This is a genomic window from Kribbella sp. NPDC058693, from assembly GCF_042715335.1.
GTDB lineage: Bacteria > Actinomycetota > Actinomycetes > Propionibacteriales > Kribbellaceae > Kribbella > Kribbella jiaozuonensis.
Genome location: NZ_JBHXSQ010000004.1, coordinates 1,118,019 through 1,229,635 on the forward strand (window position 1 = coordinate 1,118,019; position 111,617 = coordinate 1,229,635).

Sequence of the window (111,617 nt, forward strand, 5' to 3'; positions counted from 1 at the left end):
CGAGGTCATCCCGAAGGCCCGCGAGCGCGGGATGAAGTCGTTCGCGTGGATGGAGGAGAGCGGCGGCGCGCGCCAACTCCGCACGTACCCGAACTTCGCCAAGGTGCTCGAGGTCGACGCCTGGGGACGTCCCGGACGGCGGCCGTGCTTCAACAACCCCGACTACCGCAACTGGCACCTCGGGTTCGTCGAGGACTACGTGCAGAGCTACGAGCTCGACGGCCTGGCGTGGTGCTCGGAGCGGCCCGGCCCGCTGAACATGCTGATGCAGGGCACGGTCGACGTGTCCGAGATCGGCTGCTTCTGCCCGCACTGCCGCCAGGTCGCCCGCGAGCGCGGTATCGACGTCGACCGGGCGATGCGTGGGTACCGCGAGCTGGTCGAGTGGAACCAGCGGGTCGGTGCGGGCGAGCGTCCGGTGGACGGCGCGTTCGTGACGTTCTGGCGGATCCTGCTCAATTTCCCCGAAGTACTGGCCTGGCAGACGTTGTGGACCGAGAGCCAGCGGCAGCTGTACCGCGACATCTACGGCGTCGCGAAGGCGATCTCGCCCGAGGTGCAGGTCGGCTGGCACGTCTACCACAACATCTCGTTCAGCCCGTTCTATCGGGCGGACCAGGACTACACGGAGATGGCGAAGTTCTCGGACTTCATCAAGGTCGTCATCTACAACAACTGCGCCGGCCCGCGGTTCTTCACCTGGGTGAAGAGCATCTGTGGTGCGCTGTTCGCCGACGCGGAGCCCGAGGACGTGTACCCGTTGATGATGAAGCTGCTGCAGCTCGACGAGGGCTCGTACGAGAAGCTGCCGCAGACCGGCTTCACCGCGGACTACGTACGGCGGGAGACCGAGCGGGCCGTCGCCGGTGTCGGCGGGCAGAGCGCGATCTACCCGGGTATCGACATCGATATCCCGGTCGGTGTCGCGAAGCAGCGCGGGCTGGAGAAGCCGCGTGACGTCGGTACCAAGATCAACTGGGACGACAACGAGGGCGAACTGACCGCGTGTACCCGCGAGTCCGTGCGCGACGCCACGCTGGCCGCGTTCGAGGGTGGCGCGGAGGGCGTCGTACTCAGCCGCAAGTACTCCGAGATGCTGCTCGAGAACGTGTCCGGTGCCGGCGACGCGGTCCGGAGTCTCAAGTGAAGCCTTGGTATCAAAGGACTTTGAGGTGGGCGCAGACGAATCTCACCGAGAAGGATCCGGCCCGGTACGACGCCGAGTGGTGGCGGGAGCACTGGCGTCGTACCAAGGTCCAAGGGGTGATCGTCAACGCCGGCGGCATCGTCGCGTACTACCCGAGCAAGTTCGAGCTGCAGCACCGGGCGGAGTACCTCGGTGATCGGGACCTGTACGGCGAGATCGCCAAGCTCGCGCAGGAGGACGGGCTGACGGTCCTGGCCCGGATGGACTCGAACCGGGCGCATCAGCCGTTGTACGACGCCCATCCGGACTGGTTCGCGGTCGATGCCGAGGGCAACCCCTATCGCGCCGGGAAGCTGTACGTCGCCTGTGTGACCGGCCCGTACTACAAGGACTTCCTGACCGGGATCCTCGAGGAGATCATCGAGCGCACGTCACCGGACGGGCTGACCGACAACAGCTGGAGCGGCCTCGGCCGGGACTCGATCTGCTACTGCCCGAACTGTCGCGACAGCTTCGGGCAGGACCTGCCGGCGTCGCCGGACTGGGCCGATCCGGTGTACCGGCAATGGATCCGCTGGAGTTACGACCAGCGGCTCGCGGTGTGGGACCTGAACAACGAGGTGACCCGGCGTGCAGGCGGGCCGGACTGTTTGTGGATCGGGATGAACGGGGGCGAGGTCGTTGCCCAGAGCAAGAGGCTGCGGGACGACGTCGAGATCTGCAAGCGGGCGTCGATCTTCATGCTGGATTCGCAGTGGCGGCACGACGAGTCCGGGTTCCAGGCGAACGCGGACTCCGGCAAGCGGCTGCACGGTCTGCTCGGCTGGGACACGCTGATCCCGGAGAGTACGGCGATGTACGACGCCGGCGTACCGACGTTCCGGCTCGGGAGCAAACCCGCCCCCGAGGCGCGGATGTGGGCGATCGAGGGTTGGGCCGGCGGGATCCAGCCGTGGTGGCACCACATCGGGTCCGTGCACGACGACCGGCGGCAGTACGCGACCGCGCAGCCGCTGTTCGAATGGCACGAGGCGAACGAGGAGTACCTCGTCGACCGCGAGCCGGTGGCAACGGTCGGGCTGCTGTGGAGTCAACGGAGCGTGGACTTCCACGGCAAGGATTCGGCTGAGGAGGTGAGCCAGCTGCCCTATCGCGGTTGGGTGGATGCGCTCGTCCGGGCGCGGATCCCGTACCTGCCGACGGCCGAGGTGGATGAGCGCTTCCAGGTGCTTGTCGTGCCGAACGTCGGGGTGCTGACCGACGAGCAGATCGCGCAACTGCAGGCCTACAGCGGCCGGCTGGTCGTGACCGGTGAGTCGGGGCTCTACGACGAGTGGGGCGATCGCCGGGACGACTGGGCGTTGGGTGACCTGCTGGGAGTCCGGCACGCCGGCAAGCGGCTCGGCGACGGGACCGTGACGGACTGGGAGAACTACGACAGTCACAGCTACCTACGGATCGAGGACCGGGCGGTTTTCGACGGCGACACCGACGTACTGCCGTTCGGAGGGCAGCTGGAGGTCGTGGAGGCCGACAAACCCGCGCTGACCTGGATCCCGCCGTTCCCGATCTATCCGCCGGAGAAATCGTGGATGGAGGAGCCGCAGAGCGATACCCCGGCGCTGGTCCTCGGCGAGCGTACGGCGTACCTCGCGGCCGATCTGGACCGTCAGTACGCGAAGCATCACCACCCGGATCACGGGAAGGTGCTTGCGAACCTGGTCCAGCACGACGGGATCCCGCTGCGCGTCGAGGGCGCCGGCGTACTGGATTGTCAGCTCTACAAGCAGGGTGACCGGCACATCCTGCACCTGGTCAACCTGGACCAGGGAGGTGCCTGGCGCGGTCGGCTGGAGGAGTTCACGCCGGCCGGGCCGTTCACGGTGTCGCTCCGGGCGAGCGGGTCGCGGGCGCAGCTCCTCGTCTCGGGTGATGAGGTAGAAGTGAAGGAGCAGGACGGCTGGATTACGGTCGAGGTAGACCGGATCACCGATCACGAAGTCGTAGTACTCAGCTAAGGAGCCCCTTGTGTCCATCGACGTCACCGGCCCGATGAACGAGCGGTACGACGAGATTCTCACCGAGCGTGCGCTCGGACTCATCGAGACGTTGCACCGCACGTACGACGGGCGGCGGAAAGAGCTGCTGGAGCGCCGCGAGCAGCGGGTCGCGGAGATCGCGGCCGGGGCGTCGCTGGGGTTCCTGCCGGAGACGAAGGACGTCCGGGACGCCCCGGAGTGGCGGGTCGCGCCCGCCGCTCCGGGCCTGGTCGACCGGCGGGTGGAGATCACCGGCCCGACCGACCGGAAGATGACCATCAACGCGCTGAACTCGGGCGCGAAGGTCTGGCTGGCCGACCAGGAGGACGCGAACACGCCCACCTGGGAGAACGTGGTCGGCGGCCAGCTCAACCTGCTCGACGCGATCACCCGCAAGATCGACTTCAGCACCGACGCGAAGAGCTACGCGCTGAAGCCGGACGAGGAGCTCGCGACGATCGTCGTACGGCCCCGCGGCTGGCACCTGCCGGAGAAGCACATCCAGGTCGACGGCGAGCCGGTCAGCGGTTCGCTGGTCGACTTCGCGCTGTACTTCACCGCGTGTGCGGAACTGCAGATCACCCGCGGGCAAGGACCGTACTTCTACCTGCCGAAGATGGAGTCGCACCTCGAGGCGCGGCTCTGGAACGACGTATTCGTGACGGCACAGGACACGATCGGGATCCCGCGCGGGACGATCCGCGCGACCGTACTGATCGAGACGTACCCGGCCGCGTTCGAGATGGAAGAGATCCTGTACGAACTGCGCGACCACTCCGCCGGGCTGAACGCCGGCCGCTGGGACTACATGTTCAGCGTGATCAAGACACACCGGACCCGCGGTACGGACTTCCAGCTGCCGGACCGGAACAGCGTGACGATGACCGTCCCGTTCATGCGTGCGTACACGGAGCTGCTGGTGCGGACGTGTCACAAGCGCGGCGCGCACGCGATCGGCGGGATGGCGGCGTTCATCCCGAGCAAGGACCCGGCGGTGAACGAGCAGGCGTTCGCGAAGGTCGAGGCGGACAAGACCCGTGAGGCCGGCGACGGCTTCGACGGCTCGTGGGTCGCGCACCCCGGCATGGTCGAGACCTGCCGGACCGTGTTCGACTCGGTCCTCGGCGACAAGCCCAACCAGGTCGACAAGCTCCGCGAGGACGTCGCCGTCACGGCCGACCAGCTGCTGGACGTCGCCGCCACGCCGGGTGAGGTCACCGAGGCCGGTCTGCGGAACAATGTCAGTGTCGCCGTGCAGTATCTGGCCGCCTGGCTCGAAGGCACCGGCGCCGTCGGTATCTTCAACCTGATGGAGGATGCCGCGACCGCCGAGATCTCCCGCTCGCAGATCTGGCAGTGGCGACGCAACCAGGTCGTCCTCGACACCGGCGAGACCGTAACCACGGATCTGGTCGAGCGGATCGCGGACGAGGAGATCGACAAGCTCGGCAACCCCGACCGCTACAACGCGGCCCGGTCGCTGTTCCTCGAGGTAGCCCTCGCCGACGAGTACATCGACTTCCTGACGCTCCCGGCGTACGAACGCTTCAGCTGACAAGGAGATCTGCCGCCTTTCGGCACCGCTGGTCACGATCTTTTCGGTAATGGCCGTAAAGCGTTGACATCGACGCTTCGACGGCCCTACGGTCGCGACCATAAGTCGAGTTCCGGACGCCAGAAAGGCGGCACTCCCTTGCCCAAGCCTGCGTGGTCCAGCACGGCGCCGCCGGTCGGTCAGACCCGGCGCGACTTCCTCCGACTGTCCGGTCTGACCCTCGCCGCGCTCGGCGGCAGCTGGTCGCTGACCGGCTGCGGACTGTTCGGCGACGACAACGAGAAGGCCGCCAACGGCCAGTCGACGCTGAAGATCGACTACGTTCCGGTCGAGGTGCTCGACCCGCAGGTGATCACCAACGGCATGTGGATCCTCAGCCGTGGGATCTCCGAGGGCCTGGTCACCCAGACGGAGAAGGGCGACGACGTCCAGCCGGCCGTCGCGTCCGAGTGGAAGGTCTCCGACGACAACCTGACCTACACGTTCACCCTGCGGGACAACGCCCAGTGGTCCGACGGGAAGCCGGTCGTCGCCCAGGACTTCGAGCGGACCTACAAGCGGTTGTTCACCCCGGCGGGCGGCTCGGCCGGCGGCACCACCCTCGGTGCCAACAGCTATCAGACCGCGACCGGGATCAAGGGCGCCCAGGACTTCCTGTCCGGTGTGCTGACCGACTGGTCGAAGGTCGGCGTGAAGGCGAACGGCGACCACGAGCTGGTCCTGACGCTCTCCAATCCCAACCCGGACTTCCTGCTCGCGCTCACGCACCCGGCGATGCTGCCGCTGCCGATGGACCTCGTCGAGGGCAAGCCGAAGGACTGGCAGAACCCGCCGAACTACGTGTCCAACGGCGCGTACACGGTCAGCGAATGGGTCGCGAACTCGCGGCTGATCCTGGTGCCGAACGAGAAGTACTGGGACCGCGACAAGGTCAAGCTCGGCCGGATCCAGGTCAACCTGGTCGAGCCGAGCGCGGCGGCGACCGCGACCGTGCCGTACGAGAACGGCGAGACGGACCTGGTCCAGCTGAGCGGTCCCGACGTACTGCGGTTCCAGAAGAACGCGGACCTGTCGAAGCAGCTCCAGCAGACCGAGAACTACAGCATCCTCTACCTGGCGAAGCTGCGCAGCCAGCACAAAGCCATGGAGGACGTCCGGGTCCGCAAGGCGCTGTCGCTCGCGCTCGACCGCAAGACGCTGGCCGGTGTGCAGCCGGGGCAGGAGCCGGGAGTCTCGCTGGTGACCAGCCGTACTGCGGGCTGGGATGAGAGCATCGGGATCAAGGACGACGTCGCCGAGGCGAAGCGGCTCCTCGCCGAAGCCGGCTACCCGAACGGTCAGGGGCTGCCGCCGGTGCGGCTGCTGGTCGGCGTACCGGACACCACGCTTGCCGACGCGATCGTGGACAGCTGGACCAAGCAGCTCGGCATCAAGGCGAGTGTCGATCATGTCGAGGCCGGCGTGTACACCGAGCGGCGTTGGCAGGTCCAGAAGGGCAACTACATCGGCTTCTACTACGGCACCTTCGCGGGCCTGCCGACGTGGCCGACGATGGTCGGGTCGCTGTGGTCGCCGAAGAACGTGCAGGAGATCAGCCTGCCGAGCGACCAATGGCAGAAGTACCAGGCGTTGCAGGACAACAAGAACCTGAAGCCGGCGGACAAGACCGCACAGCTCAACGCCGTACTGGCCGAGCATGCCTCGGCTCCCGCGCGGGAGATCGGTGCGCTGGTCGACAAGGCCAACGTCGAGACGGACGACGCGAAGCGGATGGCGTTGTACAAGCAGGCCGCGAAGCTGCGCGAGGAGCAGTACCTATACCTGCCGGTGCTCTGGCTGAGTCTGTTCCACGCGGTCAAACCGAAGGTGCACGGCCTGCAGTTGCGGGCGTATCCGGACTACTTCTATCTCAAGCCGCTGAGTGTAGGGAGCTGACGGTGGGGCTCGCCGTCTACATCGGCAAACGGCTGGTGCGGCTGGTCCTGTCCTTGATCGCGGTGTCGATCCTGACCTTCACACTGCTACAGCTTGCCCCGGGCAACTTCGCCGACCTGCAGCGGGTGAACAGCGGCGCGACGAACTTCGGCGGCGTCGGCACCGAGTCGATGGTCGGCGAGCTCGAGTCCCGGTACGGCGCCGACGTACCGGTCTGGAAGCAGTACCTGATCTTCATGAAGGGTGCGGTTGTCTGGGATTTCGGGCCGTCGTACAAGTACGCGAGCCGCAACGTGCAGGACATCATCTCGGAGGCGTTCCCGGTGTCGGCGACGCTGGCGTTGCTCGCGGTCGTGCTGGCGCTGCTGATCGCCGTACCGGTCGGGGTGTTCGCGGCGCTGCGGCAGAACAGCAAGGCCGACCACGGGACGATGTTCGTGGTCACGCTCGGGCACGCGTTGCCGAGTTATCTGAGTGCGGCGTTCATGATCTTGTTGTTCTCGGCAACGTTGAAGTTGTTGCCGTCTGGTGGATGGAACGGGCCGAAGGACCTGATTCTGCCGGTGCTGGCGCTGAGTCTCGGGCCGGCGGCCGTGCTGGCGCGGTACGTGCGGTCGAGCATGCTGGAGACGCTGCGCGAGGAGTACGTCACGGCGGCGATCGCGAAAGGCGGACCTCGGCGTACGGTCATCGTCCGTCATGCGTTGCGCAACTCGCTGATTCCTTTGGTGACCGTAGCCGGGCCGTTGCTGGCGGCATTGATGACCGGCACGGTGTTCGTCGAGGCGCTGCTGCGGATCCCAGGGCTGGGGCTGTACTTCGCGAACGCGGCGGCGAGCCGGGACATGCCGCTGCTGATGGGTACGGCGCTGTTCTTCGCGCTGATCCTGATGGTGACGAATCTGGTCGTTGATCTGATCTACCGCTTCCTCGATCCCCGAATCCGCACGGTGGGAGGTGTGTCCGATGACGGCCACTGAGGGCATCTCGGTCGCGGCCGGCGAGTCTGAGCGGGCTGCACGTGGCCCCTTGGCGCGCGCCTGGTCGCGGTTTCGCCAGCACCGGTTGGCGTTCGGGAGTCTGATCTTCTGCTCGCTGCTGATCATCACCGCGGTCGCGGCGCCGCTGATCGCGCCGTACGGCTATGAAGAGACCGACATCCAGCACAAGCTGGCCGGGCCGGGGTCTGAGGGGCATTTACTCGGAACCGATCTGCTCGGGCGGGACATTCTCAGCCGGTTGATCTACGGGCTGCAGACGGCGTTGACCGTTGCTTTCGGCGCGGAGTTGACGGCGCTCGTGCTGGCGTTGGCGATCGGGCTGCTCGCTGGCTACCTAGGCGGGCGCGTCGAATCGTTGCTGATGGCATTCACCGATGTGATGTACGCGTTCCCCAGTTATCTGTTCGCGGTGGTGATGGTGACGGTTCTTGGTCGCAGCATCTTCGCGCTGGTGGTGGCGATCGGGATCGCGTCGTGGGTCACGCAGGCGCGGCTGGTCCGGGCGCAGGTGATGACGATCAAGGAACGCGAGTACGTCGAGGCGGCCCGGTCGATGGGCGCGAAGGGCAGCACGATCGCGATCCGGTACATCCTGCCGAACGCGATCGGGCCGATCCTGGTCACCACCAGTTTCGCCATCCCGGCCGCGATCGCTGCTGAGGCGGGTCTAGCCCTGCTCGGGTTGGGTGTTCAGCCGCCGACGCCGTCGTGGGGCGCGATGATCAGCGAGGGCAGTCGGTACTTGTTGGCGGCGCCGCACATGCTGGTTGCGCCGGCGGTGCTGTTTGCCCTTACTTTGCTGGCGTTCACGTGGATCGGTGACGGCGTACGGGATGCCTTCGACCCGAGCGGGGAGCAGCGATGAGCGACGAGGCTTTGCTGTCGGTGCGCGACCTGCGTACGACGTTCGGCTCGTTGACGGCCGTCGATGGGGTGTCGTTCGACGTACGGCGTGGGCAGGCGCTCGCGATCGTCGGCGAGAGCGGTAGTGGGAAGAGCGTCACCATGCGCAGTGTGATGGGGCTCCTGCCTCGGACGGCGCGGATCACCGGCGGGCAGGCGTACTTCGGCGGCCGTGATCTGCTCGCGATCGGGGACAAGGAGTTGCGCCGGGTTCGCGGGCGGGAGATCGCGATGGTGTTCCAGAGTGCGATGGAGGCGATGAACCCGACGCTGACGTTGGAGCGGCAGTTGACTGAACACCTGATCTGGCACGGGATTTGCAACAAGGCTGAGGCACGGAAGCGCGCCGTACGGGCGCTCGGGGATGTCGGGATTCCTGATCCGGAGAAGCGGATCCGGACGTATCCGTTCCAGCTGTCCGGTGGGATGCGGCAGCGGGCGATGATCGCGATGGCGATGGTGACCGAGCCCGACCTGCTGATCGCCGACGAGCCGACGACTGCCGTCGACGTGACTGTGCAGCGGCAGATCCTGGACTTGCTGAAGGGGCTGAAGGATCGCGGTACTGGGGTCATCATGATCACGCACGACCTCGGTGTTGCGCGGTACTTCTGCGACGACGCGGTGGTGATGTACGCCGGGCGCGTGGTCGAACGCGCGCCGATGGGTTCGTTGCTGGACGATCCGCGCCATCCGTACACGGTCGGCCTGCTCGGCTCGAGCGTCGAGGTCGGCGGACGGGAGCTGGCCTTGCGGCCGATCCCCGGCAGTCCGCCCGACCTGTCGCGGCGGCCTGAGGGTTGCGCCTTCCATCCCCGCTGCCCACGCGCCGAACTCCCCAAATGCCAAACCAACCAGGAGCCCCTCCCCATCGGCCCCACCCGATCCGCCGCCTGCTGGAAGGCAACCACCGATGCCTGACGACCTGCCTCACGCCTCGCCTGACGAGCTGGTCCCCGCTCCGTCGTCTGACAAGCTGACCCGCGCGTCGTCGCCTGGCGAGCTGACCCGCGCTTCGTCCCCTGACGAACTGGCTGACGCCGCGTCGCGTGACGAGCATGTCCATGCCTCGGCGCGTGACCAGCTGGCGCACGCTTCGTCGCCGCGCGCGCTCGCCTCGTCGCGGGACGAGCTGGTCCGCGCTTCGTCGGCTGGGGAGTTGGTTTGTGCCGAGTCGGTGACGAAGGTTTTCCGTACGCGTGCGGGTGAGGTGCGTGCTGTCGACGACGTTTCGCTGACTGTGGATCGCGGGGAGACGCTCGGGCTGGTCGGCGAGAGCGGCAGCGGGAAGTCGACGGTCGCGCGGCTGATGATGGGGTTGCAGGCGTGTACGTCGGGGCGCGTCGTGTTCGACGGGAAGGACCTCGGCCGGCTACCGGCGCGGGAACTGCGGGTGCTCCGCCCGCGCATGCAGATGGTGTTCCAGAACCCGTACGGCTCGCTCCTGCCGCACTTCAGCGCGATCGGCAACGTGATGGAGCCGCTGCGGCTACACGATCGCGGCGACAAGGCATCCCGACGTACTCGCGCACTCGAACTGCTCGACTTGGTAGGCATCAACACCCACAACGCAGAGCTGTACCCGCGACAGTTCTCCGGCGGCCAACAACAACGAATCGCAATCGCCCGAGCCCTCGCCCTTGAGCCCGACCTACTGGTCTGCGACGAGCCAACCTCATCCCTGGACGTCTCAATCCAGGCACAAATCCTCGAACTCTTCACCGACCTCCGCAACCGCCTCGGTCTGTCGATGCTGTTCATCTCCCACAACCTCGCAGTAGTAGAACGCCTGGCCGACCGAGTAGCGGTCATGAACAAAGGCCGCGTAGTCGAAGAAAGCCCAACAGAAGCCCTCTTCCGCACCCCCAAAGACACCTACACCCGCCAACTCCTATCCGCCGTCCTCCCAGTCCGCCAGCAGTAAATCCCCCGCCTCCTCCCGGTCCGCGGAAAGTCCCCGCGCGCTCCGCGGCCGCCTCTCGTCGCTCCGCTCCTCGGCGCGACCACTACGCCCGCTGCCCGCCCACCCCCCGGCTCATCGCCGGTGCATCCTTTCCGGCTATCGCCGGACGTTTCCGGCTACCGCCGGGTCTTCCGGCTACCGCCGGGTCTTCCGGCTATCGCCGGAGTCGGCGGCTGTCGCCGCGTGTGGCCCCCCGCGTGCTTCGTGGCCGCCTCTCGTCGCTGCGCTCCTCGGCGCGCCCACTACGCGCGCATCCCTCCGCCCAGCTCACTCCGCGCGCACCGTCCATCCCCGCGCGTCCCGCGGACCTTGCCCATCCCCGCACAGCCCGCCCAACCAGCGCACGCCCGTCCACCCCGCGGCTTATCGCAGCTGCGTCGTTTCCCGAAAATCGCCGGATCTGCAGCTGGACGCTGGCCACGTCGGCTGGCGCCGGGCTTGTGGTTTGCGTTGGGTGTGGGCCGGCTGCTCGGAGGTTTGCAGTCGCTGGGTGAGGTGACTGTCGTAGGCTGGGCGCCGATGTGCGAGGTTGGCTCATCGCAGGTGGGGGTGTGAAGTCGCCCGGGGGTCGGGTGAGCTTTCAGGGGGCAGGGATCCGCGAGGTCGGGGTGAGGGTACGTCGAGGTCTTTCGTCGGACGGGGTGCGTACGCCCGTCTTGGACGACGACTCTCCGCACCCAGCGTCAGGCTGCTGCGGATCTCTCGGCTTCAAACAACCCTCAGCTGCGAAGAGCCGCGTTTCCCTGTCTAGTTTCAGGAGCCCGTGATGGATGACGAGATTCAGCTGATCAGTGACGGCGATGGGTTGGCGGTTATTGGGGATCCGGCGGCTGTTGAGCGATTCCTTAGCTCTGAAGGACTGACGTCGAAGGATCTCGGGCTGCCTCGGCTCGGGACTGTCCTCAGCGCCGGGTCCGGAGTGGCTCAGGCGGGTTCCGAGATTGCCGCGAATTCGGGTCGCTGGGTGAAGCTGACGAAAGAGTCCGCGCGGCTTGCCCAGAAACATGGGCTGAGGGAAAGCTCGAAGACGGGGCTCAGGACGGGTGTGCTGAAGGGGAATCACGGGCAGGTCAAAGGAATCGTCGAATTCACGAAGGGTTCGAGAGCGTTTCTGACCAACCCGGCCGTTCTGGCTGGTGCTGCCGGGATCATGGCGCAGCTTGCTATGCAGCAGGCGATGGACGAGATCACCGACTATCTCGCCACGATCGACAAGAAGGTCGACGACGTACTCCGTGCTCAGAAGGACGCTGTGTTCGCGGACCTCATCGGTGTGGACTTTGTGCTTCAGGAGGCCATGACCATCCGGGAGCAGGTCGGCACCGTCTCCGAGGTGACATGGTCGAAGGTGCAGGCCACCTCGCTGACGATCGCGCGAACCCAGGGCTACGCACTGCGCCAACTCGACGCACTCGCGGAGAAGCTGGAGGCCGAGCCCAAGATCGGTGATCTCGCCAAGGCGGCGAAGGAAGCCAGGTCCAAAGTCCAGGAGTGGCTCGCCGTCCTGGCCCGCTGCTTCCAGCTGCAGGACGCGATCGCCGTACTCGAACTCGACCGCGTACTGGGTGCGTCTCCGGACGAACTGGACCGGCATCGCCTCGCCCTCCGGGTCGCGCGCAACAACCGGCTGGATCTCATCTCGCGGAGCACCGAGCGCCTGATGGGGCGCATGGATGCGGCCGCCGGTACGGCGAACACAAAGGTGCTGCTGCATCCCACCTCCGCCCGCGAAGTGGTCGACTCGAGCAACCAGGTCGCGGAGACCGTGGTGGAGTTCCACGCGCTGCTCGGGATCGAGCGCGGTCGGGAGTCGCTGGAGGCGAGAAGGTGGACGGAGGCGGCCACCGAGGTGAGAGACAAGGCATTCGATGCGGGAGCAGACGGCGTCGGTGCTGCCAGGCGCCTCGGCGGCGAGACGTTCGACCTGGCCAAGTCGACGACGGGCAGGTTCTCCAAGGGACTTACGGATCGGGTACGCCGCCGACGTACGGACGACGAGGAATCCGATCAGGAAGGGTGAGCGGGTTCCCGCCGTTAGGCAAGCCGAGGTCGGCAACGCTGGTCGTGAGCCGGCGGAGGTGGTCGAGCTTGGCGGGGAGGCCTTGCAGTAGGTGGGCGATGGCGGCGTCGATCGTCGCGGGGTCGCCCATCCAGCGGGTCGCGGTGGAATCGCCGAGTGAGACGCGGATCTGCTCGGCGAGGATCTGGAGGTGGTTGCGGATCACGCTGAGGAACAGGTCCGGCCCGGCCCATCCGAGCTCGCCGCCGGCTTCGACGTACGCGGTGAGGATCTTGGTGATTTGCTCGGGGTCGTTGGCTCCGAAGATGTACGCGACTCGTGCCGCCTCGAGGGCCGCGCTGTCGGTCCGCACGCTGTCCCAGTCGACGAGGACGGGGCCGGTGGGGGACGTGACGATGTTGTGGGTCTTGAAGTCGCCATGCGTTGTGACGATGTCTGGGGCGATGTCGAGCAGCTCGGTGATGCGCTCGGTCGCGGCGAGGATGTGGGGAAGGCGGTCCGTGCAGAGGCCTGCCCAAGGCGTGTCACGATCCCTGGCCTTGGCGAACCAGCCCTCCCAGGTCTCCGGCGATTGGATCGCCGGCCGCCACCACTCAGGCAGGCCGACGGCGCCGAGCGGCTGCAGTTGATGGACCACCACCATCGTCCGCCCGAGCCAGGCCGAGACGTCTCCGTCGTACGGCCGGTGCTCGATCCATCGGTAGACCCGAAACAGCCGATCCTCGATGCGGGTCAGCCAATCCAGAACCGGATCGATCGGCATGACCGGCTCCGGCATGTCGACGCCGGCCGCGCGGGCGTCGCGCTCGAACGCCATCGCGACCGCCAGTTGGTCGATCAGATGCTCGCCGTTGAACTGGCTGCCGATCGTCGGAAAGTACCCTTTGACGAAATAGGTTCCGGTCGAGGTGTCGAGCCGCCAGGTGTCGGCACCACCCCGCCTGAAATGCACGAGTCTGTCGTTGGGTTCGCCCAAGCCGAACGCGAGGGCGACTTCCTCGGCGGACGGCGTGTACAAGTCCCCTCCAGCTACGGCCGATTCGTCGATGGTTCCAACGACAACCTGCGGTGCATGGTTCCCTGCACGAACACGTTCAAGTAGCTCGCTTCCAGGCGAGGTGCGAACAGAGCTCATCGCAGAAACCCTTTACTGGCAGGGATATCCGCCGAACGATGAGCCCGGGGCGGCGGACGGGGTGCGGGCGTAGTGGTCGCGCCGAGGAGCGGAGCGACGAGTGGCGACCGCGAAGCACGCGCGGGGTGCCCGGCGGTAGTCGCAAGTCCGGCGGCAGCCGGCACGCCCGCGATAGCGGGAAGATCCCGGCGATAGCCGGAAGGGATGCTCCGGCGATGAGCCGGGGGTGGGTGGATAGCCGTGCGGAGTGGTCGCGCCGAGGAGCGGAGCGACGAGAGGCGGCCGCGGAGCACGCGGGGGGCTTACCGCACTGCCTTGGTGATGGTGGTGGCTATGGATTGGGTTTGGGGTTCGGTGCCGAGGAGGTAGGTCTGGGGGAGCCAGATTGTGTCGGTGGAGACGGTGTCGGCGTTGGGGCAGTCGGGGGTTGGGTAGGGCTGGCCTAGTTTGGTTGTGATGGCTTGGGATTCGCGGAGTACGGCGGTGTTTCGGTGGAGGGGGACGTAGCCGGAGGACGCGCGCGTGAGCCCGTCTGCAGCGAGGGCTTCCAGGACCGCATCCCGACGCCCGGGGAGGCGGAGCATGAAGAGGTGGCGGCCGTGGGCGGTGATGGCGGGGTCTTCCGGGGCGAGACGGATGCCGTCGACGTCGCGGAGTAGCTCCGTCAGCAGGCGAGCGTTGCGTTCACGGATCTCCTGCACGGCTGGGTGGCGACGGAGTTGCACCCGGAGGATCGCGGCCTGGAATTCCGTCAGCCGCAAGTTGTAGCCGACCGCCTCATGTTGATACCACCCACCGCCCGGCACCCGACCGACATTGACCAGCGAATACAGCGCACCCGCCAGCCGCTCGTTGTCCGTGAGTACGGCGCCGCCCTCGCCGGCCGTGATGTTCTTGCTGCTCTGGAAGCTGAACGTGCCGAGATCACCGATCGCGCCGACCGGACGACCCTTGTACGCCGCCCCATGCGCCTGCGCCGCGTCCTCAACAACGGTGAGGCCGTGCCGCGCACCAAGTGCAGTGAAGGCGTCCAAGTCCGCAGGCCGACCCGCGAGATGGACGACGATGACCGCCTTCGTCCGCGCGGTGATAGCCGCCTCCGCGGCCACCGGATCGAGCAGATGGGTATCCGGATCCACGTCCGCAAACACCGGAACCGCCCCCACGAACAGCGCCGCCGAAGCAGTCGCGATGAACGTGTACGGCGGCACGATCACCTCGTCGCCGATACCGACCCCCGCGGCCCGCAGCGCCGCCGCGATCGCCAGCGTGCCGTTGCTCAGACAGATCCCATAAGCGGCCTGCTGGTACGCCGCGAACTCCCGCTCGAACGTCGCGACGACATCCCCGCTCGTGCTGCCCCAGTTCCCCGAGTGCAGCACCTCGAGCAGCGCCTTCGCCTCATCGTCGTCGTTCTGCGGCCACTCCGGCATCATGGTCTGATCACCCATCTGTTGTCTCCGGCAACGAGATCTGCGGACAGTTCGACGAAGGTCCGACCGTGCCGGATCACAGTCCGGGCCGATCCGTCGCCCTCTTTGACGATCGGGTCCAAACCACCACCAGGTACGGCGAGCAGCACTGCGGCACCGGAAACCGGCTCAGTCGCCACCGCACAAACCAAAAGCCCGTCCGCCACTGACTCGACCGACAGCGTGACGCCCCGCCGGCTCCGCTCCCACGCGTTGATCCGACCGGCGGTCCACCACGGCATCCCACACCGTCGCGCCTCTGCGGCAAGCTCGATACATGCCGCCCGGGTCGCCGGCCGCTTGTGTAGGTGCGGACCGTGGAACAGGAAATGTGCGACGCCGTGCACAGCCTGCGCTCCGTCGAGGATCACGTCACGCACGGCAGAGTGTCCCGCCCAGGCGAGATCCTGCGTGTGCAACGGCAGATTCAGTACGTCGAACAACCGGTTGCCCTCAGCAACTGGACCCATCGGGTACGAAACATGTGCCGCGCCGAACACGAACCCCACGTCACCCTGCTTGCTCGGCCCACGCGACTCGTCGATCTGGATGCCGAGCCGCTCACACCAGGTGTAGAACTCGGTCCAGCCCTCCCAGCGCGTGTAGTGGTTCTTGTTCGAAATGATCTGCTCGGTCCCGGTGACGGCCTGCGCCCAGGCGTACTGCGCCCGCATCTGCGGCCAGCCCCAGACGGCAAGGTCGGCGTCGCCCATCGCGTTGTAATGCAGGGCATTCTCGTGCCCTGTGGCCGTGATCGCCGTGTGCAGCTCAGCGGAGTACCCGCCGGGGAACACATGACACCAGGTGACCTCAACGTCGGCCTCGGCGAATGCGTCGAGCGCCGCCAGACCTTCTTCCTCTTCGTTGCCGTCGGAGTCGTGCGACATGTGCGCGACGGCGTCGACCCCGGCCGGCCAGTACCCGAGCCAAGGCACCACGGCGCCGGCCTGTTCGGCGCCCCACCACAGGCTCTGCGCGAACAGCGAGCACCACCAGTCGGCCTGCGGCTGATCGAAGATCGGTACGGCGCTCGGCGGCGGGTACGTGTGTTCGAACGGCTCGACCAAGTCCGGCTCGCCCGGCGGCATGGCCCGGTCCCGCTCGAAGCTGAGCGTCATCCCGTCCTCGCACTTGAGGACGCCGTCGTCGATCGGCGCGGTACCGTCCGCGGCCGGCTCGCCGTCGGCGGTCACGACGTACCCCTGCTGGATGCGGACGATGCTCTGCCAGAGGTCGACGCCGTACGTCAGCACAGCACCCGCATCGAGCCGGCGCAGCGTGATCGCGGCCGCGCCCGAGGACTCCCACTGCGCGAGCACCTCGACATCCGTGCCCGTGAGTTGACTCCCGCCGACCGCGTGCAAGGCAACAGGTGGCCGCGACGACCACACAGCGCTTTCCGCCACGACAACGTGATCCTCCGGCACCAGGCCGTCTGCCGATACCCCTGCAAGTGCTGACAGCGGACCGGGATCGCCCACCAGGATCGCCACGCCGCCGTCACGCACCCATTGCTCGAGCCCAGGGTCGGCCTCAGCTGTGGTCGCGAAGACCAGGACGCCGTCCGCAACACCAGCTTCGGACAGAGGGATCGTCCGGTTCGGCAGGCGTAAATGCCCGAGCACCTCGGCCAGATAGACCCACCAGGCGTCCTGACCCGCCTGATGGGCGCGCTCCGTCGCCACCTGGTTGTCGATCACCGCGACCGCATGACGTTCTGGCACGCGGCCAACCCTGCCGTACCCCTCTACCTTCGGCAAGACCTAAATATCAGTTATGGACGCCCGTAATAACTACCGAGGAGGTTCGACGTTGACGGTCGGGATGCCGCCGCCGGCTCGGGCGATGATCGCGAGGGACGGGTCCGAGCTGGGGTTGCTTTCCCGGTGGATGGTGAACGCGGGGACGTGGACGAAGTCGCCGGCTACCGCGTCGAGGTATTCGTCAGTGCCTTCGAACTCCAGCCGGAGTACGCCGCGGACGATGTAGAGGCTGCTCTCGTTCTTGTCGTGGTGGTGCCAGCCGGAGATCGCGCCCGGCTCGGTGATCACCTGGCCGGACCACAGAATCGGCAGCTCGAACGCCCGCATCCGAAGCATCCCGGACGTCGGGTCGGCGGCGACCAGATCGCCGGCCTTGATCACGCGAACAGGTTCAGCCATAGCGTCAGTCTCCCTCCGCGGCGCTCCGTAGGAAACGCCGGTCGGTGTGGACCGACGTAGGCTGCGGAGATGGCAAGCATCGTGTTGCGCGTTCGGCTCATCAGCGGTGACCAGCTCGATGTCACCTACGAGGAGTCCGGTGCGACGGACGACGACGTGGTGGATCGCGCCGTCGCGGCTCTCGCGGGCAACACCGGCATGCTCCGATGCAGACACGGTGACCGGCTGCTCGTGCTGTACGCGCGGGGCGTCGCCGGCCTGGAGATCGCGCCGCGGGGCGCGGTGCTGTAGTTAGCGAGCCAGCTGCGGCGCGAGTGTCTTGGCGACGGCCGCGGTCTCGGCGTACACGCCGGGCTTGCCGGGCTGGGCGCAGCCCTGACCCCACGACACGACACCGAGCAGTCGGCCGTTCAGTACCAGCGGACCGCCGGAATCGCCTTGGCAGGCGTCGATCCCGCCGTTGAGGTACCCGGCGCAGACGTTGGTCGCGGCGGCATACCCGTTGGTGACGTAGCTCTTGACCGCCAGGCATGTCTTGTCCCCGAGGTCCGGCACCGCCGCCTTCTGCAGCGTGTCGTCGAGCCCGGTCCCTTCCGTGTCACCCCACCCGTAGACCGTCGGTACGGCGCCCTTGCGATCCGCCCGCGCCCGCGTCTCCAGCGGCAACACCGGCACTCCGACGAACGGCTTCGCCAAGGTCAGTACGGCGAAGTCGTAGCGGTTGTCCTTGGTGTTGTACCCGGGATGGATCCACACCTTGCTGATCGCCGATGCCTGCCCGACCGAGCCGTCCGCGAGATTCGCCCGCCCCTGCACGGCGTAGTACGTCGAGATGTCCTCGTCCATGCAGTGCGCTGCCGTGACGATCTTGTTCGGCTTCACGAGTACGGCGCCGCAGTACCGCTCGGTCGATGACGCGGACTGGGTGTTGTTCAGCGCGATCGCCCACGGAGCCTCGGTCGCGCTCGCCAGCGTCCCGCCGACGACGACCGGTTTCGCACCGGCTGTGACGGCCAGCAGAACCCCGACAACAAGTGCAGCCCGCTTCAACATTCACTACTCCACGTGAGACAACGATCGCTGCAAGTAAACTCCCACGCCGAGCAGGATCGTCCACAGCCCCCACGCCGTACTGCCGATGAGTCCGGCCGCATCCCACACCGGGAAGCCGGGGATCGCGGTCGCGAGCACATCCCCCTGGTTGGCCAGATAGAGCAGACTCGCGACCAGCCCCACCCAGCCGATCCACCGCGGCAGCACCGCCGACCGCAGTACAAGCAGACTGACGAGGATGCTCCACGCGATCGCGAGCACCTGCCCCAGATGCTCACCCAGCAACGCCCCGCCGTACTGATGCTGCGCGGTCCACGCGGCCGCCGCGGCGCTGTCCCCGTCCACATACGCGTGAGCCAACGGTGGTACGACGAAAACCCAGCGCAGGAAGCCGATCAGCGACAGCAGCACCGACACGGCCCCCAGTGCGGTCGCCACCCGCAGCAGCGTCGAGTCCGTGCGTTTGATTGCCTGCGGCAACATCAGGATCGGGATCGCCAGCAGCCCGTACGTCCAGGCGGTGGCGAACCAGGTCCAGGTCAGCCCGGCGCCGCCGTCGACGTACGACCTCAGGACCTTGTCGGCCGGCTCCCGCAGGATGTCCGGCCAGTCGAACGTCGCGGACAGCACGCTCGCGGCGACGGCGAAGCTCGCGGCGGAGATGACGAACAGGATTCCAGTAGTACGGCGCATGGCCCCTCCCAAGAAATTGTACGGTGTACAGAGATAGTGTGCACGTAATTCTGTACGCTGTCCAGAGATGGCTACGAGAGGGCGGCCCGGGCCGCGACGAACCCTGACCGAGGACGAGCTCCTGACCGCCGCGCTCCAGCTCCTGGACGAGGGCGGCCAGGCGTCGATCCGTGGCATCGCGGCGAAGGTCGGCGTCGCGCCGAATGCCGTCTACACGTACTTCCCTGACAAGTCAGCCGTCGTCGCGGCGCTGGTCGAGAAACTGCTCGGCGACGCCGACAGCGGCGGCTTCGCCGACGAGACCCTGCCCTGGCGGGACCGGATCGAGGCGCTCGCCCTCGACGTCCGCACGAACCTGGTCGCACATCCCGGCGCCGGCGCGCTGCTGATGAGCGGTCCGATGGACGGTCCGCGTACGACGGCCCTCAACGAGCGGCTGCTCGGTCTCCTCATCGACGCGGGTATCGACCCGGTCGAGGCGGCGCGTTCGACGTACCTGCTGATCGTTTACGTCCTCGGATCGATCGCGCTCGAGGTCTCGGACGAGACCGATCCGGGTCCGCTTCCGTCCGAAGATGTCCGTGTCGCGCGCCGTCGCGCCACCTACGAGCAGATCCCCGCCGCGGTCTTCCCGCGCTCCGCCGCAGCCGTCCCCACCATGGCTCGATTTGTCACCACCGAGCAGTACCTGTGGGGTCTGCACCGCATCCTCGACGGCATCACGCGCGACGAGTGAACACTCGCACTCAAAACTCCTACCGATGAGGTCTCCAACGTCGGAGGTGGCTACTGTCGTCAGGTGCAGAAATGGCCAGGTCGTCCTTATCCTCTCGGTGCCACGTACGACGGCGCCGGGACGAACTTCGCGCTGTTCTCGGAGGTTGCCGAACGAGTGGATCTGGCGCTGGTCGCTGACGACGGTGCCGAGCAGCTGGTGCAGCTGACCGAGGTGGACGGTTTCGTGCACCACGCGTACCTGCCGGGGGTGCAGCCCGGGCAGCGGTACGGCTTCCGGGTGCACGGCCCGTACAACCCGGCCGAAGGTCACCGGTGCAACCCGTCCAAGCTCCTGCTGGACCCGTACGCGAAGGCGATCGACGGACAGATCGACGGGGACGAATCGTTGTTCAGTTACCGGTTCGCCAAGCCCGACGAGCTGAACACGATGGACAACCGCGAGCACACCATGCTCTCGGTGGTCACCAACCCGTTCTTCGACTGGAGCAACGACCGCCCGCCGGGCCATGCGTACCACGAGACCGTCATCTACGAGGCGCACGTCAAGGGCCTCACCAAGACGCACCCCGGTCTGCCGGAGAACATCCGCGGCACGTACGCCGGTATCGGGCACCCGGCAACCATCGAGCACCTCAAGGAACTCGGGGTGTCGGCGATCGAGCTGATGCCGGTCCACCAGTTCGCCCAGGACGGCCACCTGCAGGAGCTCGGCCTGTCGAACTACTGGGGCTACAACACGATCGGCTTCTTCGCGCCGAACAACGCCTACTCGTCCACCGGCACCCGCGGGCAGCAGGTGACCGAGTTCAAGGCGATGGTGAAGGCGCTGCACGAGGCGGATATCGAGGTCATCCTCGACGTGGTCTACAACCACACCGCCGAGGGGAACGAGTACGGTCCGACCTTGTCGTTCAAGGGCATCGACAACGAGGCGTACTACCGGCTGGTCGATGAGGACAAGCGGCACTACTACGACACCACCGGCACCGGCAACAGCCTGCTGATGCGGCACCCGCACGTGCTGCAGCTGATCATGGACTCGCTGCGTTACTGGGTCACCGAGATGCATGTCGACGGTTTCCGCTTCGACCTGGCGGCCACCCTGGCCCGCCAGTTCCACGAGGTCGACCGGCTGTCGGCGTTCTTCGACCTGGTCCAGCAGGACCCGGTGGTGAGTCAGGTGAAGCTGATCGCCGAGCCGTGGGACGTCGGTGACGGCGGCTACCAGGTGGGCAACTTCCCGCCGCTGTGGACCGAGTGGAACGGGAAGTTCCGCGACACCGTGCGGGACTTCTGGCGTGGTGAGCAGTACACGCTCGCCGAGTTCGCCTCCCGGCTGACCGGCTCGTCGGACCTGTACCAGGACGACAGCCGCCGGCCGCTGGCGAGCATCAACTTCATCACCGCCCATGACGGCTTCACGCTGCGCGACCTGGTCTCGTACAACGACAAGCACAACGACGCGAACGGCGAGGGCGGCAAGGACGGCGAGAGCCACAACCGCTCCTGGAACTGCGGCGTCGAGGGCCCGACCGACGACCCCGAAGTACTGCGACTGCGCGCCAACCAGCAGCGCAACTTCCTCACCACGTTGCTGATCTCACAGGGCGTGCCGATGATCGCCCACGGCGACGAGCTCGGCCGGACGCAGTTGGGCAACAACAACGTGTACTGCCAGGACAACGAGCTCGCCTGGGTCGACTGGGAGCTGACCGAGCCGCAGAAGCATCTGCTGGAGTTCACTCGCTCCGTAGTCCGGTTGCGCAACAACCATCCGGTGCTGCGCCGGCGCCGGTTCTTCCACGGCGACACCGGCGTCGACGGCCTCGGTGACCTGGTCTGGTTCACGCCCAAGGGCACCGAGATGCAGAACGGCGACTGGCAGCAGAACGACGCCCGCGCGATCGCGGTCTTCCTCAACGGCGATGCGATCTCCGAGCCGGACCCACGCGGCGAGCCGGTGGTCGACGACTCGTTCCTGGTGCTGATGAACAGCAACTACGAGCCGGTTGACTTCCTGCTACCACCGGAGGAGTACGGCGAGAGCTGGACAGTCGCTGTGGACACCACGAGTGCCACTGGCGGGGCGAGTGACGAGCCATATGTCGCCGGCAACACCATCCAGTTGGAAGCCCGCAGCACGCTCGTACTCACCCGCCCGAGGCAGGCTGCCGGATGAGGGGGGTCCCGCAGGCCACCTACCGGTTCCAGCTCCGCGCGGAGTTCGGCTTCGACGCCGCCGCCGCGGTAGTCCCGTACCTGCAGAGCCTCGGGATCTCCCACGCCTACCTGTCCCCGATTCTCCAGGCCGCGCCCGGTTCCACCCACGGGTACGACGTGGTGGACCACAGCCGGCTGTCCGAGCCGATGGGTGGACTGCCGGCGTTCGAGCGGCTGTCGGCGCGGTTGGCCGAGAGCCGCATGGGTGCGATCGCGGACGTCGTACCCAACCATGTCGCCGTACCGACACCGGCCAGCTTGAACAAGGCGCTCTGGTCCGTACTGCGGCTCGGTCCGGGCTCGCAGTACGCGGAGTGGTTCGACGTGGACTGGGGCTCGGGTAATCAGCCACTGTTGATGGCGGTGCTCGGTCAGCGGATCGGCAAGGTGCTGGCCGACGGCGAGCTGTCCGTGGACAACGGCGTACTCCGGTACTACGAACACGAGTACCCGCTTCGCCCGGGGACCGAGGACCTGCCGATCGCCGCACTGGTGACGGAGCAGTGGTACCGCCTCGCGCACTGGCGGGTCGCCGACGAGGAGCTGAACTACCGGCGCTTCTTCGACGTCGACACCCTCGCTGCGATCCGGCAAGAAACACAGGAGGTCTTCGACGCGACCCACCAGCTCCTGCTGGCGCTGCTGAACGACGGCAAGCTGAACGGCTTCCGCATCGATCACCCGGACGGACTAGCCGACCCGCGTGGCTACCTGCGCCGACTGGCCGAGCGGACCGGCGGTGCGTGGGTTGTAGTGGAGAAGATCCTCGAGGGCGACGAAGAGCTGCCCACCGACTGGCCCTGCGCCGGCACGACTGGGTACGACGCTCTCCTGCGCGTCGGCGGTCTGTTCGTCGACCCGTCCGGTGCCGCACCGCTCGCGGCGCTGCACTCCGAGCTCACCGGGGCTCCAGCCGACTTCGGGCCGGTCGTGGAGGAGGCGAAGCGCGAGATCGTCCAGCACGGGCAGTACGCCGAGGTGCATCGTCTCGTCGAGCTACTCGCGCGCATCTGCCAGGACGACGTACGACTGCGTGACCACACCAGGCGGGCGTTCCACGAGGTCGTAGCTGAGCTGCTCGTCCACTTCGACGTCTACCGCGCGTACGTCGTACCAGGGGAGGAGCCGTCGCCGACAGCGGTGGCCGCGCTGGAGCGGGCGGCGGAGAAGGCGCGGGCGAACCTCGACGAGGACCGGCAGGCCACGCTGGGCGTCGTCCTGCATCTGCTGCTTGGTCGCGAGACCAGCACGATCGACGAGCGGGCGCGGGCCGAGCTGATCGTGCGCTTCCAGCAGACCTGCGGTCCGGTGATGGCAAAGGGCGTTGAGGACACCGCGTTCTACCGCTGGTTCCGGTTGACGTCGCTGAACGAGGTCGGTGGGGATCCGGAGCACTTCGGTGTCACGCCGGAGGAGTTCCACGCGTACGCAACCCAGCTGAACAAGCACTGGCCCAAGACGATGACCACGCTGTCGACTCACGACACCAAGCGATCCGAGGACGTGCGTGCTCGACTCGGTGTGCTGTCGGAGCAGCCCGCCGCGTGGTCCGAGGCGGTCCGCGAATGGCGTCGGCTGTCGGAGGATCACCGCAATCCGTTGCTGGACGGCAGTGCGGAGTACCTCTTCTGGCAGACGCTCTTCGGCACCTGGGACGACGGACCGCTCGCCGAGGACCGCCTGCAGGCCTATCTGCTCAAGGCGATCCGCGAGGCCAAGCGCACCACGTCCTGGACCTCACCGGACGAGGAGTACGAGCAGACGGTCGCTGCCTTCGTCACCGCAGTCCTGCACGACGACAACGTCCTCGACTCGGTACGCCGCTTTGCCGACGACCAGACCGGCTACGTCAGAGCAGCCACGCTGGGGCAGAAGCTGGTGCAGCTGACGATGCCCGGCGTACCGGATGTCTACCAGGGCACCGAGTTGGTGGACCTCTCCCTGGTCGACCCGGACAACCGGCGGCCGGTGGACTACGAGCGGCGTATCGCTCGGCTGCAGCATCTGGACGGCGGTGGCAAGCCGGAGGACCTGTCCGACGAGAAGCTGCTGATCACGTCACGTGCACTCCGCATCCGGCGTCAGTACCCGCAGGCCTTTGCCGGCAGCTACGCACCGCTGCCGACGTCCAACGGACATGCGGTTGCCTTCGCCCGTGGCGATGCGGTCATCACCGTGGCGACCAGACTGCCCGCTGCACTGCAGCGCCTAGGTGGCTGGGGTGACAGCGCGGTAGTACTGCCGAGTGGGCAGTGGAAGAACGTGTTGACCGGTCGCGAGGTCGGTAGTGGTGCTGCCAGGATCGAGGACCTGCTGACAGATCTGCCAGTGGCCCTGCTGGTCAGGAGCTGACACATGCACACCTTTCGTGTCTGGGTGCCGGAGGCAACCAACGTCGACCTGGTACTGCGGGACGGCGTGCTCCCGATGCGCTGGAGCACCGACGGCTGGTGGGAGCGGCACGTCGTCGAGGCGCACCACGGCACCGACTACGCGTACTCCGTCGACGGCAGCGACCCGATGCCCGATCCGCGCAGCCCCTGGCAGCCGGACGGCGTCCACGGGTTCAGCCGGGTGTTCGAGCCGGACCGGTTCGAGTGGAGCGACGACAACTGGACCGGTCGCGACGTACGCGGATCGGTCTTCTACGAGCTGCACCTGGGCACCTTCACCGCAGGCGGCACACTGGACGCGGCCGCCGAGCACCTGGACTACCTGGCTGTGCTGGGCGTTGAGGTGGTCTCGCTGCTACCGGTCGCCGCGTTCCCCGGCGTACAAGGCTGGGGGTACGACGGCGTGGACCTCTACGCCGTCCATGAGCCGTACGGCGGACCGGAGGCACTGCAGCGGTTCGTCGACCGGTGTCATGAGGCCGGACTGGCCGTTTGTCTCGACGTCGTCTACAACCACCTCGGTCCGAGCGGGAACTACCTCGCCAGCTTCGGTCCGTACTTCACCAACCGCCACTCCACCCCCTGGGGTCCAGCGGTCAACCTGGACGACACAGGCAGCGCAGAGGTACGCCGGTGGATCTGCGACAACGCACTGCGCTGGTTCCGCGACTTCCACGTCGACGCGCTGCGGCTGGACGCCGTACACGCGCTGGTCGACGACAGCCCGACACATCTGCTGCAGCAGCTGTCAGAGGAGACCGCAGAGCTCTCCCGTGAACTTGGGCGGCCGCTTGGGCTGGTAGCCGAGTCCGACCTCAACGATCCGCGCACCGTCGAGCCGGTGTCCACGGGTGGGATGGGTATGACCGCGCAGTGGAGTGATGACTTCCACCATGCGCTGCATTCCTTGCTGACCGGCGAGCGCTTCGGGTACTACGTGGACTTCGGCGACCCTGCTGTGTTCGCGAAGACGCTGACGCGGGTCTTCATGCACGACGGGACGTACTCGACGTTCCGCGGCAAGATCTGGGGTCGTCCGGTCGATCCGCGGAAGGAACACGGCGGCCAGTTCCTCGTCTACACGTCGAACCACGACCAGATCGGCAACCGGGCTCTCGGCGACCGGCCTGCGCTGACGCCGGGGCAGCTCGCGATCGGTGCCGCGCTGGTACTGACGTCGCCGTACACGCCGATGCTGTTCATGGGTGAGGAGTGGGGCGCCTCGACGCCGTGGCGGTTCTTCACCGACTTCGGCGAGCCGGAGCTGGCCGACGCGGTCCGGACCGGGCGGCGGCGGGAGTTCGCGGACTTCGGGTGGACCGCCGACGAGATTCCGGACCCGCAGGATCCGCAGACCTGGCGGAGCTCCGTGCTCGACTGGTCGGAGCCGGACGAGTCGCCGCATCACGAGCTGCTGACCTGGTACCGGCACCTGCTCACGTTCCGGGCGCGGATGCCGGAGCTTCGCGATGACCGGCTCGAGTCCGTCGGGATCTCGTTCGACCCGGCCGGGAGCTGGCTGGTGGTGACGCGCGGCAGCCTGCGGGTGGTGGCGAATCTGGCCGCGGAGGACGGGATCGTGCCGGTCGACGGGCCCCCGGAGTACCTGGTGATGGCGTTCGGCAGGGCCGAGCTGGCCGATGCCGGACTGTGGTTGCCCGGTCACGGCGTCGCGATCGTCTCCGTCTGAGACTTTCCAACGCTGCACATTTGTGGGGCAAACCAACACAAGCAGGCGTTCAAGCGTGTTGATCGATGGTGATTTCTGGAATCGCTTGTCTGTCGGGGTTGTCGTGACGGACTGTTGATGGGCCAGCAGGGGACGGGGGGTTTTAGGGAGGCCGGATGACTGTCGGAGGAGTCGACACTTACTACGATTACGAAGAAAAGCAGTGGAAGAGCCGGAGGCTGGGCGGCGGACCGATCCGTCGCGGCCCGGTGTGCCCGGCCCCACGTACTGCGGACCACGCGGTGCACGAAACCAAACCGGACCGACGCCGCGACCACGAAGCACCGAAACACACACTGAACTGACAACTCCGGTGGCAGGGCCCGCCAGACCAGGTCACCGTTTCTGCACAGCCCGATGAGCGGCCGTCGTCCGCGAGTCCGACGGCCGTTTCGGCATGCCTGCTGACGCCGGGGGGTCGGGTCGCGTTGGTTCCTTCACCCGGTGGCGGTCAGCCCGTCGTCGACCGGCAGCCAGCCGCGGTCCGCGGCTTTGACGCCGGCCTGGAAACGGCTGCGGGCGCCGAGGCGGTTCATGACCCGGGCCACGATCCGCCGTGTCGTCCGGACCGAGATGTCGAGGTGTGCCGCGACCAGTTCGTCGGTCGCGCCGAGGGCGAGCAGCCGGAGCATCTCCTGCTCACGCACCGACAGGTCCGCCCGGTCCGGCAGCTCCGGGCCGGCCAGCGGTACGGCGTCCGGCCAGATCCGCTCGAACAGCTCCAGCGCTGTCGTCACCACGCTGGTCAGCCGCAGTACTGCGACGTTGCCGTTGCCGGTGTCGGCAGGCAGAACGACCACCGAGCCGTCGACGACGATCATGTCCATCGGCACCCGCGGGATCGTGCGGACCGCGACTCCGGCCAGCGACAGCGCGCCGAGGTGCCGGCCGAGGGCGGGCGTCGTACGGGCCCGGTCCGGGTGGATTGCTCGGTAGCGCACTCCGCGCCTGACCTCGCGCGGGTTGACTGCGGGTGCGGCCGGGGTGAGCGTGCTCATCGCGACCACCTCGTTCTGGGCGGATGCGAGCAGCTCGGCGATTCCGCCGTACGCGGGTTTCTGTGCGCCGGGGACCGGTACCAGGGAGAGCTGACCATTCATGGCACCCACGATCGCGGTGGGCGATGACATAACGATGACATCGCCGGACGGACCGGGGTTCGGCGGTGGTACGGCGTCGGTCGAACGTGACAGGCCGGGGTCCGGAGCGGTGTGGTTTCCGCGTCGCATAGAGTGACAGCTGTCTCGAGAGGAAGGATTCCGCGCGATGGCTGACGCAAACGAGCAGGTGGGTTCGGCGTACCCGTTCGACACCAGTAAGCCGAGCATCGCCCGGACGTACGACTACTTGCTCGGGGGCAAGGACAACTTCGCGGTGGACCGCGCGTTCGGGGACCGGTTCATCAACGAACTGCCCGGCTCGCGGATGATCGCGTACGACAACCGCGGCGCGCTGATCCGGGCGGTCCAGGAGATCGTCACGAACACGCCGGTCCGGCAGTTCATCGACCTCGGCAGCGGACTGCCGACGGCCGACAACGTGCACCAGGTCGCCCAGCGGTACGCACCGGACGCGAAGGTCGTGTACGTCGACAACGACCCGATCGTGCTCGCCCACGGGCGCGCGCTGCTCGCGGAGAACGACAACACCACCGTCATCCAGGCCGACCTGCGCGAGCCGAAGGCGATCCTCGAGCACCCCGACACCGTGCGGCTGATCGACTTCGGCAACCCCGTCGGCGTGATCTTCAGCGCCACCCTGCACCACGTGAACGACGACGAGGACCCGGCCGCCATCGTCCGCTTCTGGCGCGACCACATCGCCTCCGGCAGCCACGTCTTCATCAGCCACTTCCGCAGCGAGAACGACCCCCGCAGCCAAGAACTCGAGACCGTTCTCCAGGGTTCACTGGGCCGCGGCCGCTGGCGCACGGACGACCAGATCCTCGCCCTCTTCGGCGACGGCTTCACGGTGCTGGACCCCGGCATCGTCCCCGCCTCCGAATGGCGCAACGACGACACCCCCGAAGACCCCAACGACTACCAACGCCTGATCGCCGCAGTACTCGCCCGCAAGAACTAGGTACTGCTGGTGAGGGCTGGAGTCAGCCCATCGCGGTGCTACGCGCGGCTCGTTCCTCGCCGTGCTACGCGCCGCCCCACCCACCCTCCGGCTACCGCCGGCGCATCCCTTCCGGCTGTCGCCGGGCTTGCGGGCTGCCGCCCGCGTGTTGCGCGCTGTCGCGCGGTCGACCGCACCGTGGTGGGGCGTGCTGCGGATAGGTCAGCTGGATGTGGTGTTGTGCGACCGCGCGGTGTTACGCACGGCTCCTACCCACCTCCGGCTACTGGCGGCGCACGGTTGGCGCGGTAGCCCCGTGTTTCTTAGGGTTTGACGGCGCGGGTGGCGAAGTAGCCTGGGAGCCAGCCGGCGGTGGCGTCGGCGTGGTGGGGGGCTTCGTCGAAGGCGGTGATTATGAAGCCGGCGGCGAGTTGGCCACCGAGTTGCTCGGCCATCGTGTGGCTGTACTCCAGTGGCGCATTGGCTCCCCACAGGCGCTCCCGCTCCTCGGCCGGGACGTGGGTCAGGTCGCTGTACGGCAGGCGGTGGCGGACGATCAGTTCGCCGCGGGTGTCCATGGCCTCGTTGTCGAACAGGTATACGTCAGGGTTGAGGAAGCCGCACAGCAGCGTGCCGCCCGGTCGCAGTACGCGGAAGCACTCGCGCCACACGGGTGCGAGCTCGGGCACGAACAGGTTCGACACCGGGTTGAAGACGAGGTCGAACGAGGCGTCGCCGAACTCCGACAAATCACCCATGTCGCCCAGCACCGTGCGCAGCTCCAGACCCTCGCGCTCCGCGACCAGCTGATCCTGCGCGAGCTGACGCGGCGAGTTGTCGAAGACCGTGACGCGCGCGCCGGCCGCAGCGAGAGTTGGGCCTTGCTGCCCACCGCCCGAGGCCAGGCCGAGAATGTCCACATCGGACAGGTCCGCGGGGAACCACGACCGGTCGACCGGCTTGTACCCGATGAGCACGACGGACCAGTCACCGGCGCGTGCCCGTGCGACGGTCTCGGGAGTGATCGGGCGCGACCACTCGTTGCCGCTCTCGACCTGAAGGTCCCACGCCGCACGGTTGTGCGCTACCGGATCAATGCTCACGCGCTTACGGTAGCGCCCCGCTCCAGTCAATAAACCGCAGGCGTTCGCGGTCGTGAGCGTTCATGATGTTCAGAAGGCCCGCGCGGGTCGGCGAGGAGATTCATGCGTAGTGCGATCTTGAACGTCACCTTCGACTGTGGCGATTCCGCAGCGGTCGCGCGGTTCTGGAGTGCGGTGACGCGGTGGCCGGCCGAGAAGGTCGAGATGCCGGGGAATCCGTTCTGGGTGGTGGCTGACCCGGAGCGGGACGGGCCGCAGCTGGTGTTCGTCGAGGTGCCCGAGCCGAAGGGCGGGAAGAACCGGGTCCACCTCGATCTCCTGCCGCAGGGCGGTTCGCAGGATGACGAGCTCGCCCGGTTGCAGGCGCTCGGTGCGGTGGTCGTCGACGATCGTCGTACGGCGGAACCCGGCGGCTGGATCATGATGGCCGATCCCGAAGGCAACGAATTCTGTCTCGAACCCAACGACTGATCGAAGGAGAACCGTGGAGGCGTCTGAAGCTGCGCGAGCGACGGATACGGCGAAATGGATCGCCGCGTCCAACGGCCTGGTGGTTGAGGAGGCGGTAGTACTCCACAACTCGAACAAGCTGGCGCTGCGGCTGTTGCCTTGTGACGTGATGGCGCGGGTGGCGCCCGTCCACGAGCAGAATGCACAGTTCGAGGTCGACATCGCTCAGCAGTTGGTCGAGTTCGGTAGTCCGATGGCAGCGCTGGAGCCTCGCGTGGAGCCGCGGGTCTATGAACGCGACGGCTTCGTCGTCACGCTGTGGACGTACTACGAATCCGTGGCAGGTGAGCTGATTCCTGGCGAGTACGCCGACGCACTCGAGCGGCTGCACGCGGGCATGCGCAAGATCGACATCCCGTCGCCGCACTACACCGATCGGATCGCGGAAGCTCAGGAACTCGTGGCGAACCGCGAAAGTACTCCGGAGCTCGCCGACGCAGGCCGGGATCTTCTCGACAACGCCCTGCGATACCTGCGACGTACGATCGCCGACCACCACGCGGCCGAGCAACTGCTGCACGGCGAACCGCACCCGGGCAATCTGCTCAACACGAAGCAGGGCCCGCTCTTCATCGACCTCGAGACGTGCTGCCGCGGCCCGGTCGAATTCGATCTCGCCCACGCACCCGAGGAAGTCACCGCGCACTACCCGGACGCCGATCAGGACCTGGTCGACGTCTGCCGCATCCTCGTGCTCGCGATGGTCACCACCTGGCGGTGGGACCGAGCCGACCAGTTCCCCAACGGCCGCCAACTAGGCCTCGACGGCCTCGACGAGCTGCGAGAAGCGCTCGACGGAGTCCTTTAGAGCTGGCTGAGAGCTGCCCGCAGGAAGGCGTCGCGTCTTGCGGTGGCCTCTGGGTTGTAAAGGGTCGTTGGGGTGTTGAGGGCGGCGACTGCGTCCCAGTACGGGATGTCTGTGGCTGGCCTGCCGGAGGCTGACTCCCAGGCTTCCACGATGTGCGGGGCTGTTGCGCCGTACGCGATGGCTATCTGTTTGCGGAGTTCGCCGAGGTCTACGCCGGGGTTGCCGACGCCGGCTGTTTTCCAGTCGATCAGGGTGCAGGTGCTGGTCAGGTTGCCTGGCCAGACATCGCCGTGGACGAAGACGGTTTCGCCTTGCGGCTGGGGGAGGCTCCGGATCAGCTCGTCTGCTTGTCTGAGGAGTGGCGTCGTCGGCAGGTTGCCCAGGCGCCGGTCCCTGGCGAAGTCGTCGACCGCAATCGGGCGTATCCGGAGCGGCAGGTGAGGGCTGGGCTCCAGCCGGATCGCATGGACTCGCGCGAGTGCAGCATCGGCAGCGCGCAGCCTCGCGACGGGCAACGTGCGCGGCCAGGTCGTGTTGCCTGAGGCAACAGTCTCTAGGGTCACGCAACGGTCGAGGTCCTTCGCAACAAGCCGAGGAGCCCACACCCCATGTACTTCGGCAACCTCGAGTGCAGCCGCACCCGTAGCAATCAAAGCCGCATCGATGCGCGGCGTGAGCGAACGCAGTACGAAATGCCGTTCACGACCACGTACGTCGACGCCGACCCGCCAAGGTCCTTGGTCGTCGTGCAACGCCTGCACCGACCTGATCGCGCCACCGATCGAATCGGCGACCCATTCCAACGTCCGCTCGGTCGGCTCCGCGCCGCCTGCAGTTCTACCCTTCCCGCACTCGGAGAGAGTGCCACCTCAGAGGGAAGGGGACAAGCCGAAGGCGGTTGGGCAGTTGTTCGAAGCTGCTGGACGTGACCAGGCTCGCGACGGTGTCTCCTTGGTCAGGTGTTGAAGTCGGTGCTGCGGCTGAGGGTCTCCCAGGCGTCGGCCTCAGCGCGAAGCGCGTCGAGTGCAGCGCGGAAGCCGTCGGAGGTGTCGTTGCCGAGGAGCAGCATGTACGGCGGGTTGTCGGACTCGACCGCCTGGATCAAAGCGCCCGCAGCCTTCGCCGGATCGCCCGGCTGCCGCCCGTGCCCGGTGCCAAACTCCTTACGCCGCTTGCCTGCGGTATCGGCGTAGTCGGCGATCGGTACGGCGGACTGGGTAAGGGACCGGCCGGCGAAGTCCGTCCGGAAGCCGCCCGGCTCGACGACCATCGCGGTGATGCCGAGCGGCGCGACCTCCTTGCGCAGCGACAAGGTGAGCGCCTCGATCGCAGCCTTGACGGCCGAGTAGTAGCCGGAACCCTCAGGGCAGATCCGCGCACCGATCGAGGACAGATTCACGATCGTGCCGGTACGCCGAGCGCGCATCCCAGGCAGCACGGCCTTGATCGTGCGCACCGTACCGAACACGTGAGTCTCGAAGAGCCGCCGTACCGCGTCGTCCTCGCCTTCCTCGACGGCCGCGCGGTAGCCATAGCCGGCGTTGTTGACGAGTACGTCGACGCCGCCGAACCGCTCCTCGGCCGCACCGACAGCGGCCGTGACCTGGTGGTCGTCGGTGACGTCGAGTGGAAGCGGCAGAGCCGTATCGGGGTACTTTTCAGCGAGGTCCTGCACCTGAGCGACCTCGCGCGCGGTGACGACAACATTGTGGCCGCGGTGGAGGACGGCCTCGGCGAAGGCGCGGCCGAGTCCGGTGGAGCAGCCGGTGATGAGCCAGGTGGTCATGTGATTTCCTTCCTAGATCCGGCGGCCGCCGAGGGCGCTGACCATGGCCGGGTCGCGATGGTCGAAGAACAGGCTCTCGCCGGTGTCGAGCGTCGCGATGTCCTTCAGTTGCTCGTCGGTGAGGGCAAAGTCGAAGATGTCGAGGTTCTGCGCCATCCGATCCGGGCGGACCGACTTCGGGATAACGACAACATCCCGTTGGACGAGCCAACGGAGTACGACCTGAGCGACCGACTTGCCGTGCACCTCGGCGATCGCAGTGAGAACCGGATCGGTGAACAGGTTGTTGCGGCCTTCGGCGAACGGCCCCCAGGACTCGATCTGTACGCCGCGCTCGCGCATCAACTCCTGATCGCTGACGCGCTGGTGGAACGGATGCGTCTCGACCTGGTTCACCGCCGGGGTGATCTCGTTGTGCTCAATGAGGTCGACGAGCCGGTCAGGGTGGAAGTTCGACACCCCGATCGCCCGAGCCCGGCCTTCCTGGTAGAGCTTCTGCATCGCGCGCCACTCGCTGTAGTAGTCGCCGAGCGGCTGATGGATGAGGTACAGATCCACGTGGTCGAGCCCGAGCTTGCGCAACGACGTGTCGAACGCGCGCATGGTGTCGTCCTCGACGCTGCCGGTCGGCGCATGCTGGATCCACAGCTTGGTCGTGACGAACAGGTCGTCACGAGGCAGTCCGCTGGCAGCGATCGCGGCGCCGACGGCCTCCTCATTCAGGTACGACGCGGCGGTGTCGAGGTGCCGGTATCCCGCCTCGAGAGCGGCCTCGACGGCGGCCTGGGTCTGGTCCTCCGGGATCTGGAAGACCCCGAAGCCGACGATCGGCATCGTGACGCCGTTGTTCAACGTGACGGTCTGGGTGGTCATGCATCCAGCGAACACCCATCTCTGTCACAGATGGGAGTCTCCCGTGGACCAGGTACCAGCAGACCCTCCCAGCGCGCTCGCCCCCGCCCGTACGGTGGAATCCGTGAGCAACAAGGACGACGTACGGGAGTTCCTGACCAGCCGGCGGGCGAAGGTGACGCCAGAGCAGGCCGGTCTCCAGACGTTCGGCGACAAGCGCCGCGTGGCTGGGCTGCGCCGCGAAGAGGTCGCCCTGCTCGCGGGTGTCAGCGCCGACTATTACATCCGGCTCGAACGCGGCAACCTCGCCGGCGTCTCCGAACAAGTACTCGACTCCCTCGCCCAGGCGCTGCGCCTCGACGACGCTGAGCGCGCCCACCTGTTCGACCTCGCGCGCGCCTCGACCGGCCCGGTCCGCGGCTCACGCCGTACGACGGTGTCCAAGGTGCGCCCCGGAGTACTGCGGCTCCTCGACGCGCTCGCCACCCCGGCGTACGTCCGGAACGCGCGTACCGACATCCTCGCCTTCAACGATCTCGCGCTCGCCTTGTACGACGGCATCCTCGACCGCGCCCGCCTGCCGTTCAATGTCGCCAGGTTCCTGTTCCTTGACCACCGCGCGCCCGAGTTCTTCCTGGACTGGGAGAACGTCGCGGACGACTCTGTCGCCGCGCTCCGGGCCGAGGCGGGCCGTAACCCGCACGACAAGAGCCTGACTGATCTCGTCGGTGAGCTCGCCACCAGGAGCGACGAGTTCCGGACCCGGTGGGCGCGCCACAACGTCAAGTACCACCGCACCGCCGCGAAACGGCTGCACAACTCGCTGGTCGGCGACCTCGAGCTCACCGGCGAAGCCATGGAACTGCCCGGCGACGGCCTGGTGATCATCACCTACACGGCCGAACCCGACAGCCCGGCCGCTGAATCCTTGCGCTTCCTTTCCAGTTGGGCGACCCAACACGGCGAGGCACAGCGGTCCGTTACGGAGTGAACAGTTTCCACTGTCCTTCGGAGACGACCTCGATGTTGCCATCGACAACCTTGACCGCGGAGTCGTCGTCGATTGCGTACGTCGGTACGGGAATGTGTGCTGCCCATTTCTCGGCGTTGGCCGACGACGCGTCGAGGTGATCCGGGTGCTCGAAGTGCGGGATGATCGCGAAGTCGACCAGCCCCGCGCCTTCGGCGGTGACCAGAGTCCTGTCGATGTCGCCCTCAGGCGTGCTGAAGACGACGCTTTCCGACTTGAGCGGGCCGTCGGTGCTGAGGGGCGGCTCGGTGTAGGTCTCGACGAAGGTGGACGCGGCGGCGATGGCTCCCGCGCTGGCCCCGACGTACACGGCCTCGGGGCGCAGGGTCGGCATTAGATCGGCGAGGCCGGAACGCCGCATCCAGTTGGCGAGGAACACCGGGTCACCGCCCCAGAACAGCAACGCGTCAGCCTCACGGACGATCGGCACCCACGCATCCTCTTCGATACTCGGCAACACCGACAGTTCGAGCAGCCCCACCGACTTCCACCCGACGTCGGTGAAACGCGACGGACCGTTCCCGGAGATCATCCGATACGCACCGAACTGCCCACCGCGGAACGGGTAGATGGCAGTCGGAATCACGAGCGCAGTGGACTCCGCGATCGGTTTGCCCAGCAACTCGACCAGCGCATCCTCGATCGTCGCGTTGTGAATCCCGGCAGAAGTCAGCAGAAGCTTCATGGTCCCTTTCCTCGATCGTCCGTACGGCGGAGCGTGCCCCTCACCTCTCCAACGAACACCCCCGCCCCGATCCGACACCCCACCCATGAATTTGTCCAGAAACCGTGCGGCGAGGGCGAGCGGCTACTTCCTGACGGCCAGGAACTGGGCCTTTGTGAGGAAGGCGAACTGGGCGGTTTTGGTTGAGCCGCCGGGCTGGGGGATCTTGGCTTCGGGGCCGAGGGTGAAGCCGGTGCGGGTGAAGCGGTTGATGGCTCGGGTATTGCGTACGTCGGGCTCGACCACCAGCCGCGGGTGCCCGAGGTGCACGAATACGAACTGTGCAAGGGCTTGCAGCAGGTTTGCAGTGAAGCCCGGCTGCGGATCGCCCGGCGCGATCAGCAGATGCAGCCCGAGATCGCCGGCCTTGATGTCGTACGCCGCACCTGCCGGATCGGCCTGCGGATCGTAGGTCTGCAGCAGCGCAACCGGTACGTCGTCCAGCCGCACGACGTACACGTGATGCGTCGGCACCGAATCCAGGAACAGGTACGTCGCAGCGATCTCGTCGCGCGACAGTTCACCCATGCCCCAGTACGTCGCCCGCTCGGCCGTCACCCATTCGTGGATCAGCTCGAGATCCCGCGCCGGATCAGCCTCCTCCAGCAGGACCGTGCCGAACCCGTCCACCTCAACCGTGTAGCCGCGATCCTCACGAACGATCTCGGCAACCGCCGGCGCCAACGACCCACGCAACCACAACGGGAGTTGGTCGTGATGATGTGCATCCCCGAGTACGCCGGACGCGCCGAGCGGCACGATCCACCTGCTGGCCGAACGATCGGCGAGATCCCAGGCGTACCGCGCCGCCGACGCACGGATGCAGACATCGGTCAGTCCAGGCAGGCTCGACGTCGACATGACGCAATGATGATCGCCGGAGAGAGCCAGATCGTACGGCTCCTCATCCCGTGCAAACACCGGATCGCGGAGGGCATGCAGCGGCGAAAGCTGATGCGTCTCACCCCACGGCGGCCGAGGCTTCTGCGCGGCAACTTCCTCCAGAGCCTCCCGCGCCAACCAGCCAAAGTTGATCTCCGGCAAGTCAGCGGCGACCAGATTCTCGAGCGCGTAGGAGACGTGGGTCAGCGGATCCATCCACGGCTCGAACACCTCCGCGACCTCGGCATTCTCCAGCACCGTGAAGTGATCCGTGAGCCGCGAGATCAGCGCCTTGCGCACCGCGGCGTACGACGACGCCGTCGTACTCGTGGCATCCATCCGCCGGTCCCACTCGAGCAGTTCGGTGCGCAGGGCAACGGCTTGCGTGGAGAGGTCGTCGAGGTCAACCAAGAGGTCGAGGACTGAGCCGGCCGAGCCCAGGAACGTGTCCTTGTGGATGGACGGCATGCCCTCGACGGTCCAGTCGGTGCGAGCATTCACCAGCTCGCGGATCCGCGCCGAACGATGCACAGCCGCGAACTCAACCCCCAACGGCGCCGCCAACTCACGAGCATTCGCCATCACCGCAGGCCCGTCCACCTCCGCTCGCGGCATCGGCTCGTACCATCCGTCCCACTGATGCGCAGCCTCCCAACCCGGCACAACCCGCATCCGGTTGCTGGCATCCCGCCGCGGCACCAGCCCCGCCGTCCGATGCAGCAGCCCACCCGCAGTGTCAGCCGCGAGCACCACGTTCACCGGCTCGACCCACTCGTCAAAGGCCGAGTCGACATCCGAGACAGTGGTTGCCCGGAGCAACTTAGCCATCGCCTCGAAACCCAGCCGCCTGGTCACCCGCGGCGGATACCGCAGACTGATGCCGTCCTGGATGATCGGACCACGCTCGGTCTCGATGACCTCGACCGAGATCGGATCCGCGTCGGCGACCTCGACCACCTCGAGATGCGCAGCCGCCGGCTTCCACCCGTCCGGACCCAAAGCCTCGACACCACCTGCAGTCCTGCGGAGCTGCTCGGCATACAGATCCTGATAGTCCGCCATCGCATTCGTGATCGCCCAAGCGACCCCACCCGTATGCCCGAAGTGCGCCAGGCCAGGAATACCTGGCACTGCGAGACCCAGTACGTCGTACTCCGGGCACGTCAGCCTGATCTGCTGATACACGCCCGGGCTCTCGACGTACCGATGCGGATCACCAGCCACGATCGCCTGACCCGACGCGGTGTGCGACCCCGGGATCAGCCACCCGTTGCTCCCGGCACCATGCGGCCCCTCGGACGAGAACAGATCCAACGAATCCTCACCGAGATGTTGCGCAACATGGGTCCGCCACAACTTCGTCGGGAACCCCGCGAACAACACATGGATCGCCAGCCAGATCCCGAGCGGCGCCCACGGCTCCCACTCCTGCAACGTCAACCCGGTCTCCGCGAACTCCGGCGCCCGCAGAGCCCCACCCGGCAGCGCGTGATTCACACCCTCGACGTACGCCGTGACCCACTCGCGCGTCTCGTCGTCCAGCGCCTCGAAACACTGCTGAGCCGTATCGGCCAACCGAGCCTGACGCGCGAACACGTCCCACCCAGCCGCCTCCGCCCCGAGGAATGCGGCGCTCGTCCCGAGATACCGGCGGCGCTCCAGCTCGATCTGCCAGGCGCGGTCCCGGGCAGCGTTCACGCCTTGCAGATAGACCAATGCGAGAGGGTCGCCGGCTTGAAGCTGCGGCACGCCATAGGTGTCCCGGAACACTCTCGCATTCACAACGCGCCTCGTTTCAGTTAGGTTAGGCTGCGCTAACTTACAAAGCAGCAATCCAAGCCGCAAGAGCATTGTCGCCGGAGGTGGGTAGTGGGGCACGGCTGGGAAGGCGTGGTGCTCAAGCTGTTCCGCGGGAAGGACTTCGTCTTCACCGTCACGGCTGCCGAACAGGTCACCGAGCGCTACCGCCGGGTGCACTTCACCGACGGCGGTCTGCTGCGGGCGATCGGCGTACATCCGACGATGTGGGTGCGGCTCTGGTTCGAGAACGCGGGCAAGCCGCACCAGCGCGCGTACACGCTGGTCGATCCGGATGTCGAGGCCGGCACATTCAGCCTGGAGTTCGCGCTGCACGACGGCTGCGCGAGCGACTGGTCCCGCAAGGCTGAGCCGGGCGACACGATCGAGGCGACCGTGCAGGGGACCGGGTTCGAGGTGCCGGACCCGCTGCCGCCGCGGATGCTGGTGATCGGCGATCCGGCCTCGTTGCCCGCGATCAACTCGCTGCTCGCGGTCGCGCCGAAGCTGCCTGCGACGATCTGGTTCGAGACGACCCACGACCTCGACGACGAGCTCCCGTTCCGGATCGACCCGGCGCATCACGAGCTGCGCAAGGTGCCGCGGCCGGCGATGGTCGAGAACGTGAAGGCCGAGCTCAAGAGCGAGATCAGCCCCGACACGTTCGTCTGGATCGCGTGCGACACCGCGACCACGCGCGCGCTCACGTCGTACGTCCTGAAGGATCTCGCCGTACCGAAGCATCGCGTGAAATCCCTGGGCTACTGGAAGGCCGCGTAGCCTACCCAAGGTGATCACGCCGCTGGACCTCACCGACCGCGCGCTCGCCGAGCGCCTGCTCGCGATCCAGCACGCGGCGTACGCCGTGGAGGCCGGGCTGATCGGCTTCGACGGCATCCCGCCACTCCAGGAAGACCTGACCAACCTCATGCAGTCCACGGAGCACTGGCTCGGCAGGTACGACGGAAGCACGCTCGTCGGCGCGGTCGCGTACGAGTTTCCCGACGACGACACGGTCGAGATCTCCCGCCTGATCGTCGACCCTGCACACGCCCGCCGCGGCCACGGCAAAGCCCTGCTCGACGAACTCGATCGGCTCGAACCGCGACCTGTCAGTCTGGTCTCGACCGGCTCGGCCAACACCCCGGCCGTCAACCTCTACAAGTTCCGCGGCTACACCGAGACCGGCAGGCTAGAGGTTGCCCCCGGCATCTACATCACCCAGTTCAGTCGCGGGTCCTGACCTGCTCGAAGGCGTAGTACAACGCGAGTAGGAACACGATCAGCAGCGTCGCCTTCGCGGAGATGAACGAGATGCCGATCGTCGCGCCGTAGATCACCGTGCCCATCGAGTAGCGGACCAGCGAGCGGCGCATCTCGCTCTTGGTCATCTCGTGTTCGACCAGGTGATTGCGCAGTACGTACCACCAGATCATGCTGAACGCGATCGCCGCCAGCGTCAGGTTCGCGCTGTAGACGGCGGCAGCGACGTTCGCGTTGATCGAGTCGTCCTCGAGATGCTCGGCGAACAGACTCGTCGGGAACGGCAGCAGCGTCGTCCACAACAACAGCAACAGGTTGAGGAACATCAACCCGCGATCCGCGCGCTGGATCTGGCGGAACATCGAGTGGTGGTTGACCCACATGATGCCGAGGATCGCGAAGCTGGTCAGGTACGCCGCGAACTGCGGCCACTCGTCCAGCAGGGCCGGCCACAGCCGCTGCCCCTCCTCGAGTTCGGGACTGTGCAGTTCGAGGACGAGAAGGGTGATCGCGATCGCGAAGACGCCGTCGCTGAACGCTTCCAGGCGGTTGGTCTCCGCGAGATCAGACTGATTGCTCACGCCCGTCAGAGTAATCCGTCCTGAAGGCATCGAGGGCCCGGATTTTGTTGGTGACGTCGAGCGCGGCGACCTTGTAGGCCTCGGAGAGCGTCGGGTAGTTCAGGACGGTGTCGACCAGATAGTCGACGGTTCCACCGCAGCCCATGATCGCCTGTCCGATGTGGACCAGGTCGGTCGCGTTGGTGCCGAACACGTGTACGCCGAGCAAGGTGCGGTCCTCGGTCGAGACGAGCAGCTTGAGCATCCCGTACGTGTCGCCGAGGATCTGCCCGCGGGCCAGTTCGCGGTACCGCGAGACGCCGACCTCGTACGGCACCGACGAGCGGGTCAGCTCCTCCTCGGTGGCACCGCAGTACGAGACCTCGGGGATCGTGTAGATGCCGATCGGCTGCAGCCCGGCCAGCTCGCGGGCCGGTTCACCGAACGCGTGGTACGCCGCGAGCCGGCCCTGATCCATGCTGTTCGCCGCAAGAGCCGGGAAGCCGATCACGTCACCGACGGCGTAGATGTGCTCGACGGTGGTTCGGTAGTGCTCGTCGACCTTGATCCGGCCGCGCGCGTCAGCCTCGAGCCCGGCGGCCTCCAGGTTGAGCGCGTCGGTGACGCCCTGCCGGCCGGCGGAGTACATCACCATCTCGGCCGGGATCCGCTTGCCGCTGGCCAGCGAGGTGACCGTACCGCGGTCCGACACCTCCACCCGCTCGACCTCCTCGCCGAACCGGAAGGTGACCGCCTGGTCGCGGAGATGGAACTTGAGCGACTCGACCACCTCGGGATCGCAGAACTCCAGCATCCGGTCGCGCTTCTCGACCACCGTCACCCGGGTCCCGAGCGCGGCGAACATCGACGCGTACTCGATCCCGATCACGCCCGCGCCGACCACGACCATCGAGCCCGGCACCTTCTCGAGCTTGAGGATCGCGTCGGAGTCGAGCACATGCCGGTCGTCGAACTCGATCTGTCGCGGCCGGGCCGGCCTGGTCCCGGTGGCGATCACGATCTTCTCGGCCGTGACCGTGCTGGTCTCGCCGCGGCCCGCCCCGGTCACCTGGATCGTGTTCGGGTCGACGAAGCTCGCCGTACCGTGCAGCAGTTCGACGTGGTTGCGGAGCAACTGCGATCGGACCACCTCGACCTCGCGGCCGACCACATGCTGCGTCCGGGCCATCAGGTCGGCGATCGTGATCTCGGATTTCACCCGGTAGCTGGCGCCGTACAGATCGCGCAGCGCCATGCCGGTCAGGTAAAGCACGGCCTCGCGCAGGGTCTTGGACGGAATCGTGCCGGTGTTGACGCAGACGCCGCCGAGCATCGAGATCCGCTCGACCATCGCTACCCGCTTGCCCAGCTTCGCACCGGCGATCGCGGCCTTCTGCCCGCCCGGGCCGGATCCGATCACCACAAGGTCGTAGTCGTACATCGGATCTCCCCACCAGACTGGGCGCCCCTACAGGCACCCAGTCTCGTACAGCGGGGTCAGTCAGTCGACAGTGAAACAGCTGTCCAGCTGATGGCCGGAAGCGTAACGGTCAGTTTGCCGTCGGCGAGCGTGGCCGCCTCGAACTGCTGCGGCACAACGTGGTCGGGGTCCGTGGCCGAGTTGGTGGCCAGCGGGTCGTCGTTGTGCATGATCAGCGCCTCGGCGACGGTGGTGACGCCGGTGCGGCTGACGTCGATGGTCACCTCGATCGGGCCGTCGGTCGACCGGTTGACGGCGAAGATCGCGACCTTGCCGTCGTCGTACGTCGCGACCGCGTCGATCGCCGCGACATCGCCGTACTTGTCCGTCGTGGTGAGCGGTGAATCGGTCTCGACCCGGAGGACCTGACCGGCCGCGAGCCGGGACGTGATCGCGAACGGGTGGAACGTCGGCTGCCGCCAGGCCGGGCCGCCAGGCTCGGTCATGATCGGGGCGATCACGTTCGCGAGCTGGGCCAGGCAGGCGACACCGACCCGGTCGCTGTGCCGGAGCAACGAGATCAGAAGGTTGCCGACGACAACGGCATCGGTGACGTTGTACTCGTCCTCGATCCGCCGCGGCGCCACCTCCCACTGGTCGTGCGGACCGTCGGTACGGCGGGAGCGCTCGCCGTACCAGACGTTCCATTCGTCGAACGAGATGCCGATCTTCTTGCTGCTCTTGAGTTCCGCACCGACGTGATCCGCGGTCGCGACGACGGACTCGATGAAGCGGTCCATGTTCACCGCGGACGCCAGGAAGGAGTCGGTGTCGCCGTCGTCGTTCCCGTAGTACGCGTGGCAGGAGATGTACTCGACGAACTCGTACGTCTCCCGCAGTACGTCCCGCTCCCAGGTCCCGAACAGCGGCATCCGCGACGACGACGATCCGCACGCGACCAACTCGAGATCCGGCTCGACCATCCGCATCACCCGCGCGGTCTCCGCCGCCAGTCGTCCGTACTCCGTCGGCGTCTTGTGCCCGACCTGCCACGGTCCGTCCAACTCGTTGCCGAGACACCACAGTTTGATCCCGTACGACGCTCCGCCGTGCTGCTCGCGCAGGTCCGACAACGCCGTACCGCCCGGGTGGTTCGCGTACTCGAGCAGGTCGAGCGCCTCCTGCACGCCGCGCGTCCCGAGGTTGAGCGCCATCATCGGTTCGACGCCGGCCTTCGCGCACCACCGGCTGAACTCGTCCAGCCCGAACTCGTTGGTCTCGATGCTGTGCCAGGCCAGGTCGAGCCGGCGCGGCCGCTCGTCCCGCGGGCCGACACCGTCCTCCCAGCGGTAACCGGAGACGAAGTTGCCGCCGGGGTAGCGGACCACGGACACGCCGAGCTCACGGGTCAGCTCGAGCACGTCCTTCCGGAAGCCGTCCTCGTCGGCGGTCGCATGGCCGGGCTCGTAGATGCCGGTGTACACACACCGACCCATGTGCTCGACGAACGTCCCGAAGGTCCGACGGTTCACAGGCGCGATCGTGAACGCGGGGTCGATGATCAGAGTGGCAGCAGGCACCAGGTTGCTCCTGTCGTAGTCCTTCAGGCGGATCTACATCGGTGTACTACATCGGTGTAGAAAGGATGCCCGGAGCGGTTCGGGACCGTCAAGGTTTCAGTTGATGCCGAGCGTGGATTCGCGGGTGTGCAGCTCGTACTTCGCGGCGATCTCCTCGTGCTCGGAGACGTCACCCGCCATTCGGCGTACCAGCAGGTCGACGGCTCGCTGGGCGATCTCGGCGCGGCCCGGGTCGACCGTGGTCAGGCTCGGGGTGCTGTAGCTGGCCTCGTCGATGTTGTCGAAGCCGGCCACCGCGACGTCGTCCGGCACGCGGATGCCTCGCTGGGAGAGCACCCGGAGCGCGCCGAGCGCGAGGCTGTCGTTCAGGCCGAGGATGGCGTCGAACTCGACGCCGGACGCGAGCAGCCGCTCGGTTGCCTCCGCACCGACCCCGAGGTGCCAGCGCCCGCCGGGAGACGCGAGTTGAGGCGGGATCTCGAGGCCGTGCTCGGTGAGGGTATCGACGTACGCGCCGTACCGGATGGCCGCCGTACCGACCTTCTCGCCGGGATGTACGCCGAGGACCGCGATCCGCCGGCGTCCCAGGGCGAGCAGATGCTCGACCGCGGCCTTAGTGCCGGCGACGTTGTCGATCATCACGTGGTCGACCGGGCTGTGGAAGATGCGCTCGCCGAGCAGCACCATCGGGGTGCTCGACTTCAGGTAGCCGACGTCGTCCTGACCCAGGCCGAGCGGGCTGTAGAGCAGGCCGTCGACCAGGTGGCCGCGGGGGCGGCCCAGCACTGTCAGCTCGCGGTCGCGATCCGCGCCGGTCTGCTCGATCATCACGGTCAGGCCGTGCTTGTCGGCCGCCACGATCACCTGGTCGGCGAGCTCAGCGAAATACGGCAGGCTGAGCTCCGGCACGGCCAGGCCGATGACGCCGGTCCGCCCGGATTTCAGGTTGCGGGCGGAGATGTTCATCCGGTAGCCGAGGGCATCGATCGCGGCGAGCACCTTGGTCCGGGTCTCGGCGCGGATGTACGGGTAGCCGTTCATCACGTTCGAGACCGTCTTCGGAGACACGCCGGCCTCGCGTGCGACGTCGCGCATCGTCACTGCCATGGCATGTCCCTCATGGGCAGCCACGGTAGTGCAGAGTTCACTCCTCCGTGGCTGCCTCGTCGTGCGGGGGACGGCGTGGCGGGTTCGGCTGCGGGCCGGCCGACCGGCCGCCGGGGTGGTCCGCGATGTCCGGCTCGTCGTCGTCGTTCAGCTCGACACCCTCTTCACGCAGCGTGTCCTCGACCGCAGGGTCCAGCTCGCGACCGGGATGTGGCAGACCGGGCCTGTCGAAACTCATCGCACCCTCCCTGGCAATGGTTACTGCCACCACAGTACGGCTTCAGCGGCCGGTCAGGGACCGCCTGCGCTGGATGGGGTCGGTGAGGGACTGCGGCTGCCACACGCCGTCCACGGTGTAGAGGTCGGTGCCCGGCGGAACGATCTCGTCGATCCGGTCCAGCGTCTTGTCGTCCAGGGTCAGGTCGGCGGCCTTCAAAAGGCCCTCGAGCTGCTCCATCGTGCGCGGGCCGGAGATCACCGAGGTGACCGCGGGGTGGCTGGTGACGAAGGCCATCGCCAGCTCGGGCAGCGTCCTGCCGATGCTGTCGGCAACCTCGATCAGCGGCTCGAGAGCGGCGTACTTCGCGGCGTTCGCGGGCAGCGCCGGATCGAACCGGGCGGGTGCGAGCGCGGCGCGGGCGGACAGGTCGAGCGGCTGGTCCTTGCGGATCTTCCCCGACAGGAAGCCGAAGGCGAGCGGGCTGTACGTCAGCACGCCCATCCCCAACCGCCGGCAGGTCGGCAGGATCGACCGCTCGATGCCGCGGGCAATCATCGAGTACGGCGGCTGGTTGGTCCGGAAGCGTCCGTACCCGCGCTGCCCGGAGACGTGGTACGCCTCCACGATGTCCTCCGCCGGGAACGCCGAGCAGCCGAACGCGCAGATCTTGCCCGCGGTGACGAGATCACTCAACACCCACAGGGTTTCCTCGATGTCCGTGGTGTGATCCGGCCGGTGGATCTGGTACAGGTCGATCCAGTCGGTGTCGAGCCGGCGCAGGCTGTCCTCGACCGCGCGGGTGATCCAGCGCCGCGAGTTCCCGCTCCGGTTGCGGCCCTCGCCCAGCGGGAAGTGCACCTTGCTCGCCAGTACGACGTCGTCGCGGCGCGCCTTGATCGCCTTGCCGACGATCTCCTCGGACTCGCCCGCGGAGTACATGTCCGCGGTGTCGACGAAGTTGATGCCCTGGTCCAGCGCGGTGTTGATGATCCGGATGCAGTCCTCGTGGTCCGGGTTCCCGGCGGCGCCGAACATCATCGCCCCGAGACAGTATTCACTGACCTCGATCCCGGTCCCACCCAGCGTGCGGTAGCGCATGACAGCAGACTCCTTGTGTTGCGATCGGTGACGTCTCGCACGGTAAGAGCTAGAGCGCTGTCTAGGTCAAGCCCGACCTAGAGTGGCGAGCATGGACATCGAGGGGCTGTGGGACCCGGAGCCGGGCTGGTTGAACACCGCGTCGTACGGGCTGCCGCCGAAACCGGCCTGGGAGGCGTTGCAGGCCGCGCTCGGGGACTGGCGGGTCGGCCGGACGAGCTGGGAGCCGTGGGACGGGTCGACCACGCGGGCGCGCGAGTCGTTCGCTCGGCTGATCGGAGCGGACGCCGCGGACGTGTTCGTCGGCAGCACGGTGTCGGCGGCAATCGTGCCGATCGCGGCGGCGTTGCCGGACGGCGCGAAGGTGCTGACCGATGACGTCGAGTTCACGTCGAACGTGTTCCCGTGGCAGGTACACGCGGACCGCGGCGTCGAGGTCGTCGCCGTACCGGGGGATGAGTTGGTCGCGGCGATCAAGCCCGGGGTCGACGTGGTGGCCGTGAGTGCGGTGCAGTCGTCGACGGGCGTCGTACTCGACCTTTCCGCGGTTATTGCTGCCAGCAAGGAAATCGATGCGCTGGTGGTGATTGATGCATCGCAGGCAGTGGGCTGGCACCCGATCACGACTGAGGGTGTCGACGCGCTGATCGCGCACAGTTACAAGTGGTTGATGTCGCCGCGTGGTGCGACGCTCGGATACCTGTCGCCGCGTCTCCAGGAGCGCTGCCGCCCGTCGGCCGCCGGTTGGTACGCCGCACGTGATGTCCACGGTTCGTACTACGGACCCGTGATGGAGCTCGACCCGGGCGCGCGGCGGTTCGACCAGTCGCCGGCCTGGTTCAGTTTCGTCGGCGCGGCGCCGGCGCTCGAGTTGATCGAGCAGATCGGCGTCGACACGATCAACCGCCGCAACCTCGAGCTGGCGAACGAGTTCCGGGCCGGCCTCGGCCTGCAACCGTCCAACAGCGCGATCGTCAGCACGAGCCTCCCGGGTGCGCAGGAGGCGTTCGCGGCCGCGGGCATCCGAGCAGCCGTACGGGACGGGAAACTGCGCGCGTCGTTCCACATCTACTCGACCCGGGACGACGTCCAGCAGGCCTTGCAGGCGCTCAAACCCCTGCTCTGACGGCCTGATCCGGAGTTAGGGTGCCCCATGCGTGGATTGAGTATCGGGCAGGTGGCGGAGCGGACGGGGCTGAGTGTGCACGCCCTCCGGTTCTACGAGCGTGAGGGTCTGCTCGCAGATCCGGTACGGCGTGAGTCGAACGGCCGGCGCGTCTACACCGAGGACGATGTCGAGTGGCTGGACATGTGCATCAAGTTCCGCTCGTCCGGGATGCCGCTCGACACCATCCGCAAGTACACCGATCTGGTCCGCCAAGGCCCCGGCAACGAGCAGGACCGGTTGGCCCTGCTGCGTAGCCATCAGGATCACGTCACGTCCCAGATCCAGGACCTGACCGAGTGCCTCAACGTCATCAGCCACAAGGTTGGCGTCTACGAGGAGCACCTGGAGGCCGGCACGGCCGAGTGCCTGTGGGTCGGCCCGTCTCAGTCCAGCGCTAGCGAGGCGTCCTGAGCGCTGACTCCATCGCGGTGAGGGTTGATCGCATGTTCGCGGCCAGCTGATCGAGCCGGCCCTGGATCGCCTCGGCCGCCCGCTCGGGGTTCTCGACCGCGCCTATCCGCATGCCGCTGTTGCCGGGGCCGTGGGTGAACGACTGCCGGACGAGCGTCTTGTCGCCCTGGTCCTCCAGCTCGTACTCCCAGTGCGCGAACGGCACGTCCTCGTCGCCGTAGACGTCCCAGCCGAAGCGGTTCGGCGCCTCCATGACGGTGACCGTGCAGGTCACGTAGGTCTCGAATCCATCCTTGAAGCGGTTGCGAGCCTCGAACCGGGCCCCTTCCTCCAGCCAGGCGCCGTAGTAGCACTCGGGGCTCCACTCGCCGTACCTGTCGATCGCGGTGATGCCGGACCACAGCTCTTCGATGTGCAGCTTGATCAGTACCTCGACGCCAGTGGTCGAGCCGGTCACTCCGTAGTCATTCATGCCCGGTACGTCGGACGCCTCTCGTCGGGCTCGACATTTACGTGATTCCGGGTTTGAGAGGGAGCAGCCGGGCGGCGATCGCCTCGGCGGGACCGGGGGCGACCACGGCCAGGGCGTCGGCGGCAGCAGGCCCGCGGAGCATGGCGGATCCGCCGTGGCCGATCGGTACGGCGCCGTGGGCCGTGAGCCGGACCGGGACGAGGCGGGTGCTCGTCGGGTGGCACGGGACACCGCCTGGTACGGCGATATGGGTGAGCTCGGGGAGCCGGAGCCCGCGCACGCGGGTGATGGCCGCGACGCCGAGCGTCAGAAACGCGACGAGCGCGGCGAACGGATTACCGGGCAACCCGAGCACCAGCCGTCCGTCGGCCAACCGAGCGAGCGCCTGAGGATGCCCGGGACGACAGGCCACGCCGTCCACAACAAACTCGGCACCGAGCGAGACAAGCGCCGGCCGAAGATGATCCGCCGGCCCAGCAGCCGACGACCCGGAGACCAGGATCAGGTCGGCTTCGGTCTCACTGAGCGCCCTGGTCAGCGCGTCCAACGAGTCCGGCAGATGCAGCACCGAGGGTGGCCGCGCACCGGTCCGCAGCTCCTGCCCAACCGAGCCACCGGCGATCAGCCGCGCGTCCGCGACCTGCTGCGCACCTGCGCGCGTGACCTGCTGCGCGCCTGCGTGCGTGACCAGTTGCGCGCCTGCGCGGGTGATCAGGCCCGGGAGCATGGGGCCGATCGCGTCGCGTACCCGGCCCGGGCCGGACGGGCCGCGGTGGACCAGTTCGTCGCCTGTTACGAGGGCGGCGACGGTCGGCTGTGGGATGACGGTCAGGCGGTTGAGGCCGACGGCTGCGGCCAAGCCGAGCACCGCCGGGTCGACGACCACGCCGGCTGGCAACAGCTGCTCGCCCGGCTGGCACTCCTCACCCGCTCGGCGGATGTGACGACCGTCCTCGGCCGGGCCTTCCAGCCGGTCGCCGTTCACCACCGCATCTTCGGAGCGCACCACAGACGTCGTCCCGCTCGGCACCGCGGCTCCCGTGACGATCCCGGTCGCCTGCCCGTCCGCCAACGTCCCCGGATCCGCAGCCCCGGCCGTGACGTGCCCGTTCACCCGCCAAGGACCAGCACCACGTACGGCGTACCCGTCCATCGCAGCCCGATCCACCGGCGGGACCGCGCCCGGCGACACCAACGGCGTACCCAGCACGCATCCGTCCACAGCGTCGAGCGGCCGCGAGACCGCCGCGCCAGGGCGGGCTGCCGCGTGGGCCAGCACCCGGGCCGCGTCCCAGGACACGGCATCGGGCCGCGTCCGGAGACCGCGGCCTCCGGACAGCACGTTCCCAGGCCCGTCCTCCACAGGACCACCCTCTCCAACCCGTGCGCGGTTGTCGAAAGGATCCCGCTCGCCGGACCGGGTGGGATACGTCACAGAGTGCCTTGGAGGTTGCGCGCGGCCAACGCCGCCGCGGGGGAGAGGTCGGTCGCGCCGGACTCGGCGTACGTGATCAGCGCCTGCTTCATCCGCGGATCCCAGGTCGCCGTCAGATGGTTGGCAATCATCGTCGCCGCATCCTCGGGAGACCGATGCGCGAACTGGGCCGCGATCTCGTTCGCCAACCGCACGTACGGCGGCACCCCGCCACTCATCGGTTGCCTCCTGCAACGACTGGCTCGGGTACGGCGTCCGCGACGACCGAGGACGGGATCAGATCCACCTGCACTGCGGTCACCTTGTACTCCGGGCAGTTCGTGGCCCAGTCCGAGTTGTCGGTCGTGACGACGTTCGCGCCACTCGCCGGGTGGTGGAACGTCGTGTAGCAGACGCCCACCGGCATCCGATCCGAGATCTTCGCCCGCAACTCGGTCCGCCCGACCCGACTCGACAGCGCGACCAGATCCCCGTCCGTGACGCCACGCACCTCCGCGTCGTGTGGATGGATCTCCAACACGTCCTCGGCATGCCACGCGACGTTCGCCGTACGACGAGTCTGCGCGCCCACGTTGTACTGCGACAGGATCCGCCCAGTCGTCAGGATCAGCGGGAACTTCCGGGTCGACCGCTCCGACGTCGGCACGTACATCGTCTCCATGAATCGACCCTTGCCGCGGGTGAACTCGTCGGAGTGCATGATCGGCGTACCGTCCGGATGCTCGACGTTGCACGGCCACTGGATCGACCCGAGCTCGTCCAGCCTGGCGAACGAGACACCCATGAACGTCGGCGTCGTCAACGCGATCTCGTCCATGATCTGCGCGGTCGAGTCGTAGTGCATCGGGTACCCCATCGCCTGCGCGATCTCGCAGATGATCTCCCACTCCTGCTTGCCGGTCCGTGGCGCCATGATCGGCCGCACCCGGTTGATCCGCCGCTCGGCGTTCGTGAACGTGCCGTCCTTCTCCAGGAACGATGTTCCCGGCAACAAAACGTGCGCGAACTTCGCGGTCTCGTTGACGAAAAGATCCTGTACCACCAGGAGATCCAGTGCACCCAACGCGGCGAACACATGCTGCGTGTTCGGATCCGACTGCGCGATGTCCTCGCCCTGCACGAACAGCGCCTTGAACGATCCGTCGATCGCGGCGTCGAACATGTTCGGGATCCGCAGCCCGGGCTCGTCGAGGATCGGCGTACCCCACAACTTCTCGTAGATGTCGCGGACGTCCTCGTTCGACACGTGCCGGTAGCCGGGCAGCTCGTGCGGGAACGAACCCATGTCACAGGAACCCTGCACGTTGTTCTGACCGCGCATCGGGTTCACGCCGACGCCGGCGCGGCCGATGTTGCCGGTTGCCATCGCGAGGTTGGCCATCCCCATCACCATCGTCGAGCCCTGGCTGTGCTCGGTGACGCCGAGACCGTAGTAGATCGCCGCATTTCCGCCCGTCGCGTAGAGGCGGGCAGCCTCTCGGATCTCGTCAGCCGGTACGCCGCAGGTCTCGGCCAGCGCCTCCGGGCTGTGCTCCGGCCGTGCGATGAACTCCGCCCAGCCGTCGAAGTCCTCGCACCGGCTGTCGACGAAGTCGCGGTCGACCAGGCCTTCGGTCACGACCACATGCGCAAGCGCGTTGATGATCGCGACGTTCGTCCCCGGCCTGACCTCGAGGTGGTGGGTCGCCTCGACGTGGGGCGAGCGGACCAGGTCGATCCGGCGGGGGTCGATCACGATCAGCTTCGCGCCCTGGCGGATCCGCTGCTTCATCCGCGATCCGAACACCGGGTGCGCGTCGGTCGGGTTCGAACCGATCACCAGGATCACGTCGGCCTCGTCGACCGACCGGAAGTCCTGCGTGCCGGCGGATTCGCCGAAGGTCTGCTTCAGCCCGTACCCCGTCGGCGAGTGGCAGACGCGTGCACACGTGTCGACGTTGTTGTTGCCGAAGACGGCTCGCACCATCTTCTGGACGGCGTACACCTCTTCGTTGGTCGTCCGCGACGACGTGATCGCACCGATCGAGCCCTGGCCGTACTGCGCTTGGATCTCCCGGAGCCGACGCGCGGTGAACGTGATCGCCTCGTCCCAGGAGACGGTCCGCCACTCGTCGGCGATCGTGTCGCGGACCATCGGCTCCAAGAGGCGGTCAGGGTGACTCGCGTAGCCGAAGGCGAACCGGCCCTTCACACACGAATGGCCTTCGTTCGCGCCGCCGTTCTTGTACGGGACCATCCGGACCAGCTCGTCACCGCGCAGTTCGGCCTTGAACGAGCAGCCGACACCGCAGTACGCGCACGTCGTCAGGACGGTCCGCGTCGGCATCCCGAGCCCGACGACCGATTTCTCCTGCAGCGTCGCGGTCGGGCACGCCTGCACGCACGCGCCGCAGGACACACAATCCGACTCGAAGAACGGCACCCCGGCACCGGCCGCGACCTTGGAATCAAACCCACGCCCCTCGATCGTCAACGCCAGAGTCCCTTGTACTTCGTCGCACGCGCGGACGCAGCGGGAACACGCGATGCACTTGGACGCCTCGAAGTCGAAGTACGGGTTGGAGGTGTCGGTCTCCAGATCCATGTGGTTGGCGCCGGCCTCGACGCCGGATCCGTACCGGACCTCGCGCAGGCCGGTGACGCCGGCCATGTCCTGCAGTTCGCAGTCGCCGTTGGCCGAGCAGGTGAGGCAGTCGAGCGGGTGGTCGGAGATGTACAGCTCCATCACGCCGCGACGCAGTTTGCCGAGTCGCTCGTTCTGGGTGCGGACCTGCATGCCGTCGCGGACCGGCGTCGTACAGGAGGCTGGGGTGCCTTTGACACCGTCGATCTCGACCACGCACAGGCGGCAGGATCCGAATGCCTCGAGGTTGTCGGTCGCGCACAGCTTCGGTACGTCGATCCCGGCTTCCTTCGCGGCGCGCATCACCGACGTACCCGGTGGGACTGTCACGGCGACGCCGTCGATGGTGACCGCCACGGTCGCCTCGCCGGGTCGCGCGGGGGTGCCGAAGTCAGGCTCTTTGAGCAGCGTCATGCGTTGAAGTCCTCTCCGAAATGGCGGACGGCACTACGTACCGGCATCGGGGTGAGGCCGCCCATCGCGCAGAGCGAGCCGTCGGTCATCAGTTCGCACAGGTCCTCGAGTACGACGAGGTTCTTGGCGCGCTCGTCGCCGGTCACGATGCGATCGATCGTTTCGACACCGCGGACCGCGCCGACCCGGCACGGCGTGCACTTGCCGCACGACTCGGCCGCGCAGAACTCGAACGCGAACCGTGCCATCGCGGCCATGTCGACGGTGTCGTCGAACACCACGATCCCGCCGTGCCCGACCATCGCTCCGGCTTTGGCGAACTCCTCGTAATCCATCGGCAGGCCGAACTGCTCGACCGGGAGGTATGCGCCGAGCGGACCACCCACTTGAACGGCTCTGGTCGGCCGGCCAGTGGCTGTCCCGCCGCCGAAGTCGTTCACGAGCTCGCCGAGGGTGATGCCGAAGGCGGTCTCGACGATCCCGCCGCGGGCGATGTTCCCGCCGAGCTGGAAGACGCTGGTGCCTCGCGATCGGCCGGTGCCGTAGTTCGCATAGGCCTGGGCGCCGTGCGCGAGGATGGTGGGGACTGTTGCCAACGACAACACGTTGTTGACGACGGTCGGGCGCCCGAAAAGCCCTTGCAATGCAGGGATCGGGGGCTTCGCGCGGACCATGCCGCGTTTGCCTTCCAGGCTCTCGAGCATCGAGGTCTCTTCGCCGCAGATGTACGCACCCGCGCCGACCCGGACATGCAGGTCGAAGCCGAACCCTGAGCCGAGCACATCCGGCCCCAACCAGCCGTTCTCTTTGGAGAGCTCGATCGCGCTCTTCAGCGTCGCGACCGCATCCGGGTACTCGGAACGCAGGTACACGTACCCTTCCGCCGCACCGACCGCGTACGCCGCGATCGTCATCCCCTCGATCAACGTGAACGGATCGCCCTCGATCAGCATCCGGTCCGCGAACGTGCCGGAATCCCCTTCGTCCGCGTTACAACACACGAACTTCAGATCAGCCTCGGCACCGAGCACCGTCCGCCACTTGATCCCCGTCGGAAACCCCGCGCCCCCGCGCCCGCGCAACCCCGAGTCGACAACAACCTCAACCACCTCGGCCGGCGTCATGCTGAGCGCTGCCCGCAGCCCGCTCATCCCACCGTGTACTTCGTAGTCCTCGGCTGACAGCGGATCAACCACTCCAACCCGCGCGAACGTCAACCGCTCCTGCCGCCGCATCCACGGCAGTTCCTCAACCAACCCCAACGATTCCCCACGCCCGTCGAGCATCCCCGCCGCGATCAACCCGTCGACGTCCTCAGGCTTGACCGGCCCGTACCCGATCCGCCCCGCAGCCGTCTCCACCTCGACCAGCGGCTCCAACCACAACATCCCCCGCGACCCGGTGCGAACAACCTCAACACCGCTCGCAGTAATCCGCTCGGCCACTTCATCCGCGCCCACCGAGCGCGCAGCCGAGTCCCGCGGCACGAACACCCTCATCGCGCCTCCCCAAGCAGCGCGTCCAGCCGGCCCGGCGTAACCCGCCCATGCAGCCTCCCGCCGACCTGCACCGCCGGCCCCAGCGCACAGTTCCCGAAGCAGAACACCTCATCAAGCGTGATCCGCCCGTCGTACGACGTCTCGCCGAACCCGCACCCAACCACCTGCTTGGCGTGCTCACCCAGCCCCACCGCACCAACAGCCCGACAAGCCTCCGCCTGACAGATCGCCACGGTCGTCCGCCCAGCCGCCGTACGCCGAAAGTCCTTGTAGAACGTGACAACCCCATGCACCTCGGCCACGGAAAGGTTCAACACCTCCGCAACCACCGCCACATCCGGCTGCCCGACGTACCCGAACTCCTCCTGCACCGCATGCAGAATCGGAATCAACGCCCCGCGCAGCCCCCGCAACTCCGAGGCAATCTCCCGCACCCTCTGAGCCCGAACATCAACCACGACCCCACTAGTCATGTATACAACATTCCGTCGCCACGACCACGGGGTCAAAGCAATGCTGCCTATGACCTAATAGCTACCGGCTATCACCGCCGCTCGTCCGTACACCGCTGCGGGTCGGTCCTCGACGTATGCCCAGTAGCGGTCGCCGTAGGACCAGTGCCACCACTCGGTGGGGTAGTTGATCAAGCCGGCGGAGGTCAGGACGTCGAGGAGGAGGGCGCGGTTGGTGCGGGCCTCGCGGGTGATGTTGGTTGCGGTGAAGAAGCAGGCGCCGTTGCTTTGTTCGGGGGTGGCGTCGATCGGGGTGCCTAGGTCGAGTGGGCCGTGGGTGCCTACCAGGGTCAGGTCGACGGCTGCACCGGCGACGTGGGGTGCGACCTCGATCGGGGAGACGAAGCGGCTGGCCAGGATGTGTACGTCGTGGTCGGAGATGCCGGGATGTAGGCGTTGGAGCTCGGCGCGGTAGTCGTCGTAGATCTGCTGTTGGCTCTCGATCGGACGCAGGCCTTCGACCACGTGCAACCGGATGCCTGTTGGGAGGAACGTGTCGGCCAAGGCGAGTCGGTCGGCCACGCTCTCGCGGGTGAACTGGCGGCCGGTTGTCGCCACATCGCGAGTGAACAGGTCGACCAGTGGCTCGCCGCTCTCGATCGCGGGGATGCTCGTGATCCGGTCGTCGCTGAGCGGTACGGTCATCCGCGCGTCACCGCCGTACGGATCAGCGTGTCGACAACCTCGGCGTACGACAGACCGGCCGCGGCCCACATCCGCGGGAACTGGGACGCCGGCGTGAACCCGGGGAACGTGTTGATCTCGTTGACCACAGGCTCACCATCGTTCGGTACGAAGAAGTCCACCCGGGCGAGCCCCGCGCACCCGAGGACCTCGAAGACATCGATCGCCGTACGCCGCAACCGCTCCGCCAGCTCGGGCTCAAGCGGAGCCGGTACGACGAACCGCGTGGCGGCGCTGTCGTACTTCGCGGTCGCATCGAAGAACGGCTGCGCAGGATCGGCATGGATCTCCAACGCGGGCGCCGTCTCGATCCGCCCGTCCGGGAGCTCCAGCACCGCCAGGTCGATCTCGCGCCCGACCATCTCCCGCTCAATCAGCACATGCGGATCGAGTACGGCGGCGTCCGCGATCGCCGCCAGCAGCGTCGGGAGATTCGTTGCCCTGGACACCCCAAAGCTCGAGCCGCCGTTGCCCGGCTTCACGAACAGCGGGAAGTCCAGCCCGGCCGCCTTCAGCTTCTGAAGACCTGCCTCGGTGTCGGTCAGCTCGGCCCCGCGCAGCGTCACACCCGGCGTGACGGGGATGCCGTGCGCTCTGAGAACTGCCTTGGTCAGGTGTTTGTCCAGACCGACAGCGCTGGCCGCGATCCCGCTGCCGACGTACGGCACCTGCAGCTGCTCGAGGAATCCCTGCAGCCGACCGTCCTCGCCGCCTTCACCGTGTAGCGCCGGGATGGTGACGTCGCACGCCTGCAGGATCTCGATCGCCTCATGCTGCCCGTCGATCCAGTTGCCCTCAGCATCGATCACGAGAGGGATCGCCATATGGCCGAGGAGCTCGACCGCCTTGAGGATCCCCTTGCCGCTGGCAAGCGATACCTGGCGCTCCGGGCTCGCCCCACCCATCACCACCGCGACCTTCATCGGTTGCCCTCCTCGTAGCGACGAGGCACCCGCGATCCGATGCCGCAGTAGATCTCGTGCGGGATCGAGCCCGCCCAATCAGCCCAATGCGAAGCCGTTGGTTCGCCGGAGGATCCGTCGCCGAAGATCGTCACCGGCTCACCCGGTTCGACGGCGACCTCCCCGGCGTCCACGACGAACTGGTCCATCGCGATCCGCCCGATCACCGGCATCCGTACGCCGTGGCACAACACGCTCGCCTGCCGTACGGCGACCCGCGGGATCCCGTCGGCGTACCCGACCGGGACCAGCCCGATCGTCGTGTCCCGATCCGCCACGAAGTCATGCCCGTACGAAACCCCTTCGCCCGCGCGGATCCGGCGTACCTGGGCCAGCTTGCTCACCAGCCGCATCGCGGGCCGCAGCCGGAGGCCGACCTCGTCGATCCCGTACAGACCGGCTCCGATGCGGACCAGGTTGCAGTCCGGCGCGTCGAGTGTGATCGCACCGGCCGAGTTGGCCAGGTGTACGACGCTAGGCCGCAGCCCGGCGCGGCGGACGAGACCCACCCCGGTCCGCAGGACCTGCAGCTGCCGCGTGCTCTGCACGGCATCGGCGGAGTCGCCGTGCGAGAGATGCGACCAGATCCCGCGGACCGTGACGGCGCCGAGCGCCTCGTAGTGCGCCGCCGTTCGGGTGAGTTCGATCCACTGGTCAGGTGCACTGCCGGCCCGGTGCAGACCGGTGTCCAGCTTGAGGTGCACGTAGTGGACGGATGGGATGGACACGACCCGCTGCAGCTCGGCGACGGTCGAGACGCTGACGTCCACGTCCATATCGCCGAGCAGCATCAGCTCGGCGGCGTCGTACAACCAGGTCAGGATCGGTACGGTCAGCCCGGCCGCCCGCAGCTGCAACGCCTCGTCGGCGCGCGCGACGCCGAGCCAGGTCGCCCCGGCCTCGACCGCCGCTCGGGCCACCGGTACGGCGCCGTGCCCGAAGGCGTCGGCCTTGACCACGGCCAGGACTTCCTGGGGTACGCGCTGCCGGAAGGCCCGGACGTTGTCGCGGATGGCCGACAGGTCGACGACGGCTTCGGACAATCCGGTGATCCCACGTGTCGCCGGGCGGTGGCGGGACTGAACCAGGTACATGTCAGTCATTGTTGTTTCCGGCAACGATCCGCTTCATCGGATCGCGGACGGATGTGTGCGACCGCTGCCTACGACCCTGGTATGACCCCACTCATCCACATGAATGAACTACCGACGGTGACAGGGGATACTGGGAGGGTGGAGGCCACCGATCACCTCAAGGCGTCGCTGTCCGCGGCGATCGCGCTGGCGAACACCTTCGGAGCCGACCCGCGCCAGGGCCGCCCGGCCGCTGCTCCCGATGCCGAAGCCGTCCGCGCAGCGCTCCGCCTGACGACCAACCGCGTCCCCGAGATCGACGTCGCCTCGTATGAGTCGGGCGCCAAGATCCTGTACGACGCCCTGCGCCGCCTGCCCGATGTCGACGGTGCCGTCGACCTGGTGAACGGGCTGCTTCGGGAGACCAAGGCAGCACCGCAACTCGTCCGCCGCGACGGCGCGCCCTGGCACCTGCACTTCGGCAGCCCCGACGAAGCCGCCGGCTGGCTGGCCGAACTCGCGACGGCCGTCGCGATGCTCCTCGGCAGCGACGAGGTCGAGCGTCTGCGCCGCTGCGAGGCGACCCGTTGTGAAGACGTGTTCCTCGACTCGACCCGCAACCGCACACAGCGGTTCTGCTCAACGGCCTGTCAGAACCGCACCAAGGTCGCCGCTCACCGCGCGCGCGTCTCCTGACGCCGTCACCATGGTTGCCTCGGGCAACCAGCCGAGCTTCCGGTAGAGGTGGAGCCCGTCGGTGGTCGCCATCAGCAAGCCCGTGCTCGCACCGCGCTCGATCGCGCGCCGGCTCAGCGCGCCCATGACGATGCTGCCGAGCCCGCGCCGCCGGTACGCCGGGTCGGTCTGGATATCGTGCATCACGGCGTCGTCCCCGACGATCGCCACCATGCCGTGCGCCGCAACCGTGCCGTCGATCAGCACTCGCGCGTAGTTGAGCGGTCCGTCCGACTCGAGCTCCGCAGTCGCTAGCGGATGCTCGCGCAGTTTGATCGACATCAGCGTCTTCTGCTCCTCGAACGGCCGCACGCCGGCCTTGGCGAGTCGACGCGCAATGTCGTTGCCGATTTGGGTGGTAACAGTCAGCCAGGTGTTCGCGGTGAGCCCGGCGGCGAGCCGATCCACGGTCTCCGCGTCGTCGGTGCGCGCGAACAGCTCCCGCTCCCGACCGGGCAAGCGCAGTACGGCGGCATAGGCGTCGTCGTACTCGATCACCGGCTCCAGCCCGCGGCACAGCCGCCAGCCCTCCAACCATCGCCTCACGATGTCCATGATCGCGAGTGTAACTGTTTATCTAGGATTAGTCAGTTACGTTGTTCCGAGAACGAAGGTCTGGATCGCGACGACCGCGGCGCCGCGGGCCCACTCGCTGAAGTCGGCCGGCTGCAGCACCATCGGAAGTTCCGCGGCGGACGGATGCCGGTCGGCATGCAGCGCGGCGAGCAGGTCGTCGTGCGCGACCTCGGCCAGGCGGACGCCCTCACCGCCGAGGACGACGAGTTCAGGCATGGTGAAGTTCGCCGCCGCCGCGATCAGCTTGCCGAGGGCGCGGCCGGCCCGATTGATCACCTCGCGCGAGGCGGGATCACCCTTGGCGGCGAGATCGAGCGCCTCGTCGTACCCGACCGGCCGGCCGATCGCCGTACCGACCTGATCGGTGATGGCGCCGACGGTCAGGAGACTCAGCGCGCAGCCGTGGTGACCGCGTTCGCAGGTCGGGCCGTCGGGCAGGAGCGGGTGGTGGCCGATCAGGCCGATGGTCACGTCAGGGCTGTCGACGACCTGGTTGTGGATGACGAGCCCGTACCCGACACCGGCGCCGATCGTGATCAGTACGAATCGGTCGGAGTTGCGGCCCGCGCCGAACCAGTGGGTGGCCTCGGTCAGCGAGGTCAGGTCGTTCGCGAGCACGACCGGGACGCTGGTCTGCGCGGCGAGGATCTCGCCGAACGGTACGTCGACCCAGTTCAGGTACGGGCTCCAGCGGACCTCGGATCCGTCCGCCGCCACGCGCCCGCCGAGCGAAACGCCGAGGCCGGTGATCGCCGTACCGCCCGGCACCTGGACCGCCAGCTCGTCGAGGATCTCGAGCACGAGGTCGGCCACCACGGACGGGGTGGGGTCGGTGAGCGGATGCTCGACGCTGGCGATCACGTCCGCCCGGAGAGTCGTCAGTACGCCGATCGCGGAGTCGCCGGTGAGCTTGATACCGACGAAGTGGTGCGCGTTGGCGTCCAGGTCGAGAGGTTGCGATGGGCGTCCGACTCTGGCGTCTGTCGGGCCGCCCTCGACCTCGACGAGCAGGCCCGACTCGACCATCGGCTTCGTCAGGCGGGTCAGGCTGCCGGGGGACAGGCCGACGCGGCGGGAGAGCTCGGCGCGCGACAACGGCCCGTCCAGCAGGATCTCCAACGCCACCTGCCGTGACGGGCCGGCCAACGGCTGCCAGGCACCCACTGCGTCAGGGTAGCCGGAGGATCAGCCGCACGAGTCGGTGGCGCGAGGGGTGAGGACGCCGGGACGTGACCCGGTCCGCGGTTCTGGCCGCACAAATCCCGGCGTCAAGCTCACCAAATGACAGACAGATGTCCACAACCCCTCGAATCGAGTGAACACCGTGGAGGCGCAGTACCCAACTCTCATCGCAGTATGCAACGGATTCCGCCGAGTGTTGCCTGGACAACGGTGTCAGAATCCGTTGCTGCTGATCAGTGCGGAAGCTTCCTGGTGTCGATCAGGTGCTGGGCGACGTCGCGGAGCTTGGTGTTGGTGTCCTGCGAGTAGCGCTTGAGGATCGCGAACGCCCGATCGTCGTCCACGTCGAAGCGCTCCATCAGGATGCCCATCGCCTGGCCGACCAGCTTCCGCGCGTCGACCGCCTGCGCCATCGTCTCCTCGTGCCGCGCCGACGCCACCGCGACCGACGCATGCCGCGCGAGGATGTGCGCGATCGCCTCGTCGTCCTCGGTGAACGCATCCGGGATCGGGCTGTACAGCCCCAGTACGCCGACGGTCTGTCGCGTAGCGTCACCGGTCGCAAGCGGTACGTCGAGAACCGTGCGCACCCCGAGCGCCGCAACCCTCGCCGCCCACTCGGGCCAACGCTCGTCGGTCGTCGTATCCCGGATCAGGATCGGGGTGCGATCGTTGAGCGCGGTAACCAGCGGACCGTTCTCCGTGGTGATCTGCAGCTCGTAGACATCGGCAACGACAGGGTCCGTGACAGCGGCAATCTCCGCTCGCGAACCACGCGTGTAGAGGGCCACGCCGGCGTACGTACAGCTCAGCGCCTGCAGCGCGAACTGCACAACAGCATCGATCGTTTCCTCGACACCATCCGCATCATGCAACTCGATCGCCAGCCGGGCAAACGTATCCGCCGACGTAGCGAGGTCAGGCTCGGTCACAGGGGCTCCAGGGCATGGTCGTGCAACAAGGCACGGTAATCATGCAGCCCAGATGCCCCGAAGCGTTAGCCAGTCCACCGAACCGAGACCATGCCCCAATCCCACGCCGATCGTTGGCCACCCCCGCAGTACTACGAAAGCCCCCGCCGAGGGGATGGTTGGGGGTGGAGATCAGCCCATCGCGGTGCTACGCGCGGCTCGTTCCTCGCCGTGCTCCGCGCCGCACCCACCCACCCCCGGGCTTATCGCCCGGAGCACCCTTTCCGGCTATCGCCGGACCTGTGGGCTACCGCCCACACCCGTGCGCGCTACCGCGCGATCGACCGCCCCGTGGTGCGGCTGGTTCGTACCCGGCGAGGTGGATGCGGTCGGCCCATCGTGGGGCTACGCGCCGCCCTACCCGGCCCGGGCGCATCGCCCGGGCCATCCCTTTCGGCTGTCGCTGGACCTGCGGCCTATCGCCCGCATGGTGCGCGGAGCCGGGATCGACACTCAGCACACGATGAGCGATACCGGCCGGGAGCGCGAGACGATGCGTGAGTTCATGCGCCAACACGACTTCAGGATTGCGAGGCGAAAGCACAACCGCCGCCTAGCTCATACAGCGACGTCGAACCCGTGCCAGGTGGCGCGGTTGCGTCCGGGCCCCCTTGACTCTGGCCGCTCGGAGCCCGCCGGAACTCCACCCCCCATCAGGTTGGACCTCACGCCAGCTAGTGGTACCATTTTTGGTACAACTGGAGATCCGGTGCCGGCGCTGGGGATCCCGCCAACTGACAGCTGCGAAATCACACACGAAAACATAAACAAAGAAACTCGCAAAACAAACAAAACTTACAAAGACAACAAGACTTAACAGACTTACAAAAATGACAAAACTTACAAAAATGACGCGAATGACATGGAGGGCCAAGTGGCGATTAACGCATCCGCAGCGCGGCGGGACCTGTTCCCGCTGATCGAGCAAGTCAACGACGACCACACCCCAGTGGAGATCACGTCAAAGGCCGGCAATGCGGTGCTGATGTCGCTAGACGACTACACCGCCTTGGAGGAGACGGCCTACCTCCTGCGGTCCCCCGCGAACGCGCGGCGACTGCTGGAGAGCTTGAATCAGGCCAAGGCGGGCAACCGAGAGGAACACCCGCTGTCGTGAAGGTCGCATTTACTCCTACAGGGTGGGAGGACTATACATACTGGCAGGTCAAGGACCGCGCCCAGGTCAAGCGCATCAACCGCCTGATCGACGACGCGTTGCGTGACCCGACCAGCGGTATCGGGAAGCCGGAGCCCTTGAAGCACGTACTTCAAGGGGCGTGGTCTCGGCGGATCGACCAGGAGCACCGACTCGTCTACATGATCGACGATGACTACCTGGTGGTACTGGCAGCCCGCTACCACTACGAGAAGTAGACCCACCCCGCAGTGCCAGCAGCCCGGTTCCTCGAGAACCGGGCTGCCGGTCGTTCTAGGACCATCAGGGGCTTACGTGGCCCTTTCCATTTCCTGGGTGCATCATGAGCGTCACACAGCTGGGCCTGTCGGGGCGCCACCCTGTTTCCGTGCCTCGATTGTCGGCTGCCTCAGGCGCACTGGATGGCTCTACGTGTCGTCCACCAAGGGAGCCCGTGTGGCCAAGAAGTCCTGGACTGCTGCAGGAGCAGCCCGTCTGCTGGTGAAAGCAGAATCTCGACCTCCGGCCCGGCCGGGTCATGGAGGAGTACCAGGTTAAGGCGCTGACGCTGGGGGATTCAGATGGAGCCGCACTGCCGCTTTTCGCTCCTGACAGGCTCCGCGGCTGACCCGCTGCTCGGATCCGCGCGAGTCGTTGGTTGACGACCGCGGGTCTGCGTCGCCTCTCACCCAGGGTCAGCGTGACTCACACGAACTAGCGCGACCACGGGGCGGTCGGTCGCGCGGTAGCGCGCACGGGTGTGGGCGGTAGCCCACGAGTCCGGCGATAGCCGGAAGGGATGGTCCGGGCGATGAGCCCGGGGTGGGTGGGTGCGGCGCGGAGCACGGCGAGGGACGAGCCGCGCGTAGCACCGCGATGGGCAGTCTTCAGTTGTTTGGCGAAATTGCTGGTCTGCGTGGTTACAGTTTCCCGTGTGGCGGACTTGAGTGGTCTGTTCAGTGGGCGGACCAGTTGGCGGCGGGAGGTTGCCGCGCCGATGCGGTCCTTTTTGCGGACCGAGGCGGGGAGTTCGGGGGTACTCGCAGCAGCGATCGTCCTTGCCCTCCTGTGGGCGAACCTCTTCCCCAGCATGTACGAGGACCTTTGGCGCACCCACCTGTCCATCGGGCTCGGGGACGGCGTACTCAGTCTGGATCTCCGGGAGTGGATCAACAGCGGTCTGATGACGCTGTTCTTCCTGGTGGTCGGCCTGGAGGCGCGCCGCGAGTTCGACCTGGGAGACCTCCGGGATCGCACCCGATTCATCCTGCCGATGCTGGCCGGCATCGCCGGCATGGTCGCCCCGGTGCTGATCTACCTAGCGTTCAACGCCGGCGGACCGGGTTCGCACGGTTGGGGTGTCGCGATGTCGACCGACACCGCGCTCGCTCTCGGCCTGCTCGCGCTCGTCGGACGCGGCGTACCGGATCGGGTGCGGGTGTTCCTGCTGACCGTGTTCGTGGTCGACGACCTGCTCGCACTCGTCGTGATCGCGGTCGTCTACAGCGAGGACATCCAGCTGATGCCGCTCGTGCTGGCGATCATCGCGTTCGCGATCGTCCTCGTGCTCGCGATATTCAGAGTCCGCAAAGCCTGGGTGTACGCCGTCCTCGGCGTCGCCATGTGGGCCGCGCTCCTCAAATCCGGCGTCGACCCGGTCGTCGCCGGACTGGCGATCGGTCTGACCGCGCCGGCGTACTCGCCCGGGCGGGAAGAGCTCGAGGAAGCGACCGGGCTGTTCCGACTGTTCCGCGAGCAGCCCACGCCCGAGCTGGCACGCTCCGCGACCGTCGGCCTCACCACGACGATCTCGCCGAACGAGCGTCTGCAGTACCTCTACCACCCCTGGACCAGCTACCTGATCGTCCCGCTCTTCGGCCTCGCGAACGCGGGCGTGACGATCGACATGGCGTTCCTCGGGCGTGCGTTCACCTCGCCGATCACGCTCGGCATCCTGCTCGGGTACGTGATCGGCAAGCCGATCGCGGTGACGTCGGTGTCCTGGCTGCTGGAGCGTCTCAGCCGCGGCCGGATCCGGGCGGGTGTCGGCTGGGCCGCGGTGCTCGGTAGCGGGACGATCGCCGGGATCGGCTTCACCGTCTCCTTGCTGATCGCAACGATCGCGTTCGACGGTCCGCAGCTGGCCGAGGCGAAGGTCGGTCTGCTGTCGGCGGTGATCGTCGCGTCCGCGCTCACCTGGGTCGTGTTCCGCGCGGCCAAGCTGCTCTCCCCGCCGAAGAAGGCGTTCGCGCTGCTCGGCGACGCGGAGCAGTTGCAGGACCTGACTGACCCGGTCGATCCGGAGCGTGACCACATCCGCGGCCCGGAGAACGCGTCGGTCACCCTGGTCGAGTACGGCGACTTCGAGTGCCCGTACTGCGGTATGGCCGAGCCGATCGTCCGCGACGTACTGCAAGACGTCGACCTGCGTTTCGTCTGGCGCCACCTGCCGCTGAGCGACGTGCACCCGCGGGCGCAGATCGCGGCCGAGGTGTCCGAGGCCGCGGCAGAGCAGGGCAAGTTCTGGGAGATGCACGACCTGCTGCTCGCGAACCAGGACAATCTGCAGCCTGCGGACATGATCCGGTACGCCGGCCAGCTCGGCCTGGACACCGACAAGCTGCACGACGAGGTGAAGCGGCACGTGGCCGCGGCCCGGGTCGCGCAGGATGTGGAGTCTGCCGACACCAGCGGGGTCTCGGGTACGCCGACCTTCTTCGTCAACGGTCAACGGCACTACGGGGCGTACGACGTGGAGTCGTTGAAGGCGGCGATCAAGGTCGCGCGAGCTCGGGCCAAGATCACCCAACGTCATGGCTGAATCTTGATGCACTGGGGCATTTCTGCCACTGTTCGCCGCACCGCGGGATGGCTGACCCTGGCTGCATGACCAAACAGATCGACCAGGCCGCCGTCGCGCACTTCGCCGAGCGGCTGGCGTACGAGACGGACGTGTCGGATGTCGCCTCGGACATCGGTGGCGGGGTGACGGGCTGGATGCTGATCGACAGCCGCAGTCAGGAGAGCTGGGACCAGGGCCACGTCCCCGGCGCGGTCCACCTGCCGACGCGGGAGATCGCGGCTCGCGCGGCGTCCGTCGTACCTGAAGGTGTGAATGTGGTGACCTACTGCTGGGGGCCCGGATGCAACGGCGCGACCCGCGCTGCGCTGGAGTTCGCGAAGCTCGGGTATCCGGTCAAGGAGATGATCGGCGGGTTCGAGTACTGGACCCGTGAGGGGCTGCCGGTGGAGACCGCCGATGGGGTCGATCGCCGGCTTCCGGATCCGCTCACCGCGCCCCGCGGAGTGGCGTGCGCGTGCTGAAAGCCCTGTGGGCGTTGAGGTTTTACACAGATTGAACTCGCCGTGGTGAAACGCTGACTCTCCGTACGTTACCCTCGTAGTGGACCGACGCGAGGAGACAGTGTGACCGATCAGCCGATGAATGACGGTGGGCTGGTCGCGCACGGGATCGACACCACGCGGCCGAGCGTGGCGCGGGTCTACGACTACGCCCTCGGCGGCAAGGACAACTACGAGTCCGACCGCGCGCTGTACCGGCAGATCATGAAGATCGCGCCGGAGACACCCGTCTGGGCCCGGGCGAACCGGGCCTGGCTCCGCGAGGTGATCACCTGGCTGGCCGAGGAGGCCGGCGTACGGCGATTCATCGACGCGGGTTCCGGCCTGCCGACCGCCGAGAACACGCACCAGATCGCTCAGAAGGTCAACGCCGACACCTCGGTGATCTACGTCGACAACGACCCGTCCGTGGTCGCCCACGGGCGGGCGTTGCTGCTCGACAACGACCGGACGCAGTTCACCGCCGCCGACCTCACCAAGCCCGACGAGGTGCTGGCGGAGCCGTCGATCGCGGCTCTGCTGGCCGGCGGCGAGCCGGTCGCGCTGGTGATGGCGCTGATGCTGCACCACATCCACGACTACGAGCAGACCCTCGAGATCGCTCGCAGGTACGTCGACGCGCTGCCGCCGGGCTCGTACCTCGCGATCACGCACGCCTGCAATCCGGGTGACGGCGGGCCGGTCGACGTGATGGTGACCGAGCTGCTGGACAAGGTCAAGGACGCCTTCCCGACGCTGGCCTTCCGCTCGGTCGAGCAGATCACGTCACTGTTCGGCGACCTGGAGATCCTCGAGCCGGGCGTCGTCCCGCTGGGCGAGTGGCACGTCCCCGGCGGCCGCGTCGAAGAGGAGCGCCAGGCAGACATCCGTGATGCCATCTACGGCGGAGTCGGCCGGAAAGCCTCCAGCTAACCCAGGTTGGCCAGGTAGTCGGCGTTCCCGCGGATCGCGGCTTCGTAGCGCTTGATCTCGGGCGAATCGACCTTGTCGGCGATCACCAGCAGCAGGGTGGCCAGCGCCTTGTCCTTGTAGCCGGCGGCGTGCAGCGTCAGCGCCTTGAAGACCCGCAGCGAGTCCGATTCCGGGTACTCCGCGCACGCCTGTTTGAACACCGCCAGCGACTCGTCGAAGCGCTCGAGGTTGCGCAGCGTGCTGCCGTACTGCAGCAGGCACTTGCGGCGCGTCTCCCCGGTCAGCCCCGGCAGCGCGCGCTCGTAGTACCCGACCGCCTTCTCCTCCTCGCCGGCGGTGTCGTACGACCCGCCGACCTCGTAGAGCACGTGCGGGTTGTCCGGATGCTCGCTCAGCAGCTTCTCGAAGAAGGCGATCGTCGGGCCCATGTTCGTCCGGTCCCGCCGGGCGAACGCCTCCTCGATCGTCGCAGCCAGCTCCGGAGTCAGGTCAGTCGTCACATCTCCATCATGCCGCGTCCGACTGGTCGCCACGTCGCTGCTGCCACGGCCACGACCCGGAGATCTCCACTTCGAGCGCGAAACTGAGCACCACCCGGATGATCACGATGAGGCCGAGCACCAGCACGCTCTCGAGGGAGGTCTCGACGATGATCGTCCGGATGATGTCGCCGACGATCAGGATCTCCAGGCCGAGCAGGATCACCCTGCCGAGATCCACCCGCAGTTGGGTGTAACTCCCGGCGCCTTTGCGGATCACGTCGTACGCGTAGCGGACCAGGACGGCGGCGAGGCCGACCGCCATGATGACCACGCCGGAGCCCTCGATCACCCGGGCCACATCCGCGAAGACTGACTGGAAGTCCACCCTCCAGGGGTACCAGTCAGGCGGCGCTCTCCGCACTCGCCTCGCCGGGGCAGATGTTCTGGTTGAGGTGGAAGACGTTCGCCGGGTCGTACGCCGTCTTCAGCGCCACCAGCCGCTCCAGCTTCGCCGGCGGGAACGCGCGCTGGATCGGGTCGCCGTTCAGCGTGTTCACGTACGCCCCACTCGCGTACGGCGCCAGCGTCGCGGCGTACCCGCGCAGCTGAGCGATCCGGGCCTGGTCCTCGTCGGCGTCCTCCCACCGGGTCGCGGTGACGAACTCGAACAGCGTGTCCCGGTGGCTGAACGCCGCATCCCCATCCGGTACGTCGGCGATCGCGCCGCCGTACGCCTGCAGGCTCGCCGACGGACCCGGCGTACGCAGCAGCGCCCGGATCGCGTCGTCCGGCAGGGACTTGAAGTAGTGCCCCTTCCAGTAGCGCCGGTACCGGTGACCCTGCACGTTGTCGTCACGCGTCTGCAGTTTCAGGTACGTCGTCTCCTCGACAACCTCATCGACGACCGGACCGAGCGCGCGGAACGCCGGCAGCAGACCGTACCCGCCCTCGCCGACCCACACATACCCGACTGTCACCGTGCTCGGCGTGATGCTCGCGGTGAACGTTGCCTCCCGCGGGGCCTTGGCGTTCAGCTCACGCCAGCCGCGCAGTACTTGGAAGCCGGCCGACGCCGGGTAGGTCAGTTCGACGATGAGCGCCCGCGTCCCGACCTCGTGCAACTGGAACTCGAACTGCGTCACGATTCCGAAGTTCCCGCCGCCACCGCGCAGGCCCCAGAACAGCTCGGGGTTCTCGACCGCACTCGCCCGGACGACAGAGCCGTCGGCAGTCACGACCTCGTACGACACCACGTTGTCGCAGGCCAGACCGAACCGCCGGGCCAGCCAGCCCATCCCGCCGCCGAGCGTCAACCCACCGACTCCGGTGTGCGAGACGTTCCCCGCGGTGGTCGCCAGCCCGTACTCCTGTGCAGCCTTGTCCAACTCGCCCAGCAGCGCGCCGCCCTGGACCCAGGCCCGCTTCAGCGACGGATCCACCTCGACCGAATTCATCGGCGTCAGGTCGATCATCAGCCCACCATCGGGTACGGCGAGACCCGCGATGTTGTGCCCGCCGCAGCGGACCGCGATCTCCAGGCCGGCCGCCTGGCCGAACCGCACCGCCTCGACGACGTCCGCGGTGCTCGAGCACCGGGCGATCGCGGCCGGACGGCGGTCGATCATCGCGTTCCAGACGGTCCGGGCCTCGTCGTAGCCGGCGTCGCCGGTGTGCAGCATCGTGGTCATCGCTCTCATCTCCTTGTCATTTGGTCTGTGCACAACCCTGACAGCGAAGCGGTACTCCGATAAGGTCCAGTTGTGTGAGCCGAATGAGGACCAGTTCCGGTTCCGGTGAGCTCCTGGTCGAGCTGCAGCGGGACAGCGGCGTACCGCTGCATCAGCAGTTGGAGAGCGGGATCCGGACGCGGATCCGGGCCGGACTGCTGCGACCTGACACGGTGATGCCGTCCACCCGCGCGCTCGCGCAGGATCTGGGACTGTCCCGCGGCGTGGTCGTGGAGGCGTACCAACAACTGGTCGCCGAGGGCTATCTGGTCAGCCGGGGCGGCGGCTACACGCAGGTCGCGGACATTGCCGTGGTCGAGCCGACGGCCGCGCTCCGATCAGCGAGCGGCCCGCCGCGGATCGACTTCCGCTACAGCCGGCCGGACGTCTCCCAGTTCCCCCGCGCCGCGTGGCTCCGGTCGATACGGCGCGTGCTGAACGAGACGCCGTACCGCAGCCTCGCCTACATCGACGGTCGCGGCACCATCGAGCTGCGTACGTCGCTCGCCGACTACCTCAACCGAGTCCGCGGTACGGCGGCCCGCCCCGAGAACATGCTGATCTGCAACGGGTTTGCCCAGGGCTCGCGGCTGCTGCTGCAGGTGCTGGCCGCGCAGGGGTACAAGCGGCTGGCCGTCGAGGATCCGTCCGACAACGAGCTTCGCGAGGTCGCCGCGGCCGCCGGGCTCGAGGCGGTCGGCGTACCGGTGCTCGAATCGGGCGTTGATGTCGACGCGCTCGAGCGGTCCGGGGCGGACGTGGTGCTCGTGACGGCAGCCCATCAGTTCCCGACCGGCGCGGTCACCTCGGCGGAGACGCGGGCGGCGCTGGTCGCGTGGGCGGAGCGGCGCGACGGGCTGGTGATCGAGGACGACTACGACGCGGAGTACCGCTACGACCGCGAGCCGATCGGTGCGATGCAAGGTCTGGCACCCGAACGCGTCGCCTACGCCGGGACGGCGAGCAAGACGCTTGCGCCCGGGCTGCGGCTGGGGTGGCTGATCCTGCCGGCGTGGCTGGTCGAGCCGATGGCGCGAGCGAAGCTGATGGACGATCGCGGGTCGCCGGTCTTCGATCAACTGGCGTTCGCGGACTTCGTGGCGCGGGGCGAGTTCGACCGGCATCTGCGGCGGATGCGGCCGCGCTACCGGCTGTTGCGAGACACGTTGGTCGATGAGCTCTCCCAACGGATCCCCGAACTCGAACCGGTCGGGGTATCGGCCGGGCTGCATGTGATGACGTTCCTGCCGCCGGATCTCACCGAGGACGCGGTGCGTACGGCGGCGTTGGAGCGCGGGCTCGGCGTGTACGGGCTGGCGCAGTACTGGGTGGCCGGATCAGGGCCGGCCGGGCTGGTCTTCGGATATGGGTCGCTCACCCAGAAAGAAGTTGTCGAGGGCATCGAACTGCTCGCGGACGCGGTCGCGACAATCCGCGGCCAGTGAATAATTATCCATTTGATTGCAATTTGATCCGAGCGGTTCTACTCTTGGTGGAGTGATCGCCGCAGCTCGCATCGACTCCTTGATGAACCAGGCCTGGCCCGCCGCGGACAGCACCGAACTCGACGGCTGGCTGGTCCGCCGCAACGCAGGTGTCACCCTGCGAGCCAACTCGGTGCTGCCCGCCAACGCACCCTTCGACGTCCAGAAAGCCTTGGATTACGTCGAAAGTCTGTATCTCGCGCATGACATCACGCCGTCGTTCCAGATCAGCCCGGCGGTGCAGCCGAGCGACCTGGACGCCCACCTCGAAGCCCGCGGGTACACGGTTCGCAACCCCACGCTGGTGCAGTGCGCGGCGCTCTCTGACGTACTCGCGAAGCTGCCTGCGACGGCGGATGAGGTGAATATTTCCACTGCCCCGTCCGCCGCCTGGATGGACTGCTGGTGGAGCGTCGACGGTCGCGGTGGCGCTGCGAACCGCGACACCGCCGAGCAGATCCTTGCCCGGGGCAAGGCTCTCTACGCGAGCATCCCGGACGGCCCGCAGGTGAAGGCGATCGGCCGGCTCGCGCTCGTCGACGACACCGCAGGTCTGTATTGCCTGGCCGTCGACGAACGCTTCCGCCGCCAGGGGCTCGCTTCCGCCGTGATTCGTGGTTTGTTGCAGGCGGCAACAGCCAAGTGGGTCTGGCTGAGCGTGCTCGAGGACAACGCGCCCGCCCGCACCCTCTATGACAACCTCGGCTTCCGGACCGTCTCGCGATACCACTACCGCGTCAAAGCGTGACCTTCTGCAGGTGATCGACGACGACGAACTCGGCGCCGGTCCGCTCCACCGACTGGCGGAGTGGCGCGAGATCGGTCCAGGGGATGCCAGGGTCGTCGAGCGGCTTGTCGAAGTCGTCCCAGTGCGTCGCGATCACCTTGCGGACCGGCTTGATGGTCTGCATCAGGCGGTCGGTGATGCCGGGTTCGCCGCCGGGTGCCGCGAAGACCACGTCGACCTGCAGGTCGCGCAGGGCGTTCGGGTCGAAGTTCGCCGTACTCAGGCTGAGGATGCGCAGGCCGCCGATCGTGATCACGAACGCGAGCGTGCCGCCCTCGACCAGGTCCTCGATCACGCGCGGACGCGGCGGTACGTCGTACCGGTAGCCCGGATAGGCGTACGTGTGCCGCTTGCCGCTGCACGAGTGCAGCGACGGGAACACCTCGATCGAGAAGCCGTCGAACGGCAGGTACTCACCGCCGCGGACCGGTGAGAGCAGGTCGTCCTGCGTCCGCATCGCGCGGAGCAGATTGGCGTGCGTCTCGGTGCACAGCACGGTCGCCTGGGTCTTCTTCGCGACATACGGTACGTCGGCCATGTGGTCGTAGTGCGCGTGATGAACCAGGATCGCGTCGGCCGTGGTCAGGTGCTTGTCGATCACCTCGGGCTCGATCACGAGCTTGGTCTTCGGGTCCGCGCCCTCCGGCGTGAACGTCCCCGTCTTGAAGCGGGTCAGCCACGGATCGGTCAGTACGACGCTCTTCCCGCACTTGAGCTGCCACGCGTGCGTTCCGAACCAGGTCAGCTCGACCGGCTCGCGTTTCGGCTGTGCCGTTGGGGTCGTCACCGCCTCGCTCCGGCCTTCGAGCCCGACCACGCCGGCCGCCCCGACCGCCGCCGCTCCGACCGCGGCCGCGCCCGTCAACATCCCTCTCCGACTCACCTTCACGCTGTCTCCTCTCGTCGTGCTGGAGCTTCAGTCAAGGCGGGCTGACACGGGCTGTCGAATATGCTCTTGAGCATGGGCCGATTGTCTGGAGATATCACCGCAGGTCAGTCACGTCATGCTCACTGAAAGACACCTGCAGATTTTCATCGCGCTCGCCGAGGAGCAGCACTTCGGCGACGCGGCCCGAGTCGTCGGCATCACCCAGCCGCCGCTGTCCCAGGGGTTGCGCCGCCTCGAGGCCCTCGTCGGCGCCAAGCTGTTCGAACGTGGTGCGGGCGGGGTCGAGCTCACGCCCGCCGGGGTCGCGCTGCTGCCGTACGCGCGCCGCGCGCTGACCTCGATCGAGGAGCTGCACCAGGCCGCGGTCTCCCGCGATCCGGAGGGCCCGGAGATCCGGCTCGGTCTGGCGCCCGAGGTCCCGCCCTCGGCCGGTGCCGCTGTCGCCGCCGCCTCCGGCGCGGTGATCCCGGGCAGTCGGGTCACAGTCGTCACCGCCTCGACCAGCTCGCTGATCAACCAGGTGAATACGGGCCGCCTGACCTTGGCCGCCGTACTGCATCCCGTCGTGCTGGACGGATTGGAAGCCGGTCCGGTCTCGCTGCTTCCGACCTGGGCGCTCGCACCGGCCGGAGTGGTGGACGGGGAGGTCGTCGGGTTGCGGCAGCTCAAAGGCCTGCCGGTCGCCGTCCGGCCGCGCACCGAGGCACCGGCGGCCCGCGATCTGTTCCTGGACACGCTCGCCTTGCATCGACCCACGGGCGGGACCGTCGTCGTTACCGATGAGCGAGCCGGTTTGGCGATGGCTGCCGCGGGCCAGGCGATCGTGGTGACCGCCGATCCCGCGTTGACCGCGCCCGGCGTGACGCGCCATCGGCTCGCCGACGATCCGCTGCCGTTGCGGCTCCGGCTCGTGTGGTCGAGGACGCGTACGCCGTTCCTCCGGCCGAACGACGTGATGGCACAACTGACCGAAGCGCTGGTGGCGTCGTGAACGCCCGTATCCGCGCGGTCTTCGAGGATGCCGGCGTACGCGGCTGGTTGCATGCGGTCGCGCTGGACGAGCCCGAGTCGACGGTCGAGGTTGACGCGGACGGGATCGTGCCGCTGGCCTCGGTGTACAAGCTGCCGCTGCTGGCCGGGTTCTGCCGGCTCGTGGATCTCGGCGAGATCGACCCGCGGGAGCAGCTCACGCTCGATCCCTCGACGAAGACGGGCGGACCGACCGGGTTGTCGACCTTCGCGGATCCGGTCACCGCGTCGCTGCGAGACCTGGCGCTGTCGATGATGACGCTCTCCGACAACGCGTCGGCGGATGCGCTGCTGGACGTCGTCGGCCTGCGCCGGCTGGCCGAGCTGCTGGAGTCATTCGGTCTGCACCGGACCCGGGTACGCCGCGGTACCGCGGGCAACCTGCTCGACCTGCAACGGCGTACCAGAACGAACGATCCGGATGCGGCACTCGCCGTACTCGCGGACAACGATCGGACCGATCCGGCCGGGGTTTACGAGGCTGCAAACGCGTCGGCGAGCAGCGCCCGCGACCTCACGTTGCTGCTGCGGCGGTTGTGGGCGGGGGAGCTGTTGTCGCCGGAGCAGACCGAGTTCGTGAAGGCGACGATGCATCGGCAGGTGTTCCTGCATCGGCTGGCGTCCGGCTTCCCGCACGACGGCGTGCGTGTCGCGGGGAAGACCGGGACGTTCGGGGCGTTGCGGCACGAGGTCGGCGTGGTCACGCTGCCCGGTGGTACGGCGTACGCGCTCGCGGTCTTCACGCTTGCCGCGCGCGGCGACATCCGCCAGCCACGCGTGGACGCCGCGATCGGCGAGGCCGCACGCGTGGCCGTCGACCTACTGCGCTAGACGATGGCGAAGGCCTCGATCTCGAGCAGGACGTCGGGGTGGAAGAGAGCTGCCACCTGGACGGCCGAGGCGGCTGGTTTGGTGCCTGGGATGTAGCGGTCGCGGACCGCGCGGATCGCAGGCATGTTGGCCATGTCGGTGACGAAGATCGTCATCTTCGCGATGTGCTCGAAGGTCGCGCCGGCGGCCGCCAGGCAGTGCTCCAGGTTCGCGAACACCTGCTCTGCCTGGGCTCCCGGGTCGCCGACGCCGACGAGCTTCCCGTCCGGGTCCAGCGCGACCTGTCCGGAGATCGCCACTCACTGCCCGTGACCGGTCACGACATGGCTGTAACCGTTGCCCGGGGCAACTCCAACTGCACGCGGATACTCCAGGTTGCTCATGCACCAGATATACCCCGGCAAGGGTTGAGAAACCGGTTTCCGTCGGGAGAGGATACGAGGGTGGGCCGGACACCGAAGGACTCGATCACGATCGCCGACGTCGCGCGCCTGGCGGAGGTGTCGCGGGCGACCGTGTCCCGGGTGATGAACGGGCGTCTCAGTGTCGCACCCGAGATCGTCGCCCGGGTGCGCGCGGCCGCGGAGCGGCTGAACTACCGGCCCAGCGACCTCGCCCGCAGCCTGTCGCTCGGCCGGACGAACATGGTCGCGCTGGTGGTGCCGGATCTCGGTAACCCGCTGTTCCAGCAGATCTTGCGCGGCATCACGAACGCTTCCGCGGCGGCCGGGTACCGGGTGCTGGTCGCCGAGACCGATGAGGATCCGAGCGCCGAGGCGGCGATCGCGATCGAGGCGCGGCGGCGGTGCGATGCGCTGATCATGGTCTCGCCGCGGATGGATGAGGAGCGGCTGCTCGAGCTGTTGCCGCAGGTGCAGCCGGTCATCCTCGTCAACCGGCAAGGGCCGGAAGAGGTGTCGTCGGTGGTGGTCGACTACGGCCGCGCCGTACGGATCGTCGTCGATCATCTCGTCGGGCTGGGGCATCGTCGGCTCGCGTTCCTGTCCGGGCCGGCGGCGAGTGCGTCCAACACGCTCCGGCTGCGGGCGCTCGAGGTCGCCGAGCGGGAGATCCCTGGGTTGGAACTCGTTCGGTTCGAGTGCGGGCGGTCGATCGAGGACGGGTACGCCGCGGTCGAGCGGGTGCTCGAGTCGCACGTGACGGCGGTCGTCGCCTTCAACGATCTGGTCGCCTTCGGGTTGCTGGCCCGGCTCAATGAGGTCGGGGTCGCCGTACCGACTGATCTTTCCGTGACCGGGATGGACGACATCGGGCTGGCGCGGTTCGCCGTACCGTCGCTGACCACGGTTCGCGTGCCGCAGAAGGATCTCGGGGAGTTGGCCTGGCGGCGGTTGCACGCGTCGATCGCTGCGCCGAACGGCGACGCGGACGACGTACCGGAGCTGCGGTTGGCGGTGCGGGCGAGCACGGGGCTGGTGCCGCAGGCGCCGGTGTCGCGGAGTGGTACGTCCGCTGATCTGGTCGGCTGGCGGCGGCAGGGCGACATCTTCGCGCTCGGGAGCGATTCGGGGATGCTGGCGCGGTACGAGTTCGGGCGGCGGATGCCGCAAGTACATGCGCCTCGGCCGTATCTGCACCCGGTCCGCACGCTCGGTGGGCACTCGTTGACCGAGGTGAGCCCGGTCGATCATCGGCATCATTACGGCGTCTCGCTCGCCGTGCCGGTCGTCAACGGCACCTCGCACTGGGGTGGCCGGACGTACGTCCGCGATCAAGGACCGACCCTGCTGACGAACCACGGTCAGCAACGCAGCCGCGGCGTCACGGCCGACGGGCCCGAGCTGATCGACGACATCACCTGGTACGACGAACAAGGCCGACCGCAGCTGGTCGAGCGTCGTCGTCTGGTCGGCGAACTCGCTGCCGGCGGGTGGCGACTCGACTGGGAGAGCGTCCTCACCGCGCGCTACGGCCCGGTACAGATCGAAAGCCCAGCCACCGTCGGCCGAGAAGGCGCCGCGTACGGCGGGATCTTCTGGCGGCTACCCCTGGTCGAAACGACGGTCCTTTCAGCTGATGGCGAAGGTCTCGATGCCGCCTTCCGCTCGACGAGCCCGTGGCTGGGATTCGTCCAAGGTGACGTCACGTTGCTGCTGGTCCAGCCGGCCGACGTCCGCCCGTGGTTCCTCCGCGTCGACGCGTACGTCGGCGCGTGCCCCGCGCTCTCGTGGGACGACCCGCTGACGTTACAGCCCAATCAGGAGCTGACGTTGTCGCTCAGCGCGCTCCTGCTGGATCGTCGCGTGGATCTGGCCGAGGCTAAGACATTGGCAAGCCAGTTGTAGGCGACGACGCCAACGCGGACTGCCAGCGGCGCGGCACCCTGCCCGCGAGGCGTGCGGCGCGTCCGGCGGAAACGGCGTCGCGCATCGCGGCGGCCATCAGGGCAGGCTTCTCCGCGCGGGTGACCGGGGTCGCGAGCATGACCGCGTCGCAGCCGAGCTCCATCGCCAGCGCGGCGTCGCTCGCCGTACCGATCCCGGCATCGACGATCACCGGCACGTTGGCCGCTTCCGCGATCAGCGCGATGTTGTGCGGATTGCGGATGCCGAGCGCCGAACCGATTGGTGCGGCCAACGGCATGACGGCGGCGCAGCCGGCCTGCTCGAGCCGGCGGGCGAGGATCGGGTCGTCGTTCGTGTACGGCAGCACGGTGAAACCGTCCGCCACCAGGGCTTCCACGGCATCGAGCAGCTCGAACGGGTCGGGCAGCAGCAGGTGATCGTCGGCGACGACCTCGACCTTGATCAGGTCGGTCTCCAACGCCTCCCGCGCCAGCTTCGCGGTCAGCACGGCCTCGGCAGCGGTGTGGCAGCCGGCCGTGTTCGGCAGTACCTCGATGTTGTGCTTCTTGAGTACGTCGAGCACCGAGCCCTCGTGCCCCGTGCCCAGGCGGCGCATCGCGACCGTGGTCAGTTGGGTGCCGGAGGCAATCAATGCCTCCTCCATCACTTCCAGGTTGGCCGAACCGCCGGTCCCCATGATGAGCCGGGACGTGTACGTCCGCCCGCCGAGCTCCAGTGGATCATCCATGTCAGCCTCCCTGCGTCGCGCTGACGATCTCGACCCGGTCGCCGCTCCGCAACGCGGTCTGCGCCCACTCGGCCTTGGTCAGCACGTTCTGGTTCACCGCGACCGCGATCCCGGTGGTGCGATCGGAGTACTCCGTGATCAGCTCGGCCACGGACTTGCCGGCCGGTACGTCGATCGCCGTACCGTTCACCCAGACGGATTCCATCGCGCTTCCTCCCTACGCCGGAATTACCCGATTCAGGTTCAGCGGTCGGTGACGGCGTAGTCACCCTCTCAGCCCACTCCCGGCGAGCTCCCGCGGACGTTCTCGACTATAGCGCTCTCCCGCGTGAGGGCGGATATCGTGACCAAAAGCGCCCTGGGAGGGGGAGGCCTTGGCCAAGCGGGTCGGGATCTCGGACGTGGCTGCCCGGGCCGGCGTGAGTCCGACGACGGTTTCGCACGTGTTGTCGGGACGGCGGCATGTGTCGGAGGTGACGCGGGCGCGGGTGCGGTCGGTGATGGACGAGCTCGGTTGGGAGCCGAACCAGCTCGCGCGCAGCCTGCGGATGCAGCGGACGCTGACGATCGCGCTGATCGTGCCGGATATCACCAACCCGTTCTACCCGTCGGTCGCGCGCGGTCTGCTCGACGTGGTCAGCGAGCCCGGGTACCAGGTGCTGATCGGGAACACGGACGGCTCGCCTGCGGCCGAGAAGGATCTGGTCGCGCGGATGGTGACTCGCAGCGTCGACGCGATCGTGTTCGCCGGCTACTACAGCAAGTCGAGCGATGTCGCGGCCGCGGTCGAGGCCGGGATCCCGGTGGCGCTGATGGGCGGGCGGCGGGCCTCGGCGGGGATCGACGTACTGACCTCGGACGATCTCGCGGCGGGGGAGATCGCGACGCGGTACCTGATCGGTCGGGGCTATCACCGGATCGCGTTCATCACTGGTGCTTCGGGGGACGGGCCGCCTGCTGATCGGGTGAAGGGTTATCGGCGTGCGCTGACCTCGGCCGGGTTGCGGTTCAACAGTCAGCTGGTTGTCCGGGAGGAGTTCTCGCGCGCCGGTGGTGCGGCCGGGATGGAGAAGCTGCTTGAGCTGCGCAAACCGCCTCGAGCGGTGCTGTGCACGAACGACATGGTCGCGATCGGCGCGCTGGATGTTGCCCGGGCTCGCGGCCTTCGCGTGCCAGATGACCTTGCGGTGATGGGTTTCGACGACATCGAGGCCGCCGCGCTGATCTCGCCGTCGTTGACGACGATCGCGGGGGATCCGCGCGAGCAGGGTCGCGCGGTGGGGCGGGTTCTGCTGGGCAGGCTGGCGGAGACGGCCACCACCGCCAGCCTGCCGCAGCGCATTCTGTTCGCGCCTTCCGTCGTACCGCGGGAGTCCGCTTAGGGGGCTGTCACCGAGGTGACGGTCGAGCCCGAGATGTACGTCGGCCACACGCCGACTGTGACCGTGATCTGGCCGCTTGCGTTAGGTGTCATCGTGCTGGTCAGGCCGTAGAGGCTGGTGACCTGGACGGGGCCGGTCGCGTTGACCGTCACCGTCGTGTTGGATCCGGATGCGGCCCAGATCGCGCGGAACGGCGTACCGTCGTTCGCCGCGTACACCTGATCGATCAAGCCGTTGCCCGGGTTCTCCTTACCGAGGAACGTGGCGCCGCGCAGCTGACGGGCAGCGGTTGCGTAGGCGACGTACGACGGTTTGGGCGTGTACTTGCCGAGCGCGTCGGCCTCGTTGTGCACGAGCCCGAAGTTGTTCTCGGCCGCGGCCGGGTCGATGCCGTCGTTCTTGAAGTCGTACATGTAGAACCGGTCGACGTCGTGCCCGGGGACGTTGAGCATCTCGCGCGCCATGTACATCGCCTGCGTGGGCTCGTCGACGGGTACGGCGCTGCCGGCGCCGGTGTACCAGCCGGCCTCGGTGATCCAGATCGGCTTGTCCACGCCGCCGTTGTACTGCCGGATCGTCGCCCGCACCTGATCGATCGCGGTACCAAGGGTCTCCGGTGCGTGCAGGAAGTTGTACGGGTGGATCGACACCACGTCGAGGTACTTCAGCCCGCCGAGCTGGCAGAACGTCTGGAACCAGGCCTGCTGCGTCACGTCGGTGTCGCCGCCGCCGACGATGGTGAGATCGGGATGGGTCGCCTTCACCTTCGTGTACGTCGCCTTGAGCAGCGCGAGGTAGCTGTCGGGCGTCTTGTTGGCCGGGCCTGCGGCATTGACGTCCCACTCGTTCCATACCGCGAGGTTGTGGACCTGCGGGTACTGGTTCGCCAGCGCGTTGGCGTAGTTGGCGAACGCGGTCCGGCCGGCGTCGGTGTACGGCGCGTTGAACAGCTGGTCAGGGCAGTCGTAGAGGCAGTTCCCGTAGTCCGCGACCATCAGCGGGTCGAGACCGTTGGACTGGAAGGACTGCAGGTACGTCGTGACCTTGGCCGGGAACGCGTAGGTGCCGGCGGTGGTCTCGGCGGCGGGCCAGTACGCCTCATCTCTCGCCGTCCGCGCACCAGCCTGGCTTACCAGCGGGATCGCATCCGGCGCCCAGGAACCGGCAAAATGCGTGCCGACTCCGTTGTACGTCGTTGGCGTCGTCGCTGCGACCGCGTCGACGTTGACGGAGGCCGTCGTACCGCCGCCGATGATCAGGCTCTTGTCCAGCGTCAGCATGATCGCCTTGGCGGGGCCGTGCCAGATGCCGTCGTCGGCGCCGCCGAAGTGCAGGTAGCTGGTGCCGCCGTTGAAGGTGGTGACATTGAGCTGCTGCCAGGCCGTCGAGCCGGACAGCGTGAGGCGTTGCTGGTGGACCTGGCCGGTCGCGTCGGTCAGCCGGAGTCCGATGGCTGACAACTGGCTGGTCTTCACCCAGAGGCTGAGCGCGGTCAGGTTGATCGGAACGAGGGTGCGCTGGATCGCGACGTAGTTGCCGCCGCCCGTGAAGTCACCAGAGAGCTTCGCGGACTGCGCGCCGGCCTGCAGGCTCGTCGTGTCGTAGGTGAGGCTGCCGGTGGCGCCGACGAACTCGCTGCCTGGGTAGAACGACCAACCTTCGGCCGCGCTCTCGTAGTCGCCGAGCGGTGTCGTCGGTTTGGTCGAGAGGGCGTTGAGGGTGAAGTCGTCGAGGCTGACACTGCTGCTCGTCGCACCGGTGATCGCGCCCTTGTCGAGGACGATCTCGAGCCCCTTGGCAGGACCATGCCAGACGCCGTCGTTCGCGCCGCCGAAGTGGACGTACTGCTTGCCGCCGTCGAACCGGGTGACGCTCAGCGGCTGCCAATCAGTTGCCCCAGACAACGTTAGGCGCTGCTGGTGGACCTGGCCGGTGGAGTCGGTGATGCGGAACGTGAGGAAGGTCAGGTTGGGGGACTTGGCCCAGAAGCTGACGCTGGATGCGTTGACCGACGGGAGGGTGCGGTTGACGCTGACGTACGCGCCGCCGGCGCTGAAGTTCCCGGCCAGTTTGCCGGAGCTGGTACCGGAGTGGTTGTCGGTGGTGTCGAGCGCGAAGCTCCCGGTTGCGCCGGGGAATTCGCTGCCTGGGTAGAAGGTCCAGCCTTCCGCGGTGTTCTCGAAATCGCCGACGTGGTTGGTAGTGAGGCCTGCGACTGACGCCGTACTGAGTGGGCTGAGGATTGCGAAGGTTGTCTGGGCGCTGAGAGTGCCTGCTTGGACGGTCAGCTTGTACCAGCCGCGGGTGGTGACCGAGATCTGCAGCGTGCTCGCGGCGGCTTGGCTGCCGGTGGCGACGACAGTGCCGTTGACGTCGGCTGCGGACCAGGTGACGGATGACGCGTCGGTGCTGAGGCCGACCTTCACCTGCTGGCCGTCGGTGAACACGTTGCCGAGGGTGAGGGGAGTGAGGGCGAGGGTCGCCGCATGGGCTGGGGCGATGGTGCCGAAGCAGAGGAGGAGAACTCCGAGAACGATGGCAAGACTACGTCTCATGCCGACTCCTTGAATCAGGGCGGTGTAGGTGAGACGTCGGCTGCCACGACGTTATGCAAATCGATTTGTACTATCGCTGTGGGTGATCTTGGTGTCAACAGGTCAGCTGAGCTCGGCGCCAGTCAGTAGGGCGGCCAGCTCGGTCGGCCGGTACAAGACCTGCTTGCCGGTGCGTTGCGGCTCGACCAGGCCGGTACGGCGGAGCAGCTGGAGGTGCTGGCTCACGGCCGACGGTGTCGCCTTCAGCTCTCCGGCCAGGTCTGTCGTGGTGCGGGGATGCGTCAGTAGTTCGAGGATGTGGGCGCGCGGCGTACCTATGAGTTGGGCAAGGTCCTGCTGCGACGGCGGCTCGACGACGGACCACAGGTTGGCCTGGCCGCGGGGTGGGTAGCCCAGGATCGGCTCGGCTCCGGGGTCGAACGGGATCACGGCATGTGGGCCGAAGAGGCTCGGCTGGAGTACGAGTCCGCGGCCGTCGATGGCTTCGGTCCGGCTGATGGCGGCTACGCGGTCGACCTTGAGGAGTCCGTCGGCGTACGAGATCGCCGGCGCCAGGCCGTTGAGCATGGCGCCGGTGCCGTGCTGGGTGAGGACGTGGCCGCGGTAGCTGATGTCGGCCGAGAGGAGGGTGCGCATCCGGTCCCAGTACGGCGCCATCATGGCGTCCCAGTACTGGCGGAGTGCGTCGATGACTTTCTCGAGGGTGAGGTCTGGCGGGAGTTCGCCGTTCACCGCGACGAGTTGGCGCTCGTACGTTTCGCGGTCGACGGCGGCGATGATCTCGAGCTCGTCGGCGAGCTGGGTGAGAGGCGAGGTCGGTCGCGGGGTGAGGAAGTCCGGGCTGCCCATGGTGTCGTTGACGAGCCACCGCAGTACGTCCCAGTCGAGCTCCGTCACTTTGGGCTGGACAGCGCGTACCCAGCCCAGCTGGAGCGGGAACCTCCCCGGCTCCCGGAGCGCGCGCAACGACAACACCATCTCCGCGACCGGCGACACCGCAAACCGCACCTCCGCCAGATCACGCGAAGTCAGCTCGTAAGTCAGCACCTGTTAGCTGGCCGGCCCGTTGCCGTAGCCGAGGTCGTTGGCGATGTCGAAGTTCTCCGTGCCGTACTGCGTTTGCGGCTCCGCCACATCCGTCCCCAGATCGAACCCGACCTCAGTCTCCTCTTCGGTCAGATCCGGCTCTACTGGATCCTGATCACTCATCAACCCCTCCTCGTCTCTTGTCGTACGACGGCAGTATGAACCACCGAGCTTGCTACTAGGCTGACCGAGGTGACGTCAGAAGAGCCGCCGGCTGTCTGGTGCATCGTCGCCAACGTCGTCGAGGAGCGACCGTACGGACCCGGTGGCGAAGAGACTCGGCGTGGGCTGAAGATCTTCCCGGCAGGCGCCAAGCTCTACGTCCCCGACGGCTTCGGCGGCATGGGCTGGGAAACCGTCGAGGTAGTCGGCCGGGGCCGGGGATCCGCGCGGTTCGTCGCGGCAAGGGTCCAGACCGGGCAGCTGAGCAACTGGCGGGTCAAGGCTGTCTACAGCCCGGCTGCTTTGCAGCAGATAGAGCGAATCCGGGCCGGCCGTCCCGGCTTCTGGCCTGCGTCGACCTTCGCCGATCTCACCAGCCAGGCGTACCACGATGCGCTGCTCGAGGTCGCGGCTGCTCTCGCCACGCGCTGAACTGTCGGTGGCTCGTGGAAGGGTCGGTGGCGACCTCACGAGTGGAGGAAGCATGGGTTTTCGCACGATGGACGATGACGAAGCAGCTGATTTCCTGGCGCAGCCGCTGGTCGCCGTGCTGGCGATCGACGATCCGGGCTGGTCGCCGCATGTGACACCGGTGTGGTTCCACCACCTACCCGGCGAGAACAGATTCCAGGTGATGACGCCGGCGAAGTCGAAGAAGGCTCGGTTGCATCGCGAGGGTTCGGGTGAGTTGTCGCTGTCGGTGCAGACGGCCGACGGACCGACCGCGAAGTACGTGAATATGCAGGGTGTGGCACGGTTTCTTCCGTTGAGTTCAGACCTGCTGAACGCGATGGTCGAGAAGTACCTGCCGGAGGAGTTCCGCGCGGCGTACCTGGCCGATCCGCCCGAGGACTCGATGTTCGACATCACCCCGCGACGCATCACCACGGGGGTCATCGGCTGACACTTCGACTCGCTGCCTCGTCGTACCCGGCATGACGACGACACTCAACCAGCTCACCGGTGACTACGTGCTCGACGCCGCGCGGACGCGAATCGGGTTCGTCGCGCGCCACCGGATGGCCACCCGGGTGCGCGGACGGTTCGACGTGTTCGAAGGCGCCGTACACCTGGCCGGCGACGATCCGGCCAGGTCGAGCGCTCAGCTCACGATCCGCGCGGACAGCATCGAAACGGGCGACCGACGGCGCGATGCCCAACTCCGCAAGGACTTCCTCGGCGCGGCGACGTACCCGATCATTACCTTCGTCTCGACGACGGTCGTGCAGGTCGGCGAGACGACGTTCGACGTGACCGGTGATCTGACGATCCGCGGAGTGACGCATCCGGTCACGGTGCCTTTCGAGCTCGTCAGCACGACGGATGGTGTCGCTTTCGCCGCCGCGGTGACGATCGAGCGCGCCCGCTGGCGGGTGAACTGGAACCCCGTGACCACGGCCCTGGTCAGCCCGACCGTGGTCCTCGACCTCCAGGTGGTTGTCGCCGCCTAGTCCTCGCAGGCGATCCCGTCGTGGTCGGCGTCCAGACGGTAGATGTCCGAACCGATGACCTCGATCGGGCCGGCAACGTACTCCGGCCCGTTGCCACTGCCGCCCGAACAGTCGACGTCGCTCGCGATCGGGACGCAACCGGAGTAGTTCGGGTCACAACCCGACGACTCCTGCTCCGGCTCGTCGACCTTGGTCCCGACGGCAGTGATCTGCGTCCGCGGCTCCTTCGCAACCTCCTGCCGCACCAGATGCTTCGCCGTCTGCACACCGTCCACAATCGTGACCCGGTAAACGAGCCGCCGAGTCCCGTTCACCCCTTCGGTCCGGACCTCCTTCTCACCCTTCGGCAGCGAGTCATCGGTCACCGTCTTCTTCTTGAACGCAATAACCCGAAGCTCGACAACCTCCTTGGTCGTCACCACCGGCGTGACCTTAGCGACAGTCGTGGGCACACTCGCCGGCTGACTCGCCGTCGCAGTCTCTGTCTGGGTCGGCGTCACTGGCGCCGTCGGTGTCGCGCTCGGCGTCGTGCTGACGCGAACACTCGCAATCGCGGCCGGCTGATCCACCCCCGCCTCCGGCTCCGCCCCGCACGCAACAACCAACACGCCAACCGCCGCGACCACCGCAGCACGAACAACCAACACAGCACTTCCCCCCAACCCGCCGTCGGTTCCCCCCGCGGCAGGATTGTCACCACCCGGACCCCCCGAGCGAATTCCGATCTGTACCACCACCCCCACCCACACCGCGAGGCCAAGCCCCTCCATCCCCCCAACCGCATCACTTCCGTGACCTACCGCGCAGTACCCCCAACTCCCACCCCCGCCCACCCCACTACCCACCGTAACCACCCCAAGCCCCCACCCCCACCAAGCATTCCCACCCCAAACCTGACACACTGTTCCCCTCACCAACTGAGGGCCTCTAGCTCAACTGGCAGAGCAGCGGACTTTTAATCCGCGGGTTGTGGGTTCGAGTCCCACGGGGCCTACAAAACCCCAGGTCAGAAGCCTGACCCGGGGTTCGCTGGAGCCGCAGCCCATGGTTTACGCCATGCCTTTGTCTCGCGGCGTCGCTCACCGTCCGATGGCGGGAGACCAGTCAGGGGCCGAAGTAGAAGCTCTGTTGGGAGCTGATGCGGTCGCCCCATCCGAGGTCATGCAGGTTCGGAATCCAGAGATGGTACGGGTTCGGCAGAGCACGCATGTCGATCCACAGAGCGTTCGCCGGGTTCGACCAGTCCTCGAAGGCTGCCTCCGGGAACGGCCGATCGAAGAAGATCACGAGATCGGCGCTGTAGGCGGCGTCCAGGCTCGACGCGCGATCGTCGGCGCTGATCCAACCCCACCACAGGAAACCGCATGCCCACAGGTCCCTCAGATTGACGTGCTGCTCCCACTCGTACATTCGCCAGGTGCAGCCACCCCAGTCGGTGTACTGATAGAAGTCGAGATAGCCGCCGCCGCTGGGCACTCCGTTCTTGGGTGCGGCGGTGATGGCCTGAGCCACCGAACCGGTCCTGGCTTCATCAAGCGTGACGGTTGCACCATCAGGCGAGATCGATTCCAGATACTCCATCGCCCCAGCCCGCTCCGTGAAGACATGGAGCATTTTCCCAGAGTGAGCATCAGGATCGAAGATGGTGTGTGTCGATGTACCGCGTAGATCGAGTACAGATCGAGGATCAACCTCCTTCCCGTCGATCTCGACCGGTATGCGGGGAATCGAGGGACGCGGACTTGCTGGTCTCGCGGCATTCACTCCTCGCCTACCAAGCGGACGGTCGATGACTTCGTGTACGGCCTGTCTCCAGGTGTTTGCACTCCGGCCCATGATGCCCCCTTTGTCGCCTGCGAGAATCTGGCTCCTCTCGCACATCAACAACAATGACGCTCCTCGCACGATCATTGCCCGTCAAGGCAGGGTGGACAGAAAATAGCAGATAACCCCACGTTGATCGTGGGGCTACCTGCGCATGCATTTGTTTGATTTTAGCGATTGCTTCTCAAGGCAACTTCTAGCGCTGCAGCTGCCGCGGGATTCTTTGCTTTCCGACCCATGTACACATCCTGCGTCATCGACGGCCGTGCGTGACCGAGCTGGTCTGCAATCAGCCGCGCGCTTTGCCCCGCATCGTCAAGGATCGTTGCTGTGGTCTTCCTGAACACGTGGGACGTAAGCCACGAGAACGCATCAGCCTCGCTCGGCGCCGAGGCTTCATCGACCAGGCGGAGCAGCGTCGCGCGTTCCTGACCGCGCAGCCGGTACAGATCTAGCAACGCCGCCGCATCCGCTGGTGTGACCTTGAGCCGTGCGCGCTCGATCAGGCTGATTCGTGAGCTGGACCAGCCCAGGCGCCTCGTCACCTCCTGTTGGGTTGTGCCGGCGTCTCGCCTCGCCGTGCGCAGTTGCTCGCTCAGCGCCCGCCGAACCTCACCACCGATCGGAGAGCGCGCCTTCCGTAGATCCCTGTTGACGTTGGATGGGTCACGGAATCCGCCACGCGAGTCAGGGAATATCGCTTGTTCCAGCCGAATGCCTTGCGCCGCTCTGGCCAGCAGCATCGACAGACACCAGAGGGCACGGGTGAGATCGGGGATGAAACTGGCCTAGCCTGCCTAGTCAGCTAGTGCGCTGGGGCACATGGAGCAGCAGCTAGACACGTCTGACCCGCGACCGCCGTTCAAGCAGGTCGCCAACGCTTTGCGTGCGGCGATCCTCACGCAGAAGGTGAAGGCGGGGGAGAAGCTTCCGTCTCAGAACGAGCTGGCGACGCAATACGGCGTTGCTCGAATGACGATTCAGCAGGCGCTTCGAGTACTGCGTGATGAGGGCTTGATCGTGTCCCGCGTCGGTAGCGGCGTATACGTGCGTGAACAGGCTGACCAGGCAGTCGGCTTGCGTCCTCATATCGAGAAGGCCTTCGAGCGGGATTCCGTGCAAATTGATTTCGCTGGCCTGACAGGCGAGACATTGCTCGGCGCACTTGAGGAGCCGATTGATCGGATTAGGCGCGGGCGCGTAACGCCTCAGACGATCCATATTCGGATGCTCTTGCCGGACTTCGCGCAACCTATTGCCGTTCCCGCGCGAGCTGGGGAGAATCCCGGAGGCGACAGGGCCGTCCGAGCGCGACTGGCGTCGATCGCACACCGTTCCGCGGGTGAGATTTCCCAGTCTGTACGCGAGCTTGGCGAGCTGGGTCTCGTGTCAGACGTCAAAGTGGAAATCCGAGTTGTTGCGGGCCTGCCGATGATGTTCAAGCTCTACGCATTGAACAACGAAGAGATGTTTTCGGGTTCTATCCAGTTGTAGAACGGGCCGTCGAGATCGATGGGGATCCCGTCTCCATCTTCGATTCCGTAGGGAAAGATACCGTCCTATTTCACCACTCGCTCAGCGACAGCGACCAGGCGACCGGATCGCAATACGTCGATCAGGCAAGGCGATGGTTCGATAGCCTGTGGGAAACCTTGGGTCAGCCGCGCGAACTGTGACAGCAGACATTCGACAGATGTTTGGCTCTGCGGATGCTGTTCTATTCGACTTTGACGGGCCCATTTGTTCTGTATTCGACGGCTATCCCGCGACACAGATAACCGCGGAACTCCGCCAGTTGGCCGGAACGATTCATCATGGGCTCCAAGACGCGCTTGAGAGGGCCACTAGTCCGCACGACCTACTGCTCGCCGCAGCGAGCGATCCGCGTCTATCGGCCGAACTCGAGCACCCCCTCCAAACGGCGGAGCTGCGAGCAGTGGAGACAGCCTGTCCGACCCCGGGCGCAGCCGAGTCCCTGGCAGCGTGCCAGGAGCAAGGTAAGGGGGTCGCGGCCGTCAGCAACAACTACGCGCAAGCGGTGACCAACTACCTCGCACGTACCGGCCTCGCGGGTCGAGTCGTGCACGTTGAGGGCCGCGACGCCAGCGACCCCACCTTGATGAAGCCCAGCCCACACCTGATCCAGCGCGCTGCAGATGCACTCAGGATCCGCCCAGCGGCTTGCGTGTTCATTGGTGACCAGGCGAGCGACATAGAGGCTGGAAGACTCGCAGGCGTTCGCACCATCGGCTACGCGAACAAGCCAGGCAAGACCGACGCCTTGGCAATGGCCGGCGCCGATGTCGTTGTGCAGACAATGACCGAGATCGCGGCCGCCATCAGTTGACCGTGCACAACTCTGCTTCAGCGTGTGTGTCCCACTGTCCCACTGTCCCAGAGTGCCGCCTGACCTGGGCAAACGCATTGGATTCTCGACATCGTTGATGAGAACCCGCCGAGCTAGTAATGCGGGTCTCTAGTCCCAGGTGTCCCAGGGTCCCTAAGACCCCTCTGACCTGGGCAAACACCTGGGACAGCGTTGTAAGTGCTGATGTCCCAGGTGTCCCAGGCGTGGCCACCCGCAGACGAAGTTGATCACGATCAGGCAGCAACCTCGCTACTAGTGGTAACGAACCGCTCGATCGGGGGATGGGGATCACAAGGGGCTAGCATCAACTTCGCATGAACCAGGGGATTCAGGGTGCCACCACGCTTGAAGAAATTGACCGTCGAGAATTTGCGTTCAATCGCGGATCCAGTTGAGATCACTTTTCCAACCCGCGGACCGCTCGTGCTGCTTGGCGAAAATAATGCCGGGAAAAGCAACATCACCCGCGCTATCGACATCATGTTCGGCGAGCGCTGGCCATCTACACATTCGATAGAGGATCACGACTTTCATGGCCGCGACTCCGATGGCATCGCTATCAAGATCAATGCCGACGTTGAAGGATTAGTCTGCAGCTACGATTCCGTCGGATCTGTCGACCATATCCGATGGAGCTACGACACCCAACGCTCAGGCGATCCAATCGACTACTCAATGCAGTGCACTAAGTGCACCAAGACATTCGTGTCTAAGGCGATTCGTTCACCCCTCTTTGCGATGCGAATTGATGCTGACAGGCGACTCTCATATCAGCTTTCCTACACTTCGCAGTGGACTCTTTTATCGAAACTTATGCACAGATTCCACAGTCGCCTCCTCTCGAAACCTGAACGCAAAGCAAGGCTAGAGACAATATTCAATGATCTGGTTGCCCAATTCTCAGAGGTCTCCGAGTTTAAGACATTTCGGGAACTCTTAACCGCGACCACCGACGATTTTGGACAGAATCTGACATATCGGCTCGACATCGACTTTTCTGCGTATGATCCGAGCAACTTCTTCCGATCGCTCCGGATCCATCCGAAACTCGACGGCGCAGTCCGTTCATTCGACGAGCTCGGTACCGGGCAAGAGCAGATACTTGCACTCGCCTTCTCGTACGCATATGCGAAGGCATTCGGGCAGTACGACGGCATGATTCTCGTCATCGACGAGCCAGAGTCGCACCTGCATCCGTTGGCCCAGCAGTGGCTCGCCACACGCCTTGGCAGCCTCGCCACCGATGGGCTGCAGGTCGTGCTCACGACCCACAGCCCTCACTTCGTCGATATGTCGCGCCCAGAGAACCTCGTGGTTGTTCGGAAGTCAGAGGCCGACGCGACACAACTGACTCAGGTGAATCGCGCTCAACTAGCCACTGAGTTGATCAGCACAGGCGCTGATCCAGTCAGGACCACTGCGGCCACTGTGGGCAGTTTCTATGAAGCTAGTTCGACGACAGAGATCAAGAGCGCCTTGTTCTCACGGTTGTGCGTGTTGGTTGAGGGGGACACTGAAGCCCTGGCGCTTCCCGACCTGCTGAGGCTGGTTGATTTTGACCCCCTCCGCCGCGGGGTTGCGGTAGTAGGGGTTGGTGGCATCGGGAGTCTAGCCAAATGGATTCGACTTTTTACGGCCCTCGGCACTCCGGTCTACTGCATATTCGATACAGATACCGACAAGACCGGGAGTGACGCAGCGGATCTACTAATTAAGCGCACGGATATATTCCGTGCGCTTGGAGAATCTACGCAAGGCGCAGAGATAGCCAACCTGAGCACTGATTCCGTGCACGTCGAGAAAAACTATGCGACCTTGCGAGACAACTTTGAGGTCGCGATCAATACACTGTTCGGAACATCTTGGTCAGATAAGTACGCCGAGTCGGCGGCAGTTGTCGGCGCATCCTCGAAGCCGCTCCGCGCCCGCTACACCGCGCGTGAGCTAAAGAGCATGCCGACACCTTCGGCGGCCGAACGTGCGATTCGCGCCTTGTCTGAGGCTCTTACTCAGAAACTGCCGGAGGCGCACGATCCTGTGTCGCTAGCGGTCGCGACGACGCCTACCGACCAGCAGGAAGTCCCCGATTCAGAGCCGTGGGACCTAGAGCCGCCGTTCTAGCGATCTCACCGCGCGGCGATCAGTCGCGGTCGACGTTGACCGGCTGAAGGGACAAGCGGCTGGAACACCGGGGCGTGGGGCGGTCGAGCAATGACCGCCGACCGTGTGATCGGACCCGGTCGAGCAGATCGTCTGGGTAAGCCGCTACCCCGCCTGTAACACCAAGTGAGCGCCGCTTGATGTAGCGGCAAAGGGGTGGCACCAACATGCGAGTGATCGCAAGCATTGCGGCTGTCCTGCTGCTGGCGGGCTGCGGCGGCAGCGACAAGATCGCTGCGCCGGCGCCAACCACGACTCGTGGCCACCGGCCACCCGGGAGCCAGTCTGCTCGGGCATCGACCGACCCACGCTGCAGACGCTGATGCAAGAGGCAATCGACGACAGCATGAACGGCACGACCGGACCCTGAGGGCCATCGTTTACCCCATGGTTTTAACAGGAAGCGCTGGGATTCGTCGGGCGCGGTCGGTATGGCCGGGAACCCATACCTGCAGGTCAGCAAGCAGATTGGGAACCAACGGGCATGATCCGGAGCGGTCCTGAGGGAATCCGCGGCTATCCGGTCCGATGTCGACGTTCCTTGGCCGCTTCAGCCACAGTTTCTTTGAGGAGTTCCATGGATCGAGAGAACTCCTTTGAGTAACGCTCTAGGGCGGCGAGTTCGCGCTCCGCCGCAGCTCGATTCCTTTTTTCCACCCAGAATCCGCCGAGCAGCCCAAATACTGCGGTAACAGCTGCGGTGACAATAGCAACCCAGTCGGCCGCATCGTGTGACGTGGATCGCAGCAATAGGGACAGTAGCGGTATCAGTAGTAGCACAATCAGAACGGCAACAAGAAAGAAAGCTATGCGACTTATTCCCCGTCGCGCCCTGGTCTTAGATTGCAGTCTTTCGAATTCCGATTCTTGCGCAGCGATCATCTCTCGGAGTTGGGTCTCGCTCGTAGGTACAGCGAGTAGACGGATCCAATCTGGCGTTTCAACGTTAAGCTTCGCGCCCATCTTTTGGCGTAGACGCGCGGCGGCCACCAGGTCCTGAGGGAGCCGAGCACCTTCGTTGGGTTGCTCACTCATCCGCATCATCTTCCTTTAGCACGCTGTCCCAGAAGTCTAGCTCCGGCACGGATGGAGCTGCTTCAAGAAGCTCATCCGCAATAGCCAGCACCAGTTTCTCGTCGGCCTCTGTAGCGGCCTCGTCGACCAGCGTGTTCAGCGCCGTCACTCCGGCCGCCCGACGTGTCTCATACTCAGGGCCAGGCGTCGTGGCCGCCTCTACGGCCCACTGCACCCGCTTCCACCAAGCGTCGCGTTTGTCCGCCCTGTTCTTCTGCCAGATCGTGCCGATGGCGATGCCGACCGCTACCGCTCCTGGGACGAGCAGCGGGAGCAGGAGAGCAACCACGGCCACACTGGGAATCAGTTGGGCGACACCGGTCACGTGCGTGATCTCCTCCAGGCTCGTGACGCTCTGTCCCGACGCGGGCACGAGTATCCAGGCCAGTTGATCGACGGCGCAAGACCGGCGACACATCTACGCCCCGCTGGAGGCGAAGGGCCAGCGGGGACGGCCCGCGATTCGCCGCGCGGGGTGAGAGGACGCCCGAAGCGTGGGCGACAGAGTGGGTACGGCGACGCATCATGTCTGTGCGGCCCGCCGAGTCTGACCAGATGAGCTTCTGAGAGCAGAGGTCCAGTGACCGCGAAGTAGAGGCAGTTAAGAGGGCGCGAGTGACCCGCTCGGGCTCCAACTCTCTGCAAGGATCTTGTCATGAGATTGAATCCAGGGGTCAGCTTGGTTCGGGCCGATGAAGTCTTGCGCGATGCTGAGACGACCTGGGGCAACGTCCTCAGCGCTCAAGATTTCTTTCCGCCTTACATCAATGCAATCGATCGCACGTACTCCGTCTTGAGACAGACCTTCGCCGTTCCGGACGTCGCTGACGGGCTGCACTCGACGGCGTACTGGAATCTCTTGTCGATGCGGAGTGCCAATCCACGGGGCGGCTTCATCCACCCAGATCTCATGGAGAGCGTCGCTCACGCGAGGCACGGAGAGACCAACGCTCTCAGGCACGAGATCGAGACTCAGATACAAGCGCTCGCCGATGCTCGAGCGCAGCTCGATGCCCTGAAAGCACTGGCCGGCAGATCCGGCCTGCCTGTCGTCTACGACACGAACATGCTCAACCACTGGCAGCAGCCTGGCGATATCGACTGGAAGAAGGTCTTGAAGGGCCAAGGTGAAACAGTCAAGGCGACTCGGCTTGTGGTCCCACTGCGAGTGATCGATGAACTGGACGGACAGAAGTACGGCCAAGGTGATCTAGCCCGGAAGGCTGCGATCGCGATTCGCTACTTGGAGCGTGTCTTGCGAGACAGCCAACCCGGCCAGACTGTAGAGCTGCGTGAAGGCGTGGCGTTGGAGGTCTGGACGGATACTGATGACCGCGGGGGCGACGCCGACTTGTCGATCCTGCGCTGTGCGGCCGACCTGGACGTTCTCCATCCCGATACCGGAGCTCGCGTTCTGACCAATGATTTTGGTATGCGACTGCGTGCCCGGCAGATGGGATTGGCGGTGGTCCGCCTTCCGGAGATCTACCGCAAGCCCGGCACTGCGATCGATGACAGCAGCGGTGATCAGGAGTAGCCACGGTTAACTGACGCGGTCGTGTCTCTGCTCCGGCCATGGCACGCCACCGTTGGCGCCTGGTCCCCTACGTACGTGACCGGCGCCCTACGAGCAGCTGCTGATACACCCGCCGGTCCCATGATCTACCCCATGGTTTTCAACCAGAAGCAACCGGAACTGCGAGGCATAGACCGCGTGCCCTGATCCTCAAATGGCCAGGTCAATGGCCAGGTTGGGAACCGACGGGCATGATCGCCAGTGAGGTTGGGGAATCCGCGGGTTGTGGGTTCGAGTCCCACGGGGCCTACCAAACACCCAGGTCAGGGCACGAGTGGCCACCCTCTCGACCCACCACTTACCCACCACTTTGGGCCTCCGAGACTTGTTCAGCGCCACCCGCTGGAGGACCGGCGCCCACGTGCAGCCGGTCGCGTGTCTCACCGTCACCCCGATGGGCGGCAGGCTGGTCGAGGCCGTACTCCGTAACGGCTTCTTCTACGCCCCGGTCGTCTGCCGCGTCGACCCGACAGGCCGCACGTACGCCGTGATCGGCACGGAACGACCGCTCCCCGCCCCCGAGGACTGCCGCCCAACTTCAGTGGGTGACGGCTGGTGTCGTGGTCGGCGATGGGGCGATGAGGGCTGCGCCGAAGACCCATGAGGATGTTTGGGCGATGAAGTCGTTCGGGAACCCGAGGGGGGACGCGCTGGCCTCGTTCAGTCGCGCGATGCTCTCGCGCGGAAGGGTGAGTTCGGCGGCGGAGAGGTTGGCGCCGAGTTGGTCGGCGGTGCGCGCTCCGATGATTGGATGGATCAGCGGGGAGCGGCTGGCCGTCCAGGCGATCGCTACCTGTGAGGACGTCGTACCGAGTTCGTCGGCGACGTCTTGCACTACCCGGGCAACGGCGTGGTCCCTGGCCGACAGGGAGTCCGGGGCCAGTCGTCCAGCCGCCGGCTCGCGGCCGCTGTATTTGCCGGACAGTACTCCGCCGGCCAGCGGGCTCCACGTGGTGATGCCGAGGCCTAGCGACTCGGCCATGGGTAGCAGCTCGCGTTCGATGTCGCGCTGGAGCAGGTTGTAGGGAACTTGCAGTCCGACGAACGGGCTCCAGCCGCGCCACTCGGCCAAGGTATTGGCGCGGGCCACGACCCAGGCCGGTGCATCGGAGATTCCGACGTACAGGACCTTGCCGGCCTGTACTGCGTCGTCCAGCGCCTGCATGGTCTCCTCGAGCGGCGTGGAACGGTCCCACATGTGCACCCAATACAGATCCAGGTAATCGGTGCGCAGTCGGCGCAGGCTGGTCTCCAGCGATGCACGCAGGTTCTTCCGGTGGTTCCCGGCGGCGTTGGGGTCGGTGCGGTCGCGGGAGACGGTGTACTTCGTTCCGAGCACGAACGACTCGCGACGGCCGGACAGAAGTTCGCCGACGAACTCCTCGCTGGCCCCGTCGCGGTAGTTGACGGCGGTGTCGATCATGTTGCCGCCCGCCTCGGCGTACAGGTCCAGCATCCGTCGGCATTCCGCGATTGGTGCGCCGACGCCATCCTGCTCTCCGAACGTCATCGCGCCCAGGATCAGCTCGGAGATTCGAAGACCGCTGGTACCCAGGGTGCGGTATCTCATGGTGTCGCCGATCCACTGAACAGTTGAGCGGCCACGGCGGCAATCTCCTCGGACGGCACGTCCCGCAGGTGTTGATCCAACGCCCAGCGATGCCCGGACGGATCCAAGAACTGGCCAGTGCGATCTCCCCAGAAGGCATCGTGGACAGGCTCGAAGACCGTGGCTCCCGCCTCCAACGCGCGAGCCCACGCGGAGTCAATGTCGGAGACCTGAACGTGCAGTGCGGCCGGAGTGCCGCCGAGCGCCGCCGGGGTGCGCAGGCCGCGGTCGGGCATTTCTCCCGCCACCGCCAGGCTCGTGTTGCCGAGGAGGAGTTCCACGGTCAGCGTCCGGCCATCGGGAAGCGTGAGGCGGCCCGTCTCTTCGGCGCCCAATACCTCGGTGTACCAGGACGCGGCCTGATCTGGATCGTTGACGACCAAATGAATCGCTATCACGGCCCTGACCATACACAGTGTCTGGTCACTGTGTCTATACATCATGTCCGGACACTATGATGACCCGCATGCCTTCCAGACGCACTGTGGGCTCCGCCCGTCGATCCGCAGCGGCCCCGGCCTCCGCGGAGTTGCGGGAGCGAATCTTGTCCGCGACGCGCGAGTTGCTGCGGGAGCGGCGCTTCGACACTCTCAGCGTGGCCGACATCCTCGACGCCGCCGGGGTATCCAGGGCCAGCTTCTACTTCTATTTCCCGAGCAAACAGGCAGTGCTCGCTGACCTCGTGCGCGAGGCGGTCGCGCAGGGACAGCAGGCAGCGCGCCCCTGGACCGATCGGGAGCAGGATCCGGTCACCGCGCTTCGATCCGGTGTGACCGATGGGGCCCGGCTGTGGCGCGACAATGCCGGCGTTCTGATGGCCATTGTCGAGAGTTGGGGATCGGACGAAGGGCTTCGAGAGCTGTGGCTCGAGCAGATGAACCTGTTCACCGAGGCCGCCACCGCACGTATCGAGTCCGACCCGGTCGCCGGCCGGCGACTCGGCTCCACGCGTGCACGCGCCGCTGCCGCATCACTGACCTGGATGGGAGAACGCCTCTACTACCTCGCCGCAGCATCGGTTCCGCCGTTCGACGACGAAGAAGTGCTGATCGAAACCCTCACCACTGCCTGGACCTCGATCCTGTACGGCGACGCGGTACCCGATCATCGGGCTCCCAGGGGGTGACAGCCGGCCACACGAGGCCGACACTGCTCGTGTCTGGCGGAGTCGGGTGGGGAGGCGCGGGATGGCGGTGGAGTGGGTGCTTGTGGCGGCCTCGTTCTTTTCGGGGCTTGCGGCTGGGTTTCTTGGTGGCCTGTGTCTGATTTTGCGGCCCGTGCAAGCGTCCATGGGCGGTCGGGAGTTCCGGAGCTTCATGGAGACGTTTCTGCAGTACGCCGACAACGGGTGGGGCAAGGTGTTCAATTACGCTTGGTCGCTCGGGATGGGCATCGGGCCGATCGTTGCGCTCATCCTGCTTCGGGACGACCCCGGCTCGGCTTCGTTCGTGCTGACCGCGATCGGTCTTGTCATCGTGCTCATCGGCGTGTATGTCGTCTCGAACGTCTGGAAAACCCCGCAGTACAAGGTGATCCTGTCCTGGGACCCCGACGCGCTACCGGCTACTGGGAGGCGGACCGGCAGCGCTACTTCAGCATCAACTGGCTCCAGTTGGTGACAACCTGGTCCGCCTTCATCCTGTTCCTGGTAGCGCTCCTCGCGCTGCCCCGGTGATCAGCTGACGGCCACCTGGTGGGGGTCGAAGGCTATGTAGCCGGTGAAGTCGTGGCCTACGTGTTCTATGGCGGAGTGTTTGGGGGACGGGTAGGTCCATGCCGCGTCGGAGAGGGTGCGGCTTGGGGTGGTGACGTCGAAGTACTCGGCGCGGCCTTTCCAGGGGCAGGTGTAGGGCTTGGGTGAGGGGCGGAGTACGCCGATGGTCAGGGAGGCCTGGGGGAAGTAGTGGTGGCCTTCTATTACGACGATCTCGTTGGCGGGGGCCTCTGCGAGGAGGGTTTCGTCGGCGACGGCTTTGATGGCGGGGCTCCTCACGGGCGGACGCGGATGATGGTTTTGCCCTTGGTCCGTTCGGTGGGGTTGAAGGCGGCGACGGCGTCGTCGAGGGTGGCGATGGTGCCGAGGTTTGTCTTCAGGCGGCCGTCGCGGACGCGTTGGACGATTTCGGTCAGTTGGGTGCGGTCGGCCTCGACGACGAAGTCGATTGCCAGGCCGTCTGCGGGGCGGGCCTCGGGTGGGCCGACGATCGTGACCAGGATTCCGCCGGGTCGGACCAGGGTTGCGGACTGCTGCTGGATGTCGCCGCCGATCACGTCGAACACCAGGTCGACGCCGCCGATGTCCTTCAAGGAATCGTTGTCCAGGTCAACGAACTCCTGCGCGCCGAAGTCGAGTGCGGCCTGCCGGTCGGCGGCGCGGCCGGTGCTGATGACGTACCCGCCGAATTCATTGGCGAGCTGCGCAACCATCGACCCGACAGCGCCGGCAGCGCCGTGCACCAGCACGCTCTGCCCGGACTGAAGGCGGCCGTGCTGGAACAGCCCTTGCCACGCGGTCAGGCCGGAGATCGGCAGGCTGGCGCCGACCGTGAAGTCGACGTCGCCCGGCAGCGGCGCGAGGTTGCGGGCCTCCATGGCGACGTACTCCGCCAGCGTGCCGTCGCGATGCCAGTCCGCGAGCCCGAACACCCGCTGGCCGACCGACAACCCCGTCGTACCGTAGCCGAGAGCCGTGACCACGCCGGCCAGCTCGTGCCCAGGGATCGACGGCGTGCGGTCGCGGCCCGCGCGATCGGTCCAGGTCGAGGGCCACGTCACCTCGGTCGGGACGTATCCCGACGCGTGAATCTCGACAATGACGTCATTGATCGCCGCCGACGGCTCCGGACGCTCGGTCAGCGTCATCCCGGCCGTTCCCGCAGCCTCATCCGTCACCACGATCGCCTTCATCAGGTACCTCCGGTTGTTATTGGACCAATTCGTCCACAGTAGTACTGGGTCCGTTCCGCCGACAATGGCGTCACGAAGGGTCGTGCACCACGTCGCTGCGCGGAGCCCGGTCCGGGACCGCCGCGCCGCCCGGGTGCTCGGGGTCGACGAGCGTCTTGTACGACGGGTGGTCCGCGATGTAGTCGGCGATGAACGGGCAGAAGTTCGTCACGCTCCGTCCGGCCGCGAAGGCATCGTCGAGGGCGGCCTGGACCAGTTGGTTCGCGATGCCCTTGCCGCGATGAGCCTCGTCGACCTCGGTGTGGGTGAGTACGACGCGCTCCTGGCGCAGCCGGTATCCGACCCGGCCGACAACCTCGCCGTCGATGACGGCCTCGAATGCGCCGTCGGTGGCGTTGTTCCTGATCTGCAGCCCTGTGCTCAACGTGCCGTACCTTTCGTCTTTGACTGGACTATATCGTCCAAAATCAGAGTACGCCGCAGTCCAACTGACGCGGAGTCGGGGGCCGGACCGGTACCGTTGGGATCGTGACTCGATCGAGAAGCGCGCCGGAAGCGCCGCCCCGTCAGTTGACGGCGCGCGGCCTGGCGACACGGGCGCGAATCGTCGATGCGGCCGCGGACCTGATGTACGTGAAGGGCGTCAATGCAACGACCCTCGACGACGTCCGGGCGGCGAGCAGTACGAGCAAGTCGCAGCTGTACCAGCACTTCGCCGACAAGGACCAATTGGTCCGGGCGGTTGTCTCGCGGCGCGCCGGCCAGGTCCTCGAGCGTGAGCAGGGGTACCTCGAGCGGCTCCGCTCCTTTCGCGGTCTGCAGCGCTGGCGGGACGCTTTGGTCCAACGCAACGCCCTGCAGAACGGCGCTTACGGGTGCGCGCTCGGCTCCATGGCGAGCGAACTGTCCGATCAGGACGACGAAGCCCGCAGGACTCTGGCTGAGGCCTTCGCGGAGTGGACGGGCCTGATCGCGGCCGGCCTTCGACGAATGCAGGACGGCGGCTCGCTCAGCAAATCAGCCGACCCCGACAAGCTTGCGGTGGGCCTGATGGCCGCGCTGCAGGGTGGGTATCTTCTCGCCGAGACCCAGCACGACATCACGCCGATGGAGACCGCGCTCGACATGGCGCTAGACCACATTCGGTCGTTCCTCACGAAGTAGATTGGCGAAGGCTTCGATGCGGTCCAGGGCCATGTCCAAGGCGTCGGCCATAGGTTGCGAGTTCTGCGCGTTCTGAGCGAGGACGTATCCGCCTTGCAGAGCGGCCAGCAGACCGGTCCCGAGTTTCTGCGGGTCGGCGTCGTTGGTGAGTACTCCGAGTTCCCGCAGGCGTGCCAGTGTCTCGATGAGTAGCTGATGCCAGCTCTCGAATGCCAAGGCCAGTACTGCGCGGGATCGTTCGTCGTCGGGCAGTTGGGCGCGTAGCGTGCGAAGCTCGCATCCGTAGGAGTCGTCCCGCAGCGTATTCGCCTCGACGAGCGAGTCGCGCCAGCGCCGCAATCCACGGAGGTCTCGCACGCCTGCCAGGCGGGCTTCCTCGCGGGCCAGAACGGATCGTGACCGGTCCTCGATCGCAGCCAGATTCATGGTGCCGGCCGCGGCTCGGCCAGCAGATCGCCGTACTGCGGGTTCTTGTCGACGAATCGGCTGACGACTGGGCAGTAGTTCGACACGGTCGGGTACTTCGTGCGGATGTCGTCGAGCGCGCCGCCGACCAGCGCCCAGGAAAGTCCTCGTCCGCGGTACGTCGGTTCGATCATGGTGTGCGTGATCGAGAGGTGCGAGCCGATCACGTGGTACACGAGGAGCCCCGCCTGGTGGCCGTCGACGAGGAGTTCGTAGTACTCGTCGCTCGGGTGGTGAACCACGGTCGTCGTCGGAGACTGCGGCGCCGGGGCGTCGACTGCGCCGTCGATGGTCAGGAGCTCGGCGAGGGGAGCCTCCCAGCCTGTGTCGAATGCTTCGGTCGGGATCTCTGCGTTCCAGGTGAGGCTCGCGCCGGCGTGATTGCGGAAATGCAGGACGAGTCGCCAGTCGCCTTCGGTGGAGGCTGCGCGTAGTTGCACCCGCACGCTGCTCGGAAGGGAGCTGAGCATCATCGGCCGGGTCTGCAACGGCAGGACTGTTCGCTCGCCCAGATGTGCGGTACTCCGGCTTGCCAGCGTGACATCGAGGCCGCCGAGCAGGCGCGCGGTCACGCTGACGTCGACGGTGCCGCCGTCCTTGTTGTCCAGGCCGGCCGCCGTGAGCTCGCCGCCGGCGAGGTAGAAGCCCGTTCCGTCGGGCGGAAGAACCTGATCAGTCATCGCTACGTCCTCAAGCGTTCCTAGGTGGACTATATGGTCCACTTCAGTCAATGTAGCGCGCGGCCGGCGAGGACGCCAAGGCGGGTGGATGTCACATCGCGTCGCCCTGTTCTGTCGTTGTGAGTGACGTGCAAATGATCGGGACCGGGTCCCGGAAGGAGGCCTCCGTCATGGCCGAGGACGAGGTGAGGCGCAATCTCAAGGGAATGGATGAGCTCGACTTCCACGGATGGAACCGGGCTGACTGGCATGGCGCGTTCGCGCGGTGTCACACCGACGATGTGGTGGTCGAGCTCTCGGGGCAACCGACTACTCATGGTCTGAAGGAACACATCGAGGCGATGGAGGCGCTGGTCGAGTCGAACGGCGGTACGCCGGTGCAGGTCGCCTCGCATCCGATCATGTTCGGCTCGGGGGACTGGACCTGCGTGGTCGGCGAGTTCGAAGGCGGCGGCCGGATGGTCACCATCGCCAAGTGGCGCGACGGCGCGATCGCCGAGGAGCACATCTGGCTGTAGGGCTCACCAGGCCGAATTGTCGGTGGGCTCCGGCACGCTGGTGGTGATGGGTCGCCGGCGTGGAGGAGAGGTTGATGGGCGCGGAGTTTCAGTTGGTGGTCGACTGTGCTGGGGCTGATGCGCTGGCGCGGTTCTGGGCTGCGGCGTTGCGGTACGAGTTCGCGCCGGCGCCGGACGGGTTCGCGACCTGGCACGACTTCTACCGGCGGTTGGGAGTGCCGGAGGAGGAACTGGTCGACGGCGCGGATCGGATCAGCGATCCGGAGGGACGTGGGCCGGATATCTGGTTCCACGTGGTGCCGGAGGACAAGGTGGTCAAGAACCGGTTGCACCTCGACATCCATGCCAGCGGTGAGTGGTCGGACCCGATCGCGGCGCGGATTCAGCGTGTCGATGCCGAGGCGGCCAGGTTGGCGGAGTTGGGTGCGACCATCACCGGGGCGTTCGAAGAAGGGCTCGACCATTACGCGGTCGGGATGAAGGACCCGGAAGGCAACGAGTTCGACATCAACTGAGCGTCTGGTTCGGCCAGTTGGGGTTGCGGCCGAGGTAGGCGACGATGCGGTCGAGGGGGTCGTCGCCGGACCACGGGATGTCTGCGGCGAACGGTGTGCCTGGGGCGCGGCGGACGTCGCCGCTGGGCACGATCTGGGCGACTGTTGTCGCGGCCTCGAGCGTGGCTGGTGCGAACGTCACCGTCTTGCCGAGGGACTTTGCGACGTCCCAGCTGTGGACGATGTAGTCGATGAAGTGGAAGCTGACAGCCTGCGCTCCCGGGAAGGATGCGTTGGGTCCGAACTCGGCCAGCGGGAAGATTCGCTCCGCGACGCCGGGCTGGGCGAAGGCGTCGAGGACATGCTCGGCGGACTCGACGTACGCCTTGACCGGGTCGTCGCCGAGGTCGAGGAGCTTCCAGATCGCGGGGTCGGACTCGCCGCGGGAGGCGGCGGCGAAACCGTAGTGCTGGGTGGCCATGTGGGCGAGCAGGCCGTACAGGGTCCAGGCGCGGCATGGGGTGGGCTTGGACAGGTCGGCGTCGGTGACGGTGGTGACCAGGTCGATGCTGGTGCGGACGGCTTCGGCGTCTAGTGCGATGTAGTCAACGGTAGGCATATGCATATCGTAAGCCCATGCATATGATTGCGCCAGTGCTACCTTTTTGGGTATGGCAACCGAGCGCCCCGATCTGGCTGCGATGTTGTACCCGCTGGTGCGGGAACTGATCGCGCTCGAGCTGCCGGTGCTCGCTGCTCATGAGGTGTCGATGTGGGGGTATTCGGTCCTCACTGCGCTTGACGACACTCCGGTGCGTACTCAGGCGGCGCTCGCGGAGGCGATCGGGGCGGACAAGTCGCGGATCATCGGCACGCTTGACGAGTTGCAGAAGGCTGGCCTGATCGAGCGCACTCCGGATCCGGATGATCGGCGGGTGCGGCTGCTCTCGATCACGGCTGAAGGGCGTCGGGTTCGCCGGGCTGTTCGCCGGGGGATCCAGGTGAAAGAGGTGCAGGTGCTCGAGGGTCTTCCGGTGCCGGATCGGAAGACGTTCATCCGGCTGCTGCAGCAGTTGCACGCTTCACGCTGACGGTGGAGGCCTGTCCCTCGCGCGGGTGATCCGGGCGCGGGGTGTGCTCAACAGACTGGGTGCATGAGGCGAGCGGTGGTTGCGTGGGCGGTGGCGTACGGCGGTCTGCGCATCTGGTTCGCAACCGGCCATGCGCCGACCTGGAAGCTGCCGGGCAACGACCTCCTCATCCCGAACTGGGCAGCCGTCGCCGGCTGCGCCATCACAGCCCTAGCCGCAATCGCGAGCCGGCCGGGACCTCGCGGGCGGGCGGAGACGCCAGAGCTGGCGGGGTCGCCGGAGCACGTGCTGCGGGCGGAGGATGCGCGGCGGGGTGGGGTTTGGGGTGGGTGGTTGTTGTGGGGGTTGGCTGTTGGGTGGGTTGGGGCGGCGGCGTTCATCCTGCTTGACCTGGTTGCGGGGGTGTTGCCGGGGTTGGGGATTCCGTTTGATTTGTGGGGGATGGGGTGTCGGTTGGGGGCGATTCTTGGTGCGGTGCTGTTGGGTGTGACGGCGAAGGCGCAGCAACCGCCGGGGAAGCCCTGGCCGGGGTGGGTTGCAACGGTCGGTGCGTGGCTTGCGGTGGGTGGGTGCCTTACGCGGCTGGCGGCGCAGGCGGTGGTCGGGTTCGGCACAACGCCGTACGGCGGCAACTTGTCGCTCATCCTCTTCGAAGGCGGCTTCCTGCTCGTCGGGACGCTGTTGCCGTTCCTGCTGGTGCATCCGATTGGCCGGCGGTTCCCGCGGTGGATGCTGCTCACCCCGGGCTTCGTGATCGGCACCGGCATCACGGCGTACTTCGGGGTCGGGCTGATCCAGATGATCGTCGCCGTGGCGCAGGGCGAACCGCCGTACGACGATGTCGGTCTGCCGGACGCGTTCTTCTGGGTGGCGGTGCCCGCGTACGTCGTCTGGGGAGTCGGTCTGCTCCTCGCCGCCCGCGGCTACCAATTCGCGACCCGGAAGGCAATCGATTCGGAGCGTGATCTTCAAATCACACACAGTTGAACCAGGTTCCTGTTCGCCACCCACGGTGCGGCCGCGCTGCTCTGCTCGGGGTCGATGGCCTTCGCCTATTTCACCGTGCACCAGACAGGTGCTTTGCTTCCTGTGCAGAATGGTGGCGAGAAGGCAGCCCGAACGGCGCCACAGCAGGCAACCGCAGCAGCCGAGTGAGCGATGTCCGACCCCACGTCCCACAGAGCAGGAGCGCCGATGGCCGACGACCGGGCGGCGCTGCTGCGTGAGCTGCACGATGTGCATGCTCCGGCGCTGTGGCGGTTCGTCGTCCGGCTGACCGGCGACGATCGGCTGGCGGAGGACGTCGTACAGGAGACTCTGCTCCGGGCCTGGCGGCGGCCGAACATTCTGTCCGAGGACGAGGCGGGAGCCCGGGCCTGGCTGTTCACGGTGGCACGCAACCTCGTCATCGACGACCGGCGCAGCGCCCGGGTCAGCCGGGAGGTCGCCAGCGACGACCTCCCGGAGAAGCCGAGTGCCGACCACGCGAACGCCGTACTCGACGCGTGGCTGGTGGCGGAATCCCTGGCACAGTTGTCTGAAGAACATCGGCAAGTAATCGTTCGGGCGTACTACGGGCGCCGTACGGTCACCGATATCGCCGAGGAGCTGGACATCCCGTCCGGCACCGTGAAGTCGCGGCTGCACTACGGGCTGCGCGCGCTGAAGCTCGCGCTGCAGGAGAAGGGGGTGACAAGTCAGTGAGCGACCCGTACCGGGAGTGGGATTCGGCGTACCTCCTCGGGGCGTTGTCGGCGAAGGACCGGCGCGCGTACGAGGAGCACCTGCGTACCTGTGCCGAGTGCTCGGCCGAGGTGGCGTCGCTGGCCGGCGTGCCCGGCGTACTCGCCGCCCTTCCGGCCGAGCGCGCGCTGGCCACGATCACGGCCGAGCCGCCGAACTTGTTGCCCGGTCTGGTCCGCAATGTCCAGCGCGACCGTCGCAAGCAACGCATCCGGCTCGGCGCGTTGATCGCCGGGGTGGGGGTCGCGGCCGCCGCGATCGGCGCGGTGATCGCGATCCCGCTGTCCAATGACGAGCCGCAGGGCGATTACGTCGTACTCGCACAGACTGTGACCAGCAAGCTTTCCGCGGACGCCCGGCTCGTTCCGGAGCGCTGGGGGACGACGATCGAGATCAGCTGCCGGTACGACGAACTCGCGACGCCGAGCGAACGCGCCCGCGGCTACGAGCTCTATGTCACAGACGCTTCCGGCAAAGCGTCGCTGATCGCGAGCTGGACGTCATCGCCCGGTACGACGGTGAAACCGGCCGCCACGACGAAGCTGCAGCGCAACGAGATCAAGGCCTTGGACATCCGCAGCTCGGAAACCGGCCGGGTTCTGCTCGCTGTGCACTTCTGACTCGTTCCGGAAGCGAATGATCACGGGCTGTCGGGGCACCTGAAGGTTACGAACGGTTGTCGCTCGAGAGGCCGCCGATCCAGGCCCCGGTGTTCAGGGACGTGCACCGGGGTCGCGGCTTGCCGTGGCGTGACGTGGCTGGAAGAAAGTTCAGGCGATCCTGTAACACTCACCCCGTTATCAGCGATACACCCTGTGTAACGCCACTGAGGTTCCCGTCCCAGGTCGACCGCCCGAAGGGCCTGGGGCGGGTTCCTCTCGTTCGTCTGAGGCGCCACGGCGGCGTTATGCGCACGAAAGCCCCCGGTGATGCTCACCCGGGGGCTTTCGTGTGTGTGGTCCCTCCCTAGGACGCTCTCTCCGTGCCGTCCGACGACGGCAAGGCGATCCGGTCCGCCGGCAGGCGTTCCGTCCGCTCGTTACCGTCGTCGCCCTCGTACTGCACCAGGGCGGTCCATCCAGTCTCCTCATGGTCGCGGCCGATCAGCCAGCCGCGACGCCACTGACCGTCAACACGGACGACCACATGGCTGGGCAGAGGGAGACGGGACACCAGCTCGGTGCCGGGCTCGAACTCAGTCATGGCCGAAGGTTAAGTGCTATCGACGCTGAGCGCTTCCTGAAAGCGTGTTCCCTCACACAGTTCTCAGACTCCGGACGAGAGTCCAAACGCTTGTACGGCGCCGTTCACCTTCAGGGCGCGGCCGCCTGGTATGTGACTTACCCAACCTTCTTGCAACGCGTGCGAGCACAACGCCGCGCCGACCGCGCCGGCCAGATGCGGTCGTCGTTCGGTGACATCCAGGCAGGATCGCAGCGGCGGCCGGCCGCGGCGTACCTCGACCTTGACGCCGAGATTCTCCAACCAGGCTTGGCCTTCCGGCGTCAACGCGATCCCGTCGGACCAGTCGATCAGGCCACGCTCTGTCATCGCGTCGGCCAATGCGACGCCGAGTTTGCCGGCCAGGTGGTCGTAGCACGTCCTAGCTCGTGCGAACGCGTCCCGTTTGCTGACTGCTGACAGGCTGTTAGCAACCTGTGTACGGCGTGGTGCCAGCGCGGCGAGTCCTTCGATCAACTCGGCGGTGTCGGGTCCGGCGAGCTTCACGTACCGGTGCCGCCCCTGTCGTATTTCGGTCAGCAGACCGCCGCCGACGAGCAGGTTGAGATGCTCGCTGATCGTCGGCCGCGATACCTTGGCCAACTTCGCGAGCTCGGTCGCGGTCCACGCTCGGCCGTCGAGCAACGCCAAGCAGACCGTCGCCCGCGTCCCGTCGGCAAGCATCCGCGCCCAGCCGGCCAGCTCCTCACCTTCGGCACTCATACCCGCCATCATGCCTGCTGGACTGTTAGGCCGACGCCGAAGCATCCCGTGCCTACTGTCGATTCACATGACCCATCTGACCATCGAACCTTCCATCCTGTACGTCGGAACCCCGGTCGCGCTGCTCAGCACGCTGAACGAGGACGGGAGCGTGAACCTCGCGCCGATGTCGTCCGCGTGGGCGTTAGGTGATGTTGTGGTCCTTGGTGTTGGCGTGACCGGTCAGACTGCGATGAACCTGCGCTCTCGCGCGGATGTGGTGATCAACTTTCCGTCGCCTTCACAGTGGGAGGCTGTTGAGCGGTTGGCCGGCCTGACCGGACGCAATCCGGTGCCTGAGGGTAAGCGGGCCCGATTTCGCTTTGAGCGCGAGAAGTTCGCGGCGGCCGGGCTGACGCCGGTGGCGTCCGAGTTGGTCGCGCCGCCGCGCGTCGCCGAGTGCCCGATCCAGTTCGAAGCAACCGTCACCCACGCCGAGCTGGATGCCAAGGGCAACTTCCTGATCGCCCAGGCCGAGGTACTACGAGTGCATGCCGAGGAGGCGGTTGTTGTTGCGGGAACTTCGCACGTGGATCCCGGCGCTTGGTCACCCCTCATCTACAACTTCCGCCACTACTTCGGCCTGGCGGAAGAACTGGGCGAGTCGTTCCGAACCGAGACTCCGAAGAGGCGGGCGTAGGAGTTCGGCAGGTGTAAGTGCCCGCTAGACACCCATCGGTATGAGTTCCCGCGACAACCACGAGCAGCCGCAACCCCGGAGCAGTCACCGCGAGCGAGCTACCACAGCCGACGGGCGCCTATGAGCATGCTGCGGCGTCGCCCCTGTTGCGAGTGAGCCGTGGTAACAGCAGCCGTCGACGGCGGCCAGTGCGTGCCAGCTGCAGGAGCCCGCTCGCGCCACACCGGTGCGGTCCGCTCGACAACACCCGCCGCCACCCAGGTGCAGTCGCCGCGAGCGAGCGAGCAGACCGCGGGCGGCAGCCCGCCACCTGCCGGCTGCAGCCGGCAGATCCCGGCGATAGCCGGAAAGGATGCGCGGCGCTCAGCCGGGGGTCGGTGGGAGCGCGCGGAGCGGCCGCGCCGAGGAGCGGAGCGACGAGAGGTGGCTGCATAGCACGCGGGGGACGGGCCGGCTCTACTCGCCGCGGTCGCACGACGAGGAGACGTCGGCCAAACGCAGTCGCACGCGAGCGACAGCGAGCAAACGCGGCGGCAGCCGCAGGCGCCGGCGATAGCCGGCAAGACTCCGGCGGTAGCCGGAAGGGATGCTCCGGGCGATAGCCCCGGGGGTGGGTGGGCAGCGCGCGGAGCGGCCGTGCCGAGGAGCGGAGCGACGAGAGGCGGTTGCGTAGCGCGCGGGGTTGACTACATCAGCCGGAGGCGGTCGATTTCTTCGTCGGTTAGGTGGACGTCGAGGGAGGCTAGTGCTTCGGGGAGGTCTTCGGGGCGGACGGTGCGCTCGGTTGTGCGGCCGTCGGCGTGGTCGGTGGTGAGGGTGTTGCCGATCAAGCGTCGTACGACGCCGTCTGATACGCGCATCACCACGGGGCGACCGGTGAATGGTGACTTGGGGTGGGTGGAGACGTAGTGGTGGTAGACCTCGTAGTCGATCGGGCGTACCGGCTCGTCGTTGGAGGCGTGTTGTGGTTCCCAACCCTCAGCGGTCTTCTTCGACAGCGTCCACACATCGTTGTCGAGCGTCAGTCGGTGGTCCCAGCCGGCCTGGTCGACCACGGCGCCGTCCTTCAACGGAGTCGGATACAGCTGACCAGCCCCGAAACCGACATCCGCCAGGAACGACTGCCCATCAACCCCCACCTTCAGCAGCGCGTGCGTACGCGGCCCCGCCTTGTGCGGTTGCACCCGGGCAACGCGTCGTACGACGTCGAACCCGAGCTGCTCGAGCGCCGCCCCGAACAACAGCGCGTGCTCGTAGCAGTACCCACCGCGCTGCCGACCCACCAGCTTCGCCTGGATCGCATCCAGCGCAATCCCCGGATGTGTCCCGAGGATCACGTCGATGTTCTCGAACGGGATCGCCAGCACATGCGCCCGATGCAGACTCCGCAGCGCATCCGCCGACGGCGCCACCCGCGCGTGCCCGATCCGCGCGAGATAGGCGTCGAGGTCGAGGCTTTCGATGTTCCACATGATCCCTAGCCCAACACCTCAAGCCTGCTTCAAGTCAAGTTCTGTGAAGAGCGTCAGTTGGATGCCACCGGGCGTTTCGAGCCGGGCGTTGAGCGAGTTCCACGGCGTACGCGTCGGCTCCGCGATCACCGTCGCACCGGCCTCGGCCAGCTTCTGCGTCGTCGCCGCGGAATCCTCGACCTCGAACGCGACCCGGTACTTCCCCGCGACCCGCCGCCCGACCTCGACCGCGTCGATGTAGTCCGCCTGCCCCGGATCCGCGATCTCGAGCGTGGCCCGTTCGACCTCGAGGATCGTCACCCGACCGTCCTCCGAGGAGTACGACGCCCGCTCCGGCAGCCCGAGTACGTCGCGGTAGAACGCGACCGCCTCCTCGTAGTCGTCCGCCGTGACCACCAACCGCAGTTCCTTCACCGTCATGGACTCAGTATCTACAACCGCGAGACCTGGTAGTGCGAGATCAGCCAGCCGTCAGCTGCCTGCCGAAGAATGACAAGCAGGTTGACGGAGATCGCCGGACGGTCGGTGAAGCTGAAGTCGACGGCGAGGTACCCGAGGAGCGTGTCGTCGGCGAGTTGGCGGGTCTCGAGCAGTTTGTACTGCGGGGACAGGCCGATCGGCTGCGATTCGTAGTACTCGGCGACGGCGTCACGGCCGACGCCGTACGGGTGCAGGCCCTGGAAGATCGCATCGTTGGTGAACAGGGCCGCGGCGCGCTGCGGGTCGTGGTCGTCGATAGCTGACTTCCACTGGTCGAGGACGTCGTACAGGATGTCGTTCATAGGAGTTCCTTTGGTTGATGGCGGACCAGGAGCGCGGCGATCGCGGCGAGGGCCACGACGCCGGCGCTGACCAAGAGCGCCTGGTGGTATCCGTTGTGGAGCAGTGGTCCGACTGCCAGCGGGCCGATGATCTGGCCGAGGCTGTAGCCGGTGGTGAGGATAGCGACGGCGCGCGGGACGTTGAGTTCGGCGCCGAGGGCGAGCGCGAGGTTGGCGACGCCGAGGAAGGTTGCGCCGAAGAGGGCGGCGGAGATCAGGGCGGCGGCGACGCCGTGGATGACGGTCGGTAATGCGATGCCGATCGCCTGCAGGAGCAGCGCGATCAGCAGGAGTGTGGAGCGAGACCATGATCGGCTTAGCCATGCCCAGAGTGCCGTTGATGGTAGGGCGGCCAGGCCGACGATGATCCAGGCGCCGTTGCCGACGGCGCCGGTTGCGGTTTCGTTGATTGCGGCAACGAGGAACGTGCCGGCGATGATGTACCCGATGCCTTCGAGGGTGTAGCTGGCGAGGAGGGCGTTGAAGTGTCGTGAGCTGGTACGGCGTGCGGCCGCGCGCGGGGTGGGTGATCCGGTCAGGTGCCAGGCGGGGACGGTGCAGGCGATCGTCAGCAGGGCGGTGATCCACCAGGCTGTTCGCCAGTTGCCGCTGGCAAGTACCGCGCCGGAGAGTGCGATGCCGGCACCTACTCCGCCGAAGGTCCAGCCCACGTGGTGGCTGTGCAGGCGGGGGAGTACGGCGCTGACGGCGATCACGAATACCAGTGCGCTCGCGATCCCGGCGATCAACCGCAGGCCGAGCCAGAGCGAGCTGCTCCGGCCGAGTGGCATCAGGGCGAGGGTCGCGGCGAGGATGAGCATGGAGAGGCGGAGTGCCCAGCGGGAGTGGAGCAGGCGCGGTACGGCGATCGCGGCCAGCGCCCCGGCCAGGTAGCCGGTGTAGTTGGCGGTCGCGAGCGTCGCGCCGAGGCGGGGTGACAGGCCGGCCTGCGCGTGCATCATCGGCAGGATCGGCGTGTACGCAAACCGCCCGATCCCCATCCCACCCGCCAACACCGCCGCCCCCCGCCCCACCAACCACCAAGCCGCACCCCCACCAACCACGCCACCAGCCAAACCAGCTGACGAGCCACCAGCCGCACCACCAACCGCACCACCAGCCAAACCAGCTGACGGGCCACCAGCCGCACCACCAACCGCACCACCAGCCAAACCAGCTGACGGGCCACCAGCCGCACCGCTGGCCGGGCCAACAGGCGCGCCGGCGTCGGTGGCGGATCTGTCGGTGTTCAAGGCGTCAGCAGTCATGGGCGTTTCAGTGGCCGGCCTGTTGGCCGCCGTCTACGTGGAGGATTTCGCCGGTGACGAACTTTGCGCTCTCCAAGTACGTGATCGCGTCGACGATCTCCTCGATCTCGCCGAGGCGGCCGAGCGGGTGTAGCGCTGCCAGGAATTCGTGTGTCTCCTCCGGGTGCATCGGCGTACGAATGACCCCGGGCGCCACCGCGTTGAACCTGATCCCGCGTGCGGCGTACTCGGTGGCGAGCGACTTCGTGACCGAGTTCAGCCCGCCCTTGGTCAGCGACGCCAGCGCGGAAGGCACCGTGCTGTAGGCGTGCGTTGCGAAACTGGTGGTGATGTTGACGACGTGCCCGCCGTCCTCGTTCTCCAGCATCGCGGTGATCGCGCGCCGCGTGGTGTCGAAGAAGCCGCGCAGGTTGATGCCGGCGATCCGGTCGTAGTCCTCGTCGGTGTACTCGGTGAACGGTTTGGCGACGAAGATCCCCGCGTTGTTGACGAGCGTGTCGATCCGTCCGAACGCATCGAGCCCCTGCTCGATCACCCGCGCGCCGACGCCCGGGTCGGCGATGTCGCCGGGGACGGCCAGCACCAGGGGGTCGTCGGAGCGCTTGATGCTCCGCGAGTTTGCGACGACGGCATAACCGAGCTTGCGGTACGCCGAGACCAGGCCCGCCCCGATGCCCTGGGACGCTCCGGTGATCACGGCGACTTTCTGGTGGTTCATGGTTCTCCTCATCCGAAGTTGATGTACTTCGATCGTTGTCGAACCACGCGGCCTTTTCCACGACCGCTTTGCTCCCAGCTAGGAGCCTCCGCCTACTACGCTGTGGCACGTGGAGCTGCGGCAGTTGCGGTACTTCGTAGCGGTCGCCGAGGAGCTGAACTTCGGCCGGGCCGCGGCCCGGTTGCACATCGCCGGCCCGTCGTTGTCGCAGCAGATCAAGTCCCTCGAGCGCGATCTCGGCGTGCGGTTGTTCGAGCGCGATCGCCGTACCGTCACGCTGACCGCCCACGGCGAGACATTGCTGCCGCAGTCAAGGGCGTTGCTCGAGCAGGCGGATGCGTTGCGGCGTACGGCGCGAGGATTCGCGGCGAGCGAGCCGGTGCGATTGGGGTACGTCAGCTGGCGGCCCCCGGATCTCGCTGAGCGGGTGTCCGGGGTAGCACAACTGCTCGTTGACACCTGGGTGATGCCGTCGCACACGCAAGCCGCGCGAGTCTCGGACGGGAGCATCGACCTGGCGATCTGCTGGGTACGTGCGACGGACTTGGCCGAGCAGGAACTGTCCGGCCGGCTCCTCGGCGCGGATCGGTTGTTCGCGGTGTCAGCCGGCGACGAGTCGCCGGTCCGGGCGCGGGACACGGTCGTGCTGGTCGATGCGGACACCGAGGCGTGGGCCTCGTGGAACATCTACGCCGTCGAGTTCGCCCGCGCGACCGGCGCCGCGGTCGAGCGGATCGAGGATCACGGGATCACCGGCCCGGCATTCTTCGATCACGTACGCCGGTTGGGCCGGCCGATCGTCAGCTCGCCGAAACGGGACGCGACCCCGCTGCCACGCGGTTTCGTACGCAGGCCGGTCGTCGATCCGATCCCGGTCTGGACCTGGGCGCTGGTGTCGCGGCAGGACGAATCGCGTCCCGCCGTACTTGCGGCCGTCGACGCGCTGACCCGCGATGTGAAAGTCGACTTCGACCCCGCCACGTCCTGGTTGCCCGCGGACGACCCGTTTCACCAGGCCTGAGAGAGCGCCGTGGTGCTTGGGGTCAGGCGATAGCCGGCGTTCGCCGAGAACTCTGCGGACAGCGCGAACCGGTCGCCGCGAACGAGCGTGTGCCGCCACTCGACCGGACGGTTCTGAGCGGTGCCCTGTCGGACGATAGAGAACACGGCGGCATCGGCAGGGCAATGCAGCAGGGCGCGCTCGGACGGGCTCGGATTCACGGCGCGGATGTCTTCGCGGCCGTGGTCGAGGTTGACCCCGGCGCGGGTGGACAGCTCGTTGTAGAGGCTGGTGTGCGTGAAGTCGGCGTCGAGCAGCGGCTCCGCGAGGGTGGCGGGGAGCCAGACGCGGTCCAGCGCGAGCGGCTCGTCACCGGCGTACCGGAGGCGCTCGAGGTAGAGCAGCGGGGTGGATCCGTCCAGGTTGAGGCGGGCGGCGATGACGCCGTCGGCGCGGACATCGAGTGCGCGTACGGCGCTTCGCTGCGGCAGGCCGGACGCCTCGACCGACGAGAACAAGCTGTAGAGCGCGCCCATCGGCTGCCGGATCTCGGGCACCGTCGCGACCCGCGGCTGGCGGCCGCGTTCGGCGATGATCAGCCCGTCGGTGCGTAGCTGACCGAGCGCCTGGCGGACGGTGTGCCGGCTGACCGCGTACTCGTCGACCAGCGCGAGCTCCCCGGGGAAGGCGTCATCGAACTCCCCGGACCGCAGCCGCCGCACGAGGTCCTCCTGCAGCTGCTTCCACAGCGGCCCGCCGCCGGCACGGTCCAGCCTGCCCACGCTCATCGGTTCCTTCCGGGTTGCCAAATGTCCGGTCATCTCCTACCGTAAATGTGCGTACATTTCCACGGGAAGGGACCGGCTCGGTGGTGCACCTTGAGGTTAGGCCACGACACACCTCGACCGTTGCGCCCAAGCTGACGTCCCGAATCCCGGGTCTGGCTGCCGTTCTGGTGATCACGGCAGTCGCGGTCCCGCTCGGGCGATTGGTACCTGTGGTGGGCGGTCCTGTGTTCGGGATCGTGCTCGGCGTACTCGCCGGACTGTTCATTTCGGCGCTCCGCAGTGACGCGTGCCGCCCGGGGTACGACTTCGCCTCGAAGACGCTGCTCCAGCTGTCGATCGTCGTACTGGGAACCGGTCTGTCTCTCCAGCAGGTCGCACGCGTCGGCGTCTCGTCGTTGCCGGTCATGCTCGGCACACTCGCGCTCGCGCTGGGAGGAGCGTGGTTCTTCGGACGGCTGCTCGGCGTACGCGGAGACACTCAGACCTTGATCGGCGTCGGTACGGCGATCTGCGGCGGATCCGCGATCGCCGCCGCGACTGCTGCGATCGGTGCGCGACGCTCATCGGTTGCCTACGCGATGGCGACGATCTTCACCTTCAACATCGTCGCTGTACTGACGTTCCCGCCGATCGGCCACCTGCTCGGGATGAGCTCGGAGTCCTTCGGGCTCTGGGCCGGTACGGCGGTCAACGACACGTCGTCCGTTGTCGCTGCCGGGTACGCGTTCAGCCAGGCCGCCGGCGATCAGGCGATCGTGGTGAAGCTGACCCGATCGCTGACGCTGATCCCGATCGTGCTGACGCTGGTCGCGCTGAAGATCCGCCGCGAGAACCGCGCGGCTCGGGCGCTCGACGCCGCTGCTGAGGGCTCCTACGCCGGCGCCACGGCGTCGATCCGCAAGCCGCTGCCGTGGCGCAAGCTCATCCCGCTGTTCCTGATCGGCTTCATCGCCGCCGCAGGATTGCGTAGCGCAGGCGCCATACCGGACTCGTGGCTGCCGACGCTGGCACTAGTCGGCAGCACACTAATCACATCCGCACTAGTTGCAATCGGAATATCGCTGCGGCCGCGCGAGCTCCGCGACGCAGGACCCCGGCCGCTCCTGCTCGGAGCGATCCTCTGGGTCCTGGTCGCGGTCGGTTCGCTGGTACTTCAGTCCTTCTCGTAAGCCGCCTGACGCTCCTGGACGGCCTTGATCCGCGGTACGTCGAGCTTGTTGCTGCGGTCGAAGTTGTAGATGCCGTTCTC

At 66.8% G+C, this 111,617-nt stretch carries 115 protein-coding genes, 1 tRNA gene and 1 riboswitch (2 of these 117 cut by a window edge); of the genes, 54 read left to right on the forward strand and 62 right to left on the reverse strand.

The genetic code is table 11. The features are described 5' to 3' along the window. The 9 genes from ACFWUU_RS31720 to ACFWUU_RS31760 all read left to right on the forward strand — a co-directional run. Nucleotides 1-1,147, forward strand: partial view of a hypothetical protein gene (locus ACFWUU_RS31720; RefSeq protein ID WP_233714465.1) — the 3' portion only. The gene continues 317 nt to the left of window position 1, outside the view; the window shows 1,147 of its 1,464 coding nt (coding positions 318-1,464); its start codon lies off the left edge, out of view; the stop codon is at nt 1,145-1,147. A gap of 20 nt (nt 1,148-1,167) precedes the next feature. Next, nucleotides 1,168-3,165, forward strand: a complete 1,998-nt coding sequence (locus tag ACFWUU_RS31725) for an alpha-amylase family protein (RefSeq protein WP_380180966.1) — start codon at nt 1,168-1,170, stop codon at nt 3,163-3,165. A 10-nt stretch (nt 3,166-3,175) separates the two neighbouring features. Next, the gene (aceB, locus tag ACFWUU_RS31730; RefSeq protein WP_380180968.1) at nt 3,176-4,741 is read left to right on the forward strand and encodes a malate synthase A; all 1,566 of its coding nucleotides are present in this window, start codon (nt 3,176-3,178) and stop codon (nt 4,739-4,741) included. Nucleotides 4,742-4,879: 138 nt separating this feature from the next. Beyond that, complete coding sequence (locus tag ACFWUU_RS31735; protein WP_380180970.1) at nt 4,880-6,676, forward strand: peptide ABC transporter substrate-binding protein; 1,797 nt, start codon at nt 4,880-4,882, stop codon at nt 6,674-6,676. 2 nt (nt 6,677-6,678) lie between these two features. Beyond that, on the forward strand, nt 6,679-7,656 hold the full coding sequence (locus tag ACFWUU_RS31740) for an ABC transporter permease (RefSeq protein ID WP_380180972.1): 978 nt from the start codon (nt 6,679-6,681) through the stop codon (nt 7,654-7,656). Further along, entirely contained in the window at nt 7,643-8,542 is a 900-nt protein-coding gene (locus ACFWUU_RS31745; protein ID WP_380180974.1) for an ABC transporter permease, read from the forward strand. The genes ACFWUU_RS31740 and ACFWUU_RS31745 overlap by 14 nt, the downstream gene beginning before the upstream one ends. Further along, nucleotides 8,539-9,501 (forward strand): ABC transporter ATP-binding protein, encoded by a 963-nt coding sequence (locus tag ACFWUU_RS31750; protein WP_380180976.1) that lies wholly within the window; start codon nt 8,539-8,541, stop codon nt 9,499-9,501. The genes ACFWUU_RS31745 and ACFWUU_RS31750 overlap by 4 nt, the downstream gene beginning before the upstream one ends. After that, on the forward strand, nt 9,494-10,504 hold the full coding sequence (locus tag ACFWUU_RS31755; RefSeq protein ID WP_380180978.1) for an ATP-binding cassette domain-containing protein: 1,011 nt from the start codon (nt 9,494-9,496) through the stop codon (nt 10,502-10,504). Before ACFWUU_RS31750 ends, ACFWUU_RS31755 begins: the two co-directional genes overlap by 8 nt. A 1,084-nt stretch (nt 10,505-11,588) precedes the next feature. Beyond that, a complete protein-coding gene (locus ACFWUU_RS31760) occupies nt 11,589-12,563 on the forward strand; it encodes a hypothetical protein (RefSeq protein WP_380180980.1) in 975 nt (324 codons plus the stop codon). On the opposite strand, the gene ACFWUU_RS31765 is transcribed toward ACFWUU_RS31760, so the two are convergent. The 4 genes from ACFWUU_RS31765 to ACFWUU_RS31780 all read right to left on the reverse strand — a co-directional run bounded on the left by ACFWUU_RS31765 (nt 12,505) and on the right by ACFWUU_RS31780 (nt 17,332). Beyond that, nucleotides 12,505-13,515: a phosphotransferase gene (locus tag ACFWUU_RS31765; RefSeq protein ID WP_380180982.1), complete on the reverse strand. Its 1,011-nt coding sequence runs from the start codon at nt 13,513-13,515 to the stop codon at nt 12,505-12,507. The two genes, ACFWUU_RS31760 and ACFWUU_RS31765, sit on opposite strands and share 59 nt — an antisense overlap. 485 nt (nt 13,516-14,000) lie before the next feature. Continuing rightward, nucleotides 14,001-15,149 carry a DegT/DnrJ/EryC1/StrS family aminotransferase gene (locus tag ACFWUU_RS31770; RefSeq protein WP_380180985.1) on the reverse strand — a complete coding sequence of 383 codons (1,149 nt, stop codon included), beginning with the start codon at nt 15,147-15,149 and terminating at the stop codon, nt 14,001-14,003. Beyond that, nucleotides 15,131-16,894, reverse strand: coding sequence for a hypothetical protein (locus ACFWUU_RS31775; protein ID WP_380180987.1), 1,764 nt, complete (start codon nt 16,892-16,894; stop codon nt 15,131-15,133). Before ACFWUU_RS31775 ends, ACFWUU_RS31770 begins: the two co-directional genes overlap by 19 nt. A gap of 69 nt (nt 16,895-16,963) precedes the next feature. Continuing rightward, a complete protein-coding gene (locus ACFWUU_RS31780) occupies nt 16,964-17,332 on the reverse strand; it encodes a cupin domain-containing protein (RefSeq protein ID WP_380180990.1) in 369 nt (122 codons plus the stop codon). Between the two features lie 69 nt (nt 17,333-17,401). Between ACFWUU_RS31780 and ACFWUU_RS31785 the strand changes: the two genes are divergently transcribed. Further along, nucleotides 17,402-17,623: a hypothetical protein gene (locus tag ACFWUU_RS31785; RefSeq protein WP_380180993.1), complete on the forward strand. Its 222-nt coding sequence runs from the start codon at nt 17,402-17,404 to the stop codon at nt 17,621-17,623. On the opposite strand, the gene ACFWUU_RS31790 is transcribed toward ACFWUU_RS31785, so the two are convergent. After that, the gene (locus tag ACFWUU_RS31790) at nt 17,624-18,385 is read right to left on the reverse strand and encodes a S1 family peptidase (RefSeq protein ID WP_380180995.1); all 762 of its coding nucleotides are present in this window, start codon (nt 18,383-18,385) and stop codon (nt 17,624-17,626) included. It abuts the gene before it with no gap. Nucleotides 18,386-18,388: 3 nt separating this feature from the next. Then, entirely contained in the window at nt 18,389-19,078 is a 690-nt protein-coding gene (locus ACFWUU_RS31795; protein WP_380180997.1) for a DUF4386 domain-containing protein, read from the reverse strand. 67 nt (nt 19,079-19,145) lie between these two features. On the opposite strand from ACFWUU_RS31795, the gene ACFWUU_RS31800 reads away from it, so the two are divergent. From ACFWUU_RS31800 to treZ, 4 genes are all read left to right on the forward strand, one after another. Continuing rightward, nucleotides 19,146-19,814, forward strand: coding sequence for a TetR/AcrR family transcriptional regulator (locus ACFWUU_RS31800; RefSeq protein WP_380180999.1), 669 nt, complete (start codon nt 19,146-19,148; stop codon nt 19,812-19,814). A gap of 63 nt (nt 19,815-19,877) precedes the next feature. Further along, nucleotides 19,878-21,995 (forward strand): glycogen debranching protein GlgX, encoded by a 2,118-nt coding sequence (gene glgX / locus ACFWUU_RS31805; RefSeq protein WP_137252309.1) that lies wholly within the window; start codon nt 19,878-19,880, stop codon nt 21,993-21,995. Next, nucleotides 21,992-24,388, forward strand: a complete 2,397-nt coding sequence (gene treY, locus ACFWUU_RS31810; protein WP_380181001.1) for a malto-oligosyltrehalose synthase — start codon at nt 21,992-21,994, stop codon at nt 24,386-24,388. The genes glgX and treY overlap by 4 nt, the downstream gene beginning before the upstream one ends. 3 nt (nt 24,389-24,391) lie before the next feature. After that, nucleotides 24,392-26,119, forward strand: coding sequence for a malto-oligosyltrehalose trehalohydrolase (treZ, locus tag ACFWUU_RS31815; protein ID WP_380181003.1), 1,728 nt, complete (start codon nt 24,392-24,394; stop codon nt 26,117-26,119). Nucleotides 26,120-26,595: 476 nt separating this feature from the next. On the opposite strand, the gene ACFWUU_RS31820 is transcribed toward treZ, so the two are convergent. Then, on the reverse strand, nt 26,596-27,258 hold the full coding sequence (locus tag ACFWUU_RS31820; protein WP_380181005.1) for a LuxR C-terminal-related transcriptional regulator: 663 nt from the start codon (nt 27,256-27,258) through the stop codon (nt 26,596-26,598). 166 nt (nt 27,259-27,424) lie between these two features. Here ACFWUU_RS31820 and ACFWUU_RS31825 point away from each other — a divergent pair, with 166 nt between their 5' ends. Then, the gene (locus ACFWUU_RS31825) at nt 27,425-28,240 is read left to right on the forward strand and encodes an SAM-dependent methyltransferase (protein ID WP_380181007.1); all 816 of its coding nucleotides are present in this window, start codon (nt 27,425-27,427) and stop codon (nt 28,238-28,240) included. Between the two features lie 302 nt (nt 28,241-28,542). On the opposite strand, the gene ACFWUU_RS31830 is transcribed toward ACFWUU_RS31825, so the two are convergent. Next, nucleotides 28,543-29,322, reverse strand: coding sequence for a class I SAM-dependent methyltransferase (locus tag ACFWUU_RS31830; protein ID WP_380181009.1), 780 nt, complete (start codon nt 29,320-29,322; stop codon nt 28,543-28,545). Nucleotides 29,323-29,424: 102 nt separating this feature from the next. Here ACFWUU_RS31830 and ACFWUU_RS31835 point away from each other — a divergent pair, with 102 nt between their 5' ends. Beyond that, complete coding sequence (locus ACFWUU_RS31835; protein ID WP_380181011.1) at nt 29,425-29,793, forward strand: VOC family protein; 369 nt, start codon at nt 29,425-29,427, stop codon at nt 29,791-29,793. 13 nt (nt 29,794-29,806) lie between these two features. Then, on the forward strand, nt 29,807-30,640 hold the full coding sequence (locus tag ACFWUU_RS31840; RefSeq protein WP_380181014.1) for a phosphotransferase family protein: 834 nt from the start codon (nt 29,807-29,809) through the stop codon (nt 30,638-30,640). Here ACFWUU_RS31840 and ACFWUU_RS31845 read toward each other — a convergent pair. From ACFWUU_RS31845 to ACFWUU_RS31855, 3 genes are all read right to left on the reverse strand, one after another. Beyond that, a complete protein-coding gene (locus ACFWUU_RS31845) occupies nt 30,637-31,443 on the reverse strand; it encodes a phosphotransferase family protein (RefSeq protein ID WP_380181016.1) in 807 nt (268 codons plus the stop codon). The genes ACFWUU_RS31840 and ACFWUU_RS31845 overlap by 4 nt on opposite strands. A 152-nt stretch (nt 31,444-31,595) precedes the next feature. Further along, nucleotides 31,596-32,426, reverse strand: coding sequence for an oxidoreductase (locus ACFWUU_RS31850; RefSeq protein ID WP_380181018.1), 831 nt, complete (start codon nt 32,424-32,426; stop codon nt 31,596-31,598). A 12-nt stretch (nt 32,427-32,438) separates the two neighbouring features. Further along, entirely contained in the window at nt 32,439-33,299 is an 861-nt protein-coding gene (locus ACFWUU_RS31855) for an aldo/keto reductase (protein WP_380181020.1), read from the reverse strand. A 103-nt stretch (nt 33,300-33,402) separates the two neighbouring features. Here ACFWUU_RS31855 and ACFWUU_RS31860 point away from each other — a divergent pair, with 103 nt between their 5' ends. Beyond that, nucleotides 33,403-34,269: a helix-turn-helix transcriptional regulator gene (locus tag ACFWUU_RS31860; RefSeq protein ID WP_380181022.1), complete on the forward strand. Its 867-nt coding sequence runs from the start codon at nt 33,403-33,405 to the stop codon at nt 34,267-34,269. Here ACFWUU_RS31860 and ACFWUU_RS31865 read toward each other — a convergent pair. Beyond that, nucleotides 34,259-34,993: a Type 1 glutamine amidotransferase-like domain-containing protein gene (locus ACFWUU_RS31865; RefSeq protein WP_380181024.1), complete on the reverse strand. Its 735-nt coding sequence runs from the start codon at nt 34,991-34,993 to the stop codon at nt 34,259-34,261. The genes ACFWUU_RS31860 and ACFWUU_RS31865 overlap by 11 nt on opposite strands. Nucleotides 34,994-35,116: 123 nt before the next feature. Beyond that, nucleotides 35,117-37,696, reverse strand: coding sequence for a GNAT family N-acetyltransferase (locus ACFWUU_RS31870; RefSeq protein ID WP_380181026.1), 2,580 nt, complete (start codon nt 37,694-37,696; stop codon nt 35,117-35,119). Nucleotides 37,697-37,783: 87 nt separating this feature from the next. On the opposite strand from ACFWUU_RS31870, the gene ACFWUU_RS31875 reads away from it, so the two are divergent. Together ACFWUU_RS31875 and ACFWUU_RS31880 are read left to right on the forward strand one after the other, a co-directional pair. Then, nucleotides 37,784-38,491 (forward strand): siderophore-interacting protein, encoded by a 708-nt coding sequence (locus ACFWUU_RS31875; protein WP_380181028.1) that lies wholly within the window; start codon nt 37,784-37,786, stop codon nt 38,489-38,491. Between the two features lie 10 nt (nt 38,492-38,501). Further along, complete coding sequence (locus ACFWUU_RS31880; protein ID WP_380181030.1) at nt 38,502-38,954, forward strand: GNAT family N-acetyltransferase; 453 nt, start codon at nt 38,502-38,504, stop codon at nt 38,952-38,954. On the opposite strand, the gene ACFWUU_RS31885 is transcribed toward ACFWUU_RS31880, so the two are convergent. From ACFWUU_RS31885 to ACFWUU_RS31910, 6 genes are all read right to left on the reverse strand, one after another. Continuing rightward, nucleotides 38,938-39,555 (reverse strand): TMEM175 family protein, encoded by a 618-nt coding sequence (locus tag ACFWUU_RS31885; protein ID WP_202877521.1) that lies wholly within the window; start codon nt 39,553-39,555, stop codon nt 38,938-38,940. The genes ACFWUU_RS31880 and ACFWUU_RS31885 overlap by 17 nt on opposite strands. Continuing rightward, nucleotides 39,539-40,975, reverse strand: coding sequence for a Si-specific NAD(P)(+) transhydrogenase (gene sthA / locus ACFWUU_RS31890; protein WP_380181032.1), 1,437 nt, complete (start codon nt 40,973-40,975; stop codon nt 39,539-39,541). The genes ACFWUU_RS31885 and sthA overlap by 17 nt, the downstream gene beginning before the upstream one ends. Before the next feature lie 56 nt (nt 40,976-41,031). Continuing rightward, nucleotides 41,032-42,534: an alpha-N-arabinofuranosidase gene (locus ACFWUU_RS31895; protein WP_380181034.1), complete on the reverse strand. Its 1,503-nt coding sequence runs from the start codon at nt 42,532-42,534 to the stop codon at nt 41,032-41,034. Nucleotides 42,535-42,630: 96 nt separating this feature from the next. Beyond that, nucleotides 42,631-43,641, reverse strand: coding sequence for a LacI family DNA-binding transcriptional regulator (locus ACFWUU_RS31900; protein ID WP_380181036.1), 1,011 nt, complete (start codon nt 43,639-43,641; stop codon nt 42,631-42,633). 37 nt (nt 43,642-43,678) lie between these two features. Beyond that, on the reverse strand, nt 43,679-43,879 hold the full coding sequence (locus tag ACFWUU_RS31905) for a hypothetical protein (RefSeq protein WP_137252333.1): 201 nt from the start codon (nt 43,877-43,879) through the stop codon (nt 43,679-43,681). 42 nt (nt 43,880-43,921) lie between these two features. Continuing rightward, the gene (locus ACFWUU_RS31910) at nt 43,922-44,959 is read right to left on the reverse strand and encodes an aldo/keto reductase (RefSeq protein WP_380181038.1); all 1,038 of its coding nucleotides are present in this window, start codon (nt 44,957-44,959) and stop codon (nt 43,922-43,924) included. Between the two features lie 91 nt (nt 44,960-45,050). Between ACFWUU_RS31910 and ACFWUU_RS31915 the strand changes: the two genes are divergently transcribed. Together ACFWUU_RS31915 and ACFWUU_RS31920 are read left to right on the forward strand one after the other, a co-directional pair. After that, the gene (locus ACFWUU_RS31915; protein ID WP_380181040.1) at nt 45,051-46,085 is read left to right on the forward strand and encodes an aminotransferase class V-fold PLP-dependent enzyme; all 1,035 of its coding nucleotides are present in this window, start codon (nt 45,051-45,053) and stop codon (nt 46,083-46,085) included. A 27-nt stretch (nt 46,086-46,112) separates the two neighbouring features. Further along, nucleotides 46,113-46,538 (forward strand): MerR family transcriptional regulator, encoded by a 426-nt coding sequence (locus tag ACFWUU_RS31920; RefSeq protein ID WP_137252336.1) that lies wholly within the window; start codon nt 46,113-46,115, stop codon nt 46,536-46,538. On the opposite strand, the gene ACFWUU_RS31925 is transcribed toward ACFWUU_RS31920, so the two are convergent. The 9 genes from ACFWUU_RS31925 to alr form a co-directional block, all read right to left on the reverse strand. Continuing rightward, nucleotides 46,522-47,010, reverse strand: a complete 489-nt coding sequence (locus ACFWUU_RS31925) for an SRPBCC family protein (RefSeq protein ID WP_380181042.1) — start codon at nt 47,008-47,010, stop codon at nt 46,522-46,524. The two genes, ACFWUU_RS31920 and ACFWUU_RS31925, sit on opposite strands and share 17 nt — an antisense overlap. Before the next feature lie 37 nt (nt 47,011-47,047). Then, the gene (locus ACFWUU_RS31930) at nt 47,048-48,373 is read right to left on the reverse strand and encodes a molybdopterin molybdotransferase MoeA (protein ID WP_380181044.1); all 1,326 of its coding nucleotides are present in this window, start codon (nt 48,371-48,373) and stop codon (nt 47,048-47,050) included. Nucleotides 48,374-48,441: 68 nt separating this feature from the next. Beyond that, nucleotides 48,442-48,663: a formate dehydrogenase subunit delta gene (locus ACFWUU_RS31935; protein WP_380181046.1), complete on the reverse strand. Its 222-nt coding sequence runs from the start codon at nt 48,661-48,663 to the stop codon at nt 48,442-48,444. Next, complete coding sequence (gene fdhF, locus ACFWUU_RS31940; RefSeq protein WP_380181048.1) at nt 48,660-51,482, reverse strand: formate dehydrogenase subunit alpha; 2,823 nt, start codon at nt 51,480-51,482, stop codon at nt 48,660-48,662. Before fdhF ends, ACFWUU_RS31935 begins: the two co-directional genes overlap by 4 nt. After that, complete coding sequence (locus tag ACFWUU_RS31945; RefSeq protein WP_380181050.1) at nt 51,479-52,981, reverse strand: formate dehydrogenase beta subunit; 1,503 nt, start codon at nt 52,979-52,981, stop codon at nt 51,479-51,481. Before ACFWUU_RS31945 ends, fdhF begins: the two co-directional genes overlap by 4 nt. Next, nucleotides 52,978-53,454 carry an NAD(P)H-dependent oxidoreductase subunit E gene (locus ACFWUU_RS31950; RefSeq protein WP_380181052.1) on the reverse strand — a complete coding sequence of 159 codons (477 nt, stop codon included), beginning with the start codon at nt 53,452-53,454 and terminating at the stop codon, nt 52,978-52,980. The genes ACFWUU_RS31945 and ACFWUU_RS31950 overlap by 4 nt, the downstream gene beginning before the upstream one ends. A 54-nt stretch (nt 53,455-53,508) precedes the next feature. Next, nucleotides 53,509-54,138 carry a M15 family metallopeptidase gene (locus ACFWUU_RS31955; RefSeq protein ID WP_380181054.1) on the reverse strand — a complete coding sequence of 210 codons (630 nt, stop codon included), beginning with the start codon at nt 54,136-54,138 and terminating at the stop codon, nt 53,509-53,511. Then, the gene (locus ACFWUU_RS31960; RefSeq protein ID WP_380181056.1) at nt 54,135-55,100 is read right to left on the reverse strand and encodes a D-alanine--D-alanine ligase; all 966 of its coding nucleotides are present in this window, start codon (nt 55,098-55,100) and stop codon (nt 54,135-54,137) included. Before ACFWUU_RS31960 ends, ACFWUU_RS31955 begins: the two co-directional genes overlap by 4 nt. Then, the gene (gene alr, locus ACFWUU_RS31965) at nt 55,097-56,233 is read right to left on the reverse strand and encodes an alanine racemase (protein WP_380181058.1); all 1,137 of its coding nucleotides are present in this window, start codon (nt 56,231-56,233) and stop codon (nt 55,097-55,099) included. The genes ACFWUU_RS31960 and alr overlap by 4 nt, the downstream gene beginning before the upstream one ends. A gap of 138 nt (nt 56,234-56,371) precedes the next feature. Between alr and ACFWUU_RS31970 the strand changes: the two genes are divergently transcribed. Further along, on the forward strand, nt 56,372-56,908 hold the full coding sequence (locus tag ACFWUU_RS31970; RefSeq protein WP_380181061.1) for a CGNR zinc finger domain-containing protein: 537 nt from the start codon (nt 56,372-56,374) through the stop codon (nt 56,906-56,908). Here ACFWUU_RS31970 and ACFWUU_RS31975 read toward each other — a convergent pair. From ACFWUU_RS31975 to ACFWUU_RS31985, 3 genes are all read right to left on the reverse strand, one after another. Beyond that, entirely contained in the window at nt 56,852-57,502 is a 651-nt protein-coding gene (locus tag ACFWUU_RS31975; RefSeq protein ID WP_380181064.1) for a GNAT family N-acetyltransferase, read from the reverse strand. The two genes, ACFWUU_RS31970 and ACFWUU_RS31975, sit on opposite strands and share 57 nt — an antisense overlap. Before the next feature lie 36 nt (nt 57,503-57,538). Then, entirely contained in the window at nt 57,539-58,687 is a 1,149-nt protein-coding gene (locus ACFWUU_RS31980) for an ROK family protein (protein WP_380181066.1), read from the reverse strand. Between the two features lie 251 nt (nt 58,688-58,938). Continuing rightward, on the reverse strand, nt 58,939-59,637 hold the full coding sequence (locus ACFWUU_RS31985) for a GAF and ANTAR domain-containing protein (RefSeq protein ID WP_137252347.1): 699 nt from the start codon (nt 59,635-59,637) through the stop codon (nt 58,939-58,941). A gap of 913 nt (nt 59,638-60,550) precedes the next feature. Here ACFWUU_RS31985 and ACFWUU_RS31990 point away from each other — a divergent pair. From ACFWUU_RS31990 to ACFWUU_RS32010, 5 genes are all read left to right on the forward strand, one after another. After that, nucleotides 60,551-60,793, forward strand: coding sequence for a type II toxin-antitoxin system Phd/YefM family antitoxin (locus tag ACFWUU_RS31990; protein ID WP_137252348.1), 243 nt, complete (start codon nt 60,551-60,553; stop codon nt 60,791-60,793). Then, nucleotides 60,790-61,050 (forward strand): Txe/YoeB family addiction module toxin, encoded by a 261-nt coding sequence (locus ACFWUU_RS31995; RefSeq protein WP_137252349.1) that lies wholly within the window; start codon nt 60,790-60,792, stop codon nt 61,048-61,050. The genes ACFWUU_RS31990 and ACFWUU_RS31995 overlap by 4 nt, the downstream gene beginning before the upstream one ends. A 695-nt stretch (nt 61,051-61,745) precedes the next feature. Further along, nucleotides 61,746-63,632 (forward strand): Na+/H+ antiporter NhaA, encoded by a 1,887-nt coding sequence (gene nhaA / locus ACFWUU_RS32000; RefSeq protein ID WP_380181068.1) that lies wholly within the window; start codon nt 61,746-61,748, stop codon nt 63,630-63,632. Nucleotides 63,633-63,697: 65 nt separating this feature from the next. Then, nucleotides 63,698-64,135 (forward strand): rhodanese-like domain-containing protein, encoded by a 438-nt coding sequence (locus ACFWUU_RS32005; protein WP_380181070.1) that lies wholly within the window; start codon nt 63,698-63,700, stop codon nt 64,133-64,135. 102 nt (nt 64,136-64,237) lie between these two features. Then, nucleotides 64,238-65,086 carry an SAM-dependent methyltransferase gene (locus ACFWUU_RS32010; protein ID WP_380181072.1) on the forward strand — a complete coding sequence of 283 codons (849 nt, stop codon included), beginning with the start codon at nt 64,238-64,240 and terminating at the stop codon, nt 65,084-65,086. Here ACFWUU_RS32010 and ACFWUU_RS32015 read toward each other — a convergent pair. From ACFWUU_RS32015 to ACFWUU_RS32025, 3 genes are read right to left on the reverse strand one after another with little or no spacing between them, the layout of a single operon-like run. After that, the gene (locus ACFWUU_RS32015) at nt 65,083-65,586 is read right to left on the reverse strand and encodes a tetratricopeptide repeat protein (RefSeq protein ID WP_380181073.1); all 504 of its coding nucleotides are present in this window, start codon (nt 65,584-65,586) and stop codon (nt 65,083-65,085) included. The genes ACFWUU_RS32010 and ACFWUU_RS32015 overlap by 4 nt on opposite strands. Nucleotides 65,587-65,593: 7 nt before the next feature. Next, a complete protein-coding gene (locus ACFWUU_RS32020) occupies nt 65,594-65,953 on the reverse strand; it encodes a DUF1622 domain-containing protein (protein ID WP_202877524.1) in 360 nt (119 codons plus the stop codon). Nucleotides 65,954-65,969: 16 nt separating this feature from the next. Beyond that, on the reverse strand, nt 65,970-67,256 hold the full coding sequence (locus tag ACFWUU_RS32025; RefSeq protein WP_380181074.1) for an FAD-binding oxidoreductase: 1,287 nt from the start codon (nt 67,254-67,256) through the stop codon (nt 65,970-65,972). A gap of 83 nt (nt 67,257-67,339) precedes the next feature. Between ACFWUU_RS32025 and ACFWUU_RS32030 the strand changes: the two genes are divergently transcribed. Both ACFWUU_RS32030 and ACFWUU_RS32035 read left to right on the forward strand, forming a co-directional pair. After that, entirely contained in the window at nt 67,340-68,740 is a 1,401-nt protein-coding gene (locus tag ACFWUU_RS32030; RefSeq protein ID WP_380181075.1) for a PLP-dependent aminotransferase family protein, read from the forward strand. Between the two features lie 52 nt (nt 68,741-68,792). Then, nucleotides 68,793-69,527 (forward strand): GNAT family N-acetyltransferase, encoded by a 735-nt coding sequence (locus ACFWUU_RS32035; protein ID WP_380181076.1) that lies wholly within the window; start codon nt 68,793-68,795, stop codon nt 69,525-69,527. On the opposite strand, the gene ACFWUU_RS32040 is transcribed toward ACFWUU_RS32035, so the two are convergent. Next, nucleotides 69,517-70,455, reverse strand: a complete 939-nt coding sequence (locus ACFWUU_RS32040) for an MBL fold metallo-hydrolase (protein ID WP_380181077.1) — start codon at nt 70,453-70,455, stop codon at nt 69,517-69,519. The genes ACFWUU_RS32035 and ACFWUU_RS32040 overlap by 11 nt on opposite strands. A gap of 115 nt (nt 70,456-70,570) precedes the next feature. Between ACFWUU_RS32040 and ACFWUU_RS32045 the strand changes: the two genes are divergently transcribed. Next, on the forward strand, nt 70,571-71,446 hold the full coding sequence (locus ACFWUU_RS32045) for a LysR family transcriptional regulator (RefSeq protein ID WP_380181079.1): 876 nt from the start codon (nt 70,571-70,573) through the stop codon (nt 71,444-71,446). Then, nucleotides 71,443-72,315: a serine hydrolase gene (locus ACFWUU_RS32050; RefSeq protein ID WP_380181081.1), complete on the forward strand. Its 873-nt coding sequence runs from the start codon at nt 71,443-71,445 to the stop codon at nt 72,313-72,315. The genes ACFWUU_RS32045 and ACFWUU_RS32050 overlap by 4 nt, the downstream gene beginning before the upstream one ends. On the opposite strand, the gene ACFWUU_RS32055 is transcribed toward ACFWUU_RS32050, so the two are convergent. Further along, on the reverse strand, nt 72,312-72,614 hold the full coding sequence (locus ACFWUU_RS32055) for a RidA family protein (RefSeq protein ID WP_380181083.1): 303 nt from the start codon (nt 72,612-72,614) through the stop codon (nt 72,312-72,314). The two genes, ACFWUU_RS32050 and ACFWUU_RS32055, sit on opposite strands and share 4 nt — an antisense overlap. Nucleotides 72,615-72,758: 144 nt before the next feature. Here ACFWUU_RS32055 and ACFWUU_RS32060 point away from each other — a divergent pair, with 144 nt between their 5' ends. Next, the gene (locus ACFWUU_RS32060) at nt 72,759-74,621 is read left to right on the forward strand and encodes a DUF6807 family protein (protein ID WP_380181085.1); all 1,863 of its coding nucleotides are present in this window, start codon (nt 72,759-72,761) and stop codon (nt 74,619-74,621) included. Here ACFWUU_RS32060 and ACFWUU_RS32065 read toward each other — a convergent pair. Together ACFWUU_RS32065 and thiS are read right to left on the reverse strand one after the other, a co-directional pair. Continuing rightward, nucleotides 74,596-75,369, reverse strand: a complete 774-nt coding sequence (locus ACFWUU_RS32065; protein WP_380181087.1) for a thiazole synthase — start codon at nt 75,367-75,369, stop codon at nt 74,596-74,598. The genes ACFWUU_RS32060 and ACFWUU_RS32065 overlap by 26 nt on opposite strands. 1 nt (nt 75,370) lies before the next feature. Continuing rightward, nucleotides 75,371-75,574: a sulfur carrier protein ThiS gene (gene thiS / locus ACFWUU_RS32070; RefSeq protein ID WP_137252359.1), complete on the reverse strand. Its 204-nt coding sequence runs from the start codon at nt 75,572-75,574 to the stop codon at nt 75,371-75,373. Further along, nucleotides 75,567-75,678: riboswitch (TPP riboswitch) on the reverse strand. (Overlaps the previous gene by 8 nt.) A gap of 65 nt (nt 75,679-75,743) precedes the next feature. On the opposite strand from thiS, the gene ACFWUU_RS32075 reads away from it, so the two are divergent. Continuing rightward, nucleotides 75,744-76,751, forward strand: coding sequence for a LacI family DNA-binding transcriptional regulator (locus tag ACFWUU_RS32075; RefSeq protein ID WP_380181089.1), 1,008 nt, complete (start codon nt 75,744-75,746; stop codon nt 76,749-76,751). On the opposite strand, the gene ACFWUU_RS32080 is transcribed toward ACFWUU_RS32075, so the two are convergent. From ACFWUU_RS32080 to ACFWUU_RS32090, 3 genes are all read right to left on the reverse strand, one after another. Continuing rightward, the gene (locus ACFWUU_RS32080) at nt 76,748-79,306 is read right to left on the reverse strand and encodes a glycosyl hydrolase (RefSeq protein WP_380181091.1); all 2,559 of its coding nucleotides are present in this window, start codon (nt 79,304-79,306) and stop codon (nt 76,748-76,750) included. The genes ACFWUU_RS32075 and ACFWUU_RS32080 overlap by 4 nt on opposite strands. A gap of 102 nt (nt 79,307-79,408) precedes the next feature. Continuing rightward, complete coding sequence (locus ACFWUU_RS32085) at nt 79,409-80,353, reverse strand: DUF5937 family protein (protein WP_380181093.1); 945 nt, start codon at nt 80,351-80,353, stop codon at nt 79,409-79,411. A gap of 3 nt (nt 80,354-80,356) precedes the next feature. After that, nucleotides 80,357-80,515 carry a hypothetical protein gene (locus ACFWUU_RS32090; protein WP_380181095.1) on the reverse strand — a complete coding sequence of 53 codons (159 nt, stop codon included), beginning with the start codon at nt 80,513-80,515 and terminating at the stop codon, nt 80,357-80,359. A 69-nt stretch (nt 80,516-80,584) separates the two neighbouring features. Between ACFWUU_RS32090 and ACFWUU_RS32095 the strand changes: the two genes are divergently transcribed. The 3 genes from ACFWUU_RS32095 to ACFWUU_RS32105 are packed head-to-tail and all read left to right on the forward strand — an operon-like array spanning nt 80,585 to nt 82,005. Next, nucleotides 80,585-80,986 (forward strand): hypothetical protein, encoded by a 402-nt coding sequence (locus ACFWUU_RS32095; protein ID WP_380181097.1) that lies wholly within the window; start codon nt 80,585-80,587, stop codon nt 80,984-80,986. A 52-nt stretch (nt 80,987-81,038) separates the two neighbouring features. After that, entirely contained in the window at nt 81,039-81,458 is a 420-nt protein-coding gene (locus ACFWUU_RS32100) for a pyridoxamine 5'-phosphate oxidase family protein (RefSeq protein WP_380181098.1), read from the forward strand. A gap of 31 nt (nt 81,459-81,489) precedes the next feature. Beyond that, nucleotides 81,490-82,005 carry a YceI family protein gene (locus ACFWUU_RS32105; protein ID WP_380181100.1) on the forward strand — a complete coding sequence of 172 codons (516 nt, stop codon included), beginning with the start codon at nt 81,490-81,492 and terminating at the stop codon, nt 82,003-82,005. Here ACFWUU_RS32105 and ACFWUU_RS32110 read toward each other — a convergent pair. After that, entirely contained in the window at nt 82,002-82,427 is a 426-nt protein-coding gene (locus tag ACFWUU_RS32110; RefSeq protein ID WP_380181102.1) for a G5 domain-containing protein, read from the reverse strand. The genes ACFWUU_RS32105 and ACFWUU_RS32110 overlap by 4 nt on opposite strands. A 499-nt stretch (nt 82,428-82,926) precedes the next feature. Between ACFWUU_RS32110 and ACFWUU_RS32115 the strand changes: the two genes are divergently transcribed. After that, nucleotides 82,927-82,999: transfer RNA gene (locus ACFWUU_RS32115), tRNA-Lys, on the forward strand. A 110-nt stretch (nt 83,000-83,109) separates the two neighbouring features. Here the strand turns inward: ACFWUU_RS32115 and ACFWUU_RS32120 are convergent. Together ACFWUU_RS32120 and ACFWUU_RS32125 are read right to left on the reverse strand one after the other, a co-directional pair. Next, nucleotides 83,110-83,619 (reverse strand): hypothetical protein, encoded by a 510-nt coding sequence (locus ACFWUU_RS32120; protein WP_380181104.1) that lies wholly within the window; start codon nt 83,617-83,619, stop codon nt 83,110-83,112. A gap of 380 nt (nt 83,620-83,999) precedes the next feature. Beyond that, nucleotides 84,000-84,572 (reverse strand): helix-turn-helix domain-containing protein, encoded by a 573-nt coding sequence (locus ACFWUU_RS32125; protein WP_380181106.1) that lies wholly within the window; start codon nt 84,570-84,572, stop codon nt 84,000-84,002. A gap of 79 nt (nt 84,573-84,651) precedes the next feature. Here ACFWUU_RS32125 and ACFWUU_RS32130 point away from each other — a divergent pair, with 79 nt between their 5' ends. The 3 genes from ACFWUU_RS32130 to ACFWUU_RS32140 all read left to right on the forward strand — a co-directional run bounded on the left by ACFWUU_RS32130 (nt 84,652) and on the right by ACFWUU_RS32140 (nt 88,318). Further along, complete coding sequence (locus ACFWUU_RS32130) at nt 84,652-85,323, forward strand: GntR family transcriptional regulator (RefSeq protein ID WP_380181108.1); 672 nt, start codon at nt 84,652-84,654, stop codon at nt 85,321-85,323. 199 nt (nt 85,324-85,522) lie between these two features. After that, nucleotides 85,523-86,176, forward strand: coding sequence for an HAD family hydrolase (locus ACFWUU_RS32135; protein ID WP_380181110.1), 654 nt, complete (start codon nt 85,523-85,525; stop codon nt 86,174-86,176). 366 nt (nt 86,177-86,542) lie between these two features. Beyond that, nucleotides 86,543-88,318 (forward strand): ATP-dependent endonuclease, encoded by a 1,776-nt coding sequence (locus ACFWUU_RS32140; RefSeq protein ID WP_380181112.1) that lies wholly within the window; start codon nt 86,543-86,545, stop codon nt 88,316-88,318. 1,066 nt (nt 88,319-89,384) lie between these two features. On the opposite strand, the gene ACFWUU_RS32145 is transcribed toward ACFWUU_RS32140, so the two are convergent. Then, nucleotides 89,385-89,756: a hypothetical protein gene (locus ACFWUU_RS32145; protein ID WP_380181114.1), complete on the reverse strand. Its 372-nt coding sequence runs from the start codon at nt 89,754-89,756 to the stop codon at nt 89,385-89,387. A gap of 330 nt (nt 89,757-90,086) precedes the next feature. Here ACFWUU_RS32145 and ACFWUU_RS32150 point away from each other — a divergent pair, with 330 nt between their 5' ends. Then, complete coding sequence (locus ACFWUU_RS32150; RefSeq protein WP_380181116.1) at nt 90,087-90,968, forward strand: PIN domain-containing protein; 882 nt, start codon at nt 90,087-90,089, stop codon at nt 90,966-90,968. A 577-nt stretch (nt 90,969-91,545) separates the two neighbouring features. Here ACFWUU_RS32150 and ACFWUU_RS32155 read toward each other — a convergent pair. Both ACFWUU_RS32155 and ACFWUU_RS32160 read right to left on the reverse strand, forming a co-directional pair. Continuing rightward, nucleotides 91,546-92,577: an aldo/keto reductase gene (locus tag ACFWUU_RS32155; protein ID WP_380181119.1), complete on the reverse strand. Its 1,032-nt coding sequence runs from the start codon at nt 92,575-92,577 to the stop codon at nt 91,546-91,548. Further along, a complete protein-coding gene (locus ACFWUU_RS32160; protein ID WP_380181121.1) occupies nt 92,574-93,014 on the reverse strand; it encodes a VOC family protein in 441 nt (146 codons plus the stop codon). Before ACFWUU_RS32160 ends, ACFWUU_RS32155 begins: the two co-directional genes overlap by 4 nt. A gap of 146 nt (nt 93,015-93,160) precedes the next feature. Between ACFWUU_RS32160 and ACFWUU_RS32165 the strand changes: the two genes are divergently transcribed. Together ACFWUU_RS32165 and ACFWUU_RS32170 are read left to right on the forward strand one after the other, a co-directional pair. Continuing rightward, complete coding sequence (locus ACFWUU_RS32165; RefSeq protein ID WP_380181123.1) at nt 93,161-93,742, forward strand: TetR/AcrR family transcriptional regulator; 582 nt, start codon at nt 93,161-93,163, stop codon at nt 93,740-93,742. 61 nt (nt 93,743-93,803) lie between these two features. After that, nucleotides 93,804-94,235: a hypothetical protein gene (locus ACFWUU_RS32170; RefSeq protein ID WP_380181125.1), complete on the forward strand. Its 432-nt coding sequence runs from the start codon at nt 93,804-93,806 to the stop codon at nt 94,233-94,235. A gap of 56 nt (nt 94,236-94,291) precedes the next feature. On the opposite strand, the gene ACFWUU_RS32175 is transcribed toward ACFWUU_RS32170, so the two are convergent. The 3 genes from ACFWUU_RS32175 to ACFWUU_RS32185 all read right to left on the reverse strand — a co-directional run bounded on the left by ACFWUU_RS32175 (nt 94,292) and on the right by ACFWUU_RS32185 (nt 95,947). Next, nucleotides 94,292-94,609: a DUF427 domain-containing protein gene (locus tag ACFWUU_RS32175; protein WP_380181127.1), complete on the reverse strand. Its 318-nt coding sequence runs from the start codon at nt 94,607-94,609 to the stop codon at nt 94,292-94,294. Continuing rightward, nucleotides 94,606-95,523 (reverse strand): NADP-dependent oxidoreductase, encoded by a 918-nt coding sequence (locus tag ACFWUU_RS32180; RefSeq protein ID WP_380181129.1) that lies wholly within the window; start codon nt 95,521-95,523, stop codon nt 94,606-94,608. The genes ACFWUU_RS32175 and ACFWUU_RS32180 overlap by 4 nt, the downstream gene beginning before the upstream one ends. Before the next feature lie 70 nt (nt 95,524-95,593). After that, nucleotides 95,594-95,947, reverse strand: a complete 354-nt coding sequence (locus ACFWUU_RS32185; protein WP_380181131.1) for a GNAT family N-acetyltransferase — start codon at nt 95,945-95,947, stop codon at nt 95,594-95,596. Between the two features lie 104 nt (nt 95,948-96,051). On the opposite strand from ACFWUU_RS32185, the gene ACFWUU_RS32190 reads away from it, so the two are divergent. After that, nucleotides 96,052-96,687: a TetR/AcrR family transcriptional regulator gene (locus ACFWUU_RS32190; RefSeq protein ID WP_202877529.1), complete on the forward strand. Its 636-nt coding sequence runs from the start codon at nt 96,052-96,054 to the stop codon at nt 96,685-96,687. On the opposite strand, the gene ACFWUU_RS32195 is transcribed toward ACFWUU_RS32190, so the two are convergent. Together ACFWUU_RS32195 and ACFWUU_RS32200 are read right to left on the reverse strand one after the other, a co-directional pair. Next, the gene (locus tag ACFWUU_RS32195) at nt 96,655-97,113 is read right to left on the reverse strand and encodes a hypothetical protein (protein ID WP_380181133.1); all 459 of its coding nucleotides are present in this window, start codon (nt 97,111-97,113) and stop codon (nt 96,655-96,657) included. The two genes, ACFWUU_RS32190 and ACFWUU_RS32195, sit on opposite strands and share 33 nt — an antisense overlap. Next, nucleotides 97,110-97,832 (reverse strand): GNAT family N-acetyltransferase, encoded by a 723-nt coding sequence (locus ACFWUU_RS32200; RefSeq protein WP_380181135.1) that lies wholly within the window; start codon nt 97,830-97,832, stop codon nt 97,110-97,112. The genes ACFWUU_RS32195 and ACFWUU_RS32200 overlap by 4 nt, the downstream gene beginning before the upstream one ends. Before the next feature lie 119 nt (nt 97,833-97,951). Between ACFWUU_RS32200 and ACFWUU_RS32205 the strand changes: the two genes are divergently transcribed. After that, nucleotides 97,952-98,350, forward strand: coding sequence for a nuclear transport factor 2 family protein (locus ACFWUU_RS32205; RefSeq protein ID WP_380181137.1), 399 nt, complete (start codon nt 97,952-97,954; stop codon nt 98,348-98,350). A 74-nt stretch (nt 98,351-98,424) separates the two neighbouring features. Further along, on the forward strand, nt 98,425-98,865 hold the full coding sequence (locus tag ACFWUU_RS32210) for a VOC family protein (RefSeq protein WP_380181139.1): 441 nt from the start codon (nt 98,425-98,427) through the stop codon (nt 98,863-98,865). On the opposite strand, the gene ACFWUU_RS32215 is transcribed toward ACFWUU_RS32210, so the two are convergent. Continuing rightward, entirely contained in the window at nt 98,858-99,463 is a 606-nt protein-coding gene (locus ACFWUU_RS32215) for a TIGR03086 family metal-binding protein (RefSeq protein WP_380181141.1), read from the reverse strand. The two genes, ACFWUU_RS32210 and ACFWUU_RS32215, sit on opposite strands and share 8 nt — an antisense overlap. Nucleotides 99,464-99,515: 52 nt before the next feature. On the opposite strand from ACFWUU_RS32215, the gene ACFWUU_RS32220 reads away from it, so the two are divergent. The 4 genes from ACFWUU_RS32220 to ACFWUU_RS32235 all read left to right on the forward strand — a co-directional run bounded on the left by ACFWUU_RS32220 (nt 99,516) and on the right by ACFWUU_RS32235 (nt 102,298). Next, nucleotides 99,516-99,935 carry a MarR family winged helix-turn-helix transcriptional regulator gene (locus tag ACFWUU_RS32220; protein ID WP_137252395.1) on the forward strand — a complete coding sequence of 140 codons (420 nt, stop codon included), beginning with the start codon at nt 99,516-99,518 and terminating at the stop codon, nt 99,933-99,935. Between the two features lie 63 nt (nt 99,936-99,998). Next, the gene (locus ACFWUU_RS32225; protein WP_380181143.1) at nt 99,999-100,922 is read left to right on the forward strand and encodes a hypothetical protein; all 924 of its coding nucleotides are present in this window, start codon (nt 99,999-100,001) and stop codon (nt 100,920-100,922) included. A 207-nt stretch (nt 100,923-101,129) separates the two neighbouring features. After that, nucleotides 101,130-101,639: a sigma-70 family RNA polymerase sigma factor gene (locus ACFWUU_RS32230; protein WP_137252397.1), complete on the forward strand. Its 510-nt coding sequence runs from the start codon at nt 101,130-101,132 to the stop codon at nt 101,637-101,639. Continuing rightward, nucleotides 101,636-102,298 carry an anti-sigma factor family protein gene (locus ACFWUU_RS32235; protein WP_380181145.1) on the forward strand — a complete coding sequence of 221 codons (663 nt, stop codon included), beginning with the start codon at nt 101,636-101,638 and terminating at the stop codon, nt 102,296-102,298. Before ACFWUU_RS32230 ends, ACFWUU_RS32235 begins: the two co-directional genes overlap by 4 nt. A 346-nt stretch (nt 102,299-102,644) precedes the next feature. On the opposite strand, the gene ACFWUU_RS32240 is transcribed toward ACFWUU_RS32235, so the two are convergent. Both ACFWUU_RS32240 and ACFWUU_RS32245 read right to left on the reverse strand, forming a co-directional pair. Continuing rightward, entirely contained in the window at nt 102,645-102,881 is a 237-nt protein-coding gene (locus ACFWUU_RS32240) for a hypothetical protein (protein ID WP_137252399.1), read from the reverse strand. 63 nt (nt 102,882-102,944) lie between these two features. Continuing rightward, complete coding sequence (locus ACFWUU_RS32245) at nt 102,945-103,622, reverse strand: ArsR/SmtB family transcription factor (RefSeq protein ID WP_380181147.1); 678 nt, start codon at nt 103,620-103,622, stop codon at nt 102,945-102,947. Nucleotides 103,623-103,689: 67 nt separating this feature from the next. Between ACFWUU_RS32245 and ACFWUU_RS32250 the strand changes: the two genes are divergently transcribed. Then, the gene (locus tag ACFWUU_RS32250; RefSeq protein WP_380181149.1) at nt 103,690-104,301 is read left to right on the forward strand and encodes a flavin reductase family protein; all 612 of its coding nucleotides are present in this window, start codon (nt 103,690-103,692) and stop codon (nt 104,299-104,301) included. Nucleotides 104,302-104,987: 686 nt separating this feature from the next. On the opposite strand, the gene ACFWUU_RS32255 is transcribed toward ACFWUU_RS32250, so the two are convergent. The 5 genes from ACFWUU_RS32255 to ACFWUU_RS32275 all read right to left on the reverse strand — a co-directional run bounded on the left by ACFWUU_RS32255 (nt 104,988) and on the right by ACFWUU_RS32275 (nt 108,580). Continuing rightward, on the reverse strand, nt 104,988-105,773 hold the full coding sequence (locus ACFWUU_RS32255; RefSeq protein ID WP_380181151.1) for an arylamine N-acetyltransferase: 786 nt from the start codon (nt 105,771-105,773) through the stop codon (nt 104,988-104,990). Between the two features lie 18 nt (nt 105,774-105,791). Further along, the gene (locus ACFWUU_RS32260) at nt 105,792-106,193 is read right to left on the reverse strand and encodes a VOC family protein (protein ID WP_380181153.1); all 402 of its coding nucleotides are present in this window, start codon (nt 106,191-106,193) and stop codon (nt 105,792-105,794) included. Between the two features lie 11 nt (nt 106,194-106,204). Next, complete coding sequence (locus ACFWUU_RS32265) at nt 106,205-106,555, reverse strand: SgcJ/EcaC family oxidoreductase (RefSeq protein WP_380181155.1); 351 nt, start codon at nt 106,553-106,555, stop codon at nt 106,205-106,207. Further along, a complete protein-coding gene (locus ACFWUU_RS32270; RefSeq protein ID WP_380181157.1) occupies nt 106,552-107,595 on the reverse strand; it encodes a YbfB/YjiJ family MFS transporter in 1,044 nt (347 codons plus the stop codon). Before ACFWUU_RS32270 ends, ACFWUU_RS32265 begins: the two co-directional genes overlap by 4 nt. A gap of 274 nt (nt 107,596-107,869) precedes the next feature. Further along, on the reverse strand, nt 107,870-108,580 hold the full coding sequence (locus ACFWUU_RS32275) for an SDR family NAD(P)-dependent oxidoreductase (protein ID WP_380181159.1): 711 nt from the start codon (nt 108,578-108,580) through the stop codon (nt 107,870-107,872). A gap of 109 nt (nt 108,581-108,689) precedes the next feature. On the opposite strand from ACFWUU_RS32275, the gene ACFWUU_RS32280 reads away from it, so the two are divergent. Further along, nucleotides 108,690-109,601, forward strand: coding sequence for a LysR family transcriptional regulator (locus ACFWUU_RS32280; protein WP_380181161.1), 912 nt, complete (start codon nt 108,690-108,692; stop codon nt 109,599-109,601). Here ACFWUU_RS32280 and ACFWUU_RS32285 read toward each other — a convergent pair. After that, nucleotides 109,589-110,368, reverse strand: a complete 780-nt coding sequence (locus ACFWUU_RS32285; protein WP_380181163.1) for a GntR family transcriptional regulator — start codon at nt 110,366-110,368, stop codon at nt 109,589-109,591. The two genes, ACFWUU_RS32280 and ACFWUU_RS32285, sit on opposite strands and share 13 nt — an antisense overlap. 83 nt (nt 110,369-110,451) lie before the next feature. Here ACFWUU_RS32285 and ACFWUU_RS32290 point away from each other — a divergent pair, with 83 nt between their 5' ends. Continuing rightward, complete coding sequence (locus ACFWUU_RS32290; protein WP_380181165.1) at nt 110,452-111,537, forward strand: YeiH family protein; 1,086 nt, start codon at nt 110,452-110,454, stop codon at nt 111,535-111,537. Here the strand turns inward: ACFWUU_RS32290 and ACFWUU_RS32295 are convergent. After that, nucleotides 111,522-111,617: the final stretch of a glycoside hydrolase family 2 protein gene (locus ACFWUU_RS32295; protein WP_380181167.1), read on the reverse strand. Its footprint extends 1,713 nt past the window's final position; 96 of the gene's 1,809 nt are visible here — the last part of the coding sequence; its start codon lies beyond the right edge, outside the window; the stop codon is at nt 111,522-111,524. The two genes, ACFWUU_RS32290 and ACFWUU_RS32295, sit on opposite strands and share 16 nt — an antisense overlap.

Excerpts from the sequence above, each read along its gene's own strand:
- ACFWUU_RS31745 (WP_380180974.1), top strand. The coding sequence starts at position 7,643 with ATGACGGCCACTGAGGGCATCTCGGTCGCGGCCGGCGAGTCTGAGCGG.
- ACFWUU_RS31750 (WP_380180976.1), top strand. The coding sequence starts at position 8,539 with ATGAGCGACGAGGCTTTGCTGTCGGTGCGCGACCTGCGTACGACGTTC.
- ACFWUU_RS31755 (WP_380180978.1), top strand. The coding sequence starts at position 9,494 with ATGCCTGACGACCTGCCTCACGCCTCGCCTGACGAGCTGGTCCCCGCT.
- ACFWUU_RS31770 (WP_380180985.1), bottom strand. The coding sequence starts at position 15,149 with ATGGGTGATCAGACCATGATGCCGGAGTGGCCGCAGAACGACGACGAT.
- ACFWUU_RS31780 (WP_380180990.1), bottom strand. The coding sequence starts at position 17,332 with ATGGCTGAACCTGTTCGCGTGATCAAGGCCGGCGATCTGGTCGCCGCC.
- ACFWUU_RS31785 (WP_380180993.1), top strand. The coding sequence starts at position 17,402 with ATGGCAAGCATCGTGTTGCGCGTTCGGCTCATCAGCGGTGACCAGCTC.
- ACFWUU_RS31790 (WP_380180995.1), bottom strand. The coding sequence starts at position 18,385 with ATGTTGAAGCGGGCTGCACTTGTTGTCGGGGTTCTGCTGGCCGTCACA.
- ACFWUU_RS31795 (WP_380180997.1), bottom strand. The coding sequence starts at position 19,078 with ATGCGCCGTACTACTGGAATCCTGTTCGTCATCTCCGCCGCGAGCTTC.
- ACFWUU_RS31800 (WP_380180999.1), top strand. The coding sequence starts at position 19,146 with ATGGCTACGAGAGGGCGGCCCGGGCCGCGACGAACCCTGACCGAGGAC.
- treY (WP_380181001.1), top strand. The coding sequence starts at position 21,992 with ATGAGGGGGGTCCCGCAGGCCACCTACCGGTTCCAGCTCCGCGCGGAG.
- treZ (WP_380181003.1), top strand. The coding sequence starts at position 24,392 with ATGCACACCTTTCGTGTCTGGGTGCCGGAGGCAACCAACGTCGACCTG.
- ACFWUU_RS31820 (WP_380181005.1), bottom strand. The coding sequence starts at position 27,258 with ATGAATGGTCAGCTCTCCCTGGTACCGGTCCCCGGCGCACAGAAACCC.
- ACFWUU_RS31825 (WP_380181007.1), top strand. The coding sequence starts at position 27,425 with ATGGCTGACGCAAACGAGCAGGTGGGTTCGGCGTACCCGTTCGACACC.
- ACFWUU_RS31835 (WP_380181011.1), top strand. The coding sequence starts at position 29,425 with ATGCGTAGTGCGATCTTGAACGTCACCTTCGACTGTGGCGATTCCGCA.
- ACFWUU_RS31850 (WP_380181018.1), bottom strand. The coding sequence starts at position 32,426 with ATGACCACCTGGCTCATCACCGGCTGCTCCACCGGACTCGGCCGCGCC.
- ACFWUU_RS31855 (WP_380181020.1), bottom strand. The coding sequence starts at position 33,299 with ATGACCACCCAGACCGTCACGTTGAACAACGGCGTCACGATGCCGATC.
- ACFWUU_RS31865 (WP_380181024.1), bottom strand. The coding sequence starts at position 34,993 with ATGAAGCTTCTGCTGACTTCTGCCGGGATTCACAACGCGACGATCGAG.
- sthA (WP_380181032.1), bottom strand. The coding sequence starts at position 40,975 with ATGTACGACTACGACCTTGTGGTGATCGGATCCGGCCCGGGCGGGCAG.
- ACFWUU_RS31900 (WP_380181036.1), bottom strand. The coding sequence starts at position 43,641 with ATGGCAGTGACGATGCGCGACGTCGCACGCGAGGCCGGCGTGTCTCCG.
- ACFWUU_RS31905 (WP_137252333.1), bottom strand. The coding sequence starts at position 43,879 with ATGAGTTTCGACAGGCCCGGTCTGCCACATCCCGGTCGCGAGCTGGAC.
- ACFWUU_RS31910 (WP_380181038.1), bottom strand. The coding sequence starts at position 44,959 with ATGCGCTACCGCACGCTGGGTGGGACCGGGATCGAGGTCAGTGAATAC.
- ACFWUU_RS31915 (WP_380181040.1), top strand. The coding sequence starts at position 45,051 with ATGGACATCGAGGGGCTGTGGGACCCGGAGCCGGGCTGGTTGAACACC.
- ACFWUU_RS31920 (WP_137252336.1), top strand. The coding sequence starts at position 46,113 with ATGCGTGGATTGAGTATCGGGCAGGTGGCGGAGCGGACGGGGCTGAGT.
- ACFWUU_RS31925 (WP_380181042.1), bottom strand. The coding sequence starts at position 47,010 with ATGAATGACTACGGAGTGACCGGCTCGACCACTGGCGTCGAGGTACTG.
- ACFWUU_RS31935 (WP_380181046.1), bottom strand. The coding sequence starts at position 48,663 with ATGAGTGGCGGGGTGCCGCCGTACGTGCGGTTGGCGAACGAGATCGCG.
- fdhF (WP_380181048.1), bottom strand. The coding sequence starts at position 51,482 with ATGACGCTGCTCAAAGAGCCTGACTTCGGCACCCCCGCGCGACCCGGC.
- ACFWUU_RS31945 (WP_380181050.1), bottom strand. The coding sequence starts at position 52,981 with ATGAGGGTGTTCGTGCCGCGGGACTCGGCTGCGCGCTCGGTGGGCGCG.
- ACFWUU_RS31950 (WP_380181052.1), bottom strand. The coding sequence starts at position 53,454 with ATGACTAGTGGGGTCGTGGTTGATGTTCGGGCTCAGAGGGTGCGGGAG.
- ACFWUU_RS31955 (WP_380181054.1), bottom strand. The coding sequence starts at position 54,138 with ATGACCGTACCGCTCAGCGACGACCGGATCACGAGCATCCCCGCGATC.
- ACFWUU_RS31960 (WP_380181056.1), bottom strand. The coding sequence starts at position 55,100 with ATGAAGGTCGCGGTGGTGATGGGTGGGGCGAGCCCGGAGCGCCAGGTA.
- alr (WP_380181058.1), bottom strand. The coding sequence starts at position 56,233 with ATGTACCTGGTTCAGTCCCGCCACCGCCCGGCGACACGTGGGATCACC.
- ACFWUU_RS31975 (WP_380181064.1), bottom strand. The coding sequence starts at position 57,502 with ATGGACATCGTGAGGCGATGGTTGGAGGGCTGGCGGCTGTGCCGCGGG.
- ACFWUU_RS32005 (WP_380181070.1), top strand. The coding sequence starts at position 63,698 with ATGACCAAACAGATCGACCAGGCCGCCGTCGCGCACTTCGCCGAGCGG.
- ACFWUU_RS32025 (WP_380181074.1), bottom strand. The coding sequence starts at position 67,256 with ATGACCACGATGCTGCACACCGGCGACGCCGGCTACGACGAGGCCCGG.
- ACFWUU_RS32030 (WP_380181075.1), top strand. The coding sequence starts at position 67,340 with ATGAGGACCAGTTCCGGTTCCGGTGAGCTCCTGGTCGAGCTGCAGCGG.
- ACFWUU_RS32045 (WP_380181079.1), top strand. The coding sequence starts at position 70,571 with ATGCTCACTGAAAGACACCTGCAGATTTTCATCGCGCTCGCCGAGGAG.
- ACFWUU_RS32065 (WP_380181087.1), bottom strand. The coding sequence starts at position 75,369 with ATGGATGATCCACTGGAGCTCGGCGGGCGGACGTACACGTCCCGGCTC.
- thiS (WP_137252359.1), bottom strand. The coding sequence starts at position 75,574 with ATGGAATCCGTCTGGGTGAACGGTACGGCGATCGACGTACCGGCCGGC.
- ACFWUU_RS32080 (WP_380181091.1), bottom strand. The coding sequence starts at position 79,306 with ATGAGACGTAGTCTTGCCATCGTTCTCGGAGTTCTCCTCCTCTGCTTC.
- ACFWUU_RS32090 (WP_380181095.1), bottom strand. The coding sequence starts at position 80,515 with ATGAGTGATCAGGATCCAGTAGAGCCGGATCTGACCGAAGAGGAGACT.
- ACFWUU_RS32100 (WP_380181098.1), top strand. The coding sequence starts at position 81,039 with ATGGGTTTTCGCACGATGGACGATGACGAAGCAGCTGATTTCCTGGCG.
- ACFWUU_RS32105 (WP_380181100.1), top strand. The coding sequence starts at position 81,490 with ATGACGACGACACTCAACCAGCTCACCGGTGACTACGTGCTCGACGCC.
- ACFWUU_RS32120 (WP_380181104.1), bottom strand. The coding sequence starts at position 83,619 with ATGCTCCATGTCTTCACGGAGCGGGCTGGGGCGATGGAGTATCTGGAA.
- ACFWUU_RS32125 (WP_380181106.1), bottom strand. The coding sequence starts at position 84,572 with ATGCTGCTGGCCAGAGCGGCGCAAGGCATTCGGCTGGAACAAGCGATA.
- ACFWUU_RS32130 (WP_380181108.1), top strand. The coding sequence starts at position 84,652 with ATGGAGCAGCAGCTAGACACGTCTGACCCGCGACCGCCGTTCAAGCAG.
- ACFWUU_RS32135 (WP_380181110.1), top strand. The coding sequence starts at position 85,523 with ATGTTTGGCTCTGCGGATGCTGTTCTATTCGACTTTGACGGGCCCATT.
- ACFWUU_RS32150 (WP_380181116.1), top strand. The coding sequence starts at position 90,087 with ATGAGATTGAATCCAGGGGTCAGCTTGGTTCGGGCCGATGAAGTCTTG.
- ACFWUU_RS32155 (WP_380181119.1), bottom strand. The coding sequence starts at position 92,577 with ATGAGATACCGCACCCTGGGTACCAGCGGTCTTCGAATCTCCGAGCTG.
- ACFWUU_RS32170 (WP_380181125.1), top strand. The coding sequence starts at position 93,804 with ATGGCGGTGGAGTGGGTGCTTGTGGCGGCCTCGTTCTTTTCGGGGCTT.
- ACFWUU_RS32180 (WP_380181129.1), bottom strand. The coding sequence starts at position 95,523 with ATGAAGGCGATCGTGGTGACGGATGAGGCTGCGGGAACGGCCGGGATG.
- ACFWUU_RS32195 (WP_380181133.1), bottom strand. The coding sequence starts at position 97,113 with ATGAATCTGGCTGCGATCGAGGACCGGTCACGATCCGTTCTGGCCCGC.
- ACFWUU_RS32200 (WP_380181135.1), bottom strand. The coding sequence starts at position 97,832 with ATGACTGATCAGGTTCTTCCGCCCGACGGAACGGGCTTCTACCTCGCC.
- ACFWUU_RS32210 (WP_380181139.1), top strand. The coding sequence starts at position 98,425 with ATGGGCGCGGAGTTTCAGTTGGTGGTCGACTGTGCTGGGGCTGATGCG.
- ACFWUU_RS32215 (WP_380181141.1), bottom strand. The coding sequence starts at position 99,463 with ATGCCTACCGTTGACTACATCGCACTAGACGCCGAAGCCGTCCGCACC.
- ACFWUU_RS32220 (WP_137252395.1), top strand. The coding sequence starts at position 99,516 with ATGGCAACCGAGCGCCCCGATCTGGCTGCGATGTTGTACCCGCTGGTG.
- ACFWUU_RS32225 (WP_380181143.1), top strand. The coding sequence starts at position 99,999 with ATGAGGCGAGCGGTGGTTGCGTGGGCGGTGGCGTACGGCGGTCTGCGC.
- ACFWUU_RS32230 (WP_137252397.1), top strand. The coding sequence starts at position 101,130 with ATGGCCGACGACCGGGCGGCGCTGCTGCGTGAGCTGCACGATGTGCAT.
- ACFWUU_RS32240 (WP_137252399.1), bottom strand. The coding sequence starts at position 102,881 with ATGACTGAGTTCGAGCCCGGCACCGAGCTGGTGTCCCGTCTCCCTCTG.
- ACFWUU_RS32245 (WP_380181147.1), bottom strand. The coding sequence starts at position 103,622 with ATGAGTGCCGAAGGTGAGGAGCTGGCCGGCTGGGCGCGGATGCTTGCC.
- ACFWUU_RS32250 (WP_380181149.1), top strand. The coding sequence starts at position 103,690 with ATGACCCATCTGACCATCGAACCTTCCATCCTGTACGTCGGAACCCCG.
- ACFWUU_RS32255 (WP_380181151.1), bottom strand. The coding sequence starts at position 105,773 with ATGTGGAACATCGAAAGCCTCGACCTCGACGCCTATCTCGCGCGGATC.
- ACFWUU_RS32260 (WP_380181153.1), bottom strand. The coding sequence starts at position 106,193 with ATGACGGTGAAGGAACTGCGGTTGGTGGTCACGGCGGACGACTACGAG.
- ACFWUU_RS32265 (WP_380181155.1), bottom strand. The coding sequence starts at position 106,555 with ATGAACGACATCCTGTACGACGTCCTCGACCAGTGGAAGTCAGCTATC.
- ACFWUU_RS32270 (WP_380181157.1), bottom strand. The coding sequence starts at position 107,595 with ATGGGGATCGGGCGGTTTGCGTACACGCCGATCCTGCCGATGATGCAC.
- ACFWUU_RS32275 (WP_380181159.1), bottom strand. The coding sequence starts at position 108,580 with ATGAACCACCAGAAAGTCGCCGTGATCACCGGAGCGTCCCAGGGCATC.
- ACFWUU_RS32285 (WP_380181163.1), bottom strand. The coding sequence starts at position 110,368 with ATGAGCGTGGGCAGGCTGGACCGTGCCGGCGGCGGGCCGCTGTGGAAG.